The 83,032-nt window shown below is 63.8% G+C and carries 87 protein-coding genes, 1 tRNA gene and 1 pseudogene (1 of these 89 running past the window's edge); 51 read left to right on the plus strand and 38 right to left on the minus strand.

The features are described from left to right. Positions 1-78, plus strand: partial view of a hypothetical protein gene (locus tag sphantq_RS18385; RefSeq protein ID WP_242495970.1) — the 3' portion only. The gene continues 777 nt to the left of window position 1, outside the view; 78 of the gene's 855 nt are visible here — the last part of the coding sequence; its start codon lies off the left edge, out of view; the stop codon is at positions 76-78. 27 nt (positions 79-105) lie between these two features. Beyond that, positions 106-181 (plus strand) — tRNA-Thr (locus tag sphantq_RS18390). A 488-nt stretch (positions 182-669) separates the two neighbouring features. Here the strand turns inward: sphantq_RS18390 and sphantq_RS18395 are convergent. After that, positions 670-1,110 (minus strand): cupin domain-containing protein, encoded by a 441-nt coding sequence (locus tag sphantq_RS18395; protein WP_272799196.1) that lies wholly within the window; start codon positions 1,108-1,110, stop codon positions 670-672. Between the two features lie 121 nt (positions 1,111-1,231). Here sphantq_RS18395 and sphantq_RS18400 point away from each other — a divergent pair, with 121 nt between their 5' ends. Then, entirely contained in the window at positions 1,232-1,534 is a 303-nt protein-coding gene (locus sphantq_RS18400) for a glycine zipper 2TM domain-containing protein (protein WP_066605227.1), read from the plus strand. A gap of 113 nt (positions 1,535-1,647) precedes the next feature. On the opposite strand, the gene sphantq_RS18405 is transcribed toward sphantq_RS18400, so the two are convergent. Further along, on the minus strand, positions 1,648-1,929 hold the full coding sequence (locus sphantq_RS18405) for a hypothetical protein (RefSeq protein ID WP_066601742.1): 282 nt from the start codon (positions 1,927-1,929) through the stop codon (positions 1,648-1,650). Between the two features lie 152 nt (positions 1,930-2,081). Next, on the minus strand, positions 2,082-2,489 hold the full coding sequence (locus sphantq_RS18410) for an EVE domain-containing protein (RefSeq protein ID WP_272800262.1): 408 nt from the start codon (positions 2,487-2,489) through the stop codon (positions 2,082-2,084). Between the two features lie 105 nt (positions 2,490-2,594). On the opposite strand from sphantq_RS18410, the gene sphantq_RS18415 reads away from it, so the two are divergent. Next, positions 2,595-3,542, plus strand: a complete 948-nt coding sequence (locus sphantq_RS18415) for an isopenicillin N synthase family dioxygenase (protein ID WP_272799197.1) — start codon at positions 2,595-2,597, stop codon at positions 3,540-3,542. 87 nt (positions 3,543-3,629) lie between these two features. Here the strand turns inward: sphantq_RS18415 and sphantq_RS18420 are convergent, their stop codons facing one another. Beyond that, positions 3,630-4,013 carry a dihydroneopterin aldolase gene (locus sphantq_RS18420; protein ID WP_066601738.1) on the minus strand — a complete coding sequence of 128 codons (384 nt, stop codon included), beginning with the start codon at positions 4,011-4,013 and terminating at the stop codon, positions 3,630-3,632. A gap of 110 nt (positions 4,014-4,123) precedes the next feature. Between sphantq_RS18420 and sphantq_RS18425 the strand changes: the two genes are divergently transcribed. From sphantq_RS18425 to sphantq_RS18440, 4 genes are read left to right on the plus strand one after another with little or no spacing between them, the layout of a single operon-like run. Further along, a complete protein-coding gene (locus sphantq_RS18425; RefSeq protein ID WP_201785482.1) occupies positions 4,124-4,660 on the plus strand; it encodes a GNAT family N-acetyltransferase in 537 nt (178 codons plus the stop codon). 42 nt (positions 4,661-4,702) lie between these two features. Then, positions 4,703-5,269: a DUF1285 domain-containing protein gene (locus sphantq_RS18430; protein WP_066601736.1), complete on the plus strand. Its 567-nt coding sequence runs from the start codon at positions 4,703-4,705 to the stop codon at positions 5,267-5,269. Next, the gene (locus sphantq_RS18435; RefSeq protein ID WP_066601733.1) at positions 5,266-5,874 is read left to right on the plus strand and encodes a CoA pyrophosphatase; all 609 of its coding nucleotides are present in this window, start codon (positions 5,266-5,268) and stop codon (positions 5,872-5,874) included. Before sphantq_RS18430 ends, sphantq_RS18435 begins: the two co-directional genes overlap by 4 nt. Next, positions 5,855-7,066 carry a CCA tRNA nucleotidyltransferase gene (locus sphantq_RS18440; RefSeq protein WP_272799198.1) on the plus strand — a complete coding sequence of 404 codons (1,212 nt, stop codon included), beginning with the start codon at positions 5,855-5,857 and terminating at the stop codon, positions 7,064-7,066. The genes sphantq_RS18435 and sphantq_RS18440 overlap by 20 nt, the downstream gene beginning before the upstream one ends. Here sphantq_RS18440 and sphantq_RS18445 read toward each other — a convergent pair. From sphantq_RS18445 to sphantq_RS18465, 5 genes are all read right to left on the minus strand, one after another. Continuing rightward, positions 7,030-8,784, minus strand: a complete 1,755-nt coding sequence (locus tag sphantq_RS18445) for a putative bifunctional diguanylate cyclase/phosphodiesterase (protein WP_066601729.1) — start codon at positions 8,782-8,784, stop codon at positions 7,030-7,032. The genes sphantq_RS18440 and sphantq_RS18445 overlap by 37 nt on opposite strands. Before the next feature lie 88 nt (positions 8,785-8,872). Next, positions 8,873-11,161, minus strand: a complete 2,289-nt coding sequence (gene parC, locus sphantq_RS18450; protein WP_272799199.1) for a DNA topoisomerase IV subunit A — start codon at positions 11,159-11,161, stop codon at positions 8,873-8,875. A 45-nt stretch (positions 11,162-11,206) separates the two neighbouring features. After that, the gene (locus tag sphantq_RS18455; protein ID WP_066601725.1) at positions 11,207-11,503 is read right to left on the minus strand and encodes a CcdB family protein; all 297 of its coding nucleotides are present in this window, start codon (positions 11,501-11,503) and stop codon (positions 11,207-11,209) included. Continuing rightward, entirely contained in the window at positions 11,503-11,745 is a 243-nt protein-coding gene (locus sphantq_RS18460; protein WP_066605220.1) for a type II toxin-antitoxin system CcdA family antitoxin, read from the minus strand. Before sphantq_RS18460 ends, sphantq_RS18455 begins: the two co-directional genes overlap by 1 nt. A 46-nt stretch (positions 11,746-11,791) precedes the next feature. Further along, positions 11,792-12,712: a LysR substrate-binding domain-containing protein gene (locus tag sphantq_RS18465; protein WP_272799200.1), complete on the minus strand. Its 921-nt coding sequence runs from the start codon at positions 12,710-12,712 to the stop codon at positions 11,792-11,794. A gap of 131 nt (positions 12,713-12,843) precedes the next feature. On the opposite strand from sphantq_RS18465, the gene sphantq_RS18470 reads away from it, so the two are divergent. The 7 genes from sphantq_RS18470 (at position 12,844) to purC (ending at position 19,569) form a co-directional block, all read left to right on the plus strand. Next, positions 12,844-13,005: a hypothetical protein gene (locus tag sphantq_RS18470; RefSeq protein ID WP_165363577.1), complete on the plus strand. Its 162-nt coding sequence runs from the start codon at positions 12,844-12,846 to the stop codon at positions 13,003-13,005. A gap of 75 nt (positions 13,006-13,080) precedes the next feature. Further along, positions 13,081-13,839: a trehalose-phosphatase gene (gene otsB, locus sphantq_RS18475; RefSeq protein ID WP_272799201.1), complete on the plus strand. Its 759-nt coding sequence runs from the start codon at positions 13,081-13,083 to the stop codon at positions 13,837-13,839. Positions 13,840-14,018: 179 nt separating this feature from the next. After that, positions 14,019-15,743: a glycoside hydrolase family 15 protein gene (locus sphantq_RS18480; RefSeq protein WP_272800263.1), complete on the plus strand. Its 1,725-nt coding sequence runs from the start codon at positions 14,019-14,021 to the stop codon at positions 15,741-15,743. Then, positions 15,740-17,146 carry an alpha,alpha-trehalose-phosphate synthase (UDP-forming) gene (gene otsA, locus sphantq_RS18485; RefSeq protein WP_129926127.1) on the plus strand — a complete coding sequence of 469 codons (1,407 nt, stop codon included), beginning with the start codon at positions 15,740-15,742 and terminating at the stop codon, positions 17,144-17,146. Before sphantq_RS18480 ends, otsA begins: the two co-directional genes overlap by 4 nt. A gap of 11 nt (positions 17,147-17,157) precedes the next feature. Then, positions 17,158-17,289: a hypothetical protein gene (locus sphantq_RS18490; protein WP_269076430.1), complete on the plus strand. Its 132-nt coding sequence runs from the start codon at positions 17,158-17,160 to the stop codon at positions 17,287-17,289. 74 nt (positions 17,290-17,363) lie between these two features. Further along, positions 17,364-18,638 carry an aminotransferase class V-fold PLP-dependent enzyme gene (locus sphantq_RS18495; RefSeq protein WP_272799202.1) on the plus strand — a complete coding sequence of 425 codons (1,275 nt, stop codon included), beginning with the start codon at positions 17,364-17,366 and terminating at the stop codon, positions 18,636-18,638. A gap of 142 nt (positions 18,639-18,780) precedes the next feature. After that, positions 18,781-19,569, plus strand: coding sequence for a phosphoribosylaminoimidazolesuccinocarboxamide synthase (gene purC / locus sphantq_RS18500; RefSeq protein WP_066601715.1), 789 nt, complete (start codon positions 18,781-18,783; stop codon positions 19,567-19,569). Between the two features lie 60 nt (positions 19,570-19,629). Here the strand turns inward: purC and sphantq_RS18505 are convergent, their stop codons facing one another. Together sphantq_RS18505 and sphantq_RS18510 are read right to left on the minus strand one after the other, a co-directional pair. Continuing rightward, the gene (locus sphantq_RS18505; protein WP_272799203.1) at positions 19,630-20,382 is read right to left on the minus strand and encodes a sulfite exporter TauE/SafE family protein; all 753 of its coding nucleotides are present in this window, start codon (positions 20,380-20,382) and stop codon (positions 19,630-19,632) included. A gap of 51 nt (positions 20,383-20,433) precedes the next feature. Further along, positions 20,434-20,583, minus strand: coding sequence for a hypothetical protein (locus sphantq_RS18510; protein ID WP_169793914.1), 150 nt, complete (start codon positions 20,581-20,583; stop codon positions 20,434-20,436). Positions 20,584-20,744: 161 nt separating this feature from the next. On the opposite strand from sphantq_RS18510, the gene purS reads away from it, so the two are divergent. Next, positions 20,745-20,984, plus strand: coding sequence for a phosphoribosylformylglycinamidine synthase subunit PurS (purS, locus tag sphantq_RS18515; RefSeq protein WP_066601702.1), 240 nt, complete (start codon positions 20,745-20,747; stop codon positions 20,982-20,984). Next, complete coding sequence (purQ, locus tag sphantq_RS18520; RefSeq protein ID WP_272799204.1) at positions 20,981-21,655, plus strand: phosphoribosylformylglycinamidine synthase subunit PurQ; 675 nt, start codon at positions 20,981-20,983, stop codon at positions 21,653-21,655. Before purS ends, purQ begins: the two co-directional genes overlap by 4 nt. Before the next feature lie 88 nt (positions 21,656-21,743). Here the strand turns inward: purQ and sphantq_RS18525 are convergent, their stop codons facing one another. From sphantq_RS18525 to wecB, 5 genes are all read right to left on the minus strand, one after another. Next, entirely contained in the window at positions 21,744-23,840 is a 2,097-nt protein-coding gene (locus sphantq_RS18525) for a GumC family protein (RefSeq protein ID WP_443021563.1), read from the minus strand. A gap of 20 nt (positions 23,841-23,860) precedes the next feature. Beyond that, entirely contained in the window at positions 23,861-24,568 is a 708-nt protein-coding gene (locus tag sphantq_RS18530; RefSeq protein ID WP_129926131.1) for a polysaccharide biosynthesis/export family protein, read from the minus strand. 102 nt (positions 24,569-24,670) lie between these two features. Further along, positions 24,671-25,966, minus strand: a complete 1,296-nt coding sequence (gene wecC, locus sphantq_RS18535) for a UDP-N-acetyl-D-mannosamine dehydrogenase (RefSeq protein WP_272799206.1) — start codon at positions 25,964-25,966, stop codon at positions 24,671-24,673. 94 nt (positions 25,967-26,060) lie between these two features. Further along, on the minus strand, positions 26,061-26,297 hold the full coding sequence (locus tag sphantq_RS18540) for a hypothetical protein (protein ID WP_066601691.1): 237 nt from the start codon (positions 26,295-26,297) through the stop codon (positions 26,061-26,063). A gap of 173 nt (positions 26,298-26,470) precedes the next feature. After that, entirely contained in the window at positions 26,471-27,598 is a 1,128-nt protein-coding gene (wecB, locus tag sphantq_RS18545) for a non-hydrolyzing UDP-N-acetylglucosamine 2-epimerase (RefSeq protein WP_272799207.1), read from the minus strand. 164 nt (positions 27,599-27,762) lie between these two features. On the opposite strand from wecB, the gene sphantq_RS18550 reads away from it, so the two are divergent. Continuing rightward, a complete protein-coding gene (locus sphantq_RS18550; RefSeq protein ID WP_066601689.1) occupies positions 27,763-29,067 on the plus strand; it encodes a UDP-glucose dehydrogenase family protein in 1,305 nt (434 codons plus the stop codon). Positions 29,068-29,215: 148 nt separating this feature from the next. Here sphantq_RS18550 and sphantq_RS18555 read toward each other — a convergent pair whose 3' ends face one another. Continuing rightward, positions 29,216-30,076: an ABC transporter permease gene (locus tag sphantq_RS18555; protein ID WP_066601686.1), complete on the minus strand. Its 861-nt coding sequence runs from the start codon at positions 30,074-30,076 to the stop codon at positions 29,216-29,218. Positions 30,077-30,193: 117 nt separating this feature from the next. On the opposite strand from sphantq_RS18555, the gene sphantq_RS18560 reads away from it, so the two are divergent. After that, complete coding sequence (locus tag sphantq_RS18560; RefSeq protein ID WP_066601682.1) at positions 30,194-30,889, plus strand: GcrA family cell cycle regulator; 696 nt, start codon at positions 30,194-30,196, stop codon at positions 30,887-30,889. A gap of 70 nt (positions 30,890-30,959) precedes the next feature. Here the strand turns inward: sphantq_RS18560 and sphantq_RS18565 are convergent, their stop codons facing one another. Beyond that, positions 30,960-31,799, minus strand: a complete 840-nt coding sequence (locus tag sphantq_RS18565) for an outer membrane protein (RefSeq protein WP_272799208.1) — start codon at positions 31,797-31,799, stop codon at positions 30,960-30,962. 159 nt (positions 31,800-31,958) lie between these two features. Between sphantq_RS18565 and parE the strand changes: the two genes are divergently transcribed. Next, on the plus strand, positions 31,959-33,935 hold the full coding sequence (gene parE, locus sphantq_RS18570; protein WP_272799209.1) for a DNA topoisomerase IV subunit B: 1,977 nt from the start codon (positions 31,959-31,961) through the stop codon (positions 33,933-33,935). 86 nt (positions 33,936-34,021) lie between these two features. Continuing rightward, positions 34,022-35,272, plus strand: a complete 1,251-nt coding sequence (locus sphantq_RS18575; protein WP_272799210.1) for a serine hydrolase — start codon at positions 34,022-34,024, stop codon at positions 35,270-35,272. 106 nt (positions 35,273-35,378) lie between these two features. Here the strand turns inward: sphantq_RS18575 and sphantq_RS18580 are convergent, their stop codons facing one another. The 9 genes from sphantq_RS18580 to uvrC all read right to left on the minus strand — a co-directional run bounded on the left by sphantq_RS18580 (position 35,379) and on the right by uvrC (position 45,045). After that, positions 35,379-36,170 (minus strand): LysR family transcriptional regulator, encoded by a 792-nt coding sequence (locus tag sphantq_RS18580; RefSeq protein WP_066601673.1) that lies wholly within the window; start codon positions 36,168-36,170, stop codon positions 35,379-35,381. After that, the gene (gene apaG / locus sphantq_RS18585; RefSeq protein WP_272799211.1) at positions 36,167-36,565 is read right to left on the minus strand and encodes a Co2+/Mg2+ efflux protein ApaG; all 399 of its coding nucleotides are present in this window, start codon (positions 36,563-36,565) and stop codon (positions 36,167-36,169) included. The genes sphantq_RS18580 and apaG overlap by 4 nt, the downstream gene beginning before the upstream one ends. A gap of 32 nt (positions 36,566-36,597) precedes the next feature. Continuing rightward, positions 36,598-37,806: a trans-sulfuration enzyme family protein gene (locus sphantq_RS18590; protein WP_272799212.1), complete on the minus strand. Its 1,209-nt coding sequence runs from the start codon at positions 37,804-37,806 to the stop codon at positions 36,598-36,600. Further along, positions 37,803-38,801 (minus strand): threonine dehydratase, encoded by a 999-nt coding sequence (locus sphantq_RS18595; protein ID WP_272799213.1) that lies wholly within the window; start codon positions 38,799-38,801, stop codon positions 37,803-37,805. The genes sphantq_RS18590 and sphantq_RS18595 overlap by 4 nt, the downstream gene beginning before the upstream one ends. A 115-nt stretch (positions 38,802-38,916) precedes the next feature. Beyond that, positions 38,917-39,336 (minus strand): hypothetical protein, encoded by a 420-nt coding sequence (locus sphantq_RS18600; RefSeq protein ID WP_066601666.1) that lies wholly within the window; start codon positions 39,334-39,336, stop codon positions 38,917-38,919. A gap of 82 nt (positions 39,337-39,418) precedes the next feature. Continuing rightward, entirely contained in the window at positions 39,419-40,462 is a 1,044-nt protein-coding gene (gene leuB, locus sphantq_RS18605; protein ID WP_066601665.1) for a 3-isopropylmalate dehydrogenase, read from the minus strand. 63 nt (positions 40,463-40,525) lie between these two features. Continuing rightward, positions 40,526-41,260: a DNA repair protein RecO gene (gene recO, locus sphantq_RS18610; protein WP_272799214.1), complete on the minus strand. Its 735-nt coding sequence runs from the start codon at positions 41,258-41,260 to the stop codon at positions 40,526-40,528. Between the two features lie 49 nt (positions 41,261-41,309). Continuing rightward, positions 41,310-42,671 (minus strand): NAD-dependent succinate-semialdehyde dehydrogenase, encoded by a 1,362-nt coding sequence (locus sphantq_RS18615; protein WP_272799215.1) that lies wholly within the window; start codon positions 42,669-42,671, stop codon positions 41,310-41,312. A 460-nt stretch (positions 42,672-43,131) separates the two neighbouring features. Then, positions 43,132-45,045: an excinuclease ABC subunit UvrC gene (uvrC, locus tag sphantq_RS18620; protein ID WP_272799216.1), complete on the minus strand. Its 1,914-nt coding sequence runs from the start codon at positions 45,043-45,045 to the stop codon at positions 43,132-43,134. Positions 45,046-45,186: 141 nt separating this feature from the next. On the opposite strand from uvrC, the gene sphantq_RS18625 reads away from it, so the two are divergent. After that, positions 45,187-46,239 carry an NAD(P)-dependent alcohol dehydrogenase gene (locus sphantq_RS18625; protein ID WP_272799217.1) on the plus strand — a complete coding sequence of 351 codons (1,053 nt, stop codon included), beginning with the start codon at positions 45,187-45,189 and terminating at the stop codon, positions 46,237-46,239. Positions 46,240-46,490: 251 nt separating this feature from the next. Here sphantq_RS18625 and sphantq_RS18630 read toward each other — a convergent pair whose 3' ends face one another. From sphantq_RS18630 to sphantq_RS18650, 5 genes are all read right to left on the minus strand, one after another. Further along, positions 46,491-47,102 (minus strand): F0F1 ATP synthase subunit B family protein, encoded by a 612-nt coding sequence (locus sphantq_RS18630; protein WP_066601649.1) that lies wholly within the window; start codon positions 47,100-47,102, stop codon positions 46,491-46,493. Further along, complete coding sequence (locus sphantq_RS18635) at positions 47,095-47,589, minus strand: F0F1 ATP synthase subunit B family protein (RefSeq protein WP_066601646.1); 495 nt, start codon at positions 47,587-47,589, stop codon at positions 47,095-47,097. The genes sphantq_RS18630 and sphantq_RS18635 overlap by 8 nt, the downstream gene beginning before the upstream one ends. A gap of 90 nt (positions 47,590-47,679) precedes the next feature. Beyond that, positions 47,680-47,907 (minus strand): F0F1 ATP synthase subunit C, encoded by a 228-nt coding sequence (locus sphantq_RS18640; protein WP_006961951.1) that lies wholly within the window; start codon positions 47,905-47,907, stop codon positions 47,680-47,682. 53 nt (positions 47,908-47,960) lie between these two features. Continuing rightward, positions 47,961-48,746, minus strand: coding sequence for a F0F1 ATP synthase subunit A (locus sphantq_RS18645; protein ID WP_272799218.1), 786 nt, complete (start codon positions 48,744-48,746; stop codon positions 47,961-47,963). A 48-nt stretch (positions 48,747-48,794) separates the two neighbouring features. Further along, a complete protein-coding gene (locus sphantq_RS18650) occupies positions 48,795-49,118 on the minus strand; it encodes an AtpZ/AtpI family protein (RefSeq protein ID WP_272799219.1) in 324 nt (107 codons plus the stop codon). A 193-nt stretch (positions 49,119-49,311) separates the two neighbouring features. On the opposite strand from sphantq_RS18650, the gene sphantq_RS18655 reads away from it, so the two are divergent. Continuing rightward, a complete protein-coding gene (locus sphantq_RS18655) occupies positions 49,312-49,617 on the plus strand; it encodes a metalloregulator ArsR/SmtB family transcription factor (RefSeq protein ID WP_272799220.1) in 306 nt (101 codons plus the stop codon). A 78-nt stretch (positions 49,618-49,695) separates the two neighbouring features. Here sphantq_RS18655 and sphantq_RS18660 read toward each other — a convergent pair whose 3' ends face one another. The 3 genes from sphantq_RS18660 to sphantq_RS18670 are packed head-to-tail and all read right to left on the minus strand — an operon-like array spanning position 49,696 to position 53,509. After that, on the minus strand, positions 49,696-50,097 hold the full coding sequence (locus sphantq_RS18660; protein WP_272799221.1) for a YdbL family protein: 402 nt from the start codon (positions 50,095-50,097) through the stop codon (positions 49,696-49,698). After that, the gene (locus tag sphantq_RS18665; protein ID WP_066601632.1) at positions 50,094-50,282 is read right to left on the minus strand and encodes a YnbE family lipoprotein; all 189 of its coding nucleotides are present in this window, start codon (positions 50,280-50,282) and stop codon (positions 50,094-50,096) included. The genes sphantq_RS18660 and sphantq_RS18665 overlap by 4 nt, the downstream gene beginning before the upstream one ends. Next, a complete protein-coding gene (locus sphantq_RS18670) occupies positions 50,279-53,509 on the minus strand; it encodes an intermembrane phospholipid transport protein YdbH family protein (protein WP_272799222.1) in 3,231 nt (1,076 codons plus the stop codon). The genes sphantq_RS18665 and sphantq_RS18670 overlap by 4 nt, the downstream gene beginning before the upstream one ends. Positions 53,510-53,643: 134 nt before the next feature. On the opposite strand from sphantq_RS18670, the pseudogene sphantq_RS18675 reads away from it, so the two are divergent. From sphantq_RS18675 to sphantq_RS18715, 9 genes and pseudogenes are all read left to right on the plus strand, one after another. Next, positions 53,644-54,195, plus strand: a pseudogene (locus sphantq_RS18675) (JAB domain-containing protein); the annotation flags it as partial. A gap of 188 nt (positions 54,196-54,383) precedes the next feature. Next, entirely contained in the window at positions 54,384-55,637 is a 1,254-nt protein-coding gene (locus sphantq_RS18680) for a tyrosine-type recombinase/integrase (RefSeq protein WP_272799223.1), read from the plus strand. A 331-nt stretch (positions 55,638-55,968) separates the two neighbouring features. After that, the gene (locus sphantq_RS18685; RefSeq protein ID WP_272799224.1) at positions 55,969-56,334 is read left to right on the plus strand and encodes a type II toxin-antitoxin system RelE/ParE family toxin; all 366 of its coding nucleotides are present in this window, start codon (positions 55,969-55,971) and stop codon (positions 56,332-56,334) included. Position 56,335: 1 nt separating this feature from the next. Beyond that, complete coding sequence (locus sphantq_RS18690; protein WP_272799225.1) at positions 56,336-56,704, plus strand: XRE family transcriptional regulator; 369 nt, start codon at positions 56,336-56,338, stop codon at positions 56,702-56,704. Next, positions 56,697-57,608 (plus strand): ABC-three component system protein, encoded by a 912-nt coding sequence (locus tag sphantq_RS18695; protein ID WP_272799226.1) that lies wholly within the window; start codon positions 56,697-56,699, stop codon positions 57,606-57,608. The genes sphantq_RS18690 and sphantq_RS18695 overlap by 8 nt, the downstream gene beginning before the upstream one ends. Then, a complete protein-coding gene (locus sphantq_RS18700; RefSeq protein ID WP_272799227.1) occupies positions 57,605-57,850 on the plus strand; it encodes an ABC-three component system middle component 6 in 246 nt (81 codons plus the stop codon). Before sphantq_RS18695 ends, sphantq_RS18700 begins: the two co-directional genes overlap by 4 nt. Beyond that, complete coding sequence (locus tag sphantq_RS18705) at positions 57,847-59,610, plus strand: ABC-three component system protein (protein WP_272799228.1); 1,764 nt, start codon at positions 57,847-57,849, stop codon at positions 59,608-59,610. The genes sphantq_RS18700 and sphantq_RS18705 overlap by 4 nt, the downstream gene beginning before the upstream one ends. 156 nt (positions 59,611-59,766) lie before the next feature. Continuing rightward, entirely contained in the window at positions 59,767-60,702 is a 936-nt protein-coding gene (locus sphantq_RS18710; protein WP_272799229.1) for a hypothetical protein, read from the plus strand. A 76-nt stretch (positions 60,703-60,778) separates the two neighbouring features. Then, complete coding sequence (locus sphantq_RS18715) at positions 60,779-62,068, plus strand: hypothetical protein (protein WP_272799230.1); 1,290 nt, start codon at positions 60,779-60,781, stop codon at positions 62,066-62,068. 10 nt (positions 62,069-62,078) lie between these two features. On the opposite strand, the gene sphantq_RS18720 is transcribed toward sphantq_RS18715, so the two are convergent. Next, positions 62,079-65,057, minus strand: coding sequence for a TrlF family AAA-like ATPase (locus sphantq_RS18720; RefSeq protein ID WP_443021509.1), 2,979 nt, complete (start codon positions 65,055-65,057; stop codon positions 62,079-62,081). 18 nt (positions 65,058-65,075) lie between these two features. Next, entirely contained in the window at positions 65,076-65,708 is a 633-nt protein-coding gene (locus sphantq_RS18725; protein WP_272799232.1) for a hypothetical protein, read from the minus strand. A 97-nt stretch (positions 65,709-65,805) separates the two neighbouring features. On the opposite strand from sphantq_RS18725, the gene sphantq_RS18730 reads away from it, so the two are divergent. From sphantq_RS18730 to sphantq_RS18775, 10 genes are all read left to right on the plus strand, one after another. Continuing rightward, the gene (locus tag sphantq_RS18730; RefSeq protein WP_272799233.1) at positions 65,806-66,360 is read left to right on the plus strand and encodes a hypothetical protein; all 555 of its coding nucleotides are present in this window, start codon (positions 65,806-65,808) and stop codon (positions 66,358-66,360) included. Beyond that, positions 66,360-66,965 (plus strand): hypothetical protein, encoded by a 606-nt coding sequence (locus sphantq_RS18735; protein WP_272799234.1) that lies wholly within the window; start codon positions 66,360-66,362, stop codon positions 66,963-66,965. Before sphantq_RS18730 ends, sphantq_RS18735 begins: the two co-directional genes overlap by 1 nt. 17 nt (positions 66,966-66,982) lie before the next feature. Next, positions 66,983-68,275, plus strand: a complete 1,293-nt coding sequence (locus sphantq_RS18740; RefSeq protein ID WP_272799235.1) for a hypothetical protein — start codon at positions 66,983-66,985, stop codon at positions 68,273-68,275. Between the two features lie 27 nt (positions 68,276-68,302). Next, positions 68,303-69,709: a hypothetical protein gene (locus sphantq_RS18745; protein WP_272799236.1), complete on the plus strand. Its 1,407-nt coding sequence runs from the start codon at positions 68,303-68,305 to the stop codon at positions 69,707-69,709. Between the two features lie 104 nt (positions 69,710-69,813). Then, complete coding sequence (locus sphantq_RS18750) at positions 69,814-70,317, plus strand: GIY-YIG nuclease family protein (RefSeq protein WP_272799237.1); 504 nt, start codon at positions 69,814-69,816, stop codon at positions 70,315-70,317. Positions 70,318-70,320: 3 nt separating this feature from the next. After that, positions 70,321-70,836, plus strand: coding sequence for a hypothetical protein (locus tag sphantq_RS18755; protein WP_272799238.1), 516 nt, complete (start codon positions 70,321-70,323; stop codon positions 70,834-70,836). Between the two features lie 220 nt (positions 70,837-71,056). Next, positions 71,057-72,253, plus strand: coding sequence for a DUF932 domain-containing protein (locus sphantq_RS18760; RefSeq protein ID WP_272799239.1), 1,197 nt, complete (start codon positions 71,057-71,059; stop codon positions 72,251-72,253). Between the two features lie 173 nt (positions 72,254-72,426). Next, a complete protein-coding gene (locus tag sphantq_RS18765) occupies positions 72,427-74,550 on the plus strand; it encodes a ParB/RepB/Spo0J family partition protein (protein WP_272799240.1) in 2,124 nt (707 codons plus the stop codon). Positions 74,551-74,620: 70 nt separating this feature from the next. After that, a complete protein-coding gene (locus sphantq_RS18770) occupies positions 74,621-75,661 on the plus strand; it encodes a DUF7146 domain-containing protein (protein WP_272799241.1) in 1,041 nt (346 codons plus the stop codon). Positions 75,662-75,973: 312 nt separating this feature from the next. Beyond that, positions 75,974-76,909: a DUF2493 domain-containing protein gene (locus sphantq_RS18775; RefSeq protein WP_272799242.1), complete on the plus strand. Its 936-nt coding sequence runs from the start codon at positions 75,974-75,976 to the stop codon at positions 76,907-76,909. A gap of 326 nt (positions 76,910-77,235) precedes the next feature. On the opposite strand, the gene sphantq_RS18780 is transcribed toward sphantq_RS18775, so the two are convergent. Further along, complete coding sequence (locus sphantq_RS18780; protein WP_272799243.1) at positions 77,236-78,354, minus strand: NADH:flavin oxidoreductase; 1,119 nt, start codon at positions 78,352-78,354, stop codon at positions 77,236-77,238. A 101-nt stretch (positions 78,355-78,455) separates the two neighbouring features. Between sphantq_RS18780 and sphantq_RS18785 the strand changes: the two genes are divergently transcribed. The 9 genes from sphantq_RS18785 (at position 78,456) to sphantq_RS18825 (ending at position 83,021) form a co-directional block, all read left to right on the plus strand. After that, positions 78,456-78,824, plus strand: coding sequence for a winged helix-turn-helix transcriptional regulator (locus tag sphantq_RS18785; protein ID WP_272799244.1), 369 nt, complete (start codon positions 78,456-78,458; stop codon positions 78,822-78,824). A 447-nt stretch (positions 78,825-79,271) separates the two neighbouring features. Beyond that, positions 79,272-79,439 (plus strand): hypothetical protein, encoded by a 168-nt coding sequence (locus sphantq_RS18790; RefSeq protein WP_272799245.1) that lies wholly within the window; start codon positions 79,272-79,274, stop codon positions 79,437-79,439. Positions 79,440-79,518: 79 nt separating this feature from the next. After that, complete coding sequence (locus tag sphantq_RS18795; RefSeq protein ID WP_443021511.1) at positions 79,519-80,028, plus strand: hypothetical protein; 510 nt, start codon at positions 79,519-79,521, stop codon at positions 80,026-80,028. 568 nt (positions 80,029-80,596) lie between these two features. After that, entirely contained in the window at positions 80,597-80,920 is a 324-nt protein-coding gene (locus sphantq_RS18800; RefSeq protein ID WP_151606863.1) for a DUF736 domain-containing protein, read from the plus strand. 185 nt (positions 80,921-81,105) lie between these two features. Beyond that, the gene (locus sphantq_RS18805; protein ID WP_151040953.1) at positions 81,106-81,348 is read left to right on the plus strand and encodes a helix-turn-helix domain-containing protein; all 243 of its coding nucleotides are present in this window, start codon (positions 81,106-81,108) and stop codon (positions 81,346-81,348) included. A gap of 105 nt (positions 81,349-81,453) precedes the next feature. Then, positions 81,454-81,729: a DNA -binding domain-containing protein gene (locus tag sphantq_RS18810; protein ID WP_272799246.1), complete on the plus strand. Its 276-nt coding sequence runs from the start codon at positions 81,454-81,456 to the stop codon at positions 81,727-81,729. A 119-nt stretch (positions 81,730-81,848) separates the two neighbouring features. Beyond that, positions 81,849-82,163: a transcriptional regulator domain-containing protein gene (locus tag sphantq_RS18815; RefSeq protein WP_272799247.1), complete on the plus strand. Its 315-nt coding sequence runs from the start codon at positions 81,849-81,851 to the stop codon at positions 82,161-82,163. Next, entirely contained in the window at positions 82,138-82,614 is a 477-nt protein-coding gene (locus sphantq_RS18820) for a DUF2285 domain-containing protein (protein ID WP_272799248.1), read from the plus strand. Before sphantq_RS18815 ends, sphantq_RS18820 begins: the two co-directional genes overlap by 26 nt. A 125-nt stretch (positions 82,615-82,739) precedes the next feature. Beyond that, positions 82,740-83,021: a helix-turn-helix transcriptional regulator gene (locus sphantq_RS18825; protein WP_272799249.1), complete on the plus strand. Its 282-nt coding sequence runs from the start codon at positions 82,740-82,742 to the stop codon at positions 83,019-83,021. Positions 83,022-83,032 lie beyond the last annotated feature (11 nt).

Here is an 83,032-nt window from a genome sequence, read left to right on the forward strand (position 1 = left end):
GAACCGGCCATGTGGAAGCCCGCGATGCTGACGGCGCAGATTGCGCGCACTGAGGGCTGGACGTTCGGCGTCATCTGATAGTAAGGGCGTGCGTCCGAAAGGCACGCCGGCTTAGCTCAGTTGGTAGAGCACCTGATTTGTAATCAGGGGGCCACGGGTTCGAATCCTGTAGCCGGCACCATTTTAAAATCGTTGCGGACCATCAAGCCGTTGCCGCCGCCCAAACGCAAAATGGGGGCCGGCATTGCTGCCGGTCCCCACTTCCGTCGGGTCATGCGATCCGCGTCCCTTGCAGGATGCGATCATCGGCCCGGCGTATCCTGAACGTCATCTTCGGGCGAAGATGGCCATACAGGCTGTGCTTCGGATTCTAGGCCAAGGGCCGCCTTTCCGATGCTGGCTGCTTGCTTCCGATGCCCGACGTTCACTTTCGCGCGTACCCGGCAATGGTCCCAAACATCCCGTCCGCCTGCCCGGCGCCGTCCTTGCGAACATTGCCTGCTAGCGAACTATCGATAAGGTGCAAATCACTGATTTCTCGGTGATTTTGGATCTGGATCGCTCCGTCTCCGCCGTTTCGATAACTGGATCGTCTCACCATCGGCGAGTCGCTCCAAGCGAAATCGGAAGGATTTGTGACGGAACGGATCGCAAAGCTGTGGATAAGTGTCAGCCCGGCGGCGACCAGTCCGGCGCCGCGAGGGAAAAGCCGGCAAAATCAAAGCCTGGCGTGACGGTGCAACTGACCAGCGTCCATCCGCCGTGCGGCGTCGATGCCTGCCAATGATGGGCCGGCACCCAGCCTTGCGGCATCTGGCCATCAAATATGTCCGGCCCCAGCAGCAGATCGCAGGCCGGGCCACCAGGCGGTGCGATCGAGAGGATCAAAGGTGCGCCGGCGTGCCAGAACCAATGTTCATCGGCATCGACACGGTGCCAGTGTGAGCGCTCATGCGCCTCCAGCAGAAACAATATCGTGGTGCCGCCAGCGCGCTGCCCAAGGCCAGATTCGGCGCGCCATGTCTCCCGATACCACCCGCCTTCGGGATGCGCGGCAAGGCCGAGCCGTTCGATCAGCGCCCGTCCATCCCGCTCGTCGTCCGCTCGCATCCGTTTACCTCAAAATTTATTGCCCCGGAAACAGTTGCTTAGTTTGTTGCCTGACGTTCATGCAACCTCGATCAAGGTCAACGGGTTCAAGCGACAAATCACGCTATCGGAGGAGATACTCATGCGTAAAGCTCTACTCGCCCTGGCCGCCGTTTCGCTGGCCATTCCCATGTCCATGGCGGTGCCGACCGACGGCGCGCAGGCGCGTAAACATTATCGGTACAAGGAATGGCGCGGTCGCGACGGCCGGACCTATTGCCGCAAGTCGAACGGCACCACCGGCCTGATCGTCGGCGGCGTGGGTGGCGCGCTGGTCGGCCGGGCGATCGATACCCGCGGCGACCGTGCGACCGGCACGATTCTCGGCGCTGCCGGCGGCGCCCTGCTGGGCAAGGAAATCGACAGCAAGCGTCGCTGCCGTTGAGCCGGCGTGCCGGCGGCGATTGCAATAGCCGCCGGCTTCGACTGCTGCGAATGAACAAAAAAGGGACGGCATCCCGTCGGATGCCGTCCCTAACTTTTTGCCAGCCTGACGGCTTATTCCGCGGCGGCGCCGCGCGCCTCTTCAACCTTGAAGGCGACCGGCTGACCACCCGACACACCCGAAACCTTGCCATTCTTGACGGCCAGGTTGAACGCGACGGCATCGGGGAAGCGACGGCCGGAAATGACCTTGCCGGCCTTGGTGTCCTTCACCTTATACACGTAGGTATAGCCCTCGTGGGTGAAGCGCTGCTTGCCGGCTTCTTCAGCCTGGGCGGGAGCGGCAATGGCGACGATGGCGCTCAAGGCGCCGGTGACAATGAACTTCGACAGCATTCGCATGGGTAAACTCCTTGTGAATGCCGATCAAACACCTCTTGTTTTTCTTGTTTTGTTGAGGGCGCTTCTATGTTGCGGCGCGGCAGAGCCACAATCGCAAAAAGTGCCGTTCCAGTTGCATCAAGTGCAATCACGCCAGAGCGCGCGGATCAAGCCTTTGACATTGCGACGATATGATCGAATTGCGCCTTGGTCAGCGGCGCGACGGAGAGCCGCGCTTGGCGCAGCATCACCATGTCGGACAGCGCCGAATCGGCTTTCATCGCCTTGAGCGACACCGGTTTGGCGAGTTTTTGATGTGGGGCCACATGCACGGCGATCCACTTGCCGCTGTCATCGGTGCTGTCGGGCGCGGCCTCTTCGACGATCGTCATGATGCCGACCGCTTCAAGCCCGATATTGCTGTGGTAGAAAAAAGCCAGATCGCCCCTGCGCATCGCCTTCATATGGCCTTGCGCCGCATGGTTGCGGACGCCGTCCCATTCGGCCTTTCCCTTTTTGACGAGGTCGTCATAGGAAAAGACATCGGGTTCCGATTTCATCAGCCAATAGTTCATCCTGACTCCTTGCAACAGCGTCCCGGCGCGATCAAGGATGGCGTCACGCACGGGCCGCCCCATATGCAGGGCATGACCCCGACAAATGATATTTGGAGATAAGACGTGTCGCAAGCGGTACTGGATCAGGTGCCTGTCCTGTCCATGGCGGAAATGAGCAAGGCGGATTTCGCCACGGCGTTCGGCCGATCCTTCCGGCAGTTCGGCTTCGCCATGGTGAAGGACCATGGCATGGACCCGGCGCTGGTCGATGATGGCTGGGCGCTGGCGCGGCGCTTCTTCGCCCTGCCGGAGGATGTGAAGCAGCGCTATAACGCCAAGGGGAATGGCGGGCAGCGCGGCTATACCGCGTTCGGCACCGAAATCGCGAAGGGCGCGAGCGAGAACGACCTGAAGGAATTCTGGCATGTCGGCCGCGACCTGCCCGACGGCGATCCGCTGGCCGCTACGATGCCGCCCAATATATGGCCCGATGAAATGCCGACGTTCGAGCCGGTCTTCGCCAGGCTCTATCGCGAGTTCGATCGGGTCGGCGCGGAATTGCTGTCGGCGATCGCGCTCTATCTCGGCCTGCCCGAACGCTGGTTCGACGGGCCGATCGACAATGGCAATTCGATCCTGCGGCTGCTCCATTATCCGCCAGTGTCGCCGCAGGCGCCGGGCATCCGCGCGGGGGCGCATGAAGACATCAATCTCATCACGCTGCTGCTCGGCGCGGAAGAAGGCGGGCTGGAGCTAAAGGATCGCGGCGGCAACTGGCTGCCGGTGGTGCCACCGCCCGGCGCGCTGGCGATCAATGTCGGCGACATGCTGCAACGGCTGACCAACCATCTGCTGCCGTCGACCAGCCACCGCGTGGTCAACCCGCCGCCGGAGCGGCGCGGCCATTCGCGCTATTCCATGCCCTTCTTCCTGCACCTGCGCCCCGATTTCATGATCGACGCGCTGCCGCAATGCGTGAACGAGGAGAATCCACGCCGCGATCCGCCGATCAGCGCGCATGATTATCTGACCGAGCGGCTGATCGAGATCGGGCTGATCAAGAAAGGCTGACGTCGTTCGCTTAGAACCCAGTCGAGAAGCAGGTAACGGAGCGCTTCCCGTTTCTCGACAGGCTCGAAACGAGCGACGGTTGGCGCGTTACTTCCGGCCGCGGCCCAGGGTGATGCCGATTTCCTCGCCGCGTTCGGACAAAGCGAGCTTCACGATCTTCACCTCGACATGGCTGACCTTGTCGTCCTGTAGAAAGATGGTGTCGATGATATGGTCTGCCACCGCTTCGATCAGCGTGAAGTGCATGCCTTCGGGCAGCGCGGTCGAGGCGGCGTGCTTGAGGTCCATATAGTTTTTGGATTGGCCAAGCGCCGTGTCCGGCTCGTAATGATCGGCGATTCGCAGGCGGGCGCGGATGGAGATGCGCAGCGGCTGGGGGAGATGCGTCTCCTCCGAATAAATGCCGGTCAGCACGTCGACATGGAGGTTGTTGACCTCCAGCGTCAGAAAATCGTCAAATCCAGTCTGCATAACTCGCCAACTCAGACCCGTTCCGTGCCGTGCGGGCGGGCCAATTTAATCTTTCATTTTGCAAAGCGGGCGCTAAAGCCCCGCTTCCGGCGCTGCCCCATGCGCCATTGATGGCGGATCGGCAAGACGTGTCTCACATTGTTCCCCTGGACAGCCAGCCCGATGCGGCGATCGAGCAACTGCTCGACGCGGCGTTCGGCGCCGACCGGCACGGACGCACGGCCTATCGCATCCGCGACGGTATGCCCTGGTTGCCCGCCCTCTCCTTCGCCACCGTCGATGCCCAAGGCGCGCTGATCGGGTCGCTGCAAAGCTGGCCCGTGGCGCTGACGGATGAGGATGGCGCGCAAATCCCGCTGATCATGGTGGGGCCGGTGGCGGTCGATCCTGCGCATCAGTTTGGCGGTCATGGCCGGGCGATGATGGACGCGGTGGTCGCCGCCGCGCGCGCGCAGGGCAGCGAGCCGCTGATGATGATCGGCGATCCCGAATATTATGGCCGTTTCTGGGGCTTTGTCGCGGACGGCACGGCAGGCTGGGACGCGCCCGGCCCGTTCGAGCCGCGCCGGTTGCTGGCGCTGTCGATCGATGGTCGTCCCGTCGGCGGAAGCGGGATGCTCGGTCCCAGAATCGCCGTCGCGGCCTGATTTACCCTTTGCCTTCGGGCGAGAGGCTCCTATCTCCGCCCCATGCCGATGGAGCCCCTGCCCGACCTGTCCACCCTCTCGCTTGCCGATATCGCGCGGCTGGCTGCCGAAAAACGCCTGCCACCGGTCGAGAAATGGAATCCCGACCATTGCGGCGACAGCGAGATGCGGATCGCGCGCGACGGCACCTGGTTTCATCAGGGATCGCCGATCGGCCGGGAAACGATGGTGCGGCTCTTCTCCTCCATATTGCGGCGCGAGCCGGACGGCAGCCATGTGCTGGTGACGCCGGTCGAGAAGCTGGACATCGCGGTCGAGGATGCGCCCTTCGTTGCGGTCGAACTGAAGAGCGAAGGCGAAGGCCGGGGCCGCACCCTCGCCTTCCGCATCAAAAATGGCGACATCGTGACCGCCGGGCCGGACCATGGGCTGTGCCTGCGCGAGACGCCGGATGGGCCGCATCCCTATCTGCATGTGCGCGGCGGAATGGAGGCGCTGGTGGCGCGCAGCGTCTATTATGAGCTGATGAACCTGGCGCTGGAGGAAGACGCCGAGCGCATCGGCCTGTGGAGCGACGGCGCCTTCTTCCCGCTGGACGGGGCGGCATGACGCTGGCGCAGCGGTTGCGCGCCGCGCTGGAAGAAGGGCACAGGCGCGAAGATCTGGCGCCCGACGATATGCGCGATCCGCGGATCGACGGGGAGATTGCGCTGGCGCCTGCGGCCGTGCTGGTGGCGATCACCGACCGAGCGGAACCCGGCCTGATCCTGACCGAGCGATCGTCGCGCCTGCGCAAACATGCGGGCCAGATCGCCTTTCCGGGCGGCCGGGTGGATGCGGGCGACGCCGACGAGATCGCCGGGGCGCTGCGCGAGGCGCAGGAGGAAATCGCGTTGCCGCCCGACCGGGTGCAGGTGATCGGGACGTCCGATCGCTACCACACCTTTACCGGCTTCGACATTATCCCGGTGCTGGGCGTCATTCCGCCCGACCTGCCGCTGCGCGCGCAGGAAAGCGAGGTTGCCGACTGGTTCGAACTGCCGCTCGCTTACGCGCTCGATCCCGCGCGCCGGGTGCGTCATGCGATGGAATATGAGGGCAGGCAGCGTCATTATTACGAGATATATTGGGAAGGCCGCCGCATCTGGGGGATTACCGCCGCCATTCTCGCCAACCTCTCGCGCAGGCTGGGCCATGACCATATACCTGCCTGATGCCGAATGGCGCCATCGTCCCGGTCTGGACGGCCTGTTCACCGCGCTGGAGGCGGCGGAGGGCAAGGCGCGTTTCGTCGGCGGCGCGGTGCGCGACGGGCTGCTGGGCCTGCCGGTCAATGATCTGGACATTGCCACGACGCTGGCCCCGCAGGACGTGGTCGATCGGCTGAAGCGCGCGGGGATCAAGGCGGTGCCGACCGGGATCGACCATGGCACCATCACCGCCGTCCTGCCCGACGGGCCGGTCGAAATCACCACGCTGCGCCGCGACGTCAGCACTGACGGGCGGCGCGCCACCATCGCCTATACGGACGACTGGCGCGAGGATGCGGCGCGGCGGGATTTCACGATCAACGCCCTTTACGCCGATCCGTTGACCGGCGCGATCAGCGATTATTTCGGCGGGATCGCAGATCTGGAGGCGCGGCGCCTGCGCTTCATCGGCGATGCATCGGCGCGGATCGCCGAAGACCATCTGCGCATCCTGCGCTATTTCCGCTTCCTGGCGCGCTATGGCGACAACGAGTTGGACAGTATCGCCTATGATGCGTGCGTCGCCGCAGCCAACAGCCTGATGGCGCTGTCACGCGAGCGGATCGCGGACGAATTGTTGAAATTACTGGGTGTCGCTTCGCCGATCCATGCGCTGAGCCTGATGGTGGAGGGCGGCATATTGCGCACGGTGCTGCCGGAAGTGGATGCGGCCGGGATCGCGCGTATGGATCGGCTGATGGCGCGGGAGGCGGAGGCCGGGATCGGCGCGTCCGCGTTGCGGCGCCTGGCTGCGCTATTGCCGGCTGATGCGGCGCTGGCCGATTCGGTGGGTGCGCGGTTGAAGCTGTCGAACAAGGCGCGCAAGCGGCTGGTCTTGGCATTGGAGCAGGCGGCGGGGATCGAACGCCCGCGCGCGCTCGCTCATCGGATCGGCGTCGAAGGCGCAACCGATCGGATGCTGCTCGACTCTGACAGGCCGCTCGCGACGCTTGAACAGTTGCGGGACTGGACCCCGCCCGCTCTGCCGATCGGCGGCGGAGCGCTGATCGCGCGCGGCCTGACGCCCGGCCCGGATGTGGCCAAGGCGTTGCGTGCGGTGCAGGACCAATGGGTGGCGGAAGATTTCCCCGATTCGAACCGCGTCGCGGGGATCGCGGATCAGATCGTCTCGAAATTCCAGCGGGCGCGCCAATAGTCGAAGGCTTCCGCTTCGGGCATCGGCTTGGCGAAATGATAGCCCTGCCCCTGCCAGCAGCCCATCTGCTGAAGCGCATGGGCCAACGCCTGCGTCTCGATCCCCTCGGCGGTAACCTTGAGATTGAGCGATTCAGCGAGTGACAGGATCGTGCGGACGATCACCGCTTTGTCATGATCCTCCAGCATCGTGGACACGAAGCTGCGATCGATCTTCAATATGTCGATCGGCAGGCTGTGCAGGCTGGCGAGGTTGGAGAAGCCGGTGCCGAAGTCGTCCATCGCGATCGGCATCTGCAAACCTTTCAGCGCGACGAGCAGCTTCCGCGCCTTGTCAGGATCGGCGATGATCGCGCTTTCGGTGAGTTCGGCGGTCAATCGGTGGCCGGCGATCCCAGCATAGCGCAAAGCCTCCTCGAACATGGAAGCGACGTCGTCGCGCGCCATCTGGATCGGGGAAAGATTGACGTTAACGCCCACGGGCAGCGGCTGGCCGAATTTCGCGTCCCAGCGCGACAGCGCCTGGGCCGCCTCATAGGCCGCCCAGCGACCCAGCGGGGTGATAAGGCCGCTTTCTTCCGCAACCGCGATGAATTCGACAGGGGGAACATGACCCAGTTCCTCGTCATGCCAGCGGGCGAGCGCCTCGAAGCCAGTGACCTCACCAGTTTGAAGATGGATGAGCGGTTGAAAAGCGAGGGTCAGCCCGCCTTGGGCCAATGCTTCGCGCAGACGGCTTTCGATAGAAAATCGCCGCTGCGCCTCCTTGAGCACGCCATTGCGGTATATCTCGACCTTGCCGCTGCGTTTGGCGATCTTTACCGCCGCCTGCGCCTTGCGAACGACATCGTCGGGATCATCGTCCAGATTGAGCGAGAGAGCGCAGCCGATTGCGCAATCGACGCGGATTTGAAGATCGCTGAGGCGGATCGGCGAGCTGAGCGCCTCCTTGATCCTCTGAACGATATGAAGAGCGTCTGATAAGCCATTGTTTAAGCGTGCAAAGATAGCAAAATCATTGCCGCCGATACGGGCCAGCACGTCGCCTTGGCGCAAGCTGGATTTCAGGCGCTTGGCGACGGTGATCAGCAGTTCGTCGCCCGCCATCGGACCAAGGGATTCATTGACTCGGCTGAAGCGACTGAGATCGATCGCGATGATGCCGAACTGGGCCTTGTCAGGCCAGACCGTATTGGCCAGACGATCGTCAATCTCTTCACCAAATCCCGTGCGATTGGGCAGCGCGGTCAAGCCATCCGACAGCAGTTCCCGACGGAGATTTTTTTCGATCGTCCGTTCGCCGGTCCGGTCGGTGGCGGTGAAGAGATAATGTTCGGGGCGACCGTCGGCCGCGGGCAGGCGACCGATGGTGCACATGAAATATTCCGGCCCAAGTTTGCCGTCGCGACGCAATTCGAAACTGTCCGAATCGCGTCCAGACCGGATAAAATTGCTGGCACGCTCGCGCCATGCCGCGGCGACGCTGGCGGCAGCTTCACCTCGTTCGGCTTGCAACCTGGAAGCCTGCGTAAAACGCGCATTTCCGCGCATAAGGTTTAGACTATTGTTTTCGAATGAGAATACAGCTGCAAGCTGGGGGAGAGCCTCCAGCCATTGCGCCATGCCGATGGCGTGTTCAGGATGCGGGGCATCGTCCCCCCCCAAGGGGGAGGCGCTGGCCTTTTTGACCGGCAAACTGCGCACCGACGTCGATTCCATACCCCCGCTGTATCGAGAAGGAGTAAATTTTCGGGAAACGCTGACCGCCGCAATGGACAAAGTTGGACTAACGGCGAAATCGCTGAAATCAGAAGCGATTATCGCGCGGGAAACCCGTCGGCGGCATTCGCCCGGCCGCGCCACGCGCAACCTTCCATGGCATCATGTCGCTTTCCGTCCGGGTGCGGCCCGATTCGCCGCCCATGGTCCAGCTAAGCCCGTCGGAAAGGCGGAAGGCGATCGCGTCGGACAGGCCGCCGTCGCGGTAGCGCTGCATCTGCACACCCTGGCCGCGCGTCATTTTCGGCATTTCACTAAGCGCGAACACCAGCAATTTGCGGTTTTCCCCGATAACGGCGACGCTATCCGCTTCCGCCGGGATCGGACGGATTATGCTCAGCTTCGCGCCGGCGCGGACGTTGACCACCTGCTTGCCTTTGCGGGTTTCCGCCACCAATTCGGCCGTTGCCGCGACGAAGCCGCGTCCGTCTGATGAGGCCATAAGCAGATCCGTGCCGGCACGCGCCGGCATGAAGGCGACGATCGCTCCTTCGTTGTCCATATCGACCAACGAACGCACCGGATCGCCAAAACCGCGGCCACCCGGCAGCTTGTCCGACGCCAGCGTGTAGATGCGGCCGGTTGAGGTCGCCAGCAGCAGCTTGTCGGTGGTGTAGGCATGGAAGGCATATTGCGGACCGTCGCCTTCCTTGAATTTCAGCGTGTCGGCGGCGGCGAGATCGCGATGGCCGCTCATCGCTCTGATCCAGCCGCGTTCGGACAAGATCACCGTGATCGGCTCCTTTTCTATCATCGCCTCCAGCGGGATTTCCCGCGCCGGGGCGGCTTCCTCGACCAGGGTGCGGCGGCGGCCAAGGTCGGTTTCGGGGCCGTAGCGCTTGCGCAGCGCGGCGAGGTCGCGCTTCAGGCGGGTGCGCTGGCGGGCCGGGCTTTCGACCAGCTTTTCCAGTTCCTCCTTCTCCTTGACCAGTTCGGCATGTTCGCGCCGCAGCTCCATCTCCTCCAGCTTGCGCAAAGAGCGCAGCCGCATGTTCAGGATGGCCTCGACCTGACGATCGTTGAGCGCGAATTCGTCCATCATCACCGCCTTCGGCTCATCCTCCGTGCGGATGATCTCGATCACCCGGTCGAGGTTGAGATAGGCGATGATATAGCCGTCGAGCAGTTCCAGCCGGCCGGCGATCTTTTCCAGCCGATGCCGGGCGCGGCGGACCAGAACGTCGATCTGGTGCTTGAGCCATTCGATCAGCAGCGGGCGCAGGCCCAGCACGCGCGGCGTCCGGGTGGCGTCGAGGACGTTGAGGTTCAGCGGGAAACGATTTTCCAGATCGGTCAGCCGGAACAGGCTGTCCATCAGCATCTGCGGATCGACGGTGCGCGCGCGCGGTTCGATGACGATGCGGATTTCCGCGTCGCTCTCGTCCCGAACATCCGCCAGGATCGGCAGCTTGCGATCGTTGATGAGCGCCGCAATCTGTTCGATCAGCTTGGATTTCTGCACCTGATAGGGAATTTCGGTGACGACCGCGATCCACGTGCCGCGTCCCCCCTCTTCCTTGTGCCAGCGCGCCCGCGTGCGGAAAGCGCCGCGCCCGGTGACATAGGCTTCGGAGATGATCGACGGGCTGTCCACCAGGACACCGCCGGTCGGAAAATCCGGCCCCTTCACCACCGCCATCAAGGCGGCATGATCGGTGTCGGGATCGTCGATCAGCAGGCCGGCCGCGTCGATCAGTTCGGTGACATTATGCGGCGGGATGCTGGTCGCCATGCCGACCGCGATGCCGGTCGCGCCATTGGCGAGCAGATTGGGGAACAGGCCGGGAAAGACCTCCGGCTCCTCATCCTCGCCATTATAGGTGGGTCGATAATCGACCGTGCCTTCGTCCAGGCCCGCCATCAGATCGGCGGCGGCCTGTGTCAGGCGCGCTTCGGTGTAGCGCATCGCCGCAGCGTTATCGCCGTCGATGTTGCCGAAATTGCCCTGCCCGTCGACCAGCGGCGTGCGCAGCGAGAATTCCTGCGCCAGCCGCACCATGGCGTCATAGACCGACTGGTCGCCATGGGGGTGATATTTGCCGATGACGTCGCCGACGACGCGGGCGCATTTCTTGTAACTGGTGGTGTTCCGCGCAGGGTTTGCGACCAATATGTCGGGCGACGCGCCGCCCGGCTCCATCTTGAGCAGGCGCATCGCCCAGAGCAGGCGGCGATGCACGGGTTTCAGGCCATCGCGCAGGTCCGGCAACGACCGGGCAGTGATGGTCGACAACGCATAGACGAGATAGCGCTGCGAAAGCGCATCGTCGAACGGGTGATCCTTGATGGCGTCGAACGGGTCGCGAAAATCAGTCATCGCAGGTCGGATAGCAGGACGGGCACGAAACGGAAACGGATTTGGTCAGAAGCCGGCGATCAGCATATCGAGGGCCTTGGATATCTCATAATCCTGATCCCGCAGCGACAGCACGACCTTCCCCAGCGACCGCGCAGGCACCGCGCCGGAAAATTGCGTCATCATAACCAGTCGATGCCCATCGACATTAAATTGCGGATTGAGGCGCGCCATCGGCGTTCCGACATCGTCGAGCGGGACTAACGGCACCACGAAACGGGTGGTCAGATGGTCCAGCAAGTCGGTTTGGCAGTCCAGGACGTAGACACCATCGGGCAGGCGATGGACGCAAAAGCGCGCCATTAGAATTGCCGGTATTTTTCGAGCGGCAACCCATGTTTTTCGACATAGGCATTGGAGGCGGCGATGCCAGCAGCATTGTCTTTCTTCCAGCGCCGTCCGCGTTCCAATCCAATCTCCCTGCGCAAGGCATCTTCGCATGCACGGGACAGATTGATACCCAGTTCCTTGGCATCCGCCACAAGATCAACATCCAGTGAAAGGTTGGTCGCCTTGCGCGTGGCGATCCGTTCATGCTTGGTCATGATCGACTCCTGCATCTCATGTGCGCATGAATATACGCATGGGCTATCAATGCGGCAAGTATCGCCCTTCGGGATCGGCGGCGATCTCGGTCGCAAATTCCGCCACGATCCAGTCGCGGAAGGCCTTCACCTTGGGCGTGTTGCGGGCATGAGGCGGATAGACCACCCAATAGCTGGCGATTTCCCGGACATAGGAGGGCACGGCTTCGACCAGCAGGCCGGACTCGATCTCCATCTTCCACAGGAAATGGTTGAGGATGGCGACGCCTTGCCCGCCGATCGCGGCGCGCCCCTCCATCACCTGGCTATCTAGGGCGATGCCGGGCGGGCCGGCGGCGGGATCGGCCTCCACCGCCATCGCGGCGAACCATTCATGCCACCACATGTCATCAGGCGACAGGCGCGGCAGGGCATGAAGGGCCTGCGCATCGGCGATGGGACCGTGCCGGTCCAGCCAGGCCGGACTGCACATCGGCACAAGCCGGTTGTGGGTCAGCAACGTCGCCTCCAACCCCGGCCATTGCCCCTTCCCGCCACGGATCGCCAAGTCCACGCCGTCACGAGCCAGATCGACGACGCTGTCCTCCGCCTGAATGCGCACGGCGAGGTGCGGATGGCGCATCTGAAAGGCGCCGATCTTGGGCGCCAACCACAAATGCGCAAAGCTGTTGGTGCAACTGATCGTCAGCACGGCAGAATGATCCTGTGTCAGGGCAACAAAGCCCTGGCGCATCTGGTCGAAGGCGCGGGTCAGGATGGGCGCGATGTCCCGCCCCTTGTCGGTCAGTACGACCTTGCGCCCGATACGCTGGAACAGGCTGAGCCCCAGCCGCTCCTCCAACAACTTCACCTGATAGCTGACCGCGGCTTGCGTCATGCCGAGTTCGTAGGCAGCGGCGGTGAAATTTTCCAAGCGAGCCGCAGCCTCGAACACGCGGATGGCGGATAAGGGCGGCAGGATCGACATAGGCTTATCAATAAGCTGAGCTTATCTAATGCGTCCAGCCTTTTGTTGGCGATACTGGCGTCAATCAGGCAGAGGCGAAGGCGCGGATGGTTTTTTCGATCCACCTCCCGCTTTCAGGAAAGGACGGCATCATGCGTGACGAATATGACGACCGGCTGCGGCTTGACGGCCGCGCGCAGATCAACAACGGCATCGACCGGCTATTGGCCAGGATCATGCAGGCGTTCCGGGTTCTCCATACAATTCATTGGTCCTCCCCCTGGGCCGTCCATGAGCGCCGATGCCGTAACTGAGCCGCAGTCGGGAAAATCGACCGGCGGTGACAAATCGGGGGTTGCGGTTTCGGGCAGGGACGCCACTTTGCGCCCGTGTCCGAATCCGCATTTGCCCCCCCGTCCGCCCTTCCTGCTCCACCCACCACGTTGCTGGACGGCGCGGCGCTGTTCCTCGATTTCGACGGAACGCTGGCGCCGCTGGCCGAAACGCCCGACGCGGTGGATGTCGGCGACGACCTGCTCTTGCTGCTGGCCCGGTTGCGCGATCAGTTGGGGGGGCGGCTGGCGATCATCAGCGGCCGATCGATCGCGACCCTGCGCGAACTGGGCTTTGGCGATTTCCTGCTGTCGGGCACCCATGGGCTGGAGTTCGCCCGGCCCGGCGCGGCGGTGAACGCCCCGCCCCGCCTGCCCGCGATCGATGCGGTGGAGGCCGCCTTCAACACCTTTGTCGAGGACAAGCCGGGCCTTCTGGTCGAACGCAAATCCATCAGCGTGGGCCTGCATTTCCGTGGCGCGCCACAATGGGGCGAGGAGGCGGGTCGGTTGGCGAATATCCTGGCGGATGAGCATGGGCTGGCGCTGCAACGGGGCAAAATGTTGTATGAATTACGCCCCGGTGGCGCGGACAAGGGCAGCGCGCTGATTGCGCTGATGCAAACCGCGCCGATGGCGGGCGGCGTACCGGTCTTCATCGGCGACGACGTCACCGATGAAGAAGGCTTCGCCGCCGCCGCCGAATTGGGCGGCGCCGGCATATTGGTCGGGGCGCCGCGCGCGACATTGGCCGCATTCTCTTTGGAACAGGTTGCCGCCGTCAGGCATTATCTGGCCGAGGGGGTCGCCGGATAATATTTTCGGCGTCCCTTGTCGTGAGCAACGAAAGGGGCAGACCGATCCAAGCACCACAGCAAGCCATCTTGGGCCAATCGGTTCCGGGCGAATCCATACTGGCCGGAAGCGAGCGCTCGCTCGATCTTTGGCCGATCGGCAATTGCCAGGCCTCCGCACTGATCGACCGCATGGGACGTATGGTGTGGGCCTGCGTCCCGCGTGTGGACGGCGATCCGGTCTTTTCCGCCTTGCTGGACAATAAACCATGGGACGATGCGCAGGCCGGCGGCTTCTGGGCGATCGAACTGGAAAATTGCGTCGCGGTCGAGCAGCATTATATCCGCAACACCCCGATATTGGTGACCCGCCAGAGGGATGCGCAGGGCAATGCGATCGAGATCATCGATTTCTGCCCGCGGCACAAGCATAAGGGCCGCATGTACCGCCCGGTAGGGTTCATCCGCATCGTCCGGCCGGTAGCTGGTTCCCCCCGCATTCGCGTAAAATTGCGTCCGACAACGGGTTGGGGCGCCGACAAGGTGCCGGTCAGCTATGGTTCCAACCATATCCGGATGATCCTGTCCTATATGGCGATGCGCATATCGACCAATGCGCCGATCGGCCTGATCGCGCAGGAAAGCTGGTTCCGGCTGGAGCAGGATGCGCATTTCTTCATGGGACCGGACGAGGGCTTTTCCGATGCGCTGCGTCCGGCGATCGAGCGAATGCTGGACGACACCATCAACGAATGGCAGCTGTGGGTCCGCGGCCTCGCTATCCCGGCCGAATGGCAGGAAGCCGTGATCCGCTCCGCCATCACGCTCAAGCTATGCCAGCATGAGGAAACCGGCGCGATCGTCGCCGCGCTGACCACCTCCATCCCCGAACATGCGAACAGCGGGCGTAATTGGGACTATCGTTACTGCTGGGTCCGCGACGCTTATTATACGGTGGAGGCGCTCAACCGACTGGGCGCGCTCGACGTGATGGAATCCTATCTCGTCTATCTGCGCAACATCGTCGACGGCGCGCGTGGCGGGCATATCCAGCCGCTTTATGATGTCCGCGGCAACGCCACGCTGACCGAGTGGGAAGCCGAGCAACTGCCCGGCTATCGCGGCATGGGACCGGTGCGCGTGGGCAATGCCGCCTATGAACAGATCCAGCATGACGCCTATGGCCAGATCGTGCTGTCGTCGGTGCAGGGCTTCATCGATCAGCGGCTGTTGCGCATGGCCGGCCATGCCGATTTCGAGGCGCTGGAGGCCGTGGGTGAACGCGCCTGGGCGGTGTACGACCAGCCAGACGCGGGCCTATGGGAGCTCCGTACCCGCGCCCATGTCCACAGCTACAGCGCGGTCATGTGCTGGGCGGCGTGCGATCGGCTGGCCCATGCCGCCACCGCGCTCGACCTGCCGGTGCGGGCCGGTCATTGGCAGAACCGCGCCGACACGATGAAGGCGCGCATCCTGGAGGCTGCCTGGCGCACCGACAGCAAGGCGATCTCCGCCAATTTCGAGGATGATTCGCGCGATGCGTCGCTGCTGCAACTGCTCGACCTGCGGTTCCTGACGGCCGACGATCCGATGTTCATCGGCACGCTGGCGGCGCTGGAAACCGATCTGCGGCGCGGCAACGACATGCTGCGATACAGCGCGCCCGACGATTTCGGCGAGCCGGTCACGGCATTCAACGTCTGCACATTCTGGCTGATCGAGGCGCTGCACCGCACCGGCCGGACCGAAGAGGCCCGCGCCTTGTTCGAAGAGATGTTGTCTCGCCGCACGGCCGCTGGCCTGCTGTCCGAAGATATAGACCCTGCAACCGGGGAATTGTGGGGCAATTATCCCCAGACTTACTCATTGGTCGGCATCATCAATTGCGCCGTCTTGCTGAGCAAACCATGGAGCGCGATGCGATGAGCCGCCTTATCGTCATATCGAACAGGGTCAGTCGCCCCAGCAAGTCGGGCAACCAGGGGGGCCTTGCCGTCGCCCTGTCGCAAGCCTTGCGGGAGAGCAGGGGCATCTGGGTCGGCTGGTCGGGCGAGGTCACCGACAATTTCACCGGCCATATCGGCTTTGCCGAAGATGAGGGGGTCAAGACCGCGACGATCGACCTGGAAGAACAGGACATCGACGAATATTATAATGGATATGCCAACAAGACGCTGTGGCCGCTATTCCATTTCCGCATCGACCTGGCCGAATATGCCCGTGATTTCGAAGGCGGCTATAATCGCGTCAACAAGCGCTTCGCGGAAACCGCCAGCCCGCTGATCGAACCCGAAGACGTGATCTGGGTCCATGACTATCATATGATCCCGCTGGGCCAGATGCTGCGCGACAAGGGGCTGAAGAACCGCATGGGCTTCTTCCTCCACATTCCCTGGCCCCCGACCCGGCTGCTGGTGTCGCTGCCCCATCACAGCAAGCTGGTCAGCACGCTGTTCGCCTATGACGTCATCGGTTTCCATACCGAGGAATGGCTCGAATCCTTCCGTCATTATGTCGAGCGGGAAATGGGCGGCAGCGTCGATGGCGATTTCGTCACCGTCGGCGATCGCACCATCCAGGCGGTGGCCTGCCCGATTGGCATTAATGCAAAGGAGTTTGCCGAGGCCGCCGAGAGCGAAGCGGCACAGGACATGCTGAGCCTGGTCCGCGCATCCTTGCAGGACCGATCGATGATCGTCGGGGTCGATCGGCTGGATTACAGCAAGGGGCTGGAGGAGCGGTTCAACGGCTATGCCCGCTTCCTGAAGGATCATCCCGAACATCATCGCAAGCTGCTGCTGACCCAGATCGCCCCGCCCTCGCGCGGCGAGGTGGAAAGCTACCAGCAGATCCGTGCGACGCTTGATTCGCTTGCAGGACGGATCAACGGCGAATATAGCGACGTCGACTGGACCCCGATCCGCTACGTCAACCAGGGCTATCCGCGCGACAAGCTGGCCGGCATCTATCGCGCCGCAAAGATCGGGCTGGTGACACCGCTGCGCGACGGCATGAACCTGGTCGCGAAGGAATATGTCGCGGCCCAGGACCCCGAAGATCCCGGTGTGCTGATCCTGTCCCGCTTTGCCGGGGCGGCGATGCAGCTCAAGGACGCGCTGCTCATCAACCCCTATAGCCCGGAGGAGATGTCCGACGCGATCCTGCGCGCGCTGGCCATGCCGCTTGACGAGCGCAAGCGGCGCTGGCGGGCGATGATGGATAGTGTCGAGGGGCAGGACATCAGTTGGTGGCGGCAATGTTTCACCGGCCGGCTGATGGCGGTGGATCGCGAAACGGGACGGGTTGAGCCGGAGCCGGCGGCGGGGTAACGCAGTCGCCGATGATGGAGGATGACGATGAAGCCCGCGGCCTGATCGCCGCCATGCGCGCCCGATCGGGCGTCATTATCGCCGCCGTGGGCATGGTGGCGTGGGGCGCCTTGCTGTGGGCCATGTTCGGGGATGTGTTGTAGGCGGATTTCCGCTTGAGCATCGTTGAACATCGGGCAGACTTGTCAGCGGGCCATGCCGGCCCGGAAAGGCGCCCATGTTCGATCGTCGCAGTTTCCTCGGTTCCGCTACCGCCGCCTCCATAGCATCTCCCGCCGCAGCGCAGGCGCTCAAGGCCGTGCCCCTGCCCGCTGCCGACCTCCATGGCCGGGATGAGGACGCTTATTGGAAGGCGCTCCGCGCACAATTCGTGATCCCTGCCGATGTCGTGAACCTGAATGTCGGGACGGTCGGCTCCTCGCCCCGCCCCGTCCTCAAGGCGATTTTCGACGGGTTCGAAACGACCGAGCAGATGACGCAGGCCGGATCGGAGGATTATCCGATCTGGGGCTATGGATCGTGGCAGACCTATCGCAAGCCGTTCGCCGACTTCATGGGCGCGCATGTCGACCAAATGGCGATCCTGCGCAACTGCACCGAAGCGAACAGCTATGTCGCCAACGGCTTCGACATGAAGGCCGGCGACGAAGTGCTGATGAGCGACGAGGAACATGGGTCAGGCGAAATGCCCTGGATGCTGCGCCACCGCCGCTATGGCGTGGTGGTGAAAAAGTTCGCCATGCCCAAACCGCCCAAGGACGCGGCGGCGATATTGAACCGGATCAACGATGCGATCACCCCGCGCACGAAAATCATCTTCGTCAGCCATATCAGCACGGCGACGGGCGTCATATTGCCGGCCAAGGAAATCGCCGCTCTGGCCCGGTCGAAGGGGATCGTGTCCGCCTTTGATGGCGCCCATGCGCCGGGTATGATCAAGGTCGATCTCAACGATATAGGCTGCGATCTTTACACGGGATCGATGCACAAATGGCTGTTCGCGACGAAGGGCACGGGTTTCCTCTACTTGCGCGACGAAAGCGTGATGGACCGGGTGTGGAATACGGTGGCCACGGGCGGCTATGACGATCCTACGCGCAAGGCGGACCGCTATATGCAGATCGGGTCGTCCTGCATCCCCACCTTGATGGGACTGAACGCCGCGATTGAATTGGCCACGAGCATCGGGATGGAGCGGATCGAGGCGCGCAATCGCCTGTTGGCCGACTATATCCATGGCGAGATGGTGAAGCGCGGGGCGGAAAGCTGGACCTCCCCCGATCCGGCGCTGCGCGGGGCGATCGCCACCGTCAACGCACCGCCGGTGCAGCGGATGGAATTGCAGGAGTGGCTGTGGACCAACCACAAGATCCGCGTCCGCGGCGGCAACCCCAGCAAACTCAGGCTCGCGACGCCCTATTTCTTGAGCAAAGCGGACATCGACCGCTTCCTGGGACTGTTCGACGAATTTCGGAAGATGAAGGGGGCGTGATGCGCGCCGATGGAGAACGCATGGAATTGCACGCCTTGCGACTTTGCTCTATGGGCGGCCCAAGCAGCCCCGGCACCCGCTGATCCTCAACGATTCGCGATTGCCGGGGCGCAGTGTTTTATAAGACAAGTCAGGAACGCGCATGGCCCGTCGCCGCCAGATTTACGAAGGCAAGGCAAAGATCCTTTACGAAGGTCCTGAGCCAGGTACGATCATCCAATATTTCAAGGATGACGCTACGGCCTTCAATGCCCAGAAAAAGGGCACGATTTCGGGCAAGGGCGTGCTGAACAACCGGATTTCCGAGCATATCTTCACCCTGCTCGGCCAGATCGGCGTGCCGACCCACTTCATCCGCCGCCTCAACATGCGCGAACAGCTGGTCCGCCAGGTCGAGATCATCCCGATCGAGGTCGTGGTGCGCAACGTCGCCGCCGGATCGCTCAGCAAGAAGCTGGGCATCGAGGAAGGCACGCAGTTGCCCCGCACGCTGATCGAATATTGCTACAAGGACGATGCGCTGGGCGACCCGCTGATCTCCGAAGAGCATATCGCCTGCTTCGGCTGGGCGACGCAGGACGAGATGCACGACATCGCCGACATGGCGATCCGCATCAACGATTTCATGTGCGGCCTGTTCGCCGGCATCGGTATCCGCCTGGTCGATTTCAAGCTGGAATTTGGTCGGCTCTATGACGGCGAATATAGCCGCGTCATCCTGGCCGACGAGATCAGCCCGGACGGCTGCCGCCTGTGGGACATGGCGACCAACGAGAAGCTGGACAAGGATCGCTTCCGCCGCGATCTGGGCGGCGAAGTCGAAGCCTATCAGGAGGTTGCGCGCCGTCTTGGCCTGCTGCCCGAAGGACTGGACACCACTGTGCTCGACCTCGACACCCATCGCAAGAAGCGCGAGAAGGAAGAAGGCTGATCCTTCGATCAGAACGGACAAACCCGGCGAAGGCATCAGGCTTTCGTCGGGTTTTTCATGTCAGGCGATCAGCGCGTCGGCCATCAGCTTGATGCCCAGCAGCACCATCAGCGCGTAGATGAGCGTGTAGAAGCGCGCCGGATCGACCCGTCGCACCAGCGCCACACCGGCGAAGGTCGACAGGATCGTCACTGGCGCCAGCATCGCCGTCGCCATCAGATTGGCGTGGGTGAACTGCCCCAGCGCGGCATAGGCGGGCAGCTTCATCCAGTTCATCGCGGCGAAGGCGAGCGCGGTCGTCCCCACCAGCATGTCACGCGGCAGTTTTTTGGGCAGCACCCACATCTGGAAAGGGGGCGACCCGGCATGGGCGATATGGCTGGTGAAGCCACTGCCGATGCCGAACAGGAAGCCGACCCAGCCGGGCGAATCCGACGGCAGCACCACAGCCTTGCCGCGCTCGATCCACAGGCGTTGCAAGCCGAACAGCACGGAGATGGCGCCGAGCACGCCCAGCACTGCGGTTTCCGACACCTGCGCCGCGAACAGATAGCCAAGGCCGATGCCGACCGCGGCGCCCGGCAGCATGACCTTGAGGATGCCGCCGTCCCAGCTATGCCGATAGACCCATACGCTGACGACGTCCTGCAGGATCAGGATCGGCAACAGGATGGCCGCTCCGCGCACCGGATCGACGGCGAGCGCCATCACCGGCATGGCCAGCGCGCCGATCCCGGCGAAACCGCCTTTGGCTAGGCCCGCAAGGACGACGGCGATGATGGCGCATATATAATAGAGGGTGTCAGTGTTCATGCCCGCCGCTTAGGCGATGCGCGCGGGGATGAGAATGGAGATTTTCTGCGATCAATTATTGGCGCGATAGCCGATCAGCAAACCGAAACAAAAGGTCGCGAGCAGCGCGAGTTGGACCTTGCCGTGCGGATCATCATATCCCACGATCTGCTGCCCCCATGCGAACAGCCCGACAAACATCGCCAGCGCCAGCCCGGACATCGTTCCGCACGTCCCCCAAAATCACGCAGTCACGGTAGCGCAATGGTCGCTAACAAAGTCATAATGGCTTGCCTACGCGCCGCGCCGCGCTTAGGGGGTGCGGCGAAGGTCGGCCGTGCGGAATCGCGCGGCGCCAGTCGATTCCAAGGAGTCCGCGTCCCATGAAAGCCCGCATCTTCGTCACTCTCAAGGGCGGTGTCCTCGATCCCCAGGGCAGGGCCATCCACCATGCGCTCGACGGGTTGGGCTTTGGCGGCGTCAATGACGTGCGCGCCGGCAAGCTGATCGAACTGGACCTGGCCGACGACACCAGCGACGAGGATATCGACGCCATGTGCCGCAAGCTGCTGGCCAACACAGTGATCGAAAACTACCGCGTCGAAAAGTCGTCTAAGGCATGAAGAGCGCCGTCATCGTCTTTCCGGGCAGCAATTGCGACCGCGACCTGGCGGTGGCGTTCGAGGCTGCGACCGGACAGAAGCCCGCCATGGTGTGGCACCGCGACACGGACCTGCCCGACGACATCGACCTGATCGGCGTGCCGGGCGGTTTTTCCTACGGCGATTATCTGCGGTCCGGCGCGATGGCCGCCCGTTCGCCAGTGATGCAGGCGGTGGCGAAGGCGGCCGAGCGGGGCGTATTCGTGCTGGGCATCTGCAACGGTTTCCAGGTGCTGACCGAAAGCGGCCTGCTGCCCGGCGCGCTGCTGCGCAATGCCGGCGGCCATTTCGTGTGCCGCGACGTCGCGCTGACGGTCGAGAATGCTGAAAGCGCCTTCACCAGCCGCTATGCGGCGGGTGAAGCGATCCGCTATCCGGTGGCGCATCATGACGGCAATTATTTCGCCGACGATGCGACGCTTGACCGGTTGGAAGGCGATAGCCGCGTGGCGCTGCGCTACGCCGAAAGCGTCAACGGGTCGGCTCGCAACATCGCGGGCATCCTGAACGACACGGGCAATGTGCTGGGCATGATGCCCCATCCAGAGCGCGTGATCGAGCCGGCGCATGGCGCGACCGACGGTAGGCGCCTGTTCCAGGGGCTGGTCGAGCGGTTGATGGCGCGGGCATAAGCCTAACGCTTCATTGCTGGACATGAAAACAGCGCCTTCTCGATCGGGAAGGCGCTGTTTTCATTCTCACACCGAACGAATGTAGGATTCACCCGCCGCGGTGATAATCATAATCCATCGCCCGGCCTTGCTGCTTGGTCAGGATGGCGCCGACGATCGCGCCGCCGCTGCGCCGCAAGCGTTCGACCGCCGCGCGCAGGCCGCCATGATGGTTGCGGCCCCATTCGACCACCAGCAGGCTGGCCTGCGCCTTGGCCGCCAACAGCGGCGCATCGCCAATTCCCAGGATCGGCGGGGCATCGATCAGCACCGTGTCGTAGCGGTCGCGCACCGCCGTGAGCAGGCCGTCCAGCGCCGGGGTCGACAGCAGTTCCGACGGATTGGGCGGCAGCGTGCCGCAAGGCAGCAGCGCCACGCCCGCGATACCGGTGTCCACGATCACATCCTGCGCCATAGCCTGACCGGTCAGCACTTCGCTGATGCCGCGCGCGGGGGACAGGCGGAACAGGCGATGCTGCACCGGACGGCGCATGTCGCCATCAATCACCAGCACCGACTTGCCCAGGCCCGCCAGCGCCAGCGCCAACGCATGGAGGGTCAGCGACTTGCCCTCCCCTTCTTGCGCGCTGGTGACCAAGATCGATCGCGGCAGCCCGTCTGCCGACGCCAACAGCAGCGACGCGGCGATCGGGGTGAATATCTCCGCCGGCTGGGGATTATCGCCGGTAACCGGCACCGCGCCGAGCAAGGACAGCCCGACCCGTTCCGCCAACGTGTCGGCGGAGGTCACGGCGTCATCGAACATATGCCGCGCCGCCACCAGCAGCAGGCCCAACGCCAGCCCGCCGAGCGAGGCCAGCAGAAGGGTCACGCCTATCCGCGGTGAAAAGGGCCGCGTCGGCACCGCCGCACGATCGAGGGGATAGATGCGACCGGCCTGAAACCCCGCCTGCGACGCCATGTCGCGATAGCGCTGGAGCAGGCTGTCATGCAGCATCCGATAGGTATCGACCGAGCGTTCCATGATGCCCATCTGGACATCGCGGCCCTGCTCCACCTGCGCCTGCTGTTCGAGCTGCGCGATTTCCTTGGCGATCTGATCCTCGCCGCGCACCGCCACCTCATATTGTTCGCGCAGCGACGCCCGGATGGTGTTGGCCATGGAATCGGCCTGCTCATCCAGCGCCGCCAGCTTCGCCCGCGCTTCGCGCATTTCGGGATGGGCATCCTTACGAAACTGCCGTTCCTCGGCAACGGCCGCGCGGGCTTGCGCGCGATCGGCCATAATCTGCTGCATGGCCCCGTTGCCCAGCACTTCGGGCAGCGTGTCGGCGCTGGCGCGCCGCGCGCTTTCCCACCGTTTCTGCGCCGCGATACGATCGGCCGCAGCCTGCGCGCGGAAGGCGTTGAGCTGCGCCAGCCGCGTCGCCACCGACCCGTCGGGGGCGGCAGGCTTGACGGGTTTGCTCTCTTCGCCTGATTGGGCCGGCGTGCCGGTGCGCGTGGCATAGACGGCCATGTCGCGCTCGGCCCGCGCCAGATCGTTGCGCGCGCCGTCCAGTTCGCCCAGCAGGAAGCGGCGCGCCTGCACCCCGGATTCGAAGCCGCGCTTCAGGTCGGCGCGGATCAGGCTGTCCGCATAGCTGTTAGCCACGCGCGCCGAAAGCACCGGATCGGCGCTGACGAAGCTGATCCGCAGAACCCGCGACTTGCCGGGCAGTTCGACCTCCAGATTATCGCGCAGCAGCCGCACGACCATGTCCTGCTCCACCTGACGCTGCGACAAGGTGCCGACGCCCTCTGGCGGGCGGACCTCGTCCATGCCCTTGAAGAAGGTCGGCGTACCGACCAGCGACAGATCGCGCGCGACCTCCTCCGCCAGCGCCCGGCTGCGCAACACCTCCAATTCGGTCTGCATCAGCGTTTCGGTGTCGTTCGCCGATCCGGCGCGCTGGGCCGCGGCGGAACCGGCCGCGCCGGCAGGCACATCCTCCACCTCGACCGAGGCGGTGGCGCGATAATCAGGCGTAGAGGTGAGGATGAAGAGCGCGCCGGCCAACAGGCAGAGCGCCATGGTGACGAACAGGATGACGCGGTGGCGGCGCAGCACCAGCCAGCAGCGCTGCGCGGCGGCGGACAAGCGGGTGCTGAATCCTTCGCCGCCGTTATCCGCATCGTCACGCATCGGGAAAGCAGGAATACCCATCAGTGATTTCCGTCCAGCGCGATAAAGCCGGTGGCGAGCGCAGGCATGGCCAGCAGCGCGCCGCCCATGATCGCCTTGGCGCGCGACAGGCCGACGATGACCATGTCGCCCGGCAGAATTTCAGGATCGGGCGCACGCCCCTTGCGAATGGCGGCCAGATCGAACAACGCGGCCCGCCGCTGGCCGTCCAACCGACGTATGACGACCACCTGATTGAGGCCGGCGAGCCGGGTCGGCCCCCTCGCCAGGGCGACGGCCTGTAACAGCGTCAGTCGCCCTTCGACCGGATAGAGGCCAGGTTCGCGCACTTCGCCATCCAATGTGACGCGGCGGCCCACGGCCTTTTTCACAAACAGGGTGACTTGCGGCGACACCAGATAGCGTTCCCCCAGGCGCCCGGCAATGACATCGCCCGCTTCGCCGGCGGTCAGACCCGCGACCGACACATCGCCGATCAGTGGCATACGGATCATGCCGGCCGCCGTGACCTGCGCGTCTTCCAGCGACAGGCCGGGTTCATGATACACTTGGATGCGCAGCACATCGTCTGGCGCGATACGATAATCCATTCCAATCGCTGGTGGCGGAGGGATCGCCACATAGGCGGCCTCGCCCCGTGGCGCATCCTCCACGGTCGCGCACGCCCCCAGCAGCCCGCAGGCCGCCAGCATCGCAATCGATCGGTTGATGCTGTTTCCGCGCTTCATCCGCGCTCCCGCCCCGTCCTAACCCAGATGAGGCCGGGGGTTAACGGCGCGGCACGATGATGGCAACCATGGACGGGACGGGCTGAAGGCGCCCGATGGCCGTCAGATGGCGAGGCGGTCGGGCGCGGGCTGCGCCAGGCGGCGCGGCTGATCGGGCCAGATGCCCCGCGTGTCATAGACAGCCTTGCCGGCGCGTTCATCGACGGGGACAGATTTGAACATGTCATGATCGACTAGAATGACGAAAACGCCACATTGTTCCAGTGCCGTATCGAGATCGATCAGTTCGGCCCCCGTTCCGGCGAATTCCATCGGCAATGCCTGCGCATAGGGTTCGACCAGCTTGATGCGGCGACCATAGCGCCGCGCCAGCCGCGCGGCGACCTTCACCGCCGGGCTTTCGCGGAAATCATCGATATTCGCCTTGAACGCAAGGCCGAGGCAGGCGACGTCTTCGTCGGCGAAGGCGTCGATCATGTCCGACGCCTTGGCTATGACATAGTCGGTCTTGCCGTCATTCACTTCGCGTGCGGTGCGGATGATGCGGGCATTTTCCGGGTCGCCATGGACGATGAACCAGGGATCGACGGCGATGCAATGCCCGCCGACGCCTGGGCCTGGCGAGAGGATATTGACGCGCGGATGGCGGTTGGCGAGGCGGATCACCTCCCACACGTCGATGTCCACATTCTCCGCGATCACCGACAATTCGTTGGCGAAGGCGATGTTGACGTCGCGGAAGCTGTTTTCGACCAGCTTGACCATTTCGGCCGCGCGGGCGGTTGTGGTGATGCAGGCGCCACGCACGAACTGGCGATAGAAGCCCAGCGCCTTGCGCGCGCAACGCGGCGTGATGCCGCCGATGCAGCGGTCGTTGTCGATCAGTTCGACCAGGATGCGGCCTGGCAGCACGCGTTCCGGGCAATAGGCGATGGCGATGTCGCCCTGCGCGCCCTGCCCCGGCATTTTAAGGTCGGGACGAATGGCGCCGATCACGTCGCGCATCGCTTCGGTCGTGCCGACGGGCGAGGTGGATTCGAGGATCACCGTATCGCCGGCCTTGAGCACCGGGGCGATCGTGCGCGCGGCTTTGAGGACATAGGAGATGTCTGGCGCGCGATCTTCCGACACGGGGGTCGGCACGGCGATGATGAAGACGTCGCTTTCCTCGACCTCCAGGCTGGCGCGCAGGTTGCCGCGAGCGACCACGCCTTGGACCAAGCCATCCAGATCGACTTCCTCGATATGGACGCGGCCGCCATTGACCGTTTCGACCACATGGGCGCTGACGTCGACCCCCACCACCTGCGCGCCGCCACGCGCGATCAGCGCGGCGGTCGGCAGGCCGATATAGCCAAGGCCAATGACGGAAACCTTCTGCTTTGCGTCGACAGGCATGAGGCGGACAATCCTTCAAACGGTGAATTCGCCCGCTTTTGTGCCCGGAAATGCTGAAGATTTCGGTAACGCTCCGGCCGCCGCCGTCTAACCTCTAGCGATAGCGCGGTAAAGGCTGGCGCGCCATGTGCATGGGCGAGCGGATGACCGGCGTGGTGATGATCTTGGTCTTCATCAAAGTACGGATGCGATCGGCGCCATCGGGATTGAGCAGCACGACGCGGGTGCCGCCCGACGTCAGCGGTTCGATGGTCGAAATGGCGATGGCGTGGCGGGCGCAGAGCGCGGTCACGTCGTCCAGCGGCGCGTTCAAATTAATGGCGCGGCTCATGCGGACGGCCTCGTCAGGCTCAGAATTGAGTGGGCGCGTATCGACAGGGTCATGAGACAGGCTCCTTGCATGGCAAGCGGGAGCGCGATTTGTCTCTCGGTCGTAGCGAATGCTTGCGGGCAGGTTTCGCGGCGATGCCGTCCGGTAGCAGATAGCCGCCACGACGTCGCCTTTTATTCCGCCATGGCGGCGCCCGCGCTGATCACCGCAGCGATTCGCGCCGCCGCCTGGCCGTCACCAAACGGATTATGCGCCCGTGCCATCGCCTGATAGGCGTCGTCATCATCCAGCAGCGCCAGCACCTCGCGCACGATGCGGTCGCGGTCGGCGCCCACCAGCCGGGCCGTCCCCGCCTCAATACCTTCGGGCCGCTCGGTCGTTTCGCGCATCACCAGCACCGGCTTGCCGAGCGAGGGCGCTTCTTCCTGCACGCCCCCGCTGTCGGTCAGCACCAGATGGCACATGTCGAGCAGGCGGACGAAATGGGGATAGTCGAGCGGTTCGATCATCGCGACATTGGGCAGGTCGCCCAATACGGCGTCCATCACCGGGCGGACATTGGGATTGGGGTGAACGGGGAAGATCACCGCGACGTCGGCGCGCGCGGCGATATCGGCGATTGACTGCGCGATCGCTTCCATCCCGCCGCCGAAATTCTCGCGCCTATGGCTGGTGACGGCGACGATTCGCTTGCCCGCGAAGCGCGCGGCCAGACCGTCCAGGCCGCTGGCCAGTCCCGGCTGCGCCAACAGCCGATCGCGGGTGGCGAGCAGCGCGTCGATCACGGTGTTGCCGGTGATATGAATGCTGGCGGCGTCCCGGCTTTCGTGCAGCAGCGCGTCGGCCGCGGCCTGGGTGGGCGCGAAGTTCATGTCGGCGATGCAGGCGACGACGCGGCGATTCACTTCCTCCGGCCAGGGATGATGAATATCGCCGCTGCGCAGGCCGGCCTCGACATGGGCGACCGGGATCTTGCGGTAATAGGCGGCCAAACTGGCGACCATCGTGGTCAGCGTATCGCCATGGACGACGATGCGGTCAGGCTGTTCCACGTCGAACGCCTGGCCCAGTTCGACGATCAGCCTGGCGGTCAGCCCGTCCAGCGTCTGGTTGGGGACCATGACGTCCAGGTCGATGTCGGGCACGATCCCGGCAATGTCCAGCACCTGGTCCAGCAGGCCGCGATGCTGCGCGGTCACGATGACCCGCGTCTCCACCCCGGATTGCGCGCGCAGCGCATGGATCACCGGGAACATCTTGATCGCTTCGGGGCGCGTCCCGAACACCAGCGCTACTTTCACATCCATTCCTTCGCCTGCTGCTGCGCCCAGCCTGTCGCAGAAATTGGTAACCAGCCCCTGAACGATATTGCTAAATTCATCGCTGCAACGCAGCGAATTGTAATGTGCGCGCACTATGATACAGCCTGCGCATAGTCACCACGTCTTACGGAGCTGAATAGTCCATGAAAATCACGATGATCGGCACGGGTTATGTTGGACTTGTGTCAGGGGCCTGTTTTGCGGATTTTGGTCATGACGTGGTATGCGTGGACAAGGACGCCGGCAAGATCGCGGCGATCGAGTCCGGGCGGATGCCGATTTTCGAGCCGGGGCTGGACAAGCTGGTGGGCGACAATGCGGCGTCGGGCCGGCTGACCTTCACCACCGACCTGGCCGCTGGCGTCAAGGGCGCCGACGCGATCTTCATCGCGGTCGGCACGCCTTCGCGCCGGGGCGACGGCCATGCGGACCTGAGCTATGTCTATGCTGCGGCGCGGGAAATCGTTGCGGCGCTGGATGCGCCTGCGGTGATCGTGACCAAATCGACCGTGCCGGTGGGCACCGGCGACGAAGTCGAGCGGATCGCGCGCGAATTGAATCCCGACCTCGACATCCAGGTCGTGTCCAACCCCGAATTCCTGCGCGAAGGCGCGGCCATCGGCGATTTCAAGCGGCCCGATCGCGTCGTCGTGGGCACCACCGGTTCGGAACGCGCGATCGCGGTGATGAGCCAGGTCTATCGTCCGCTCAACCTCAACCAGGCGCCCTTGATGTTCACCGGCCGCCGCACCGCCGAACTCATCAAATATGCCGCCAACGCCTTCCTGGCGACCAAGATCACCTTCATCAACGAAATGGCGGACCTGTGCGAGGCGGTCGGCGCGGAAGTGCAGGACGTGTCGCGCGGCATCGGCCTCGACAACCGGATCGGCAGCAAATTCCTGCACGCAGGGCCAGGCTATGGCGGCTCCTGCTTCCCCAAGGACACGCTGGCGCTGGTCAAGACCGGCCAGGACCATGACGCCCCGATCCGCATCGTCGAAACGGTGGTGCAGGTCAACGACCTGCGCAAGCGGGCGATGGGCCGCAAGATCGTCAAGGCGATGGGCGGCGACGCCCGCGGCAAGACGGTCGCGCTGCTGGGCCTGACCTTCAAGCCCAACACCGACGACATGCGCGACGCCCCCAGCCTCGCCATCGTTCAGGCATTGGAAGACGCGGGCGCAAAGATCGTCGCCTATGATCCCGAAGGCATGGAGGTCGCCGCGCCGATGATGCCCAAGGTGGTCATGGCCAACGACGCCTATGAGGCCGCCGACGCCGCCGACGCGGTCGTGCTGGTCACCGAATGGGACATCTTCCGCGCCCTGGATTTGAAGCGCCTGGCCGCCGCCATGACCGGCACCGCGCTCATCGACCTGCGCAACATCTATCCCGCAGACGAGATCGAAGCTGCAGGCCTCGCACTCTCCCGCGTCGGTGGATAAGCAGAAGGCGGGGCGTCCTCACAACGCCCCGCCTTCTCTGCATCGCCAGCCCCGCCCGCATCATTGGCTGATCGCGGCGGCGACGTTGTTCCTGATGGGGATCGCCGTCCCGCTCTTTGCCGCCTTCATTTGAGGCGGCGGCAGCGGATCAAGCCTTGATCTTCCAGCCGCGCTTGAGCAGCGTGTAGCACAATCCACCCAGTATCAGGTTCAGGCCCAGCAGCACGCTGCTGCCCACCACGACATTGGTGTCGGCTGCCGCGACGAAGCCGTAGCGGAAGCCGGAAATGATGTAGAAGAACGGGTTGGCGTGGCTGATCGCCTGGAAAACCGGGGGCAGGCGATCAATTGAGTAGAATGTGCCCGACAGCAGCGCCAGCGGTCCGATCACGAAATTGGTGATCGCCGCGCCATGATCGAATTTTTCCGCCCAGATCGATGTCAACACGCCCAGAAAGGCGATGAAGCTGGTGCCGAGCAGGCCAAACCAGGCGACCGCCCACATATGCGCGGGCGTCACATGGACGCCGGGCCACAAGGCCATGGCCAGCCACAGGGCGAAGCCGACGAACATCGCGCGCGTCACCGACGATGCGACCAGCGCGAACAGCAATTCGCCCACCCCGATCGGCGGCATCAGATAATCCACCAACGTGCCCTGCACCTTGCCCACCATCAGCGCGAAGCTGGCATTGGCGAAGCAGGCGTTAATCATGCCCATGATGATCAGGCCCGGCGCGATGAAGTCGGCGAAGGGCACCGCTTCGCCGCGCAGCAACACGGTCCGCCCGCTGCCGCCCAGCGCGACGATGAATATCACCAGGAACATCAGCGTCGTGATCGCCGGCGCCCAGACGGTCTGGAGTTGCACCTTCAGGAAGCGGCGCACTTCCTTGGCGTAGAGCGCCCAGGTGCCGGCCCAGTTGATGTTGCGAATCTGCGGCACGCCCGGTTCGGGGAATGGCGGCTGTACCGCGGGAGCGGCGTGAATTTTGGGCTGGTCGTTCATGGTTGGATCGACTATCGGCTGGTCCGTTATGCCGCAAGGGGGAAGGTCCAAGGATTTGAACCTGCGGCGTGGCTTCCCATATAGGGAGCCATAGAAGATTTGTGAGGAGTTTTTTCATTGTCCTGGACCGACGAGCGTATCGACCAGCTCAAGGGGATGTGGGAGCGCGGACTGACCGCCAGCCAGATCGCCGATGAACTCGGCGGGGTCAGCCGCAATGCGGTGATCGGCAAGGCGCATCGCCTGGGCCTGCAATCCCGTCCTTCGCCGGTGAAGGCGAATGAGACGCCCAAGAAGGCTGCCGCCCCTGCGCCGCGGAAACCCGCGACCGCCCCGGATGTGGAAGCGTCGCGCGCCGCCGCGCCGGTCGTGTCGGCTCCGGCGCCCATCCGTGCGCCCGTCGCTGCGCCGGCGGCCCCTGCGACGCCGACTCCCGCCGCCGCAGCCGCCACCGATGCACCGCCCCCGCCGCCGCAACCCCGCATCATTTCGGTCGGTCCCGGCGGCTTCCTGCGCCAGGGTCCGGGCGACCAGCAGGCGCCGATCCCGCCCGCCCCGCCGCGCCGCCTGGTGCCGGCAAAGCCGAGCGCCGAGATTGCGGACAAGACGACGCTGCTCGACCTGACCGAGCGGATCTGTAAATGGCCGATGGGGCATCCGGGCGAACCGGACTTTCATTTCTGCGGCGAGCAGGTCAATCCCGGCTTCCCTTATTGCGTCGAACATTGTGGCCGCGCCTATCAGGCGCAGTTGCCCCGCGGCACACGCCGTCCGCCCCCGCCGCTCCCCTTTGGCGGCCCGCGGGTCCGCTGAAGCGTCACGCCAGACGCGAAAAAGGCCCGGCTTCCATTTGGAAGCCGGGCCTTTTTCGTGTTCGTTGCAATCAGAAGCGGAAGCTGGTCGTCACCATCACGCTCTGCGTGTCGAACTTGTCGCCGCGATTCATGCTGGCGCCGCCCGACGGGGTGATGCGGAAGGGATTGGTCGCCGGGGCCGTGCCCGCGCCGACATCGACGCGATAGTCGCCGACATTATAGCGGGTCCACAGATAGCGTGCGCCAATCGAGAAATTATCCGACACCTTGGCTTCGATACCGCCGCCCATCGTGTAGCCCCATGCATCTTCCTTGCGGTCGACTTCGGTGAAGCTGTTGGCGCCATTGCTGGTGCTGAAGCTGTTCTTCACCTTCGCATAGGCAAGGCCGCCGGTGATGTAAGGCATGATGCCGCCGGGGGTCGTATAACCCAGGCGGGCGCGCAGGTTGGCGTTATAGTTGATCCGCCGGGTCATGGTGTAGAAAGCCGGCGTCGTGGAATATTCGGTCACGCTGTCGCTGATATAGGCTTTGCCCGCTTCGGCGACCACGCCCGCGACGATACTGCCAAACTGCCGGTCATAGCCGACATGACCCATCCAGCCGATCGCATCCTTGTCGTCGTCGCAGCCAGCACCTGGCGTGGGGCCGCGCGCCGCGCCGCCGCAGGTGCCCGGCGAAAAGGCGTTGGCGCCCGACGTGGTGCGGATCACGTCATTATAGTCGCCATCGGCGTCCGTATCGAAACGCAGATGTTCGCCCTGGTCGCTTTTCTGCCAATTATAGCCGAAGGAGCCGCCGACATAAGGGCCGCTCCAATCGACCGGCGCGCTGTCCTGCGCAACGGCCGGCATCGCCATGACAAGCGCCAGGGTGGCGCCGAGCGGCGCGATATGCTTGATCTTCATGAATATAGTCTCCTCGCGGGACGGGCCGTTTTCGACCCATCTTCCTGCCGCTAACGAACCCACCGTCCATTTTGTTTCACTGCCTTTTGTGACATATCGTTGCTGCCCGGACATGGCTCGGCGCTTGCGCCCGCCGCGCGCCCGCTTATAGCTTACGGCATGTCCGAAGACCTGTTCGCCGCCAACACCCCCGCCACCCCGCAATATGATGCTTCCACGATCGAGGTGCTGGAAGGGCTGGAGCCGGTCCGTCGCCGCCCCGGCATGTATATTGGCGGCACCGACGAGCGCGCGCTGCATCACTTGGCGTCCGAAGTGCTGGACAACAGCATGGACGAGGCCGTCGCCGGTCACGCCACCCGGATCGAGGTGACGCTGGAGACCGGCAACAAGCTGACCATTACCGACAATGGCCGCGGCATTCCGGTGGATGCGCATCCCAAATTTCCCGGCAAGTCGGCGCTGGAGGTCATCATGACCACGCTCCATTCGGGCGGCAAGTTCGAGGGGAAGGCCTATGCCACGTCGGGCGGTCTGCACGGCGTGGGCATTAGCGTGGTCAATGCGCTGTCGACCGACACGGTGGTCGAAGTCGCGCGCAACAAGGAACTGTTTCGCCAGAAATTTGCGCAAGGCCTGCCCGTCACGACGCTGGAAAAAGTCGGTGCGGCGCCCAACCGGCGCGGCACGTTGGTCAGCTTCGTCCCCGACACCGAGATTTTCGGCGAGCAGAAGTTCAAGCCCGCCCGTCTGCATCGCCTGGCGCGGTCCAAGGCCTATCTGTTTGCGGGCGTCGAAATCCGCTGGAAATGCGCGCGCGAACTGATCAGCGACGATACGCCAGCGGAGGCGGTGTTCCAGTTTCCCGGCGGCCTGGCCGATCATCTGAAGGAACAGGTGGGCGGCCGCGATTGCGCGACCAGCGTCTTTTTTTCGGGCAATCAGGATTTTCCCGACACGGCTGGCCGGGTCGAATGGGCGGTCGCCTGGCCGCTGTGGTCCGATGGCAGCTATAGCTGGTATTGCAACACCATCCCGACCCCCGATGGCGGCACCCATGAAGCGGGCCTGCGCACCGCTCTGGTCAAGGGCATCCGCGCCTTTGCCGAACTGATCGGGCAGAAGAAGGGCAAGGACATCACCGCCGACGACATCATGACGTCATCGGAAATCATGCTGTCCGTCTTCATCCGCGATCCGCAGTTTCAGAGCCAGACCAAGGATCGACTGACCAGCCCCGACGCCGCGCGACTGGTGGAAAATGCGGTGCGCGACCATTTCGACCATTATCTGACCGACCATATGGATCGGGGCAAGGCGCTGCTCGCCTATGTGCTCGACCGGATGGATGAGCGCCTCAAGCGCAAGCAGGAGAAGGAGGTCAAGCGCAAGACCGCGACCAACAGCCGCAAACTGCGCTTGCCCGGAAAGCTGACGGATTGTTCGAACGACGACCCGGAAGGTGCTGAAATCTTTCTGGTCGAAGGCGATTCGGCGGGCGGCTCCGCCAAGCAGGCGCGCGACCGCAAGACCCAGGCGATCCTGCCCCTGCGCGGCAAGATACTGAATGTCGCATCCGCCAATAATGCCAAGATCCTGGCCAATCAGGAAATCGCCGACATGATCCTGGCGCTGGGCTGCGGCACGCGCAAGGATTGCAACCCGGATCATCTGCGCTACGAACGCATCGTCATCATGACCGACGCCGATGTGGACGGCGCGCATATCGCGACGCTTCTGATGACCTTCTTCTTTCAGGAAATGCCCGAACTGGTGCGGCGCGGGCATCTCTATCTCGCCCAGCCGCCGCTCTATCGGCTCGTGGCGGGCGGCAAGAGCCTCTACGCCAAGGACGACGCCCATCGCGAACAGCTGATGGCGAAGGAGTTCAAGGGCAAGAAGGTAGAAGTCAGCCGCTTCAAGGGGCTGGGCGAAATGAACCCGATGCAGTTGCGTGAAACCACCATGGACCCCAAGACCCGGATGCTGATCCGCATCACCCTGCCCGACGATGTCGAGGACCGGGCGCAGGTGCGCGATCTGGTTGATCGGCTGATGGGCACCAACCCCGCGCATCGCTTCGCCTTCATCCAGGAAAATGCCGCGGCGGTGGACGAGGAAGCGATCGACGCTTGAATAGGGCTATGGTCCGTCAGAAGCGTGCTGCCGCTTTCGCAGGAGCCCGCTGTGCCAGGCTCCTTGTCCTGCTATGCCTATTCGTCATGGCCGTATTTCCTTCCCCTTCCCGTGCTGCCCCCTCCCCCGCCTATCAGGCCCGTGCGGTACAACTGCTCCGCATCCTCAGCGCGCCCGGCGGCGAGGAGGCCTATTTCTCTACCCTCTTTCTCGACGCCGTGCCGGTGGATCGCTGGCGCGCCATCGCCGCCGACCTGCGCGCCCAGCATGGCGAACCGCTTTCGCTCGGCGCGGTGCGGACCGACAGCGCCACTGCCGGGCAGGTCGAAATCCGCTATGAACGCGCCACTGTAGGCTTTACCCTGGTGGTCGCGCCGCAAACGCCCCATCTGGTCGTCGGCCTGCATATCGTGGGCGCCCGCACCGCCAATGACAGCCTGGACAAGGTCATGGCCGACGTCGCCGCCTTGCCCGGCGCCACCGCCGTCGCGATCGCGCAACTGACCGACTCCGGTCCGCAATGGCTGCATGTCCACCGCGCCGACGTGCAGATGGCGACCGGCTCCAGCTTCAAGCTGTATATCCTCGCCGAACTGGCGCGCGCGGCGGCGGCGCGCGAGCGACGGTGGAGCGATGTCATTCCTCTAGGCCCGAAAAGCTTTTCCGGGCGGCTGATGAACTGGCCCGACCGTGCGCCGATGACGCTGCACAGCTTGGCCACGGCGATGATCGCCGAAAGCGACAATAGCGCGAGCGATACGCTGCTTCGCGCGCTGGGGCGGGATCGGGTAGACGCCATGCTGGCCACGACCGGCCATTCAGACGCGGCCAAAGCGCTGCCTATACTCAGCACCGCCGAAGCCTTCGCGCTCAAAATGCCCGTCAATGCCGACCTGCGCCACCGTTACGCAACGGGATCGCTCGCTGACCGTCGCGGGCTGCTGCACGATGCGGCTCGCCGCCTGACCGCCGACAAGGTGGATGTGGGCAGCGTGGCCGAAATACCCACGGCGATCGACAGCATCGAATGGTTCGCATCATCAAGGGACATGATCGGCCTGCTCGACTGGCTGCGCCTGCATGGCGGCGACGCGCTGCCGATCCTGGCCGTCAACCCCGGCATCGCGCCCGCCGATGCGAAACGCTGGCGTTATCTGGGCTATAAGGGCGGCAGCGAACCCGGCGTGATGGCGATGAACATGCTGGGCCAGGCACCGAACGGCGCTTGGTATGCCGTCAGCGGCAGTTGGAACAACCCGACGGCGCGGGTGGATGAAGGAAAGTTCGTGGCGCTGATGACGCGGGCGATGAATCTGGCGGCGGCAGATGGGCGTTGATGACGACCACGTCTTATTCGCCGACTTTCTTAAACCCGGAAAAGTGAGATCCCGGCCTTCGATGGGACAACCATAGTGAGTGGCTGAAAATGGCCGACAACAGCCCTTACCCCGTCAGCGCCTCGACCAGCGCCTTGACCTTCTTCTGCCGCCATTGCGGCAACGGCGCTATCAGCCAATAAGCGAGCAGCGTCGGGGTCGTATCGCCCACCTGCCGCACCCGGCCCGCCGCCAGATCGGCCTGCGCCAGCAGCAGCGGCACGCGCGCACGGCCAAAGCCGCTGGCCGCCGCCTCGATCGCCAGCCCTCCATCGGCAACGCGAATGATCGCGGGCTTGTCGCCCGCCGGGCAACCGGGCCAATCGATGCGATGATCGGGGCCACCCGCCGCCGCCTCGACCGTGACATAGGCAGCTTCGCCGATCTTGACGCCTTCATGCTCGCCTGCACCGTCGGCCAGCCGTATCGCGATGTCCAGATTGGCCTCGGTAAAATCGAGCGCCTCGTCCGCCGCGATCAATTGGAAAGTCAGGTCGGACTGGCCGGCGGCATAGGCGGCCAGCCGCGGCTGGAGCCATTTGCCGGTGATATCGCGCGGCGCGGCGATGGTCAGCGCATGGCTGGACTGGCCCGCCTGCATCGCCCGCACCGCTTCCTCGAACTCCAGGAAGCCGGCGCGCAGCGCGTCAAGGCCGCCCTCCGTTTCCGGCGTCAATTCCAACCCCTTGGGCGTGCGGCGGAAGAGGACGACGCCCAGCATATCCTCCAACGCGCGAATCTGTTGCCCCACGGCGGCCGGCGTCACCGCCAGTTCGTCCGCGGCACGGGTGAAGGATAGGTGCCGCGCGGCCGCGTCCAGCACGCGCAGACCGTTGAGCGGCAAATGGGTCCGCTTCATTCGGCCACCGCCGGGGCGATCAGGGCGAAATGGGGGATCGCCACATCGAACGTCTCACCGCCAACGCCGATCATCCGATAGCTGCCCTTCATCGACCCGGTCGGCGTATTGAGAGGGCAACCCGATACATAGTCATAGCTTTTCCCCGGCTGCACCACCGGCTGTTCACCGACCACGCCATCGCCATCGACCATATGCTGCCCGCCGCGTCCGTCGGTGATGATCCAGTGGCGGGTCAGGAGTTGCACCGGCTGGTCGCCCTGATTTTCGATGCGGATATGATAGGCCCAGAACCAGCGGCCCCGGTCCGGCTCCGACTGTTCGGGCAGGAAGGTGACCGCGACATGGACGATGATGTCCCGCGTGGTGGCGTGGAAGGGGAAGAGCGCGTTCACGTCTCAGAAATGCGCCCTAACCCCCTCATTCGTCAACGCCCTATCGAACGCAGCGCCTGATCGAGGTCGGCGATGACATCGTCCGCATCCTCCAGACCGACGTTGAGGCGCAGCATGTCTTCGGTGATGCCTACTTCCAGCCGCGCCGCTTCCGCCATGCCGAAATGGGTGGTCGAGGCAGGGTGGGTCATCAACGAACGCGAATCGCCGATATTGTTGCTGATGTCGACCAGTTCCAGGGCGTTGAGCAGGCCGTGCGCCTCCGCCCGGCCACCACCGACATAGAGCGAGAAGATCGGGCCGGCCATGGCCATCTGACTCATGGCGAGCGCGTGCTGGGGATGGCTTTGCAGGCCGGGATAGAGCACCTTGGCGACGCGCCCTTCGAGGAAGGCGGCTACCTTCAGCGCATTTTCGCTCTGGCGGCGGATGCGCAGGTCGAGCGTTTCCAGCCCCTTGAGCACCACCCAGGCGTTGAAGGCGGCGAGTGTGGGGCCGGTGTTGCGGTGGAAGGGCAGCAGGACATTGTCGATCCAGTCGCGCGTGCCGCAAATGGCGCCGGCCAGGACGCGGCCCTGCCCGTCCATCATCTTGGTCGCGCTATAGGCCACGACGTCCGCGCCGAAGTCCATTGGCCGCTGCAAGGCGGGCGTGGCGAAAGCATTGTCCACAACACTGGTGATGCCATGCGCCCTGGCGATGGCGCAGACCGCCGCGAGATCGACGATGTCCATCGTCGGGTTGGCGGGTGTTTCAAAGAAGAATACCTTGGTATTGGGCCGGATCGCCGCTTGCCAGGCCGCGGTGTCGCTGCCATCGATCGTGGTCGTTTCGATCCCGAATTTGGGCAACAGCGTGTCGGTCAGCCAGCGGCACGAGCCGAAGGCCGCCTTGGCGCCCACGACATGATCGCCCGCCGACAGCTGGCACAGCAGCGCGGCAGTCATTGCAGCCATGCCGGTGGCGGTGGCGCGGCAGGCCTGCGCCCCTTCGAGCAGGGCGATGCGCTGTTCCAGCATCTCCACCGTCGGGTTCTGGAGCCGCGAATAGGTCATGCCTTGCTGTTCACCAGCGAAGCGCGCGGCCGCGTCCTCCGCCCGGTCGTAGCTATAGCCGCTGGTCAGGAACAGGGCTTCGGAGGTCTCGCCATATTCGCTGCGCGCCGTGCCGCCCCGGATCGCGAGCGTCGCGGGTTTCCAGCTCTTGGTGATGTCGGGATTTTGTCCGCTCTTGCGCTTCATATCGCTTTCCGCATGTCCATCGTCACTTGCGGCGTGGCGCCGCCCAATATCTCGGCCATCTGGCTCATGTCGCCATTACCGCCCGACAGGATAACCGCAACCTTCTTGCCGCGCATTCGGTCCTTTTCCTGCAAAAGCGCGGCCAGAGCAACGGCGCCTGCCCCTTCGGCGAGGTTATGCGTATCCTGCCAGTAGATGCGGATCGCCTGCGCCACCTCATCATCGGTGACGCCCACGAAGCGATCGGCGCGCGGCCCGAAATAGTCGAGCGCCGCCTGGACCGGGGTGCAGACCGCGACGCCATCGGCAAAGGTGTAGGCGGTGGGGCTAGACACCAATCGTCCGGCTTCGAAGCTGCGCTTGGCCGCATCGACATGGGCGGACACGACGCCGACCACCTTGGTCTTCAGGCCCAGCGCATCGCGCGCGGCGATCGTGCCGCACAGGCCCGATCCGCAGCCGACCGGGACATAGACGGTATCAAGGTCGGGCACCGCATCGAATAGTTCCAGGCCATAGCTGGCAACGCCGCGCACCAGTTCGTCATGATAGGCCGGGACCATGAATAGGCCCTGCTGCGCCGACAGGCGGATCGCTTCGGCCTTCGCGCTGTCGAAATCATGGCCATGTTCGATCAATGTCGCGCCGAATGCGCGCATCGCCGCGTTCTTTTCAAGGGCATTGCCATGGGGCACGACGATGGTGGCGGCGATACCGGCGGCGGTCGCGGCGCGCACCTGCGCCTGGCCGTGATTGCCGCGGGTCGCGGTGATGATGCCCTTCACCTCCGGATGGGTGCGCCGCAGCCAGTCGATATAGGTGATCGCGCCCCGCGCCTTGAACGCGCCGGTCGGGGTGTGATTCTCATGCTTGACCCACAGGTCGCAGCCGGCCCGCTGGCCCAACAGCGGCCAGGCATATTGCGGGGTCGGCGGAACCTGGGCATGGACCATGTCGGCGGCAGCGCGGAGGCTGGACAGGGAGAAATCGTTCATCCCGTCGCCCCTAATGGCCATGCAGAGTGTAGGACAGAACCGATAGTGCGCAATTGGCCCTGTAAGTGGCCCTGCCCGACCAGTCCGGCCAGCCTGTCCGGTCAAACCAAGCCCGTCAGGCGGCGCGGCGCGGCGCGTCCACCATCAGCGGGTGAAGATGCCGCTCCTCCCATGTCATCCGGTCCAGCAGGCCCTGTTGCAGTTCCAGCACGGCGTCGCGATAGCCGTGCCAGTCCTGGGTGATCTGCGCCGGGGTCCAGTCCTTGATATGATCGCTGTAGCGCAGGAACAGGGCGACCATCGCGCGGCTGTGATCGCGCATGACAGAGTCCGCCTGCGCCGCCGTCGACCCGCTGCGCAGCGCCACCACCAGCGCATCTTCCCGGCCCATATGGTCGCGGAACAGTTGCGAAAAGGCGATGCGCCGGCGGGCGATGTCCGGCAGCGCCTCCGGCCCGCGGGTGCGCATGATATGCGCAAATTCCCCCATCATGCCCCGCAGGGCATCATGGTCCCGTGTCAATTGCATCAACATAGTGCGTCCCCGTTTTCCCATTAGATCGGTCGAAGGACGCAAAAGTTAAGGAAATTTCCCGGCTATGCGACGAACCGAGCGGTCAGAGCACAGCCAGAACCGCGTCGCCCATCTCCACGGTCGACATGGTCCCGCCCAGATCGGGCGAGCGCGCGCCGTCGGCCAGCGCCTTGGCCACAGCGGCTTCGATCCGATCGGCCTGTTCGGGCAGGTTCAGCGAATAGCGCAACATCATCGCCGCCGACAGGATCGTCGCGAGCGGATTGGCCTTGCCCGTGCCGGCAATGTCGGGGGCGGAGCCATGGATCGGCTCGTAAAGGCCCTGGCCGCTGCCGTTCAGCGTGGCCGAAGCCAGCATCCCGATGGAGCCGACGCACATGCTCGCCTGATCAGAAAGAATGTCGCCGAACAGGTTGCCGGTGACGATGACGTCGAACTGGCCGGGGTTGCGGACCAACTGCATCGCGGCGTTGTCGACATACATGTGGCTGAGCGCCACGTCGGGATAGTCGGCCGACACGGCGATCACCACGTCGCGCCAGAGCTGGCTGGTTTCCAGTACATTGGCCTTGTCTACCGAGCAGAGCTTGCCACGACGCGCGCGCGCGGCCTGAAAACCGGCATGGGCGATACGGCGCACTTCGGCTTCGTTGTACGACATGACGTCATAACCTTCGCGCAGGCCGTCGGCGGTGGTGCGGAAGCCCTTTTCGCCGAAATAGACATCGCCATTGGTTTCGCGGACGATCAGCAGGTCGATGGCGCTGGCGACTTCGGGGCGCAGCGCGGATTCGTCGGCCAGTTCGGGGAAAACCTTGGCCGGGCGCAGGTTGGAGAAGAGGCCCAATTCCTTGCGCAGGCCCAATATCGCCTGTTCGGGGCGCAGGCGCCGTTCCAGCGCATCGCAGTCGGGATCGCCGACCGCGCCGAACAATATGGCGTCTGCGCGCTTGGCCAGGTCCAGCGTTTCGGGCGGCAGCGGATGGCCGACCGCCTTATAGGCCGCGCCGCCGACCAGCCCGTCTTCATAGGTCAGGCCGTCGATCGCCAGCGCATCGAGCACACGCACGGCCTGCGCGACGATTTCTGGACCGATGCCGTCTCCGGGAAACAGGGCGATCAACATGGCGAGACTCCTTATATTGCGTGGCTGATATTGCGTGGCTGGCCCTTATGGAGACAGAAGGTTTCACGCAACCGCCCTTTTCAGCCGGTCGACCAGTCTTTCGCGCGCCGCGAGTATGTCGGCGCGCCGATCGATCAGGATGGAGCGTTCGAGGAAGAAGCCGGTGAGGCGCAGCCCGTCCAATATCTGCGTCCAGTCGCCCATGCCGCCTTCGATCAGGAAGGGGGGCAGCGGCAGCAACCGGGCTTCATAGCCGACCGCCGCCGCGCGGCTGACCGCTGCGGCGCTGCGCGGGCTGACATAGGCGAGGTCGTCCGTATCCCCGCCCACGGCGCAGCGCGTCAGGTCGAGGCCGAAGCCCAGTTCGGCCAGCAGCAGCAATTCGTAGCGCACCAGCGCCACCGCCCAGCCGCGCGCCGCCGGGGCCGCCTCCACCGCGCCCAGCACGCCGTCGAGCGCCTGATGCAACGCCGGATAGGGCGTACCTTCCGGCAGCGCCGCGGCGGTCAGGGCGCAGCTCCAGTCGATCGCCACGGCCGGCAGCGGTTCAGCCAGCAGCGGCGCACGGCTCTGCGCCAGTTCGACGGTCAGGCCGGCCAGTTGATCCTCCGTCCGGGCGCGGAAATCGGCCTTCACGATATTGCCGGGAAGCAGCACCGGGCGCAAAGCCCGCGACCGACCGCCACGGACATAGCCGGGTAGCAGGCCATGATCGGGCGTCAGCAGCCGTATAATCGCGCCATGTTCGCCATGATGGCGCACGGCGCAAACGATCGCGGTGGTGCTGAGGCTGGGCATGACGCTTGTCTGTACGTCCAAGCATGGCGGTAGGAAAGCGGTTCGCCGATCATTCGTTCCGATAGACGCTCTTCAAATTCATGAATTCGTGCAGCCCGAACGGGCCGAGTTCGCGGCCATGGCCCGAACGCTTGACGCCGCCGAAAGGGGCTTCCGGGGCGGAGGCCAGCATCTGGTTCACCGCCGTCATACCGGCCTGGATGTCGCGGATGAAGCGCGCCTCTTCCGCCGCGTCCGTCGTCCAGACCGACGAACCGAGGCCGAAGGGAATGCCATTGGCGATGGCGATCGCGTCGTCGACGTCCGCGGCCCGGAACAGCATGGCGATGGGGCCGAAAATCTCTTCCCCCATCAACGCGGGGTCGGTGGGCACATCGGTCAATATACCGGCATTCATGTAGGCGCCGGGACCGGGCAGCGCTTCGCCACCGATCAGTGTCGCGCCCGCCGCCTTCATCTTCCACACTTGTTCCTGCACGGTGCGGCGCTGTTCCTCGCTGGAGAGCGGCCCCATGTCGCTCGCCGGATCGAAGGGATCCCCCGCCTTCACCGCCGCCATCGCGGCCGAGAAGCGGTCCAGAAATGCGTCATAAATATCGGTATGGACGATCATCCGCTTGCCGCAGATGCAGGACTGGCCGCTATTCTGGACCCGCGCCATTACCGCCTGCTTGACCGCCGCGTCGAGATCGGCCGAGGGCATGACGATGAACGGGTCCGCACCGCCCAGTTCCAGCACCACCTTCTTGAGCGCCCTGCCCGCCTGTTCCGCCACGGCGCGACCCGCGCCCTCGCTGCCGGTCAGGGTGACGGCGGCGACGCGATCGTCGGCTATGATCGCCGCCACCGCGTCCGAGCGGATCGGCAGGTTCTGGAACAAACCATCGGGCGCGCCGGCCACGCCCATCATCTCCTGCATCAGCGCGGCGACGCCCTGCACATTGCTGGCATGTTTGAGCAGTCCGACATTGCCGGCGAGGATGCAAGGGGCAAGGAAGCGGGCGACCTGCCAATAGGGGAAATTCCACGGCATCACCGCCAGCACCGGACCGATCGGCAGCCAGACATAATCGGCTTTCCCCCCGGCGGCGAGCGGGATGCTGCCGCCCTCCAGCATGGCCGGGCCGGCTTGCGCGTAATGGCGGAAGGCGGCGACGCATTTGTCGACCTCCGCCAGCGCTGATTTCAGCGTCTTGCCCATTTCCAGAGTCGCCATGCGGGCGAGGCGATCGCGGTTATCGTGATAGGCGTCGGCCAAGGCGGTGAGGAGCGCGGTGCGATCCGAGATGGGGGTGGTCCGCCATGTCGCGAAGGTCGCGGTCGCTTGGTCGAGCGCGGCGTCGATCTGCGCTTCGGTCAATTGTTCGTGGGTGGCGATCTTCTCTCCGGTCGCGGGGTTGATGCTTTTCATGGTCGGCTCCGGGGTGATTCGGGTGGGGGAAGGCGATGCAGGCCGCCTTTGCAGGGTCACAACGCGGTCATGGTGCCGAAGTTCACACCGTTGCTGGATATGGAAAAGCGCGGGGAAATGGGGCTGATCGTACCGAGAAAGCCCCGGTCAGCTGTTTGGCGCGCGTCGCCGGCGCGCCATGTAGGTCATAGTGACGCAAGCCTGCCGCGCCGGGTGGGTCACGGGATTTTTGGTGCGGGCTGCGGGGAGTCAGGCGGCGGAGCGTGTGGATCATCCACCATGGTAGATCAGAGAAAATCCTACATTGGTAGAAGGGGTGTTTGGGTGCACATGGGGCAGGCAGCGGGATGCCGGGTCAAGCCCGCATGAAAGGAGCGGCGTTACTGCAAACGACCATTTGCTCCCGCTAATCTTAGCCCTCTCCCGCTTTTCGCCCCACCCGACCACTCCGCCCGCCCCATCATCCATGAAAATAATCATAGACCTGTTGCGCGACCGCCTTCGACACGCCGGGCGCTCTCGCCAAATCGTCCAGCGCGGCGTCGCGGACCGCGCGGGCGGTGCCGAAATGCATCAGCAGGGCCTTCTTGCGCGCGGGACCGATGCCGGGCACTTCGTCCAGCGACGACACGGTGATCGCTTTGCTGCGCTTGGCGCGATGCGCGCCGATGGCGAAGCGATGCGCTTCATCGCGAAGCCTTTGCAGGTAGAAGAGGACGGGATGGTTGACGGGGAAATTGATTTCGCGCCCATCGAGCATGTGGAAGATTTCGCGCCCGTCGCGGCCATGATGCGGCCCCTTGGCGACGCCGATCATGGTGACATCCTCTATGCCCATTTCCTCCAATATCGCGCGGGCGGCCGATAGCTGCCCCTTGCCGCCGTCGATCAGCACGAGGTCGGGCCATTCGCCGCTGTCGCGATCCGGGTCTTCCTTTTGCGCGCGCCCGAAGCGCCGTTCGAACATGTCGCGCATCATCGCGAAATCATCGTTCGAGATTTCGGGATTCTTCATGTTGAACTTGCGATAGGCGTTTTTGCGGAAGCCTTCCGGCCCCGCGACGACCATCGCCCCAAGGGCGTGAGCGCCCTGAATGTGGCTGTTGTCGTAAATCTCGATCCGGTCTGGCACGCCCTCCAGCCCGAAGGCCTCGACCAGTTCGTCGAGGATCTTGCCCTGGCTGGTGGTTTCCGCCAGCCGCCGGTCCAGCGCCTCGACCGCGTTGCGTTGCGCCTGTTTGATGAGGCGGGTGCGGTCGCCGCGCTGGGGCACTTCGATGCGGACCTTGCCCCCGGCCCGTGCGCTCAATGCCAGCGCCATCAATTCGCATTCGGCGGGCTGGCGATCGGCCAGGATCAGGCGGGGCGGCGGCACCTCCTCGTAAAATTGCGCCATGAAGCTTTCCAGCACCTCATCCTCCGCCACGTCGGTCGTGTGGACGGGGAAGAAGCTGCGATGGCCCCAATTCTGGCCGCCTCGGATGAAGAAAGCCTGGATGCACATCGCCCCGCCCTTTGCCGCCAGCGCGAAGATGTCGGCATCGCCCAGCCCTTCGGCATTGATCGCCTGCGACCCTTGAATGAAGGTCAGCGCCTTCAGCCGGTCGCGGATGACCGCCGCCTGCTCGAAATCCAGCGATTCTGCCGCCTGCTCCATCGCGACGCCCAGCTTCTTTTGCACCGCGGTCGATTTGCCGCCCAGGAAATCCTGCGCGTCATTGACCAGTTCGGCATAGCCTGCCGCGTCGATCCGGTCGACGCAGGGGGCCGAGCAGCGCTTGATTTGATAGAGGAGGCAGGGGCGCGAGCGGTTGGCGAAAAAGCTGTCGGTGCAGGAGCGGAGCAGGAACAGCTTTTGCAGCGCGTTGATGGTGCGCGTGACCGACCCGGCGCTGGCGAAGGGGCCATAATAGCGCCCCTTATATTTGCGCGCGCCGCGATGCTTCTGCACGCGAGGGAAGGCATGATCCTCCCGCAGCAGGATGAAAGGGAAGCTTTTGTCGTCGCGCAGCAGGACATTGTAGGGCGGGCGGTAGCGCTTGATCAGTTGCGCTTCCAGCAGCAGCGCTTCGGCTTCGCTGTTGGTGGTGACGATGGTCATGCTGCGGGTCTGGGCCACCATGCGCTGGAGCCGGCGCGGCAGGCGATCGACCTGGGTGTAATTGGCGACGCGATTCTTGAGCGCCCGCGCCTTCCCCACATAGAGTATGTCGCCGCGCGCATCGTGCATCCGGTAAACGCCGGGACGGATCGGCAGCGTCTTGAGCGTGGTGCGGATCGCCTCCACGCCCATGTCGATATCCGGCTGGCTGCCGGTGACGGTGAAGCTTGCCTTGTCTTCGCTGAAGCGATCGGGGGATTGCGGGCCGGACATGGGGGCAGAGATAGCGTGCGCGGCTTCTTTGGCAATGGCAGGGGTTGATGCGCCGCGTCCAACGCCTATCTATACCGTACCGTACAAAAAGATGCGGCCATTCCCCCCATCAACAATCATCAGCATCAGAGGGACCACCCAATGAGCGTAAAAGCCTATGGCGCTTATGCGGCCGACAAGCCGTTGGAAGCCATCACCATCGAGCGCCGCCCAGTCAGCGCCCATGACGTCCAGATCGCCATCGCCTATTGCGGCGTGTGCCATTCCGACCTGCACCAGGTCCGGTCCGAATGGGACGGCACGCTGTATCCCTGCGTTCCCGGCCATGAAATCGTCGGCCATGTGACCGCCGTCGGCGATCATGTCGCCAAGTTCAAGGTCGGCGACACGGTCGGCGTTGGGTGCATGGTCGATAGTTGCCAGTCCTGCGCGTCATGCGACGAAGGGCTGGAGCAATATTGCGAGACGGGTTTCGTAGGCACCTATAATGGCGCGACTGACGATGCGCCGGGCCATACGCTGGGCGGCTATTCGCAGAGCATCGTCGTGAAGGATGATTTCGTCCTGAAGATCAGTCATGCGGAGGACCAGTTGGCGGCCGTTGCGCCGCTGCTGTGCGCAGGCATCACCACCTGGTCGCCGCTGCGCCATTGGAAGGTCGGGCCGGGCATGAAGGTGGGCATCGTCGGCATCGGCGGGCTGGGCCATATGGGCGTAAAGCTGGCGCACGCGCTGGGCGCGCATGTCGTCGCTTTCACTACGTCGGAGGCCAAACGGCAGGACGCGCTGGCGCTGGGCGCGGACGAGGTGATCGTGTCGCGCAATGCGGACGAGATGGCGGCGCACGCGGGCAGCTTCGACTTCATCCTGAACACGGTCACGGCCAGCCATGACCTGGATGCGTTCACCGCGCTGTTGAAGCGGGACGGCACGCTGACGCTGGTGGGTGTTCCCGAACATGCCCACCCGTCGCCCAATGTCGGTGCGCTGATTTTCAAGCGGCGGGCGATCGCCGGGTCGCTGATCGGCGGCATCGCCGAAACGCAGGAGATGCTGGATTTCTGCGCGGAGAAGGGCATTACGTCCGAGATCGAGATGATCGCGATCCACGATATCGAGACAGCCTATGCGCGGATGCAGAAAAGCGACGTCAAATATCGCTTCGTGATCGACAGCGCCACGCTGGCGGCGTGAGGCAGGGCCGGCGGCTTCGGCCGCCCGCCTGAAAGATGAGGACGCTCAAATCGAACCCTCTTCTTCCGTTCTCTTCAGGCGTGTCGAGAAGCGCTTAACGCTGTGCCCGCGTTTTTCGACTATGCTCGAACCGAACCGATCAAGGTGAAATTGCCACGCATTGAGTCCGCCCCAAGCGCTTGGGACGGATGAACGAAAAGGGGCCGGTGCGACGATGCGCACCGGCCCCTTTTTCGTCTAAATCGAACCGATCAGTTGATGGTGCCGAGCCCGCCAATGGCGCTATCGACCAGCGCCTTGTCGGCCTTGGCGTCATGGCCCTGGGCGATCAGCACCGCGGCGGCGGCGGTGGCCGCGTTCACGGCCTTCGCCCGGATGCCGGCGACGGCGGCGCGTTCGGCGGCGCCGATCTTGTCTTCCGCCATCTTCTGACGACGGGCGACGAGATCCTCCGCGCTGACCTTGGCATCCGCGATCAGCCCTTCGGCTTCATGCTCCGCCGCCCTGCGCATGGCGTCGGCCTCACCGGCCGCCGCGGCCAGCTTGGCTTCATATTCGCCCTTGAGCGCTTCGGCCTCGGCGCGCAGGCGCGAAGCTTCGGCCAGTTGCTCCTTGATCTGGGCGATCCTGCCGTCCAGCGCGCCGCCGATCAGGGCAGGCACTTTCTTGATCAGCAGGATGACGATGAAGGCCGCCATCGCCAGGCTGACCCAGGCGGTTGCGTCCATGCCGACCGCCTGCGGATCGGTATGGGGCACGACGCCTTCATGCGCGACAGTGCCGACAGGCTCCATGCCTTCGCTGTGGATCGCCTCGTTCAAGTGCGGAACCTCCGATGCGCTATGGGATGCTGCCTCAGCCATGGGCCAGTGCCGCCTTTACTGCATTGCGGGCGGCATCGTCCGACGCTTCCACGCCGGAGATGCGGGCCACCATGTCGCGCGCCGCATCGGCGGCGACGGTTTCGATTTCTGCCATCGCGGCTTCGCTGGCGCCCTTGATACGGGCTTCGGCGGCGGCGATCTTGTCTGCGACCACCGCATCGGCGGCGGCCAGCTTCACTTCGGTCGCCTTGGCGGCGTCGCTCTTGGCTTTGGCCAGAGTCGCCTGGGCGGCCGCGCGGTTGCCGGCGTCACGGACGCGATAGTCTGCTTCCGCTTCATCAGCGCGGGCGAAGGCGGCCTTCGCCGCGTCCAGATCGCCACTGATCTTAGCGTCGCGCGCGTCCGCCGTGCCCTGCACCTTGGGCACCATGCCAAGGCCGATGACGAAGAAGACGAGGCCGAAGGTCAGCAGCAACCAGAAAATCTGGCTGGAGTAGGTATCGGCGATTTGCGCGATTTGAGGCATTTTACGGTCCGTCCGATCAGAGGGCGGTCAAATAGAGGGAGCGGGCAGGCCATGGCGTGAAGCCGCCCTGCCCGCTCCGAATGTCGTGTGTTAGGCCACGAACACCAGGATCATGGCGATAACGAACGCCAGCAGACCCAGAAGTTCCGCCGCGGCGAAACCGATGAACAGGCGACCCTGCTGGCCGTCGGCAGCGCCCGGATTGCGCAGCGCGCCTTCGAGGAACGCGCTGAACACGTTGCCCACACCGAGGGCGGCGATGCCCGCACCGATCGCGGCCAGGCCAGCACCGAGCAGCTTTGCGGCTTCTGCGTCCATGGTATAAACTCCTTCTTTAGAATAATGATGATGTTGACGAAATTACGGAAATCTTAGTGCAGATTCTCGGCATCGTTGAGATAGACCGAGGTCAGCAGCGCGAACACATAGGCCTGGATGACCGCGACCAGCATTTCCAGCGCGCTGATGCCGATCATCAGGACGAAGCTGGCGCTGCCCACGGTCAGGCCGTAGCCGATGCCCGCGTTCGAACTGTTGATGACGAAGCCGGCCAGAACCTTGAGCAGGACGTGCCCGGCGGTCATCGCCACGAACAGTCGCAGGCCCAGGCTGAACGGACGCACCATGAACGAGATCAGCTCGATCGGGAAAATGACCGGGATCATCGCCAAGGGCGTGCCGTGCGGCACGAACAGCGAGAAGAAGTGCAGGCCATGCTTCCAGAAGCCGACGATCAGCACGATCGAGAAGCTCATGATCGCGAGCACGCCGGTCGCGGTGAAGTGGCTGGTGAAGGTGAAGGGGTGCATCCCGACCAGACCCAGCGGCAGCAGGCCCAGCAGGTTCGCCAGCAGGATGAACATGAACAGCGAGAAGACGTAAGGGATATATTTCTTGCCGCCTTCACCCACGTTGGAGATCAGCAGGTTCTTGATGAAGCCGGTCATATATTCGACCGCCATCTGCCAGCGACCGGGGACCAGTTCGCGCTTCATGCCGCCGATCACGAAGACCCACAGCACCACAGCGGCGAGCACCATATAGAGCGCGCTGTTGGTGAAGGCGATGTTGAAGCCGCCCAGCGACCAATGATCCGTACCGAACAGGGGTTCGATAGCGAATTGGTGCATCGGATCGATCTTGCCGGATTCTGCCACGTTGACCCCTGTAACGCCTAATGTCTTCGGACTTGGAGCGAAGCTGCCTTATTGTTCGGGCGGCTTCGTCGTCGTCAATCTGATGATGTTCCTGAACGCCGCCACGATCCCAAGACCGAGGAAGACGAGCAGAAGCCAGGGTGTCGTGCCAAGCAGCCGGTCGAGAACCCAGCCGATCAACGCACCACCGACAAGACCGCCGATCAGTTCCGCCAGAACCCTGTTGCCCAACCGCGAACCATCGTCCGCCGCCTGCACCGTGGCTCCTTGCCTGACCTTTTCGACCTGCTCGGCCTGCGCGATCCGCTCCTCGAGGGAAGCGATCCGCGAGTCTTCGCCCGCCGGGTCCTGTCCGGGTGTATCCGCAGCCATGCATCGTCTCCATCAGGCATTGTCAGCCCGTGGCGTTCGGCATGGCGCTTGCGGCTGCACCCGTCAAGGCGAGGCCCCTCTAGAAAGGGTTGGCAGGAGTGTCAACCCCGCGCAAAAGCCGGGAAATCGGCCTTTCGGACTAGAGGGGTTCGCGCCCTTGCATTTAGTCATTTTCCTATTTAGCTAAATAAGAATGGACAAGATCTTCAAGGCCCTGGCGTCCGAACCGCGCCGCCGCATCCTGGAATATCTGGCGGTCGAGCCGATGACCGTGGGCGAAATCGCCGACAATTTCGAGATGGCGATGCCGTCCATTTCGCGGCATTTGGCGGTGCTGAAAGAGGCCGGCGTCGTGCGCGAACAGAAGCGGGGGCAATATGTGCTCTATACGCTGGTGACGAATCGGCTGACCGGGCAGCTTTATGATTTTTTGGCGCCTTTTTGCGAGCAGGCGCGCGGGATTGTCGAGGCGAGGCCGCGGCGGCGTGGGCGGGATTGAGAGGTCGCAGCGGGCCAAAATGAAAAGGCGCGGTGACATCGCCACCGCGCCTTTCCGTCATTCTCTAAACCGCTGCGATCAACTCGCCGTCGCGCAATAGCCCGGCAGCGCAATCGCGCCTGCGCCCTTGGTCTGCCAGGCGCCGGCGCCGATGCGATAGGCCTGGCCCTGCTTCACCCGGCTGCTGAGCGTCTGGCAACCGGTGGCGGCCGCGACGTCCTGCACTGTGACGCCGCGCTGGCCCGCGAGCTGCGTGTACGCGGCGCGGCGCTTGATGTTGATCGATTCGACTTCGGCGCGCACGTCCGCGCCGACCGTCCCGGCGATGCCGAGATAGCCGTCCGCCTGCTCGCCCACCGTGCCGGCCGCCATGGCGGCGGCGACGGGGCCGGACTGGGCGCGCGCGGGCGCGGTCAGGACGAAGCCGCTGGCCAGCGCAACCACAGCGCCGGCGGCGAACATGAGCATCTTGCGTGTCATTGCGGGAACAACTCCGGGTTATTCTGGATAAGATCCTGCGCGTCGCGTTGCAGCTTGACGACGACCTCCTGCTGCACCTTGACGTTCAGGTTGATTTCGATCGGCTTGTCGGGCGCCTTCACCTGAATGCAGCCCCCCAGCGCGGAAGCGGTCAAGGCCGCTGTCATGATTGCCTGTATCTTCATTTCTGCTCCCCGTTTGGCACAGTTTCGCTTTCCGCAGGCTGAACCGCAAGGCCGTTATTGCTATTCGCCTTCATCTCCTGCTGCACCTTGTCGCCGATGCTGTTCTGAATGAGCTGCGACGGGTCGATGAAGGATTGGGCGGTGCCGAGCAAGCCGCGGAAGGGCGCTGACACGCGGACGTTGAAGATGAAGGGCAGGCCGATGAAGCTGCGGCTGATGCCCGACGGCGCATCGCCCAACTTGCCGCGGTTGACGCCATTGAACACGACGTTGGTGACCATTTCCCCATCCAGCGCGCCGTCCATCAGGATGGTCAGGCATTTATATTGCAGATCCTTGAGCGCGTCGAAGGCCATCTTGCCCATCACGCCGAGTTGCTCGTTCGATACCGGGCCGACATAGGACAGCACGCCGGACTGGCGCGTGGGGTCGCAGGGTATGGTCGGTAGCACGCCTTCGGGCATGATGAGCGGCGGCATCCCCTGTTGCCGGGCGACCAGCACACCGCCGGCGACACGACCGCCCTGCGCGTTGAAGATCAGCGGCATGATGCCGTCGAACGTGCCGGTGGCGGAGATATTGTCCAGTTCCATCGCCTGAATGAACGCGCCCGCATCCAGCCCGACGACGCGGAAGGTCAGATAGCGGTCGACATCGGCGCTGAAATCCATGGTGGTGGGCAGCAGGGAAAGTTCGCCGCCGGAGAAGGGCCAGCCGCCGCCCTCTATCCGCACCTTCTGCCCGGCCTCCAGCCGATAGCGCACGACGCCGTCGCGCACTTCGACGCCCGGATTGACCGACTTGATCCGCACTTCCTGCCCCGGCGCGGTGACCATGCCGATCAGGTCGGTGAAGCGGATTTCGCCCGACAACCCCTCCACCGGGCCGAAGGCGGCGGCAAGATTGGCATTGTCGGTGCGGAAGGCGCCGGTGGAGGTGACCGCCGATCCGGTCCAGTCGATACGCCCCTGCCCCGCCACGGTCGCATTCACATTGGCGACGACGCCGAGCGCGAGCGGGGTCACATCCTCCGGCTGGAGGCCAGGACCAAAGACGAGGTTGGAGACGATCAGGTCGGCATGGCCCTTCCCGCTCGACAGATCGTGCGCGATATCGGTGCGCGCGACGGTCGCGCCATTGCGCGGCGCATGGAGCGTGCCGTTGGCGGCGATGCGGCCGTCCTTGAGGCTGAGCGTGAAGTCGGGGACCGAGAGCGGGGTGAAGCGCGCGGGCGCCTGCGAATCGCGCACCGTCATGGCGGCGTGGAAGGCCAGCGCGCCATTGGCAAAGCTCCAGTCGCCCGCGCCCTGCTCGAGGATCAACGGCACGCTGCCGATCTGGCCGCCTGCACCCGTCACCTTGCCGCCGAAACCGTCTTTGGTCAGCGCGCCGTCCAGAGCCACGGCGGACAGGCGCACCGGCGCGTCCTGCGGTCCGATCGTGAGGGCCGGATTGGCGAGCGCGAATCCGGTGCGGCCCAGCACGACCCGCGCCTGATCGGCGGTCAGGCGCATCGGGCTGTCGCCGCTGCGGCCGTCCAAGTCGAGGTTGCGGATTTCCGCGCCGCCACTGGCGCCGCCCGACCCAGTCGCGAACATCGCGCCGCCGCCGACCGGACAAAGAGTCTGGCGGGTCTGGCCCAGCGCGAAATTGCCGTAACGCGCCTCGACCAGCGAAACGGGAACGCAAGCGGAGTTGACGGTCAGCGCGCCATTGGCGGCCATGCGCCCTTCGACCGGCAGGCTGAGGCCCCGCACGCGGCCGTCGGGCAGGGGGCCGTCGAGCCGGACCGCGGTGGAAAAGCGGGTCGCGCCACTGGCGTCTGCGGTGAAGCGCACCCGGTCGAGCGCCAGGCGCGCGTCGCCCGCCGCATAGGGATCGACAAACAATTCGCCGCCGAACCCGCCGCCCGGTCGCCGCTTCAGGCGCAGCGCACCCCTGGGCAGGCCGCCACCATCCGTGGTCAGCGCGCCGTCCAGCGCCCAGTCGAGGCCGCCGACCTTGCCCGGCCAGGCCAGTGTCGCCAATGCGCCCGGCGCGAGGCCGACGCGCGCGCCGCTGCGCGCGTCGAGGCCCGCATCAGTGATGACGACGCTGCCGCTGCCCTGTTTCTGCACCAAAGCGAAGCGGGTGTGAACGCGGTTGGCCGCGCCCGCCCGTTCGACCGCATCGGCCAGGCGCGCGGCGAGCGGCCCCACCGGCGTTCCGGCCGCAGCAGTACGGACACCCGCCAGCGGGTCACGTCCGGTCAGGTGGATATCCTGCCCCGACAGCGCGCCTTTCAGGCTCGTCCCCTCCGCGCCGACCACCCAGTCGCCGGTCAGACGCACGTCGCGCAGCAAGGCGCCGCGTCCCGTCACCGCCTTTGCGCCCAAGCGCACTTTGCCGCCGGTGCGCACAGCCGTGCCGTCGAAATCGATGCGGCCATCGGGCGACGCCAGCACCAGGCCATTGCCCCTGAAGGCCTCGCCCGACAGGTCGACATGGCCGCTCCAGCGGTCGAGCGCCTGCCCAAGGCTGAGGTCGATGGCCGCGACGGGCCGGGCGATCGCCGCGCCTGCGTCGCGGCAGGCGACGGCGTCGGCGCGGATCGGACCAGACAGATGCGGCTGGCCCTGCCGCATCGCGACATCGAGCATGGCCGTCGCCTGCGTCAGGCCGCAGCCCGCCAGCGACGCGCGGGGCATCGCCGCGGCCAGCTTGCCGCGGAAGCCCGACTGGAGATTGCCGTTGCCGTCAATCTGCATACCTACGCGCCCGGCGTCGGTATCCAGCGTCAGTCGCGCGTCGGCGAGCGCCACGATGATGTCGGGCAGGCTGAAGGGCGCAGTCGAATCGGGGTCGCGAAACTTGTCGAGTTCGCCCAGACGCAGGATGCCATCATGCAGGGAGCCGCGCATCCGCACGCCCCCTGCCCGCACCGCCGCGACCTGCGGCGTCAGGCCGACAAAGGCGACGTCGACCTCCACCCAGCGCGCCGTCAGATCCGGCTTGGCCGGATTGCCCAGCACGATATTTTCGATCCGCTGGGTGCGCAGGCCCACATCGACCAGGTCATAATTGGCCTGCACCCCGCGCCGGTTGAGTTCCCGGCTGACGAAATTCTCCGCAATCGGGGCGCGCTGCGTCCACAGCGCCGCCAGCACCAGCGCCAGCGACCCGGTGCCAACGCCCAGCCAGCGCAGCCATGCCCGGCGAACCGTCTCTTCGCCGTCCTGTTCTTCCATGCTTATGGCCAACCCCGGCTTGCTGCGACACTGATGGTCCGTAACGGGACCATAACGTCTGTCACCTTCTAAATATCCTTGCCCCGCGATTCCGCAACGCATAGCGTCACAAAGCCGGTAAAGGGGGCGAATTGTTGTCGGAACAGGATGGAAAAGCCCCGCATGACGGCGCCGGCCATCGCGCGCGGTTGCGGAGCAAGCTGGCGGAGAGCGGCGGCGATGGCCTGCACGACCATGAGCTGATCGAATACCTGTTAGCGCTCGCGATTCCCCGGCGCGACACCAAACCGCTGGCCAAGGCGTTGTTGCGCGAATTTGGCGGCATCGGCGGCCTGATGAGCGCCGACTGGCAGGCGATCGCGCGGTTGCCAGGCATGGGCGATACCAGCATCGCGGCGATCAAGATCGTGCAGGCGACGATGCTGCGGGCGCTGCGCAACGAGGTGGCGGCGCGGCCGGTGCTGGCCAGTTGGCAGGCGCTGCTCGACTATCTGCGCGCGGACATGGCGCATCTGAGCGTGGAACGGGTGCGCGTATTGCACCTGAACAGCCGCAACATGCTGATCCGGGACGATCATATGGGCGACGGATCGATCGATCAGGCGGCGATCTATGTGCGCGAGGTCATCAAGCGGGCGATGGAATTGGGGTCGGCGGCGCTGATCCTGGTGCACAACCATCCCACTCGCCTCTGTTGATCACGCTGGATCACGCTGGATACCGCTGATTCACAAGGCTTTTTGGGGTTGTCGTACAGTGGGATATCGTGGCATATTGGGGTCGGTTTTAGGGGGATCGAAGCCCTTTTTGACCCCAGTCGCCGACCCCACAAATCCGTCTGGCGACCCCACTAGGAAGCCGATGGAGAACCCCAGTGCCAAGCCTTACCGATGGAGAAATACGCCGCGCCCTGAAAGAGGTCGAACAGACCGGAAAACAGCTCAGCCTCGTCGATGGCGAAGGACATGGAACCGGGCGCCTCATCCTTGTGATGAAGCCCATGCCGACCCGGGTCACCTCCGACTGGATGGCTCAGCAGTGGCGCGATCAGAAGCGCATCAAGAAGAAGCTCGGATCATATCCTTCGATGCCACTCAGCAAGGCGCGGGAGATGTTCAACCGCGATTTTGCGGACATGATCCAGAAGGGTCGCAGCATCAAGATCGCCGGCGACACGCGGCCTGGAACCGTCGCCGACCTCTTCGAAGCCTATGTCGCGTACCTCAAGGACGCGGAAAAATCGTCATGGAAGGAGGCAGAAAAGGGCCTCAACAAGATCGCTGACACGCTCGGGCGGAATCGCCCTGCCCGCGACATCGAACCGGACGAGATCACGGCCATCCTCCGCCCCATCTATGAACGCGGCAAGCGCTCGATGGCGGATCATGTGCGAAGCTACATCCGATCGGCTTTCAGCTGGGGCCTGAAATCCGAGCATGACTACCGCTCGGTCTCCGCGCGTCGCTTCCGTCTGGTCTACAATCCGGCTGCGGGCATACCGACGGAACCCAAGAAGGTCGGAACGCGCTGGCTGGACGAGGATGAATTCCTCCGACTTTATCGCTGGCTCGAATGCCCGGACACTCCGGTGCATCCGCCATATACCCGCGCGGTCAGGATTCTGATGTTGACGGGGCAGCGCGTGGAAGAGATCGCCCGGCTGCACGTCGATCAGTGGGATGCGAAGGAACGCATCATCGACTGGTCGAAGACCAAAAACGGAAAACCTCACGCGATCCCTGTGCCAACGATCGCGGCAGAGCTTATCGAGTCGATCACCCCCAATGCTCATGGCTGGTTCTTCCCTTCGGCGACCGATCCATCCAAGCCGGTGAGCCACGGAACCCTCTATTCGTTTATGTGGCGCCAGCGGGACCGTGAGGTCATCCCATACGTGACAAACCGCGATCTGCGGCGAACATGGAAAACGCTCGCTGGTAAGGCCGGCCTGTCCAAGGAAATCCGGGATCGCTTGCAGAACCATACGCTGCAGGACGTCAGCTCCAAGAGCTATGACCGCTGGAACTACATGCCCGAGAAGCGCGCGGCCATGGCAAAATGGGACAAGTTCGCCCGGGTGCTGCTGACTAAGAAGAAAGGCAGCGGCGCGCTGAAAAAGGCGGCCTGAGCGTGCGGGCCCAGTTGCTGACTGCCGCTGCGATCCCCCCCGACGTGCTGGCGAAGCGCGGCGAAGTCGTCGGATGCTCTCCTACGAACGCGTCATCGCGCTGTGCCCCGTACGGGGTGTCAGGGGACAGGGGTGGCGGCATGAGTCCTCCTCCGCCCAAACCCGCCTCGCGTCGCATCAAGGTTGGCCAGCTCTCGGAGAGCCTGGCCCGACGGCGAATTTGTGCAACAGGTCGTTGCACTATTGCCCTGCCGCCACGCAGTGACTGCGTCGGCGGTCGCTCCGCGCACCTCTTCCTATTGACCGAACATAGCTCTTAAGCTATATCGATATGTGGGAAGTCAAGCTACACAATGCCTTCGAAGCGGAGTTTCAGGCCTTCGAGCCGACCGTTCAGGACGCCATGTTGGTGGTCGCCAAGGTGCTTGCCGATTTCGGTCCGCAGCTTGGCCGCCCGCATGTCGATACGCTGAAGGGATCGAAACACGCCAATATGAAGGAGTTGCGGTTCGAGGCAGCCGATGGCGAATGGCGAGCAGCCTTCGCCTTCGACCCTGAGAGAAACGCGATCGTGCTCGTGGCCGGCGACAAGTCGGGCGGAAGCCAGAAGCGCTTCTACAGGAGCCTGATCGCAAAGGGGGACCTACGGTTTTCCGACCATCTGGAAAGCCTGAAGTCCGGGAAGAAGGAAAAGTGAGATGGCACGGAGCCTGAACGAAATCATCGCCGAGCTGCCGCCGGAGCGCCAGGCGGACATCGAGGCACGCTATCAGGACCTCAAGCAGGAAGTCGAAGGCCTTCGGGAGCTGCGCCAGATTACCGGCAAGGCACAGGCCGAGATCGCCACCGCGCTCAACATCAAGCAGCCCTCGGTGTCCAAGATCGAGAAGCAGGCCGATATGTACCTCTCGACACTCCGCAGCTATGTCGAAGCCGTCGGCGGCAAGCTGGAACTCATGGTGAAACTGCCGAAACGGCCGGCCATGCGCATTCATCATCTCGGTGACGTCGCACCGGCGGTGCGTGCGCCCAAGCCAACTCGGGCAGCCAAACAGCGCCATGGATGAGCTGCAGCACTCCATCTATGTCGATCGCTTTCGGCTGGCCTTCCACACCCAGCATGGCACCGCGTTCCAAGACTGGTTCGTTCGGCTAGCTGGCTATGCTTTCGGCCCCGATTTCGAAGAAGTGCGTCCTTATGGTCCCTACGGCGATCTGAAATGCGACGGCCGCCGCGTCAGCACCAAGTCCGTCTTCCAGTGTTATGCCCCAGACGCGATGAAGGAAGCCGAACTCATCAGCAAGGTCGATGAGGACTTCCATGGTGCACGCGGCCATTGGAACGCAGATATGGCCGAGTGGGTCTTCGTCCACAATGATGGTCGCGGCCTCCCGCCCAATGCGGTCCAGCACATCGATGGCCTGCGTCAGGCGCACGCGCCGCTTGCCATCGAGACCTGGTCGGAGCCGGAACTCCTGAAGCTCGCGATGGGACTCGAACTCGCAGCCCTGCAGGCGCTGTTCGGCCCTGCAGCGTCGATCGCTATCGTCGATCGCCTTGTGATGGCCGACCTCGTGCCGATCATCGAAGCGCTCCAGCGTCAGGACCCGAACGCCGGCGATCCGCCGCTGACCCCGCCGTCCTTGGAGAAGCTGGAAAAGAACGCGCTGTCGGAAGAATCCGGCCTGCTGTTGCGGATCGGCCGACGCAAGTCGAGCCTCGTCGACACCTTCTTCCGCAAGAGCCCTCGGCCGGATCTCGGCGAGCGTATCGCCGAGGCGTTCCGTATGCGCTACGCCGAGTTGAAAGCCTTCGAACTTCCGGCTGACACGATCTTCAAGCACTTGCAGGATTATGCCGGCATGAATGGCGAACCGAAGCGCCAGGGCGCCGCGCTGGCCGTGCTAGCCTATTTCTTCGATAGCTGCGACATCTTCGAGGATCCTCTCGTCTCTGTGGAGGCGTCATGATCCTCCCAACAAAGCATGTCCGTCCGGACCGCGCTCTCATCGGCGTCGGCGCCGAGGTTCTGGAAATCCTGAAGCGACCGATGACCATGTCTCGCCTGTGGGACGAGGTGCGCGGCCGCCGCTCGCAACATGCTCCCAATGCGCCGATCGACTATCAATGGTTCATCCTCGCACTGGACCTGCTCTACACGATCGGCGCGCTCGACTTCGACCGCGGCCTCGTGCGGAGGGTCGCGTCATGATCCGCCGTTTTGGCAGCGACCTGGCTTCATTCAAGGCCCTGACTTTCAAGCCAGGCCTCAACATCCTGCTGGCCGACAAGAGCGAGGGCGCCAACGACCGCCAGTCTCGCAACGGGGCCGGCAAGACAAGCTTTATAGAACTGGTGCATTTGCTGTTCGGCGCCGACGTCCGTAAGGAAAGCATCTTCCGGTCCGAGGTTCTCACCGAATGGACCTTCGATGTCGCGGTCGATGTCGCCGCCGAAGCGATCTCCGCGGCCCGCAGCGGCGCCAAGCCGAGCCGGCTCATGATCAACGGCGCCGTCGAGAACTGGCCGATCGCACCGCAGTTCGACTTGGCAGCCGGACATTTCGAACTTTCGAACGAACAGTGGAAGGCCAATCTCGGCAAGCTCTGGTTCGGTCTGCCGCTCTCGGCCGGTGACGAAAGCGAACGCTTTCAACCGTCCTTCCGGTCCTTGTTCTCCTATTTCGCGCGCCGCCAGCTCAGCGGCGGATTCCAACAGCCGATGCAGCATTCGACAATGCAGCAGGCCTGGGACCAACAGGTTTCGATCTGTTATCTGCTCGGTCTCGACTGGAGCATTCCGGGCAAATTCCAGGAACTGCGCGGCCAGGAAAAGGTCGCCCAGGAATTGCGTAAGGCTGCCAAAAGCGGCGACCTCGGACGCTATTTCGGCAAGGCCGCCGATCTGCGCACGCGCCTCACCATCGCCGAGGCTCGCGCCATCAGGCTGCGCGAACAACTTACCTCGTTCGAAGTCGTGCCGGAATACAAAGAGCTTGAGCGCGAGGCTAATCTCATCACCCGCGAGATCGACGCCTTCAATGTCGACAACGTCATGGACGGTGACTTGCTTCAACAACTTCGAGCGTCACTCGGCGAAGAAGGCGCCCCCGATCTCGGCGACGTCACCAAGCTCTACGCGGAAGCCGGCGTCGTCTTGCCGGACATGGTCCGACGGCGTTTCGACGAAGTAGAACGGTTTCATCGCTCGATCATCGAGAACCGGCGCGCCCACCTGAACGCCGAGATCACCTCCGCCGAAGCGCGCATCGCCGAACGCGACCAGCGCACCGCCGAGCGCGATCGCCGGCGTCGCCAGATCATGAAGGTGCTCAGTTCGGGCGGCGCGCTGGAGCATTACACGAACCTGCGTGAAGAGGCCGGCCGCGCCGAGGCCGAGGTAGAGGGTTTGCGGCAGCGCCTTGAGACCGCCGAGCGTATCGAGAGCACCAAAGCCGAACTGGACATTGAGCGGGCCAATCTGACAAAGGCGCTTCGGGACGACCTGCACGAGCGCAATGACATCCTGCGCGAAGCGATCCTGACATTCGAATCATTGTCGGAATCTCTCTACGAGAAAGCCGGAAGCCTCACCATCGCTGAGACCGGCGGCGGCCCTCAGTTCGACGTCCATATCGATGGCCAGCGGAGCAAGGGCATCACCAACATGCAGATCTTCTGCTTCGATCTGATGCTTACCGAGATCAGCCTGAAGCAAGGCCGCGGGCCCGGCTTCCTTCTGCACGACAGCCACCTGTTCGACGGCGTCGATGAGCGCCAGGTCGCCAAAGCCCTTCAGCTCGGCGCCGAGCGCGCCGAGGCCGCCGGTTTCCAGTACATCGTGACGATGAATTCCGACGTTCTTCCCCAAGAGGGGTTCAAGCCCGGCTTCAAGGTCAGGGACCATGTCCTGGAGACCAAACTCACCGACGCGACCGACACCGGTGGGTTGTTCGGGCTTCGTTTCAATTAGGAGCGCCGATGCGATCTGCGCCCTTCACCCGTCCCACCCTCGCCGCCGCCGTCGAATTGCTGGAGCAACACAGCCAAGCACGGTTCAACCAGATGGTCCTCCGTCTCGGCCTGGAGGACGAGATTTCCTCGAGTACGCTTCCCAAACGAGGTTACGATGACTCGACTCTTCGACATTGACGGGCCGAACCTCGACCGTGGTTTCGTCAATCTCAAGGCTGCGGAGTCATCATTCGAACAGCATCTCCATGGCCTCATCGAATCCATGTGGGCAGTTTACGAGCCGTATGCCGATCCCGACTTCGCCCAGGGTTTCGCCCGCGATGTCGATGGGCGTTTTTGGGAAATGTATCTTGGCTGCACGCTGCTTGAAGCAGGCCGCGCACTACTGCCTGTTGTCGAGCGCCAGCGCGCTGGCGGCCAACCGGATCTGTGCGTCGTCGAAGAGGGACGGCGCATCTGGATCGAAGCGATTGCTCCCGACGAGGGCGACCCCGGTCCCGATCAGCTTGTGCGACCTATTCCAATGAATGAGGGCGGCGGTCTGTCCGCCGCGCCAATCCGCCAGGCTCAATTGCGCACGACGAGCGCGTTCCTGACGAAGGCGCGCAAAATGGGCCAATATCTCAGACAAGGCGTGATCAGCCCAGATGACGTGCGTATCATCGCGATCAGCGCTAGTCGCTTCGGTGTGTATGTCGCGGAAAAACCCCTGCCCTTGATCATGACGGCATTGTTTCCGATCGGTGACGCCTTCATCACGATTGATCGAGCAACCGACGATGTGGTGGAGGAAGGCTTTCATCCGGCACCCTTCATCGATCGCGAAGCCGGCCCAATACCGCGCACAGCCTTTCTCGACGAACGGTTTGCCGACATCTCCGGTGTTCTTTGGTCGCGCGTTGGGCTCGGCAACCTTTCGCGCCAAGGCCGACCACTCACCTACGTGCATAATCCTCTTGCACAGGTTCCGCTTCCGATAAACTGGGGCGTCTGGGATCGCGAGTTTGTCACCACGCCTGAGGGAGAGGCGTGGGAATCGACGGACATTCTCGCGCCCCTGCCATTGGCGGAAGCGTCAGCCGAGCAATGACGACGCTGAGGTGGAGGCCATAAGGAGCACTGGCTTTAACGGCAGAAATTCTCCAACCAGTGGGATATTGACCGCGTTGAGCGATTTCAAAAGTTTCATAGCGAGCGACGCCGGCGCATCAGCCCGATACCAGTCACGGCGTGGACGGCGTATCCACATCAGCATCGACGACATCGAACCCCAGTCGAAAAAGATGTCGCCCGCCGATCGAGCGGCCTTTCAGACGGCGGTTGCCGAACATCTCACGTCGGTCAAACGCAGCACGTTCAGAGGTGATGTAGCGCTCAAGCTCGACCTGGCGACGGCAGGCAAGTCTCCGCCGCACGCACATACGATTGCCAAGAATTTTCTGGACCTCCTCGGAGACCGGATGACCGGCGTGGACTGGCCGAAGAAGAGCCTTCTGTATGCCGATGACAGCCAGATTCAGGCACTGTCGGTGTCGTGTCGCCACGGCGAAGACGAACCAAACATTCGCATCGAAGCCAGGCCCTTTGCCGCCATGCTCGACGATCTGGAACTCGCCGGCGTCGCTTTGCAAGCCGCAGAGAGCATGGAGTCCCACTATGAGCGGGAGCGCGAAGATGAGTGGGTCGACACGTTTCGCGATCTCGTCCGAGACGAGATAGGCCAACGCAAAGCCCTGGGCGACAAAATGTACGAGGCGTACCGAGAAATGGTCCGTTGGAGCGCGCAACGCGCGCTGCTCGGTCGCAGTGGCGTCAACATTCCTGTCTTAGGGTGGATGTACGGCCTTCCCCGGGGCCTTCCCACCGGGTTCGACAAAACGATGTGGGCCCGGTTGGTTGGGGACTCCAAGCTTCGGCTTCAGGTCGGTGAACTGCCTATCGCGACCGGCGGATCATCAGCCTTCAGGCAGAATGTGTCGGACGAAATCGCCGCCTTCAAAAAGCGCTGGGACTGGATCATCAGCCCGCTGGTGGTAGCTGTAGCGCTGGAAGTCGTCGTGCGACCGAACCCCAAGACCCCACCAGCGGTTCTGCATGACCTCGACAATATCGTTCGCGACTATCTCATCCCCGGTATCGTCCCTGCCTTCGGTACGGTCTCCGACCAGCGATGGACGATCGACTTCGCCGAACTACGGGCACGCGACCCAAAGCTTGCCGATTCATGGGGGCCAACCCCGACACCGCCAGCCGGGACGAGAAACGGCGTCACGCGCTACGAAGTCTGGCGCCTGCCAGCAGTCGTGGGCGAACCGGGCTTCGTCAGCGTCGCGCTTGTCGCCGATATCGACGCCAAGGGCGACCTGATGCAGCAAATGGACGATCACATCACTGAATGGCGAGACAACCTCTCGGACGATAGCCGCGATTCCTGGCGACGGCGGCGGCGCCGATAGAACGCCTCCACTAGCGATCCAACCTGACGCGCAGTCTGCGGGCGCGCTCTTGGAACGCGCCTTCTCCGCCTTCTAGGATGTCGCAGACTGATCTCCTGATAGAGGCGCTTTCCAGGCCGCCGGACGTGTAAGTGATTGGGGGCAAAGCACCATGCGGATGCGGTCCGGACTCCGCGATAATGATCTGGTCTGCGTCGGTGTTGATCACCAGATTCGCATTATGCGTTACCATGATCACCTGGCGATGTGACTTGGCCTCGACAAACAGATGGACCAGCTCGTCGAACACTGACTTCGGGTCGAGATTTTCCTCTGGCTGATCAATAACGAGCGGTCGATCGTCGCTGTCGTCGAGGGCAAGGTACAGCAGCAATAGAACGATCCCGCGCGTGCCGGGGGACAACTTCCGGATATCGACGCCATCATAGTCGATGCCGTACCGGATCGAGATATGATCGGTGCTGAAAAGCCACTGCGCAAAGCGCTTCGACCACGCCCGGAACTCGACCTGATCGGTATGCGCGACCGGAGAATGGTCGAGCAGATCCTTTTGGTAGAGCCGGCGGAACTCTGCCATTGCGGCGCGGACAGCGGCGGAGTCGCCGGTTTCCCAAGCGCCTTTCAGAACCTCGTTCGCCTTTTGAAGCAGTGTTCCCTTACCCCGGAACGACCCGGCCTTGCGCAAATCGACGAGCCCGTCTTCAGCTTCTGACGCCCATTGCCCGACACTCGCAATCCGGGCGACCGAGAATGATAGCTTCTTCAGCGTGCCGGACGACGCGGCAAGCCTCGCCATCAGCGGCGCATATAGCTCTTCAAGAACCGACTGCTCGGCGACCAGGGCATCGAAAGCCCTGCCATAGGCTTCCTCGCGCTTGGCTTGCAGATCACGTGCCCGATCCTTAGCGCCCTGTGCGTCCTTCAGCTTGTCGCTGAGGGTCTGAAGAGCCGCCGTCTCCGTTGCAATGTTGCCGGACAGGGCGGTGTATCGCTTCTGCGTTTCCTTGTCGGCGCTGACGAGCTTTTCCAGTCGGCTCATTTCCGCGTCGAGGACGGCCTGGGACAGTGTGGTCAGGTCGGTATCGTCCGGGAAGAAGGGTGTGTTCGGGTCGCCCGCGGGGGGCGCTATACCCTTCAGTGCGGCGATTTTGCCGTCCACCCATTTCACATAGGTAGCGAGGTTGTCGTCAACCTTGCCCTTGTAGTCTAGCAGGAACGCCGCCCACTGTTCATCTGACATGCCGCTGTGCGGATGACGGGTCTGGGCTTGGCGAAGCGTTTCGGGAGCTTGGTTTCGTCGCAGATCCTTCACTTCGTCCTGCATCGCCAGGAAGGTCTGACGTTGGCCCGTAAACCGGCGCAGGTCCGCTCGCACTTGGTTCGCAGCGCCCGCCAAATCCGTGTGCCGCTGCGCGCGCAGCTCGCTGCCGGCCGAGACCAACTTGGCGCGGTCGGCCGTGTAGGCATCAATCAGCTTCTTCTTTTGCGCCACCTGACCGTCGTAGGTCGCGGTGAGCTTTTCCTTTTCAAGTTCGGTGCTGATCCGGTCGGAAATCTGCGAGACCGCCTCAGCTTCACGCTCACGCGCAAGCCGATGCCGGGTCGCCCGCTGTTCCAGCAACTCCTCGAAATCGAGCGCGCCGTCACGTTCCTCGTCAGGATGGGCTTCGAAAATCACGCGCTCGATCTCGCGAAGCAAGCCATCGGTCAGGCCGCTTGATGAGCAAAGCTCCTCGACAAACTGCTGTGACAGGTAGCGCACACGCTCGTAGGCAAACGGGCCGTTTGCGTCCGCGCCGTCGAGCGACCTAACGCTCGGCTCGCCCGCCGCCCAGCTCACCTTGACCTTACCGTCACCGATCAACGGCCGGGCCCGGACCAGGAAGGATGGATTGGCCCATTCGTCAGCATTCCAAGACTCATCGGTGATCGAGTCGCACCCTGCCGCGATCATGTCGGCCAACGCGGTCTTGCCAGACCCACGAGCACCAATGATCGCCACCAGACCTGGGTTTAGCGGGATGACTGGTGTGGTCGCCCAGGGCGAATTGAGGATTTCGATCTGCGCGATCACCTGCGAAGGCGTGGCCGATGCCGGCGGTTCGGCGCCGACATGCGCCCGGCCCCCGGGGTCGATGCACGCCTGGCGCAAAGCGTCGAACTCCAGCGCGCCCTTGATCCACGAGAAGCGATCTCCGAACGGGGTGGCGACATCTTCCAACTTATGGGCGTCACTGCCATGCAGGCAGGGCTTGAGCCCGCCATATCGGCTGCGAACCTCGACAGGCGTCAGATCACGCTTGCCGAGCCAGAATTCCCGCTGCGCCTCGCTGCCCGCGAAAATCACATGCGCAAATCCCTCGATCTCACGGCGAAGGGTCTGATCGGCGGCCTCGCGCACGCCCGACGTGCCGTCATTCGCCCCGCCTGCAACCGCGATCAGGATGTTCTTCTTCGCCCACCCGCTTTCGGAGAAAACCTCCCGCAGCTTCTGGAAATTCACCTTGAACTGGTTCGCCCCGTACGACAGCGCCGCACGATCGTCAGTGATGTTCGGATCGGCCTTTTTGCCGAGGCGAATGAGGTCTTCCTTGGTGCAGTCGAAACGATCTTGCATGACGTTGAACTGCAACCGCGACAGCAGTCGCCGCAGCTCTTCGACGTGGTTTGGATCTTCCGGGCTCACGAAGAGATGCAGATTGACGAAGCCGCCTTTGGCCGTCGCCACGTCCAGCCTCAGCTCAACATTGGGAAAGACGAGCTTGGCGTGCGGTAACCGGCCGGCGTCACGTCGGCGAAGCACTTCCTCGTACGTGTCGGTCACATAATAGTCAGTGACCGCAATCGCCTGGATCACGGGCGTGGCCTGCTCGAGCGCCGTCAGGTAATCTTCCCAAGCCGTAGGCCCGCTGAACTGATTGTTCATCGCCGTTCCCGGCGCGTGAATATGAGGCTCCCAACGCCTCCACTCAGATCCCCGACTCAGCATTCCCCCCACCCTTTCTTGTTACCTGAGCGTGCTTGTAGCGTGCTCCACGCCCCGCGGCGACTTCACGTCCATGACCTCACCGCGGCTGCCAACCAGAGCAATCTCGATCCCGGCCATGGCGCACCGAGGCGCAAGGCGCTCTGCAAGGCGCAAGGTGCTGCCCGTTAACGGGACGACCGCGACCTGCCGGCCCTGCGAGGGGGTCGCCATGAGCATTCCGACTGTCTCGCAGAGTCCTTTGTAAAGCCGGGAAACCTGGCCGGAATGCTTGGTGTTGATGATGCCGCCCTTGCATTCGGCCGAGATGACATGATCACCGACATCCGCGACGACATCGCCGAGACCTGATCTCGGATTCACGGTGATGGTCTGCCCGGCGGAATTCTCATACGCGCCGCCATATGCCGTTGTGCCGATGGTCGAGATCTTCCGGAATTGGCGGCGCTCCAGCCAGCCAGAGAAGTCGAATTGTTTGCCGTGCTCGCCGTCCGGGTGGATGCGGACGTGCTGCGCACCTTCCGTGCGAAGCAGATGCATTGCGTACGCAATCATCACGGCGCCCTCGTAGAGATGGTGCTCGTGATCGCCGTGGGCCTTGCCGACGCGGTTGGGCGGCGGCGCAAGCGCCGTGACCAGATCCTCGAAATCCAAAGCCCACCCCCCTATCGCGTCAGACTGTGAAACTATCCGACGCCCATTGACAGGTCAATATAACCGGCCATATTTGCCCGGTAAAGGAGGCCCCGTCATGTTTGCCTACAACCCCGATAAATTCGCGTCGCTATATGAGACCGAACTGGGTCAGCGCATCTGGGCGTTTCTGACTCACTCAGAGAATGTTGCCCGTCTGGAGACAGCCTCGCAGCTCAACAAGCCAGCCGTCGAAGGGATCGAGGAGCAACTCCTCGAGGAGTTTCGCGAGGACGTTCTCGCCGATCGCGTCAAACAGATGGTGGGGCACATGGTTCGCCAGATCTTGGAGCAGCGCGACTGGGTCCTGGATCAGACCGACGTAAAGGTGCAGTCGGTGCCGTTCAGCAAGGCCGCGCGCTATCGTCGCGCCGACTGGATCACCTTTCACGCGTTCCGTAACACTAGCGACCCGCGTGATGTCGTCATCACCGATCGCCGTCAAAACGCGCCGCTCCCGACCGACGCCCGCTGGTCCTATTACGCCACCTTCGCCAGCCCGTTGAAGGCGGCCGTCGCCTTCGGCGTGCGCGATATCCGCCAGCTTCGCACGCATGTGCATGCTCATGGGTTTCAGCGGCTGCGCATCGAGCGGATGCTGCGGCGTGCCTGATGTCGATGACGGATCGATCACACATCACGCTCACCAACCGAGAACAGCCGGTGCTGCTCGCCTGGCCGACGCCGGGCAATCCGGGAGGATTTCTCCAATTCGAGAAAGCCGATGATTGGCGGCGCTTCGTCGAGGGGCTCGGCATCGACACGCGGATACCGGATATCGTTCGCGCGAAGTTCGCACGCGCGCAAACACTCTACATGCTCGGCTGGGTCGATTTCAGCGTGGTGAAAGCCGGTGAACTCGCCGCCCTGATCGCCTTGGAGCTGGCGATGATGGATCGCTACGGCGGGCGCATCTCGAAGGGTAAGCGCGGGTTTGCGACGCTCCTCAAATTTATGGTCGACTCGGATGGTCTGACCGATGCCCAGATCCCGATGGTGATGCGCTGCGGCGGAACCGCCGTCGGTCAGTTGACGGGCGAGACCCGTCCAACCCTCGCCGAGCGTCGAAACACATTGGCACACGGCGACCCGTTCGAGGGCCTGCCCACAGGTGGCCTCCTTGAGCTGGTGAGAGACCTCATCAATTTCGCTTACCGCGACTACGTCGCCGAAGCAGCCAAGATGGGCGCGCTACCCGCGTCGGCGGGACAAGGCTGATGGCAGCAAGTCCATCGATGATCGCTGCGGTCGAGACCCTCTGGCGCATTCCGCGACCAGGCCCGGATAATCTCCTGGCGGCTCCTAGCTTTGTCGCGCTGAGTGACGTGTGCCAAGCGGAGTATGGCGGCGGTAAACCGGTATTTGCCCTGAGTACGGCGCTGCGCTCGCTGGGGCTACCGTGTTATCTTCCGGCAAACAGCGCTGGACTAAGCCTTGCCCCCGTGACCGCGGCCAACGCGATCGACGAGACCTACAAGCGCAAGACGACCCTGCGGCGCCATCTGTGCCCACTGGATCTGGCCGACGAACTGCCGGTGATGAACTTTGGCAGCGCGCGTGTAGCGCGGTTCAGCGCCGACGAGCTGACGGACCTGTTCGACGCGCCGCGTCTTGCCCGGAACTTTCACAACCAGCCCTTCGAGGCTAGGCGGCTGGCGCAATTTCACTGGTTGGTTGTCGAAGAAGAGATCGAACTCGATCCTCGTGCGCGTATGTCCCTCTTCGGGCACATGACCTTCGACCGGGATCTCGGCGAGATCGATCCCCACCTCGGTCGTTTCCCCCCAGCCGTCGAAAGGGCGCTGTTCTTCCTGCTTCTGGCTCCCTGGGAGAGGTGGTCAACAATGCAGGAAGTCGACTGGCGAGGCTTTCGCGTGCCCTGGATTCACACCGTGGACGACGATCTTTTCGTTCGGCCGTCACCGCCGCCGAGTGCGGACAGCCTCACCCTCGAGCCTTGGATCGTCCAAGACAATTGGGGCGAAGACGTCGAGCTTGAACGACCGACCGCCTTGCGGCTTGATGACGATGCCCAGTCAGAGCTGGCCCGGTTTACGGATAGCGCGTGGCGGGAGCTCGAAACTGCTCGCGCATCCACGCTCTTTGAGACGCCGGTCGCCCACTTTCTCGTTCGTGGTTTCCTCGCAGATGGCATGGATGAGGTCATGGCGCACATGACGGCGATCGAGGCCGCCGTCGGCCTGGAGATGGACCACAAGAAGTGGCTTCGTCCCAAGCCCGATCCTCATAAGAAGGTGTCATCCGCGACGGAACGGGTAGCGGCGCGGGTGGCCGCGGTGCTGAAAGACGGTTCAAGTGTGCAGGCGTACAAAGACCTCTTCGAACTGCGCAGCACTTTCGTCCACGGCCGCGCCGGTCTCCAAAAGGTTTCGACCGCGCAGCGCGTCATGGCGCGCAGTTTGGCGCGGGGCGTTGCGCGCGGCCTCGTTGATGTCGCCCTGCAGGGTGCGCGACCGCGTACGGATGCACTGAGCAACCTCCTCTATCACGGCCTGCAATATCTGTAGGTGCCTCGGCAGAATGGACTGATTGTGATGTCGACGGAAAACGAGTCTCTTCTGATCAAGCCCATCAGCCAGCGGCAGTTCGAGTTGCATGCCCTTTCGCTGGAACGGGGTCCAAATTTCGAGCCGTCGACGATCTTCGCTGCCTATCAAGTCGGCCGCGGCAGCGCCTGCGGATGTGTTCTCCTCGATGAAGAGCGCGGGACGTTCAGCACAATCGCACTACGGCGACGGGTCGATCATCGCTGGGTCTGCGTCGATCAGCAGGACGCGTTCTCCACGCCCGAACAATCGCTGAACGCGCTCAGCATCGCCATGCGCGGCGGCGATGCGCCTGAGCCACTTCCGCCAGGCGCGCGGCGGCGTCCGCCCTTGATGAAAGTTGGTCCCAAGGGCGTCTCTCGGGAATTCGAACTTTTGGCCGGTACGATCAGCCATGTGCCCGCCCTTGTTGCGGTAGGCGAATGCTATCTGGCGCTTCCCAAGCCGGACGCCAACTTCGTCACCGACCTGCAGACCGACAACTTCGCTTCGCGCCTGTTCGAACTTTACCTGTTCGCCTGCTTTCGCGAGCAGGGTCTTATCGTCAGGCAGGACCACGTCTCCCCGGATTTCGAGATAGAAAAAGACGGCGCTGTCTGTTGGATCGAGGCGGTCACAGCAAATTCCGATATCCCCCGCGCTGGCGGAATGGGAGACTGGGTTCATGCGCCCGAAGACCGCAACGAGCGCCTCACCGGCGCACCGGCGGAGCGGTTCGCCAAGACGCTGCGCGGCAAACTCCAGCGTGATTACCAGGCGCTCGACCACGTTCGCGGCCATCCATTTGCCATCGCGATCGCTGACTTCCACGAATCCGGTTCTATGGTCTGGAGCCGCGAAGCACTTCCTACCTATCTCTATGGCCAAAGGGCGGATGTCGTCGGCGAAGGGACGTCTCGCCGCGCGATCGGAACGCCGATCACCAATCTGACCGGAAAGCATGGCATTCCGGCTGGCCTCTTCCGCGACCCTGAATTTACCCATCTCTCCGCCGTGATCTTCAGCAATGCCGGTACGATGGCCAAGTTCAACCGCATGGGCTTCCTCGCAGGCTACCAACCCGAAGGCCTCAAAATGATCAGGGGCGGTATTCTCTTCGATCGGACCCCGGGCGCGCTCGACGCGATCCCGTTTGAGCTGGAAGTCGGCAGCGCGGAATATGCTGCCCTGTGGCCATGGGGCGAGGCCTGGTGTCAGGAGCTGGAGGTCTACCATAATCCGCTGGCGACCCACCCGATCCCATTCGATCTGATCCCTGGCGCCACCCATTGGTTCGAGCGCGACGGCGATGTCGAATGCAGCACGATTTGGGCAAACTCAGTCATGTCATCGGTCACGCACCTGCGGATACCAAAGGGGATGGACGACTTTGGCCGGAGTGATCCGCCTGCCTGAGTGCCATCAGGTATCCAACACGTCCCATTTGCCGCCAAGCACCCAGTGGACGATAGATTTCCGTTGAGATTTATTGAGTGAACACACCGTGGGGAGCATAACGCGTGCCGGTTTATTTCTTGGGTGAAGACGAAAACGGATGCTCCCCGATCAAGATCGGGGTCGCCAAGAATATCGAAGTCCGCACGCGCAATCTTCAAACCGGCAATCCGCTCAATCTCCGCCTGCTTGGATGGATCGAGACGCCGGAAGTCTTCCAGCTCGAAGCGAACCTGAAACGGCACTTCAACGCCACGCGCGTGCGTGGAGAATGGTTCGACATCGAGCCCGCCGACATTCTGCCATTTCTCCAGCGCGCCGGCAGCGACGGGTTTGTCGCCAAGAATGCCGACGCCTTCCAGATCACCGGTTACGACCGTGACGCCGTGCCGGAATATCTCGGCGTTTGGGAGTGGGCTGACCTGGAGATGGAGGAATGCTGTCCCTTCTGCGGATGCTTGGGCGGCATGCATTTCCAAGACGCATCGCAAATGCACTACTGTATTAGCTGCGACACGCTGACCGATTTCCCAGAACTCGATCCCCGTGATGAAGAATCGGAGAATTGAGCCTTGCGCGAGGAACCCAGCATGAGCGAGCAGTGGCTGGAAGCGCGCGCACCAGGCTTTAGGGATCTGCCGGACCCCGACCGCCGCGTAATCTTCGACTTCTCGTTCCTGTGGAGCCTCTTCGAGGCGCAGGTCATGGAAAACTTCGCGCGTGCTGATCGCATCCGCGAGAAGGTTGACGCCTGGACGGCCGCCGGCACGCTGGAGGCGGCTCAGTATGACCCGCAACTGGCCTATTTCCGGGATCGCTATTTCGCCGAAGGCGCGCTGACCTATCACTTTCCCTATCTCGACCTACGGCCGTCGGACCATCCCGCGCTGGTCCAGGCGGTGATCGAAGGCACGAACGATGATCCGCGCGACCGCATACTGACGTTGTTGATGATCGTCTGGCGGTTGCGCAACAACCTCTTCCACGGCGCGAAATGGGCCTACCAGCTCCGCGATCAGCGCGAGAATTTCACCCAAGCAAACAGCGTCTTGATACGGATGCTCGAACAGCACGGCCAGCTTGGCTGACTTGACCGGAAAGGCGCAGTTCCGCCGGATTTACGACTCGTCGGGTTTACGCTTTTCAGGGGGAAAGCCTTCCCCTGAGTCCGAGCCTTGCGTCTCGGCCGACCCCTTCTGCGGGAGGCCCCGCAACGCCCCTATTAGAGGAAGAGGACGGACCGGCTTTGCCGTGACGGGTTGAGGGCTGGAGAAGAGGTCTCCGGCGCCCGTCGTGGAGATTGGTCCCATGACCCAGGTTTCAGTTCTCGATGCCCGCCACAACACCAGCGGCGGCTACAAGGTGGATGTCGGCCGCGGTGAGCGGATCGGCCGAGTCTCATCAGAATGGTTCTCGCGCCCGGCCGATGAGCGATATCTGTCGCTCTCCGAGCTAGCGCGGTCCGTCCGTGATCGTGCCGATCGCAGCCGGACCCGCATGGTGGAAAGCGCGCTCATCCATGTCGAGGCGAACCGTAGCGACCCGGAACGGCTGGCGTTGATCCTGCCAGGCACGGATACGCCCATCGCCCCGACCCATTGGAGCTTCGGCCAACTCGCGAGCCTGGTCGGCGCGCCGGCAGCCTATCTGCGCCAGCTTCCCGCGCAGCTCGCCGCGATCAACCTGCAATATGGCCTGACGTCCAGTCGGGCGGAGCAGATCAAGACGCTGGAAACCGATAACGGCCGTGTCGAACTGCGCGCCGTCACCGGCCCGGACTACGGCCGCATCTACGATCACGAACTGGTGGAGGCCGTGCAGCGCATTGCCGGCAACGGCACGGGCGATACACGCTGGAAAGTGCCCGGCGTGCTCGACTGGTCGACGGACATCTACAATCCGCGCGTCGACATCACCAAGGACACCACGACGCTCTATGCCTCCGATCGCGACGTCTTCCTCTTCCTGGTCGACGATCTGAATCCGATCGAGGCCGGCCGACTCCCGGACGGTTCGCCGGATCTCTACTTCCGGGGCTTCTATTGCTGGAATTCCGAGGTCGGCGCCAAGACGCTTGGCATGGCGAGTTTCTATCTCCGCGCGGTCTGCCAAAATCGAAATCTCTGGGGCGTGGAGGATTTCGAAGAGATCACCATCCGCCATTCCAAATATGCCGCCAACCGCTTCGCTCATGAGGCGGCGCCGGCGCTGCTGAACTTCGCCAATTCCTCGCCGCTGCCTTTCGTCAACGGCATCAAGGCGGCTCGCGAGCGGATCGTGGCGCGCAGCGACGAGGATCGCAGCGACTTCCTGCGCCGTCGCGGCTTCTCCAAAGCCGAAGCCGGCAAGATCATCGACACGGTGTTGGCCGAGGAAGGCCGTCCGCCGGAGAGCATCTTCGATTTCGTTCAGGGCATCACCGCCGTCGCGCGCGACAAGCCGCATCAGGACACCCGCCTCGACATGGAGGCCAAGGCGAAGAAGCTGCTCGAGCGAGCCGCCTGACAATCGCAAAGCCGGAGATGCGGTTTTCCGTGTCTCCGGCTTTGCGCTTCCGCGTGTCCCCAATTCCGTTCCGCAGCGCTGCCCCCTTTAGAGGAAGAGGGCGGCGCTTCGCTTCGTGACGGGTTGGAGGTCGAGAGAGAGGCTCTCGGCCGCCCGTCGCGGAGTACATTCCAATGGCTACTGCTGCGAAGAAAATCACCCTGTCGTCGTCGCGCGACATCCCCTTCAACCAGCTCGTTATCTCCCAGTCGAACGTCCGGCGGATCAAGGCCGGCGTGTCGATCGAAGAGCTGGCCGAGGACATCGCCCGGCGAACACTGCTGCAGAGCATCACGGTTCGACCGGTGCGCGATGCGGACGGCGACGAGACCGGCATGTTCGAGATCCCTGCCGGTGGACGCCGCTATCGGGCGCTCGAACTGCTGGTGAAGCAGAAGCGCCTCGCCAAGAATGCGCCGGTCCCCTGCGTCATTCGGGAGGGCGGCATGGCCGAGGAGGACTCGCTCGCCGAAAACATCCAGCGGGCGCCGCTTCATCCGCTGGACCAGTTCCGCGCCTTCCTGACCTTCCGCGAGAAGGGCATGTCCGAAGAAGAAATCGCCGCCAACCAGTTCGTCTCGGTCGCGGTCGTGAAGCAGCGCCTGCGTCTGGCGTCGGTCTCGCCCAAGCTCCTCGACGTCTATGCCGCCGACGGTATTACCCTCGATCAGCTGATGGCGTTCACGGTCAACGGCGATCATGAGCGGCAGGAGCAGGTCTTCGAGCGCCTCGCACAGGGCTACGGCAAGGAGCCGCATCTCATCCGCCGGATGCTCACCGAGGGCGCGGTCCGCGCCGCCGACAAACGTGCGCAGTTCGTCGGGCTGGAAGCTTACACCGAAGCCGGCGGCGTCATCATGCACGACCTGTTCCAGGGTGACGACGGCGGCTGGCTGCAGGATGTCGGCCTTCTCGACATGTTGGTGGCCGAGAAGCTGCGTGAGCAGTCCGAGGCGATCTCCGCCGAAGGCTGGAAGTGGATCGATGTCGCGCCAGACTTCCCCTACGGCCACACCTACGGCCTGCGCCACCTCCGTGGCGAGCAGCTCCCTCTCACCGAGGAGGAACAGGCCACCCGCGACGCCCTTCAGGCCGAGTTGGACGGACTGGAGGAAACCTATGCCGATGCCGAGGAATTGCCCGAAGAGGTGGACGAACGGCTCGGGGAGATCGAGACCGCGATCAGCGCGCTCGACGATCGGCCGATGGTTTTCGATCCCGAGGAGATCGCGCGGGCCGGCGCTTTCGTCAGCATCGACGGATCGGGCAACCTGCGGATCGAGCGCGGCTATGTCCGCCCAGAAGACGAACGGCCGATTGAGCCGGAAGTCGATCCCGAGATCGAGGACGGCGTCAACACCATCGCGGCGCGCATGGAGCATGAGGACGATCACCTCACTGTGGACATCGAGACGGCGGCGGACCCCGAGGAAGACGACGGCCTGAAGCCGATCCCGGACCGCTTGATGACCGAACTAACCGCCCATCGCACGCTGGCTCTGCGCCACGCGCTCGGCGAGCGGCCCGATGTCGCCTTCCTCGCCGCGCTCCATGCGCTCACGCTTCGGGCCTTCTATCACTATGGCTCGGACACCTGCCTGGAGTTCGACCTGAAGAGCGTCAGTTTCGGCGCGCAGGCGCCGGGTCTGAATGACAGCAGCCTGGCCTCGGCAGTCGACGGCCGCCCTCAGGCGTGGGTGGCGGCGCTTCCCAAGGAGCCCGGCGAGCTGTGGGAGGCGCTGCAGGCGTTCGACGGCGACAGCCGCCACGCTCTGTTTGCCCATTGCGTGTCGCTATCGGTCAACGCGATCTACGAGGCTTACAACCGTCGGCCTCGTGCGCTCGCCCACGCCGACCAGCTCGCCCAGGCGGTCGATCTCGACATGGTTGCGGCCGGTTGGGCGCCCACGATCGACACCTATCTCGGCCGTGTCACCAAGGCCCGCATCCTCGCGTCGGTGCGCGAGGCGAAGGGTACGCGCGCCGGTGATCGCATCGAGCACCTGAAGAAGGGCGACATGGCCGAGAAGGCGCAGGAACTGCTCGCCGGATCCGGCTGGTTGCCGGAGCCGTTGCGCACGCCCGGCCACCCGGTCACCGCGGTCGATGACGCATCGGCCGTCGAGACTGACCAGTCCGACGATCGGGGGGTCGAGGACACGGCGGAAGACGGCGGCGAAACGGCCATGGCGGAATCCGAGCCGCAAATCGAAGATGAGCCGGCCGAGATCGACATGCATGTGATCGCGGCAGAATAGCCGAAGGAGCAACACGTCCCCCGAGGGCCCGCTGGCAACGGCGGGCCCATTTTTCGTCCTGGAGTCCGCGATGCAACCTGCCACAGATCTTGCGCGACGGCTGGCTGCTCAGGCCGAGGCCGTTTGTCGCCGCTACCTCTCCAATGGCCACCGCGAGGGCCGCTACTGGCTGGTCGGCGATGTCCGCAATACGCCCGGCCGCTCGATGTTCGTGCGGCTGAAGGGTGGCGAGACCGGCAAGGGCGCCGCCGGCAAATGGACCGACGCCGCCACAGGCGAGCACGGCGATCTCCTCGACGTCATCCGCGAGAGCTGCGGCCTGGTCGACTTCAAGGACGTCGCCGACGAGGCCCGGACCTTTCTCAGCCTGCCGCACCCCGAACCGGAGCCAAGCTCACCCCGGCGCACATCGACGCCGACGCCATCAGGATCACCGGAAGCGGCACGGCGGCTCTTTGCCATGGCGCAGCCGATTTCGGGCACGCTCGTAAAGACGTATCTGCACACACGCGGCATTACGGATTTGCACGAAACCGGAAGCCTTCGCTTCCATCCTCGCTGCTATTACCGGCCCGATGAGCACTCCCCGACCGAGACCTGGCCGGCGATGATCGCATCGGTCACCGATTTGGGCGGACGTCAGACCGGCGCGCATCGCACATGGCTCGCCCCTGACGGCTCGGACAAAGCCCCGATCGACACGCCGAGACGGGCGATGGGCGACCTCCTGGGACATGCCGTTCGCTTCGGCGTGGCGGGCGAGGTGATGGCGGCGGGCGAAGGCATCGAGACGATGCTGTCGCTAAGGATGGCGCTGCCCGACATGCCGATGGCGGCGGCGCTCTCGGCGGCACATCTCTCGGCCATCTTGTTCCCCGACACGCTGCGCCGGCTCTACATCGCCCGCGACAACGATCCGGCTGGCGACGGTGCGATGGCGACGTTGATCGAACGGGCGAACGCGGCCGGTATCGAGGCGATCGTGGTGTCTCCGAGAATGGGCGACTTCAACGAGGATCTTCGCCTAGCTGGCCTGGACAGCCTCCGGGCAGCGACCCGGATGCAGATCGCGCCACAGGACGTCGCACGCTTCATGGCGCTGGCGGCATAGGCCGACAGGAGAATGCAGGCGGCGAGAGCGCCGTCGTCGGCATCGCTCGGATGATTCCATATCGGAGAGGACCGCGTCCCCGGCCTTCGAGAGGGCGATCGGCCAGCAAACGGCCCGGCCCCGCAATGGCTGCGGCGGACTATTTTCCGGCGGCCCTGCGGGCCTTTCCATCGCGAGGCAAAATCGCCCGCCTTCGCCATCCTCCGCTGCGCTCCGGCCCTCCGCTTCGCTGCGGATGCAGGTCCGGCCCGCCCGCCGGCTTTCGTCGCCATGAAGGCCGCGAGGGTCGCGGTCGAACCGACGGAGCATCCCATGAGCGAGCACGACGACTACGAACCGCACCACGCCTCTTCCCCCACCGACCATGTCCTGAGCGAACTCCAGCTTTACGGCTACCGTCCCTTCACGGATGAACCCGATCCACGACCGCTTCCGGAGGGCGACCATGTCGCCGGCGCCATCGCCGACATCTTCGACGCCCTGATCGCCACCTTGGAAGATACCCGCCTCGAGCCCGACCTTGACGATCTCCTCTGGTCGACGGTCAACGTCTTCCACCGGGCCACCGACCGGATCGAGCGCGAGCTGGACGACAACGAGCAGGCGCAGCGTCGCGGCCAGCGCGAACAGGACGGCAGCGAGGTGAAGGCCGTCGAGCTGGAACGCCTGACGGCCGAGGGCCAGACCATGATCGAGCGCCGCAACGCCTTCGAGCTGATGCGCGACCAGGCCGCCGAACACTATGAGCGCCACACCGGTTCGAACTGGCGTCCCCGCAGCGGATCGATGGTCAACCATCGCAACCTGACCTCGGCGATGATCGACAGCCGGGACTTCCTCGCCGCCAAGAAGCGGGCCGACAATCAGGTGCTGCTACCCGCCGGTCCGAAGATCGCCTTCACCGGCGGGCTCGATTTCAACGATCACCGCCTGATCTGGGCCAAACTCGATCAGGTCCACGCCAAGCACCCGGATATGGTGCTGCTGCACGGCAAGTCGCCGAAGGGCGCCGAAAAGATCGCGGCAAAATGGGCCGACACTCGCAAGGTGCCGCAGGTCGGCTTCGCCCCTGATTGGACGAAACACGCCAAGGCCGCACCGTTCAAGCGCAACGATCAGATGCTGGACGTGCTGCCAATCGGGGTCATCGTCTTCCCCGGCACCGGCATCCAGGACAATCTTGCCGACAAGGCGAGGAAGCTTGGCATCCCGCTGTTTGACTTCCGCCCGAAGGGAGGTGGCGCGTAAGCGCCGTTTCTTACAGCAGCAGGCATACCGGCAACGGCAAAGTCGCCCCACTGTCGGTAGGTCAATAGATCGGAGTCCCGTCCCGGAACCCGCCGTTCGCATCGTCCGCCGGATTCTCCTTCTCCATGTCTGATAGGCAATTTCGGGAAAACGCAATCGGGAACAGGTTTCGGGAAAGCTTGGTCCGGCGGGCGCGCACGGCGTGCTTCGCAACAGCCTTTTCCTGGACGTTCCGTTGCGAGAAGCAGTGGCGGGGCGTGTCGATCGCACCCACCACGCATCTGCGGAGCGTTACGAGAATAGTCTGGATGCTCGATTGATATGTTTTAGACCAACTCACCGAGAGCCGCTGGCTCGAATCCTTTGAGGTTATCGGCATGACCGTCACGGACTTTCGTTACCCATTGCGGATCGCTGATGAGGGCGCGCCCGACTGCGATCAGGTCGAACTCATCGCGCTCCATGCGGCCGACGAGCCGGTCCAGTCCCACGCTTGTCGAAGATTCTCCGCCGAACGCGGCCATGAAGTCACCCGACAGGCCAACCGAACCGACGCTGATCGTGGTGGCGCCCGTCAACTTCTTCGCCCAGCCGGCGAAGTTCAGCCCGTCCTCGCCGTCGATCTCCGGAAACTCCGGGTCCCAAAAGCGCCGCTGCGAGCAGTGCAGTACATTGACGCCCGCCTCGACCAGCGGCAGCAGCCAGTCGGTCATCAGGTCCGGGGTCTCCGCCAGCCGAGCGGCGTAGTCCTGCTGCTTCCACTGGCTGACGCGCAGGATGAGCGGGAAGTCGGGGCCGATTGCAGCCCGTACCGCCGCGACAACCTCGGCCGCGAAGCGCGAGCGCTCGCCGATCGAAGCACCGCTGTAGCGATCCGTGCGTTGATTAGTACCCGACCAGAAGAACTGGTCGATCAGGTAGCCGTGCGCGCCGTGCAGCTCGACCGTATCGAAGCCGAGCGCTTTTGCGGCAGCGGCGGCCTTGGCGAACGCCGCTACGGTGTCCGCGATCGCCTCCTCGCTCATCGCGTCGCCGCGAGGTGTCGCCGGCCCGAGGAGGCCCGACGGGCTTTCCACTGAAGCCTCCGGCTCCCACCCGCTCATGCCGCGGGTCGATCCGGTATGCCAAATCTGCGGTCCCATCCGGCCGCCGGCATCGTGCACGGCGTCGATGACATGCTTCCATCCGGCTAGCGCCGTCTCGCCGTGGAAGAACGGGATGCCCGGCTCGTTGCGGGACGCGGGACGGTCGATCACTGTTCCTTCGGACAGGATTAGGCCGACACCGCCCTCGGCCCGCCGCCGGTAGTACGCTGCGTTGGCCGCGCCTGGTATGCCTTCCGGCGCGAACGTCCGCGTCATGGGAGCCATGACGATGCGGTTGGGTAGGTTCATCGTGCCCACGCAAAGGGGGCGGAACAGGGCATCGGTAGCGGTGGCAGTCATGGGTGTTAGCTCCGTTGATCAAGAGCTAGACTAGGTATACTACAGAAACCTGACGTCAATAAAGCACCTTACATCGCCTAGGTAACTTCGAGGAAACCACCATGACCGATCTCCAGCGCTTCGCCGTGGACTGCCCGAGCCGACTGCTGTTCGACCAAATCGCTGATAAATGGTCGATGATGGTGCTGACCGTACTCGACCGGGGACCTCTGCGCTTCAATGCCATCAAGCGCTTGTTGGAAGGTGTATCCCAGAAGGCGCTGACGCAGTGCTTGCGCCGGTTGGAACGCAACGGCCTGGTTTCCCGCCGCGTCCTCCCACTATCGCCCGTCGCTGTCGAATATGAGATCACCGAACTCGGGCGTTCCCTGCAGGAGCCGTTCAAGGCGTTGTACGCCTGGACCCTGCGCCACTTTACTGCAGTGGAGAGCGCACGAGCCAGCTTCGATCAGCGTGCCCTTGCAGCGTAAAACGGGCCATCCTTATCCAAATCCCCGTTAGCGCCAATTAGCAGCGGTTCCTAAACACCATCCCTTTCGGGATAACCGGTCGGTAGCTATCGCCCACCGCGCTCCAAAACCTGCCGGTCGGCATCCATCACTTTCTGCTCGTGTGATGGAGCGTGGGCACCCCTGTGGGCAGCATTCGATTGCAACGCACTGGTGATGCTTTGGCGGGAAAGCATTGAACGGGGAATCCCATTGTGGCCCCGGTCATAGCGGAAAACCATCCCCCGCTTCCAATGCGCTGATCCTTGGTCCAGCCGAGGGCCCGATGCCATCACCGTAAAGGGTCGGCTATGCCAGCATGCCGCCGCTGCGGCTTCGCCTTCGCGGTGATTGCGGCCATCGGCCGGACACATCGGGCGCCTGTCGCGCGGGAGATGGTCTCCCGCCTCCAAGACAGGAGCCGGACAGATGTCCCTCAAGCAAGCTCACGCATTCGCCTTCAGCCTCGCCACCACCCTCATGGTTTCAATCGTCATCTTCCAGGCCGGCGACGGCACCATGGGCGTCATGCCCGCCGGCGAATATGACGGCGAATTCGCCGCCATCGTTCACGAAATCGATCCCTTCGCCCGCTGACCGCGGGCAAGGCGTCACGGCCGCAAGTGGAAATCCCTCGGGATTTCCTCTCCCGTCCCTTCTCCTCTTCGGCTATACTATGGGCGCGCCGTGGTGGTGGTGGAGGCGCAACCGTCAGACCTTTTATCTCGCGGAGAACACCACCATGATCTTCATCGGTATCCTCGCCAGCATCGCCGCGATCGGCGGCCTGTGCTGGCTGTTGTTCACCCTGGCTGTGTTTGCGTTGCCGTTCTTCGCGGGCGTTGGCGCCGGGACATGGGCCTATCAGACCGGCGCCGGCTGGCTCGGCGCGATCATCGTCGGCCTCGTCGCCGCCGCGCTGACGCTCGGCCTCGGGCAGTTCCTGCTCGCCTTTATCCGCCCGCTCTGGATACGCCTCGCGATCGCACTCGCCTTCGTCGCGCCTGCGGCGCTTGCCGGCTACCATGCGACGCACGGCATCGTGAAACACACCATGCCCTCCGGGGGATGGCAGATCGCCTTCTCCGTCATTGGTGCGATCGCGGTTGGTATCACCGCCTTCGTGCAGGTCGCTGGAATGGCGGCGGCCCCGGGCCCGTCCGGCCGGGACCTCGCACGAGCCTGATCGTCGGTTTCGCCGTTGTGAGGCGAGACCAGCGATGGACGACGACCGCCCACGTCGTCTTAGGCCGTTGGGATTGAGGCGCGGGGTGCGGATAGACGCTAGGCCCCGGGGAGCGGCCCTCGTTGGAGCGGCTGCCGTGGCAGGACCATGTTTCCGCGACAGACCGAAGATCCGGCGCGGCGATCTCCCAGTTGTTGGCGGAGGGTCAGGATGCAGCGCCGATGCCCTGCCAGTAGGAAACGAAGCCGGTGAGCATCCATCCGACGCCGGTCTGGCGGTGTGGGACGGCCACCATTTTCTCCGTTGTCTGACCGTGCCTCAACCGCTCCAAACGGCCTCTTCAATGGCCTGATCTGGCCGAAGGCCGGCTTCGCCTCGATCGCCTATGACGCAACAGCCGCGTCAAACTTTCTTCCCCTGCCGGCTGCGCCGCCATTCCTCGCGAGACAAGAAAGCCCTCCTTGGCTGTCAGGCCCCTGCGGGGTGCGCCGTCGATCGCCTCCGGCCAACCGATCGCCATCGAGGCCGCAATGGTGCGGGCTCGCGAACGGAAAAACGGAGACTTACAATGGCGACCATCGGCACCTTCAAGAAGACCGGCTCGAACGAGTTCACCGGCGAAATCGTCACCCTCAGCGTCCAGGCCAAGAACGTGCGCATCGTCCCCGACCAGCGCGCCACCGGCGAGAATGCCCCCAGCCACCGGGTCCTGGTCGGCCGCGCGGAGATCGGCGCCGCCTGGTCCAAGCGCTCGAACGAAGGCCGCGACTATCTCGGGCTCAAGCTGGACGACCCGAGCTTCAACGCCCCGATCTACGCCAACCTCTTCGACGACGAGGAGGAGAGCTTCTCGCTGATCTGGTCCCGCCCCAACGGGCGGCGCGGCGACTGAGGCCCGCGCAAGGCCCCGGCCAAAAAGGCCGGGGCCTTCGGCGCGCGAGGCGACCGAATCAGTTCGGCACCGAAGATGCCCAGCGATGCCCTAGCAGCAGCTTTTGGATGGCCAGGCAGCACGAGAACGACTATAATAGTCGTAGTTCTGGCGTGCGCGTAGGTCTGAGTGGGAGGTGATCATGCATGATCACCGCCCGACAATCACGGGCCGCACGCGCGTTGCTGGGTTGGACGCAGGAGACGCTCGCTGACAAGGCCCGAGTATCACTGACCGCGCTCAAGCGCCTCGAATCCGCAAGCGGCCTCGAGGTGTACGAGAGCACGCGGGATGAGGTCAGGCGCGCCTTCGAACGCGGCGGGATTGTCTTCCTCAACTCCGACCAAGGCGTGGGGTTGATGCTAGTCGATGCAAAGAGAGAAGCCTGACATAGGGGCGCATGCCCACACCGCCCGGCCTTCACGCGGCAGTGCTGCTGGCATGCAATGGATTCAAAACATCGTTAACAATCCCCTTCAAAATGGATACATCTGTTGTCGGGGGATGCGGTGACCAAAGACTTTCTGGACCAGCCGCCTGGCGGCGCAGCACTCACGGCCTATGACCGTGCGCATCTGAAGCTATACCTGCGCCTTCTCGATGCAGACGCCGAAGGTGCGGACTGGAAAGCAGTCGTTGAAGCGCTGTTCGGAATTTGTCCCGAAGCTGAACCAGAGCGGGCCGCGCGCATCCACAACTCCCATCTCGCCCGCGCAAAATGGATGACGACAAGCGGCTATGGCGAGCTTCTCGGCCCTCGCCTGCACTGAGGTGATGCAGAACCTGCATCACGTTGACCCCACTTCGTTCTTCCCAGCACCGAATCAACTTGGAATGGTGCCAGCCACAACACTCGCGTTGATTAACAATTACGCGGAGGCGGCAAAGGATGTCCGAGGAAGAGAGTTGGCGGTCTGAAGCCGCCTATGACTATATAGACAAGTTGACGCCCGGTGATCTTGCCTGGGAGTTCTTGCGTCGTAATCCCGATTACCGAAAATCATATCAGGAGTTGGCGGCCGTCGGGCAACTAAGCGAAGACATTGCTCGGGAGTTTGCCGAACAATGGGGGTTGCGATTTCGTCGCGGACCCTCGCAATTCCGCGCTCATCCAGCCGATCTTCTGGACCCCGCAAATCGACCCAGCCACGCTCCCGCTCATTGCTGGACCGAAGCCGGTGGGAGATCTCAGCGTCCGCGCTGACGATCTGCATGCCCACGCCATCATCGTGCATGATCCTGGTCTGATCCGGCTTGATCTGCGGGGCGAGTCCTACGACGTTGCCGTGACCGATGTCGATGAGACCTGTCCCCTGGGCGTGTTCGTCATGTTCGATGAACTGACGCCGGACCGGCTGACCGCAGTCGAACGCCTCTGGCATGCAGTGTTCGCCAAGCGTGTGCCGCCCGATCCTCGCATAACGCTGCAAAAACGTCAGCGCGCCCGCCAAATGCTGCGTGCTATCGATGCGCGAGATAGCGGCGCCATATACCGCGTCGTCGCCGAGCATCTCTTCCCTCAGCATAAAATCGACGCGGCGTCCTGGGTCGGCGACCCGATCCGGGAAATCACAATCCGTCTCGCCCGCGACGGCATGAAGCTCGTTCGCGGCGGCTATCGCACATTGCTGCGCCGCCCGCGCCGGGATCGCTGACACCGCTCAGGTGTCGATTTCAGTCCCTTACTTCGACATCGTCCAAGGCGCCGTCTTCGCGCCACCGTGCTCGCAACCCGCCGCTCGTTCGCAGCGGCCTCCCGCGAGACCACGGAGGTTCGATCATGGCCGAAAAAGCCGCCAATATCCCGCCACGCTACCTGCGAACGCAAGAGGCGGCACGCTTCCTCGGCCTGTCCGAACGCACCCTCGAAAAGCATCGCACCTACGGGACCGGGCCGATCTATCGCAAGCTCGGCGGGCGCGTCGTCTATTCCATCGATGACCTCCAGGCCTGGGCGGATCGCGGTCTCGTCACCTCGACCTCCGATCCGCGCGGCGGCACTGTGCTGCCGGCCAAACGCCAGATCGCCTCGCCCGCCGCCGGCGGCCGCTTCCCGCGCTGAGACGACCGGCC

Origin of the sequence: Sphingobium sp. AntQ-1 (genome assembly GCF_028538045.1) — a bacterium.
Lineage (GTDB): Bacteria > Pseudomonadota > Alphaproteobacteria > Sphingomonadales > Sphingomonadaceae > Sphingobium > Sphingobium cupriresistens.

Excerpts from the sequence above, each read along its gene's own strand:
- sphantq_RS18395 (WP_272799196.1), bottom strand. The coding sequence starts at position 1,110 with ATGCGAGCGGACGACGAGCGGGATGGACGGGCGCTGATCGAACGGCTC.
- sphantq_RS18400 (WP_066605227.1), top strand. The coding sequence starts at position 1,232 with ATGCGTAAAGCTCTACTCGCCCTGGCCGCCGTTTCGCTGGCCATTCCC.
- sphantq_RS18405 (WP_066601742.1), bottom strand. The coding sequence starts at position 1,929 with ATGCTGTCGAAGTTCATTGTCACCGGCGCCTTGAGCGCCATCGTCGCC.
- sphantq_RS18410 (WP_272800262.1), bottom strand. The coding sequence starts at position 2,489 with ATGAACTATTGGCTGATGAAATCGGAACCCGATGTCTTTTCCTATGAC.
- sphantq_RS18420 (WP_066601738.1), bottom strand. The coding sequence starts at position 4,013 with ATGCAGACTGGATTTGACGATTTTCTGACGCTGGAGGTCAACAACCTC.
- sphantq_RS18425 (WP_201785482.1), top strand. The coding sequence starts at position 4,124 with ATGGCGGATCGGCAAGACGTGTCTCACATTGTTCCCCTGGACAGCCAG.
- sphantq_RS18430 (WP_066601736.1), top strand. The coding sequence starts at position 4,703 with ATGCCGATGGAGCCCCTGCCCGACCTGTCCACCCTCTCGCTTGCCGAT.
- sphantq_RS18435 (WP_066601733.1), top strand. The coding sequence starts at position 5,266 with ATGACGCTGGCGCAGCGGTTGCGCGCCGCGCTGGAAGAAGGGCACAGG.
- sphantq_RS18440 (WP_272799198.1), top strand. The coding sequence starts at position 5,855 with ATGACCATATACCTGCCTGATGCCGAATGGCGCCATCGTCCCGGTCTG.
- sphantq_RS18445 (WP_066601729.1), bottom strand. The coding sequence starts at position 8,784 with ATGGAATCGACGTCGGTGCGCAGTTTGCCGGTCAAAAAGGCCAGCGCC.
- parC (WP_272799199.1), bottom strand. The coding sequence starts at position 11,161 with ATGACTGATTTTCGCGACCCGTTCGACGCCATCAAGGATCACCCGTTC.
- sphantq_RS18455 (WP_066601725.1), bottom strand. The coding sequence starts at position 11,503 with ATGGCGCGCTTTTGCGTCCATCGCCTGCCCGATGGTGTCTACGTCCTG.
- sphantq_RS18460 (WP_066605220.1), bottom strand. The coding sequence starts at position 11,745 with ATGACCAAGCATGAACGGATCGCCACGCGCAAGGCGACCAACCTTTCA.
- sphantq_RS18465 (WP_272799200.1), bottom strand. The coding sequence starts at position 12,712 with ATGTCGATCCTGCCGCCCTTATCCGCCATCCGCGTGTTCGAGGCTGCG.
- sphantq_RS18470 (WP_165363577.1), top strand. The coding sequence starts at position 12,844 with ATGCGTGACGAATATGACGACCGGCTGCGGCTTGACGGCCGCGCGCAG.
- sphantq_RS18480 (WP_272800263.1), top strand. The coding sequence starts at position 14,019 with ATGGTGTGGGCCTGCGTCCCGCGTGTGGACGGCGATCCGGTCTTTTCC.
- otsA (WP_129926127.1), top strand. The coding sequence starts at position 15,740 with ATGAGCCGCCTTATCGTCATATCGAACAGGGTCAGTCGCCCCAGCAAG.
- sphantq_RS18490 (WP_269076430.1), top strand. The coding sequence starts at position 17,158 with ATGATGGAGGATGACGATGAAGCCCGCGGCCTGATCGCCGCCATGCGC.
- sphantq_RS18495 (WP_272799202.1), top strand. The coding sequence starts at position 17,364 with ATGTTCGATCGTCGCAGTTTCCTCGGTTCCGCTACCGCCGCCTCCATA.
- purC (WP_066601715.1), top strand. The coding sequence starts at position 18,781 with ATGGCCCGTCGCCGCCAGATTTACGAAGGCAAGGCAAAGATCCTTTAC.
- sphantq_RS18505 (WP_272799203.1), bottom strand. The coding sequence starts at position 20,382 with ATGAACACTGACACCCTCTATTATATATGCGCCATCATCGCCGTCGTC.
- sphantq_RS18510 (WP_169793914.1), bottom strand. The coding sequence starts at position 20,583 with ATGTCCGGGCTGGCGCTGGCGATGTTTGTCGGGCTGTTCGCATGGGGG.
- purS (WP_066601702.1), top strand. The coding sequence starts at position 20,745 with ATGAAAGCCCGCATCTTCGTCACTCTCAAGGGCGGTGTCCTCGATCCC.
- purQ (WP_272799204.1), top strand. The coding sequence starts at position 20,981 with ATGAAGAGCGCCGTCATCGTCTTTCCGGGCAGCAATTGCGACCGCGAC.
- sphantq_RS18525 (WP_443021563.1), bottom strand. The coding sequence starts at position 23,840 with ATGCGTGACGATGCGGATAACGGCGGCGAAGGATTCAGCACCCGCTTG.
- sphantq_RS18530 (WP_129926131.1), bottom strand. The coding sequence starts at position 24,568 with ATGAAGCGCGGAAACAGCATCAACCGATCGATTGCGATGCTGGCGGCC.
- wecC (WP_272799206.1), bottom strand. The coding sequence starts at position 25,966 with ATGCCTGTCGACGCAAAGCAGAAGGTTTCCGTCATTGGCCTTGGCTAT.
- sphantq_RS18540 (WP_066601691.1), bottom strand. The coding sequence starts at position 26,297 with ATGAGCCGCGCCATTAATTTGAACGCGCCGCTGGACGACGTGACCGCG.
- sphantq_RS18550 (WP_066601689.1), top strand. The coding sequence starts at position 27,763 with ATGAAAATCACGATGATCGGCACGGGTTATGTTGGACTTGTGTCAGGG.
- sphantq_RS18555 (WP_066601686.1), bottom strand. The coding sequence starts at position 30,076 with ATGAACGACCAGCCCAAAATTCACGCCGCTCCCGCGGTACAGCCGCCA.
- sphantq_RS18565 (WP_272799208.1), bottom strand. The coding sequence starts at position 31,799 with ATGAAGATCAAGCATATCGCGCCGCTCGGCGCCACCCTGGCGCTTGTC.
- parE (WP_272799209.1), top strand. The coding sequence starts at position 31,959 with ATGTCCGAAGACCTGTTCGCCGCCAACACCCCCGCCACCCCGCAATAT.
- sphantq_RS18575 (WP_272799210.1), top strand. The coding sequence starts at position 34,022 with ATGGCCGTATTTCCTTCCCCTTCCCGTGCTGCCCCCTCCCCCGCCTAT.
- sphantq_RS18580 (WP_066601673.1), bottom strand. The coding sequence starts at position 36,170 with ATGAAGCGGACCCATTTGCCGCTCAACGGTCTGCGCGTGCTGGACGCG.
- sphantq_RS18590 (WP_272799212.1), bottom strand. The coding sequence starts at position 37,806 with ATGAAGCGCAAGAGCGGACAAAATCCCGACATCACCAAGAGCTGGAAA.
- sphantq_RS18595 (WP_272799213.1), bottom strand. The coding sequence starts at position 38,801 with ATGAACGATTTCTCCCTGTCCAGCCTCCGCGCTGCCGCCGACATGGTC.
- sphantq_RS18600 (WP_066601666.1), bottom strand. The coding sequence starts at position 39,336 with ATGTTGATGCAATTGACACGGGACCATGATGCCCTGCGGGGCATGATG.
- leuB (WP_066601665.1), bottom strand. The coding sequence starts at position 40,462 with ATGTTGATCGCCCTGTTTCCCGGAGACGGCATCGGTCCAGAAATCGTC.
- recO (WP_272799214.1), bottom strand. The coding sequence starts at position 41,260 with ATGCCCAGCCTCAGCACCACCGCGATCGTTTGCGCCGTGCGCCATCAT.
- sphantq_RS18615 (WP_272799215.1), bottom strand. The coding sequence starts at position 42,671 with ATGAAAAGCATCAACCCCGCGACCGGAGAGAAGATCGCCACCCACGAA.
- uvrC (WP_272799216.1), bottom strand. The coding sequence starts at position 45,045 with ATGTCCGGCCCGCAATCCCCCGATCGCTTCAGCGAAGACAAGGCAAGC.
- sphantq_RS18625 (WP_272799217.1), top strand. The coding sequence starts at position 45,187 with ATGAGCGTAAAAGCCTATGGCGCTTATGCGGCCGACAAGCCGTTGGAA.
- sphantq_RS18630 (WP_066601649.1), bottom strand. The coding sequence starts at position 47,102 with ATGGCTGAGGCAGCATCCCATAGCGCATCGGAGGTTCCGCACTTGAAC.
- sphantq_RS18635 (WP_066601646.1), bottom strand. The coding sequence starts at position 47,589 with ATGCCTCAAATCGCGCAAATCGCCGATACCTACTCCAGCCAGATTTTC.
- sphantq_RS18640 (WP_006961951.1), bottom strand. The coding sequence starts at position 47,907 with ATGGACGCAGAAGCCGCAAAGCTGCTCGGTGCTGGCCTGGCCGCGATC.
- sphantq_RS18650 (WP_272799219.1), bottom strand. The coding sequence starts at position 49,118 with ATGGCTGCGGATACACCCGGACAGGACCCGGCGGGCGAAGACTCGCGG.
- sphantq_RS18655 (WP_272799220.1), top strand. The coding sequence starts at position 49,312 with ATGGACAAGATCTTCAAGGCCCTGGCGTCCGAACCGCGCCGCCGCATC.
- sphantq_RS18660 (WP_272799221.1), bottom strand. The coding sequence starts at position 50,097 with ATGACACGCAAGATGCTCATGTTCGCCGCCGGCGCTGTGGTTGCGCTG.
- sphantq_RS18665 (WP_066601632.1), bottom strand. The coding sequence starts at position 50,282 with ATGAAGATACAGGCAATCATGACAGCGGCCTTGACCGCTTCCGCGCTG.
- sphantq_RS18670 (WP_272799222.1), bottom strand. The coding sequence starts at position 53,509 with ATGGAAGAACAGGACGGCGAAGAGACGGTTCGCCGGGCATGGCTGCGC.
- sphantq_RS18685 (WP_272799224.1), top strand. The coding sequence starts at position 55,969 with ATGTGGGAAGTCAAGCTACACAATGCCTTCGAAGCGGAGTTTCAGGCC.
- sphantq_RS18690 (WP_272799225.1), top strand. The coding sequence starts at position 56,336 with ATGGCACGGAGCCTGAACGAAATCATCGCCGAGCTGCCGCCGGAGCGC.
- sphantq_RS18695 (WP_272799226.1), top strand. The coding sequence starts at position 56,697 with ATGGATGAGCTGCAGCACTCCATCTATGTCGATCGCTTTCGGCTGGCC.
- sphantq_RS18700 (WP_272799227.1), top strand. The coding sequence starts at position 57,605 with ATGATCCTCCCAACAAAGCATGTCCGTCCGGACCGCGCTCTCATCGGC.
- sphantq_RS18705 (WP_272799228.1), top strand. The coding sequence starts at position 57,847 with ATGATCCGCCGTTTTGGCAGCGACCTGGCTTCATTCAAGGCCCTGACT.
- sphantq_RS18710 (WP_272799229.1), top strand. The coding sequence starts at position 59,767 with ATGACTCGACTCTTCGACATTGACGGGCCGAACCTCGACCGTGGTTTC.
- sphantq_RS18720 (WP_443021509.1), bottom strand. The coding sequence starts at position 65,057 with ATGCTGAGTCGGGGATCTGAGTGGAGGCGTTGGGAGCCTCATATTCAC.
- sphantq_RS18730 (WP_272799233.1), top strand. The coding sequence starts at position 65,806 with ATGTTTGCCTACAACCCCGATAAATTCGCGTCGCTATATGAGACCGAA.
- sphantq_RS18735 (WP_272799234.1), top strand. The coding sequence starts at position 66,360 with ATGTCGATGACGGATCGATCACACATCACGCTCACCAACCGAGAACAG.
- sphantq_RS18740 (WP_272799235.1), top strand. The coding sequence starts at position 66,983 with ATGATCGCTGCGGTCGAGACCCTCTGGCGCATTCCGCGACCAGGCCCG.
- sphantq_RS18745 (WP_272799236.1), top strand. The coding sequence starts at position 68,303 with ATGTCGACGGAAAACGAGTCTCTTCTGATCAAGCCCATCAGCCAGCGG.
- sphantq_RS18760 (WP_272799239.1), top strand. The coding sequence starts at position 71,057 with ATGACCCAGGTTTCAGTTCTCGATGCCCGCCACAACACCAGCGGCGGC.
- sphantq_RS18765 (WP_272799240.1), top strand. The coding sequence starts at position 72,427 with ATGGCTACTGCTGCGAAGAAAATCACCCTGTCGTCGTCGCGCGACATC.
- sphantq_RS18770 (WP_272799241.1), top strand. The coding sequence starts at position 74,621 with ATGCAACCTGCCACAGATCTTGCGCGACGGCTGGCTGCTCAGGCCGAG.
- sphantq_RS18775 (WP_272799242.1), top strand. The coding sequence starts at position 75,974 with ATGAGCGAGCACGACGACTACGAACCGCACCACGCCTCTTCCCCCACC.
- sphantq_RS18780 (WP_272799243.1), bottom strand. The coding sequence starts at position 78,354 with ATGACTGCCACCGCTACCGATGCCCTGTTCCGCCCCCTTTGCGTGGGC.
- sphantq_RS18785 (WP_272799244.1), top strand. The coding sequence starts at position 78,456 with ATGACCGATCTCCAGCGCTTCGCCGTGGACTGCCCGAGCCGACTGCTG.
- sphantq_RS18790 (WP_272799245.1), top strand. The coding sequence starts at position 79,272 with ATGTCCCTCAAGCAAGCTCACGCATTCGCCTTCAGCCTCGCCACCACC.
- sphantq_RS18795 (WP_443021511.1), top strand. The coding sequence starts at position 79,519 with ATGGGCGCGCCGTGGTGGTGGTGGAGGCGCAACCGTCAGACCTTTTAT.
- sphantq_RS18800 (WP_151606863.1), top strand. The coding sequence starts at position 80,597 with ATGGCGACCATCGGCACCTTCAAGAAGACCGGCTCGAACGAGTTCACC.
- sphantq_RS18805 (WP_151040953.1), top strand. The coding sequence starts at position 81,106 with ATGATCACCGCCCGACAATCACGGGCCGCACGCGCGTTGCTGGGTTGG.
- sphantq_RS18815 (WP_272799247.1), top strand. The coding sequence starts at position 81,849 with ATGTCCGAGGAAGAGAGTTGGCGGTCTGAAGCCGCCTATGACTATATA.
- sphantq_RS18825 (WP_272799249.1), top strand. The coding sequence starts at position 82,740 with ATGGCCGAAAAAGCCGCCAATATCCCGCCACGCTACCTGCGAACGCAA.